This is a genomic window from Bradyrhizobium sp. USDA 4451, from assembly GCF_054822585.1.
On the sequence record NZ_JBTRCH010000001.1, the window covers coordinates 2886090 to 2999443 of the forward strand.

At 63.5% G+C, this 113354-nt stretch carries 106 protein-coding genes and 1 pseudogene (2 of these 107 cut by a window edge); 71 read left to right on the forward strand and 36 right to left on the reverse strand.

Features of this window, described 5'->3' with window-relative positions; translation table 11 throughout:
* A protein-coding gene (locus tag ACVMB0_RS13310; protein ID WP_461346533.1) for a DUF4238 domain-containing protein crosses the window boundary here: on the forward strand, positions 1 to 74 show its 3' end. Its footprint begins 829 nt before the window's first position; 74 of the gene's 903 nt are visible here — the last part of the coding sequence; its start codon lies off the left edge, out of view; its stop codon occupies positions 72 to 74.
* 15 nt (positions 75 to 89) lie between these two features.
* Here ACVMB0_RS13310 and ACVMB0_RS13315 read toward each other — a convergent pair whose 3' ends face one another.
* The gene (locus tag ACVMB0_RS13315; RefSeq protein ID WP_461346534.1) at positions 90 to 842 is read right to left on the reverse strand and encodes a DUF3800 domain-containing protein; all 753 of its coding nucleotides are present in this window, start codon (positions 840 to 842) and stop codon (positions 90 to 92) included.
* 219 nt (positions 843 to 1061) lie between these two features.
* Here ACVMB0_RS13315 and ku point away from each other — a divergent pair, with 219 nt between their 5' ends.
* Positions 1062 to 1976, forward strand: a complete 915-nt coding sequence (gene ku, locus ACVMB0_RS13320; RefSeq protein ID WP_461346535.1) for a non-homologous end joining protein Ku — start codon at positions 1062 to 1064, stop codon at positions 1974 to 1976.
* A gap of 53 nt (positions 1977 to 2029) precedes the next feature.
* Positions 2030 to 2194: a hypothetical protein gene (locus ACVMB0_RS13325; protein WP_461346536.1), complete on the forward strand. Its 165-nt coding sequence runs from the start codon at positions 2030 to 2032 to the stop codon at positions 2192 to 2194.
* A gap of 53 nt (positions 2195 to 2247) precedes the next feature.
* Here ACVMB0_RS13325 and ACVMB0_RS13330 read toward each other — a convergent pair whose 3' ends face one another.
* Together ACVMB0_RS13330 and ACVMB0_RS13335 are read right to left on the reverse strand one after the other, a co-directional pair.
* On the reverse strand, positions 2248 to 2427 hold the full coding sequence (locus ACVMB0_RS13330; protein WP_461346537.1) for a hypothetical protein: 180 nt from the start codon (positions 2425 to 2427) through the stop codon (positions 2248 to 2250).
* Between the two features lie 57 nt (positions 2428 to 2484).
* Entirely contained in the window at positions 2485 to 2670 is a 186-nt protein-coding gene (locus ACVMB0_RS13335) for a hypothetical protein (RefSeq protein WP_461346538.1), read from the reverse strand.
* Positions 2671 to 3094: 424 nt separating this feature from the next.
* Here ACVMB0_RS13335 and ACVMB0_RS13340 point away from each other — a divergent pair, with 424 nt between their 5' ends.
* On the forward strand, positions 3095 to 3487 hold the full coding sequence (locus ACVMB0_RS13340; RefSeq protein ID WP_461346539.1) for a response regulator: 393 nt from the start codon (positions 3095 to 3097) through the stop codon (positions 3485 to 3487).
* Here ACVMB0_RS13340 and ACVMB0_RS13345 read toward each other — a convergent pair whose 3' ends face one another.
* Together ACVMB0_RS13345 and ACVMB0_RS13350 are read right to left on the reverse strand one after the other, a co-directional pair.
* The gene (locus tag ACVMB0_RS13345) at positions 3488 to 3757 is read right to left on the reverse strand and encodes a hypothetical protein (RefSeq protein WP_461346540.1); all 270 of its coding nucleotides are present in this window, start codon (positions 3755 to 3757) and stop codon (positions 3488 to 3490) included. It abuts the gene before it with no gap.
* 133 nt (positions 3758 to 3890) lie between these two features.
* Entirely contained in the window at positions 3891 to 4085 is a 195-nt protein-coding gene (locus ACVMB0_RS13350; protein ID WP_461346541.1) for a DUF3072 domain-containing protein, read from the reverse strand.
* A 96-nt stretch (positions 4086 to 4181) separates the two neighbouring features.
* On the opposite strand from ACVMB0_RS13350, the gene ACVMB0_RS13355 reads away from it, so the two are divergent.
* Complete coding sequence (locus ACVMB0_RS13355) at positions 4182 to 4415, forward strand: hypothetical protein (protein ID WP_461346542.1); 234 nt, start codon at positions 4182 to 4184, stop codon at positions 4413 to 4415.
* Between the two features lie 420 nt (positions 4416 to 4835).
* Complete coding sequence (locus tag ACVMB0_RS13360) at positions 4836 to 7151, forward strand: NACHT domain-containing protein (RefSeq protein ID WP_461346543.1); 2316 nt, start codon at positions 4836 to 4838, stop codon at positions 7149 to 7151.
* 302 nt (positions 7152 to 7453) lie between these two features.
* Here the strand turns inward: ACVMB0_RS13360 and ACVMB0_RS13365 are convergent, their stop codons facing one another.
* Complete coding sequence (locus ACVMB0_RS13365) at positions 7454 to 7744, reverse strand: DNA -binding domain-containing protein (protein ID WP_461346544.1); 291 nt, start codon at positions 7742 to 7744, stop codon at positions 7454 to 7456.
* A 421-nt stretch (positions 7745 to 8165) separates the two neighbouring features.
* Between ACVMB0_RS13365 and ACVMB0_RS13370 the strand changes: the two genes are divergently transcribed.
* Together ACVMB0_RS13370 and ACVMB0_RS13375 are read left to right on the forward strand one after the other, a co-directional pair.
* On the forward strand, positions 8166 to 10085 hold the full coding sequence (locus tag ACVMB0_RS13370; RefSeq protein WP_461346545.1) for a ParB/RepB/Spo0J family partition protein: 1920 nt from the start codon (positions 8166 to 8168) through the stop codon (positions 10083 to 10085).
* A gap of 294 nt (positions 10086 to 10379) precedes the next feature.
* Positions 10380 to 10748 carry a DUF2958 domain-containing protein gene (locus ACVMB0_RS13375; RefSeq protein WP_461346546.1) on the forward strand — a complete coding sequence of 123 codons (369 nt, stop codon included), beginning with the start codon at positions 10380 to 10382 and terminating at the stop codon, positions 10746 to 10748.
* Between the two features lie 38 nt (positions 10749 to 10786).
* On the opposite strand, the gene ACVMB0_RS13380 is transcribed toward ACVMB0_RS13375, so the two are convergent.
* Entirely contained in the window at positions 10787 to 11608 is an 822-nt protein-coding gene (locus ACVMB0_RS13380; RefSeq protein ID WP_461346547.1) for a glycosyltransferase family 32 protein, read from the reverse strand.
* A gap of 235 nt (positions 11609 to 11843) precedes the next feature.
* Between ACVMB0_RS13380 and ACVMB0_RS13385 the strand changes: the two genes are divergently transcribed.
* Positions 11844 to 12524, forward strand: a complete 681-nt coding sequence (locus ACVMB0_RS13385) for a tyrosine-type recombinase/integrase (protein ID WP_461346548.1) — start codon at positions 11844 to 11846, stop codon at positions 12522 to 12524.
* A 100-nt stretch (positions 12525 to 12624) separates the two neighbouring features.
* Here the strand turns inward: ACVMB0_RS13385 and ACVMB0_RS13390 are convergent, their stop codons facing one another.
* The 4 genes from ACVMB0_RS13390 to ACVMB0_RS13405 all read right to left on the reverse strand — a co-directional run bounded on the left by ACVMB0_RS13390 (position 12625) and on the right by ACVMB0_RS13405 (position 16065).
* Positions 12625 to 13104: a hypothetical protein gene (locus tag ACVMB0_RS13390; protein WP_461346549.1), complete on the reverse strand. Its 480-nt coding sequence runs from the start codon at positions 13102 to 13104 to the stop codon at positions 12625 to 12627.
* A gap of 170 nt (positions 13105 to 13274) precedes the next feature.
* Complete coding sequence (locus ACVMB0_RS13395; RefSeq protein ID WP_461346550.1) at positions 13275 to 13511, reverse strand: hypothetical protein; 237 nt, start codon at positions 13509 to 13511, stop codon at positions 13275 to 13277.
* Positions 13512 to 13539: 28 nt separating this feature from the next.
* The gene (locus ACVMB0_RS13400; protein ID WP_461346551.1) at positions 13540 to 14820 is read right to left on the reverse strand and encodes a DUF4407 domain-containing protein; all 1281 of its coding nucleotides are present in this window, start codon (positions 14818 to 14820) and stop codon (positions 13540 to 13542) included.
* A gap of 216 nt (positions 14821 to 15036) precedes the next feature.
* Complete coding sequence (locus ACVMB0_RS13405) at positions 15037 to 16065, reverse strand: hypothetical protein (RefSeq protein WP_461346552.1); 1029 nt, start codon at positions 16063 to 16065, stop codon at positions 15037 to 15039.
* A gap of 288 nt (positions 16066 to 16353) precedes the next feature.
* On the opposite strand from ACVMB0_RS13405, the gene ACVMB0_RS13410 reads away from it, so the two are divergent.
* Positions 16354 to 17508: a tetratricopeptide repeat protein gene (locus tag ACVMB0_RS13410; protein WP_461346553.1), complete on the forward strand. Its 1155-nt coding sequence runs from the start codon at positions 16354 to 16356 to the stop codon at positions 17506 to 17508.
* A 295-nt stretch (positions 17509 to 17803) separates the two neighbouring features.
* On the opposite strand, the gene ACVMB0_RS13415 is transcribed toward ACVMB0_RS13410, so the two are convergent.
* The gene (locus ACVMB0_RS13415) at positions 17804 to 18502 is read right to left on the reverse strand and encodes a very short patch repair endonuclease (RefSeq protein WP_461346554.1); all 699 of its coding nucleotides are present in this window, start codon (positions 18500 to 18502) and stop codon (positions 17804 to 17806) included.
* On the opposite strand from ACVMB0_RS13415, the gene ACVMB0_RS13420 reads away from it, so the two are divergent.
* The gene (locus ACVMB0_RS13420; RefSeq protein WP_461346555.1) at positions 18496 to 19500 is read left to right on the forward strand and encodes a COG3904 family protein; all 1005 of its coding nucleotides are present in this window, start codon (positions 18496 to 18498) and stop codon (positions 19498 to 19500) included. The two genes, ACVMB0_RS13415 and ACVMB0_RS13420, sit on opposite strands and share 7 nt — an antisense overlap.
* A gap of 22 nt (positions 19501 to 19522) precedes the next feature.
* Entirely contained in the window at positions 19523 to 19702 is a 180-nt protein-coding gene (locus tag ACVMB0_RS13425) for a hypothetical protein (protein ID WP_461346556.1), read from the forward strand.
* Positions 19703 to 19710: 8 nt separating this feature from the next.
* On the opposite strand, the gene ACVMB0_RS13430 is transcribed toward ACVMB0_RS13425, so the two are convergent.
* Positions 19711 to 19968: a hypothetical protein gene (locus ACVMB0_RS13430; protein WP_461346557.1), complete on the reverse strand. Its 258-nt coding sequence runs from the start codon at positions 19966 to 19968 to the stop codon at positions 19711 to 19713.
* A 3-nt stretch (positions 19969 to 19971) separates the two neighbouring features.
* On the opposite strand from ACVMB0_RS13430, the gene ACVMB0_RS13435 reads away from it, so the two are divergent.
* The gene (locus ACVMB0_RS13435; protein ID WP_456750371.1) at positions 19972 to 20289 is read left to right on the forward strand and encodes a hypothetical protein; all 318 of its coding nucleotides are present in this window, start codon (positions 19972 to 19974) and stop codon (positions 20287 to 20289) included.
* Between the two features lie 27 nt (positions 20290 to 20316).
* On the opposite strand, the gene ACVMB0_RS13440 is transcribed toward ACVMB0_RS13435, so the two are convergent.
* Positions 20317 to 20715, reverse strand: a complete 399-nt coding sequence (locus tag ACVMB0_RS13440; protein WP_461346558.1) for a hypothetical protein — start codon at positions 20713 to 20715, stop codon at positions 20317 to 20319.
* Between the two features lie 193 nt (positions 20716 to 20908).
* Here ACVMB0_RS13440 and ACVMB0_RS13445 point away from each other — a divergent pair, with 193 nt between their 5' ends.
* The gene (locus ACVMB0_RS13445; protein ID WP_461346559.1) at positions 20909 to 21988 is read left to right on the forward strand and encodes an AI-2E family transporter; all 1080 of its coding nucleotides are present in this window, start codon (positions 20909 to 20911) and stop codon (positions 21986 to 21988) included.
* The gene (locus tag ACVMB0_RS13450) at positions 21988 to 22425 is read left to right on the forward strand and encodes an ion channel (RefSeq protein WP_461346560.1); all 438 of its coding nucleotides are present in this window, start codon (positions 21988 to 21990) and stop codon (positions 22423 to 22425) included. The genes ACVMB0_RS13445 and ACVMB0_RS13450 overlap by 1 nt, the downstream gene beginning before the upstream one ends.
* Positions 22426 to 22433: 8 nt before the next feature.
* On the opposite strand, the gene ACVMB0_RS13455 is transcribed toward ACVMB0_RS13450, so the two are convergent.
* Positions 22434 to 23102, reverse strand: coding sequence for a helix-turn-helix domain-containing protein (locus tag ACVMB0_RS13455; protein WP_456750367.1), 669 nt, complete (start codon positions 23100 to 23102; stop codon positions 22434 to 22436).
* Between the two features lie 249 nt (positions 23103 to 23351).
* Here ACVMB0_RS13455 and ACVMB0_RS13460 point away from each other — a divergent pair, with 249 nt between their 5' ends.
* The 3 genes from ACVMB0_RS13460 to ACVMB0_RS13470 all read left to right on the forward strand — a co-directional run bounded on the left by ACVMB0_RS13460 (position 23352) and on the right by ACVMB0_RS13470 (position 26492).
* Complete coding sequence (locus ACVMB0_RS13460; RefSeq protein ID WP_461346561.1) at positions 23352 to 25196, forward strand: sensor histidine kinase; 1845 nt, start codon at positions 23352 to 23354, stop codon at positions 25194 to 25196.
* Between the two features lie 119 nt (positions 25197 to 25315).
* Positions 25316 to 25948, forward strand: a complete 633-nt coding sequence (locus ACVMB0_RS13465) for a response regulator transcription factor (protein WP_456750365.1) — start codon at positions 25316 to 25318, stop codon at positions 25946 to 25948.
* Between the two features lie 169 nt (positions 25949 to 26117).
* Positions 26118 to 26492 carry a response regulator transcription factor gene (locus tag ACVMB0_RS13470; RefSeq protein ID WP_456750364.1) on the forward strand — a complete coding sequence of 125 codons (375 nt, stop codon included), beginning with the start codon at positions 26118 to 26120 and terminating at the stop codon, positions 26490 to 26492.
* A 15-nt stretch (positions 26493 to 26507) separates the two neighbouring features.
* Here the strand turns inward: ACVMB0_RS13470 and ACVMB0_RS13475 are convergent, their stop codons facing one another.
* Positions 26508 to 27089, reverse strand: a complete 582-nt coding sequence (locus ACVMB0_RS13475) for an invasion associated locus B family protein (protein ID WP_456750363.1) — start codon at positions 27087 to 27089, stop codon at positions 26508 to 26510.
* A 28-nt stretch (positions 27090 to 27117) separates the two neighbouring features.
* Positions 27118 to 28005: an alpha/beta hydrolase family protein gene (locus tag ACVMB0_RS13480; RefSeq protein WP_461346562.1), complete on the reverse strand. Its 888-nt coding sequence runs from the start codon at positions 28003 to 28005 to the stop codon at positions 27118 to 27120.
* Positions 28006 to 28320: 315 nt separating this feature from the next.
* Here ACVMB0_RS13480 and ACVMB0_RS13485 point away from each other — a divergent pair, with 315 nt between their 5' ends.
* Both ACVMB0_RS13485 and ACVMB0_RS13490 read left to right on the forward strand, forming a co-directional pair.
* Positions 28321 to 31071: a decarboxylase gene (locus tag ACVMB0_RS13485; RefSeq protein ID WP_461346563.1), complete on the forward strand. Its 2751-nt coding sequence runs from the start codon at positions 28321 to 28323 to the stop codon at positions 31069 to 31071.
* Between the two features lie 29 nt (positions 31072 to 31100).
* Positions 31101 to 31535: a hypothetical protein gene (locus ACVMB0_RS13490; protein WP_456750360.1), complete on the forward strand. Its 435-nt coding sequence runs from the start codon at positions 31101 to 31103 to the stop codon at positions 31533 to 31535.
* Positions 31536 to 31577: 42 nt separating this feature from the next.
* Here the strand turns inward: ACVMB0_RS13490 and ppk2 are convergent, their stop codons facing one another.
* The gene (gene ppk2, locus ACVMB0_RS13495; protein WP_461346564.1) at positions 31578 to 32378 is read right to left on the reverse strand and encodes a polyphosphate kinase 2; all 801 of its coding nucleotides are present in this window, start codon (positions 32376 to 32378) and stop codon (positions 31578 to 31580) included.
* 23 nt (positions 32379 to 32401) lie between these two features.
* Entirely contained in the window at positions 32402 to 32857 is a 456-nt protein-coding gene (locus ACVMB0_RS13500) for a hypothetical protein (RefSeq protein ID WP_461346565.1), read from the reverse strand.
* Positions 32858 to 33013: 156 nt separating this feature from the next.
* Here ACVMB0_RS13500 and ACVMB0_RS13505 point away from each other — a divergent pair, with 156 nt between their 5' ends.
* The 7 genes and pseudogenes from ACVMB0_RS13505 to ACVMB0_RS13535 all read left to right on the forward strand — a co-directional run bounded on the left by ACVMB0_RS13505 (position 33014) and on the right by ACVMB0_RS13535 (position 39706).
* The gene (locus tag ACVMB0_RS13505; protein ID WP_461349646.1) at positions 33014 to 33454 is read left to right on the forward strand and encodes a hypothetical protein; all 441 of its coding nucleotides are present in this window, start codon (positions 33014 to 33016) and stop codon (positions 33452 to 33454) included.
* Positions 33447 to 34679: an HlyD family secretion protein gene (locus tag ACVMB0_RS13510; RefSeq protein WP_461346566.1), complete on the forward strand. Its 1233-nt coding sequence runs from the start codon at positions 33447 to 33449 to the stop codon at positions 34677 to 34679. The genes ACVMB0_RS13505 and ACVMB0_RS13510 overlap by 8 nt, the downstream gene beginning before the upstream one ends.
* A gap of 24 nt (positions 34680 to 34703) precedes the next feature.
* Positions 34704 to 35117, forward strand: coding sequence for a hypothetical protein (locus ACVMB0_RS13515; RefSeq protein WP_461346567.1), 414 nt, complete (start codon positions 34704 to 34706; stop codon positions 35115 to 35117).
* Between the two features lie 73 nt (positions 35118 to 35190).
* Positions 35191 to 36516 carry a TAXI family TRAP transporter solute-binding subunit gene (locus ACVMB0_RS13520; protein WP_461346568.1) on the forward strand — a complete coding sequence of 442 codons (1326 nt, stop codon included), beginning with the start codon at positions 35191 to 35193 and terminating at the stop codon, positions 36514 to 36516.
* An 86-nt stretch (positions 36517 to 36602) separates the two neighbouring features.
* Positions 36603 to 38330: a DUF3300 domain-containing protein gene (locus ACVMB0_RS13525; RefSeq protein ID WP_461346569.1), complete on the forward strand. Its 1728-nt coding sequence runs from the start codon at positions 36603 to 36605 to the stop codon at positions 38328 to 38330.
* Between the two features lie 38 nt (positions 38331 to 38368).
* A pseudogene (locus ACVMB0_RS13530) lies at positions 38369 to 39254 on the forward strand (DUF2950 domain-containing protein).
* Between the two features lie 20 nt (positions 39255 to 39274).
* A complete protein-coding gene (locus ACVMB0_RS13535) occupies positions 39275 to 39706 on the forward strand; it encodes a hypothetical protein (protein ID WP_461346570.1) in 432 nt (143 codons plus the stop codon).
* A 223-nt stretch (positions 39707 to 39929) separates the two neighbouring features.
* Here the strand turns inward: ACVMB0_RS13535 and aspD are convergent, their stop codons facing one another.
* On the reverse strand, positions 39930 to 41555 hold the full coding sequence (aspD, locus tag ACVMB0_RS13540) for an aspartate 4-decarboxylase (protein ID WP_456750353.1): 1626 nt from the start codon (positions 41553 to 41555) through the stop codon (positions 39930 to 39932).
* A 358-nt stretch (positions 41556 to 41913) separates the two neighbouring features.
* Here aspD and aspT (ACVMB0_RS13545) point away from each other — a divergent pair, with 358 nt between their 5' ends.
* Together aspT (ACVMB0_RS13545) and aspT (ACVMB0_RS13550) are read left to right on the forward strand one after the other, a co-directional pair.
* Positions 41914 to 43605, forward strand: a complete 1692-nt coding sequence (gene aspT / locus ACVMB0_RS13545) for an aspartate-alanine antiporter (RefSeq protein ID WP_461346571.1) — start codon at positions 41914 to 41916, stop codon at positions 43603 to 43605.
* 13 nt (positions 43606 to 43618) lie between these two features.
* Positions 43619 to 45313 carry an aspartate-alanine antiporter gene (gene aspT / locus ACVMB0_RS13550; RefSeq protein WP_461346572.1) on the forward strand — a complete coding sequence of 565 codons (1695 nt, stop codon included), beginning with the start codon at positions 43619 to 43621 and terminating at the stop codon, positions 45311 to 45313.
* 81 nt (positions 45314 to 45394) lie between these two features.
* On the opposite strand, the gene ACVMB0_RS13555 is transcribed toward aspT (ACVMB0_RS13550), so the two are convergent.
* From ACVMB0_RS13555 to ACVMB0_RS13565, 3 genes are all read right to left on the reverse strand, one after another.
* On the reverse strand, positions 45395 to 47104 hold the full coding sequence (locus tag ACVMB0_RS13555; RefSeq protein WP_461346573.1) for a SulP family inorganic anion transporter: 1710 nt from the start codon (positions 47102 to 47104) through the stop codon (positions 45395 to 45397).
* A 329-nt stretch (positions 47105 to 47433) separates the two neighbouring features.
* Positions 47434 to 47955 carry a GNAT family N-acetyltransferase gene (locus tag ACVMB0_RS13560; protein ID WP_456750350.1) on the reverse strand — a complete coding sequence of 174 codons (522 nt, stop codon included), beginning with the start codon at positions 47953 to 47955 and terminating at the stop codon, positions 47434 to 47436.
* Between the two features lie 380 nt (positions 47956 to 48335).
* Entirely contained in the window at positions 48336 to 49850 is a 1515-nt protein-coding gene (locus ACVMB0_RS13565; RefSeq protein ID WP_461346574.1) for a helicase HerA domain-containing protein, read from the reverse strand.
* 284 nt (positions 49851 to 50134) lie between these two features.
* On the opposite strand from ACVMB0_RS13565, the gene ACVMB0_RS13570 reads away from it, so the two are divergent.
* Positions 50135 to 51424, forward strand: coding sequence for an MFS transporter (locus tag ACVMB0_RS13570; RefSeq protein ID WP_461346575.1), 1290 nt, complete (start codon positions 50135 to 50137; stop codon positions 51422 to 51424).
* 42 nt (positions 51425 to 51466) lie between these two features.
* Here ACVMB0_RS13570 and ACVMB0_RS13575 read toward each other — a convergent pair whose 3' ends face one another.
* Positions 51467 to 52639 carry an OpgC domain-containing protein gene (locus tag ACVMB0_RS13575; RefSeq protein ID WP_461346576.1) on the reverse strand — a complete coding sequence of 391 codons (1173 nt, stop codon included), beginning with the start codon at positions 52637 to 52639 and terminating at the stop codon, positions 51467 to 51469.
* A gap of 158 nt (positions 52640 to 52797) precedes the next feature.
* The gene (locus ACVMB0_RS13580; RefSeq protein WP_456750347.1) at positions 52798 to 53412 is read right to left on the reverse strand and encodes a TetR/AcrR family transcriptional regulator; all 615 of its coding nucleotides are present in this window, start codon (positions 53410 to 53412) and stop codon (positions 52798 to 52800) included.
* A 491-nt stretch (positions 53413 to 53903) separates the two neighbouring features.
* Here ACVMB0_RS13580 and ACVMB0_RS13585 point away from each other — a divergent pair, with 491 nt between their 5' ends.
* The 9 genes from ACVMB0_RS13585 to ACVMB0_RS13625 all read left to right on the forward strand — a co-directional run bounded on the left by ACVMB0_RS13585 (position 53904) and on the right by ACVMB0_RS13625 (position 65977).
* A complete protein-coding gene (locus ACVMB0_RS13585; protein WP_461346577.1) occupies positions 53904 to 55004 on the forward strand; it encodes an asparaginase in 1101 nt (366 codons plus the stop codon).
* Positions 55005 to 55135: 131 nt separating this feature from the next.
* Entirely contained in the window at positions 55136 to 56581 is a 1446-nt protein-coding gene (xylB, locus tag ACVMB0_RS13590; protein WP_461346578.1) for a xylulokinase, read from the forward strand.
* Between the two features lie 177 nt (positions 56582 to 56758).
* Positions 56759 to 58282 (forward strand): sugar ABC transporter ATP-binding protein, encoded by a 1524-nt coding sequence (locus tag ACVMB0_RS13595; RefSeq protein ID WP_461346579.1) that lies wholly within the window; start codon positions 56759 to 56761, stop codon positions 58280 to 58282.
* On the forward strand, positions 58275 to 59312 hold the full coding sequence (locus tag ACVMB0_RS13600) for an ABC transporter permease subunit (protein ID WP_456750343.1): 1038 nt from the start codon (positions 58275 to 58277) through the stop codon (positions 59310 to 59312). The genes ACVMB0_RS13595 and ACVMB0_RS13600 overlap by 8 nt, the downstream gene beginning before the upstream one ends.
* Before the next feature lie 70 nt (positions 59313 to 59382).
* Positions 59383 to 60330 carry an ABC transporter substrate-binding protein gene (locus ACVMB0_RS13605; RefSeq protein WP_461346580.1) on the forward strand — a complete coding sequence of 316 codons (948 nt, stop codon included), beginning with the start codon at positions 59383 to 59385 and terminating at the stop codon, positions 60328 to 60330.
* A gap of 21 nt (positions 60331 to 60351) precedes the next feature.
* Positions 60352 to 61158: an MBL fold metallo-hydrolase gene (locus tag ACVMB0_RS13610; RefSeq protein ID WP_461346581.1), complete on the forward strand. Its 807-nt coding sequence runs from the start codon at positions 60352 to 60354 to the stop codon at positions 61156 to 61158.
* An 85-nt stretch (positions 61159 to 61243) separates the two neighbouring features.
* Positions 61244 to 63109, forward strand: a complete 1866-nt coding sequence (gene htpG / locus ACVMB0_RS13615; protein WP_461346582.1) for a molecular chaperone HtpG — start codon at positions 61244 to 61246, stop codon at positions 63107 to 63109.
* 238 nt (positions 63110 to 63347) lie between these two features.
* Entirely contained in the window at positions 63348 to 64553 is a 1206-nt protein-coding gene (zigA, locus tag ACVMB0_RS13620; RefSeq protein WP_461346583.1) for a zinc metallochaperone GTPase ZigA, read from the forward strand.
* A 275-nt stretch (positions 64554 to 64828) separates the two neighbouring features.
* Positions 64829 to 65977, forward strand: coding sequence for a DUF3095 domain-containing protein (locus tag ACVMB0_RS13625; protein ID WP_461346584.1), 1149 nt, complete (start codon positions 64829 to 64831; stop codon positions 65975 to 65977).
* Positions 65978 to 66028: 51 nt separating this feature from the next.
* Here ACVMB0_RS13625 and ACVMB0_RS13630 read toward each other — a convergent pair whose 3' ends face one another.
* The 3 genes from ACVMB0_RS13630 to ACVMB0_RS13640 all read right to left on the reverse strand — a co-directional run bounded on the left by ACVMB0_RS13630 (position 66029) and on the right by ACVMB0_RS13640 (position 68667).
* Entirely contained in the window at positions 66029 to 66472 is a 444-nt protein-coding gene (locus tag ACVMB0_RS13630) for a DUF2147 domain-containing protein (protein ID WP_456750337.1), read from the reverse strand.
* Positions 66473 to 66615: 143 nt separating this feature from the next.
* Entirely contained in the window at positions 66616 to 68001 is a 1386-nt protein-coding gene (locus tag ACVMB0_RS13635; RefSeq protein WP_461346585.1) for an MATE family efflux transporter, read from the reverse strand.
* A gap of 135 nt (positions 68002 to 68136) precedes the next feature.
* Complete coding sequence (locus tag ACVMB0_RS13640) at positions 68137 to 68667, reverse strand: GNAT family N-acetyltransferase (protein WP_461346586.1); 531 nt, start codon at positions 68665 to 68667, stop codon at positions 68137 to 68139.
* Positions 68668 to 68817: 150 nt separating this feature from the next.
* On the opposite strand from ACVMB0_RS13640, the gene ACVMB0_RS13645 reads away from it, so the two are divergent.
* From ACVMB0_RS13645 to ACVMB0_RS13710, 14 genes are all read left to right on the forward strand, one after another.
* Positions 68818 to 69417: a superoxide dismutase gene (locus ACVMB0_RS13645; protein ID WP_163152911.1), complete on the forward strand. Its 600-nt coding sequence runs from the start codon at positions 68818 to 68820 to the stop codon at positions 69415 to 69417.
* Between the two features lie 205 nt (positions 69418 to 69622).
* Positions 69623 to 70009 carry a fluoride efflux transporter CrcB gene (gene crcB, locus ACVMB0_RS13650; RefSeq protein ID WP_456756304.1) on the forward strand — a complete coding sequence of 129 codons (387 nt, stop codon included), beginning with the start codon at positions 69623 to 69625 and terminating at the stop codon, positions 70007 to 70009.
* A 1197-nt stretch (positions 70010 to 71206) separates the two neighbouring features.
* Positions 71207 to 71920, forward strand: coding sequence for a protein TolQ (gene tolQ, locus ACVMB0_RS13655; protein ID WP_456750334.1), 714 nt, complete (start codon positions 71207 to 71209; stop codon positions 71918 to 71920).
* A 34-nt stretch (positions 71921 to 71954) separates the two neighbouring features.
* A complete protein-coding gene (locus ACVMB0_RS13660) occupies positions 71955 to 72422 on the forward strand; it encodes a biopolymer transporter ExbD (protein ID WP_028340645.1) in 468 nt (155 codons plus the stop codon).
* Positions 72423 to 72458: 36 nt separating this feature from the next.
* Positions 72459 to 73394 (forward strand): cell envelope integrity TolA family protein, encoded by a 936-nt coding sequence (locus ACVMB0_RS13665; protein WP_456750333.1) that lies wholly within the window; start codon positions 72459 to 72461, stop codon positions 73392 to 73394.
* A gap of 73 nt (positions 73395 to 73467) precedes the next feature.
* Complete coding sequence (tolB, locus tag ACVMB0_RS13670) at positions 73468 to 74811, forward strand: Tol-Pal system beta propeller repeat protein TolB (RefSeq protein ID WP_456750332.1); 1344 nt, start codon at positions 73468 to 73470, stop codon at positions 74809 to 74811.
* Positions 74812 to 74993: 182 nt separating this feature from the next.
* The gene (locus tag ACVMB0_RS13675) at positions 74994 to 77318 is read left to right on the forward strand and encodes an EAL domain-containing protein (RefSeq protein ID WP_461346587.1); all 2325 of its coding nucleotides are present in this window, start codon (positions 74994 to 74996) and stop codon (positions 77316 to 77318) included.
* Positions 77319 to 77490: 172 nt separating this feature from the next.
* Positions 77491 to 78225 (forward strand): N-acyl amino acid synthase FeeM domain-containing protein, encoded by a 735-nt coding sequence (locus ACVMB0_RS13680; protein ID WP_456750330.1) that lies wholly within the window; start codon positions 77491 to 77493, stop codon positions 78223 to 78225.
* 271 nt (positions 78226 to 78496) lie between these two features.
* Positions 78497 to 78979, forward strand: a complete 483-nt coding sequence (gene pal, locus ACVMB0_RS13685) for a peptidoglycan-associated lipoprotein Pal (RefSeq protein WP_456750329.1) — start codon at positions 78497 to 78499, stop codon at positions 78977 to 78979.
* Positions 78980 to 79231: 252 nt separating this feature from the next.
* Positions 79232 to 80254, forward strand: coding sequence for a tol-pal system protein YbgF (gene ybgF / locus ACVMB0_RS13690; RefSeq protein WP_461346588.1), 1023 nt, complete (start codon positions 79232 to 79234; stop codon positions 80252 to 80254).
* A gap of 51 nt (positions 80255 to 80305) precedes the next feature.
* Positions 80306 to 81340, forward strand: a complete 1035-nt coding sequence (tilS, locus tag ACVMB0_RS13695) for a tRNA lysidine(34) synthetase TilS (RefSeq protein WP_461346589.1) — start codon at positions 80306 to 80308, stop codon at positions 81338 to 81340.
* A 257-nt stretch (positions 81341 to 81597) separates the two neighbouring features.
* Positions 81598 to 83520, forward strand: a complete 1923-nt coding sequence (ftsH, locus tag ACVMB0_RS13700; protein ID WP_456750326.1) for an ATP-dependent zinc metalloprotease FtsH — start codon at positions 81598 to 81600, stop codon at positions 83518 to 83520.
* 12 nt (positions 83521 to 83532) lie between these two features.
* Positions 83533 to 83946, forward strand: a complete 414-nt coding sequence (locus ACVMB0_RS13705) for a DUF3052 domain-containing protein (protein WP_461346590.1) — start codon at positions 83533 to 83535, stop codon at positions 83944 to 83946.
* Between the two features lie 120 nt (positions 83947 to 84066).
* A complete protein-coding gene (locus ACVMB0_RS13710) occupies positions 84067 to 85266 on the forward strand; it encodes an ABC transporter substrate-binding protein (RefSeq protein WP_461346591.1) in 1200 nt (399 codons plus the stop codon).
* Positions 85267 to 85453: 187 nt separating this feature from the next.
* Here the strand turns inward: ACVMB0_RS13710 and ACVMB0_RS13715 are convergent, their stop codons facing one another.
* The gene (locus ACVMB0_RS13715; protein ID WP_461346592.1) at positions 85454 to 86953 is read right to left on the reverse strand and encodes a hypothetical protein; all 1500 of its coding nucleotides are present in this window, start codon (positions 86951 to 86953) and stop codon (positions 85454 to 85456) included.
* A 402-nt stretch (positions 86954 to 87355) separates the two neighbouring features.
* Here ACVMB0_RS13715 and ACVMB0_RS13720 point away from each other — a divergent pair, with 402 nt between their 5' ends.
* The 3 genes from ACVMB0_RS13720 (at position 87356) to ACVMB0_RS13730 (ending at position 88973) form a co-directional block, all read left to right on the forward strand.
* Entirely contained in the window at positions 87356 to 88030 is a 675-nt protein-coding gene (locus ACVMB0_RS13720) for a TetR/AcrR family transcriptional regulator (RefSeq protein ID WP_461346593.1), read from the forward strand.
* 63 nt (positions 88031 to 88093) lie between these two features.
* Positions 88094 to 88396 (forward strand): DUF5076 domain-containing protein, encoded by a 303-nt coding sequence (locus ACVMB0_RS13725; RefSeq protein WP_461346594.1) that lies wholly within the window; start codon positions 88094 to 88096, stop codon positions 88394 to 88396.
* Positions 88397 to 88544: 148 nt separating this feature from the next.
* Positions 88545 to 88973 (forward strand): OsmC family protein, encoded by a 429-nt coding sequence (locus ACVMB0_RS13730; protein WP_128971061.1) that lies wholly within the window; start codon positions 88545 to 88547, stop codon positions 88971 to 88973.
* Between the two features lie 25 nt (positions 88974 to 88998).
* Here the strand turns inward: ACVMB0_RS13730 and pyk are convergent, their stop codons facing one another.
* Together pyk and ACVMB0_RS13740 are read right to left on the reverse strand one after the other, a co-directional pair.
* Entirely contained in the window at positions 88999 to 90435 is a 1437-nt protein-coding gene (gene pyk, locus ACVMB0_RS13735; RefSeq protein WP_461346595.1) for a pyruvate kinase, read from the reverse strand.
* Positions 90432 to 91040 carry a DUF1036 domain-containing protein gene (locus ACVMB0_RS13740; protein ID WP_461346596.1) on the reverse strand — a complete coding sequence of 203 codons (609 nt, stop codon included), beginning with the start codon at positions 91038 to 91040 and terminating at the stop codon, positions 90432 to 90434. The genes pyk and ACVMB0_RS13740 overlap by 4 nt, the downstream gene beginning before the upstream one ends.
* 197 nt (positions 91041 to 91237) lie before the next feature.
* Between ACVMB0_RS13740 and ACVMB0_RS13745 the strand changes: the two genes are divergently transcribed.
* From ACVMB0_RS13745 to ACVMB0_RS13755, 3 genes are all read left to right on the forward strand, one after another.
* Positions 91238 to 91540 carry a DUF1244 domain-containing protein gene (locus ACVMB0_RS13745; protein WP_461346597.1) on the forward strand — a complete coding sequence of 101 codons (303 nt, stop codon included), beginning with the start codon at positions 91238 to 91240 and terminating at the stop codon, positions 91538 to 91540.
* 270 nt (positions 91541 to 91810) lie between these two features.
* A complete protein-coding gene (locus ACVMB0_RS13750; RefSeq protein ID WP_212016808.1) occupies positions 91811 to 92083 on the forward strand; it encodes a DUF2312 domain-containing protein in 273 nt (90 codons plus the stop codon).
* 105 nt (positions 92084 to 92188) lie between these two features.
* On the forward strand, positions 92189 to 93955 hold the full coding sequence (locus tag ACVMB0_RS13755; protein ID WP_461346598.1) for an adenylate/guanylate cyclase domain-containing protein: 1767 nt from the start codon (positions 92189 to 92191) through the stop codon (positions 93953 to 93955).
* A 30-nt stretch (positions 93956 to 93985) separates the two neighbouring features.
* On the opposite strand, the gene ACVMB0_RS13760 is transcribed toward ACVMB0_RS13755, so the two are convergent.
* The 3 genes from ACVMB0_RS13760 to ACVMB0_RS13770 form a co-directional block, all read right to left on the reverse strand.
* On the reverse strand, positions 93986 to 95590 hold the full coding sequence (locus tag ACVMB0_RS13760; RefSeq protein ID WP_461346599.1) for a DUF882 domain-containing protein: 1605 nt from the start codon (positions 95588 to 95590) through the stop codon (positions 93986 to 93988).
* A gap of 264 nt (positions 95591 to 95854) precedes the next feature.
* Positions 95855 to 98155 (reverse strand): L,D-transpeptidase family protein, encoded by a 2301-nt coding sequence (locus ACVMB0_RS13765; protein WP_461346600.1) that lies wholly within the window; start codon positions 98153 to 98155, stop codon positions 95855 to 95857.
* A gap of 316 nt (positions 98156 to 98471) precedes the next feature.
* On the reverse strand, positions 98472 to 99962 hold the full coding sequence (locus ACVMB0_RS13770; protein WP_461346601.1) for a sigma-54-dependent transcriptional regulator: 1491 nt from the start codon (positions 99960 to 99962) through the stop codon (positions 98472 to 98474).
* Between the two features lie 141 nt (positions 99963 to 100103).
* Here ACVMB0_RS13770 and ACVMB0_RS13775 point away from each other — a divergent pair, with 141 nt between their 5' ends.
* From ACVMB0_RS13775 to ACVMB0_RS13825, 11 genes are all read left to right on the forward strand, one after another.
* Complete coding sequence (locus ACVMB0_RS13775; RefSeq protein ID WP_461346602.1) at positions 100104 to 102020, forward strand: M3 family oligoendopeptidase; 1917 nt, start codon at positions 100104 to 100106, stop codon at positions 102018 to 102020.
* Positions 102021 to 102280: 260 nt separating this feature from the next.
* Complete coding sequence (locus ACVMB0_RS13780) at positions 102281 to 102433, forward strand: aa3-type cytochrome c oxidase subunit IV (protein WP_456750313.1); 153 nt, start codon at positions 102281 to 102283, stop codon at positions 102431 to 102433.
* 145 nt (positions 102434 to 102578) lie between these two features.
* Positions 102579 to 103703 (forward strand): Re/Si-specific NAD(P)(+) transhydrogenase subunit alpha, encoded by a 1125-nt coding sequence (locus ACVMB0_RS13785; RefSeq protein ID WP_456750312.1) that lies wholly within the window; start codon positions 102579 to 102581, stop codon positions 103701 to 103703.
* Between the two features lie 11 nt (positions 103704 to 103714).
* Positions 103715 to 104032: a proton-translocating transhydrogenase family protein gene (locus tag ACVMB0_RS13790; RefSeq protein ID WP_016841609.1), complete on the forward strand. Its 318-nt coding sequence runs from the start codon at positions 103715 to 103717 to the stop codon at positions 104030 to 104032.
* A 43-nt stretch (positions 104033 to 104075) separates the two neighbouring features.
* Positions 104076 to 105476 (forward strand): NAD(P)(+) transhydrogenase (Re/Si-specific) subunit beta, encoded by a 1401-nt coding sequence (locus ACVMB0_RS13795; protein WP_461346603.1) that lies wholly within the window; start codon positions 104076 to 104078, stop codon positions 105474 to 105476.
* A gap of 317 nt (positions 105477 to 105793) precedes the next feature.
* Positions 105794 to 106600: an alpha/beta hydrolase gene (locus tag ACVMB0_RS13800; protein ID WP_461349647.1), complete on the forward strand. Its 807-nt coding sequence runs from the start codon at positions 105794 to 105796 to the stop codon at positions 106598 to 106600.
* Positions 106601 to 106653: 53 nt separating this feature from the next.
* Positions 106654 to 107751 (forward strand): calcium:cation antiporter, encoded by a 1098-nt coding sequence (locus tag ACVMB0_RS13805; RefSeq protein WP_461346604.1) that lies wholly within the window; start codon positions 106654 to 106656, stop codon positions 107749 to 107751.
* Between the two features lie 151 nt (positions 107752 to 107902).
* Positions 107903 to 108187, forward strand: coding sequence for a cupin domain-containing protein (locus ACVMB0_RS13810; RefSeq protein ID WP_461346605.1), 285 nt, complete (start codon positions 107903 to 107905; stop codon positions 108185 to 108187).
* 250 nt (positions 108188 to 108437) lie between these two features.
* The gene (locus ACVMB0_RS13815; protein ID WP_461346606.1) at positions 108438 to 109298 is read left to right on the forward strand and encodes a hypothetical protein; all 861 of its coding nucleotides are present in this window, start codon (positions 108438 to 108440) and stop codon (positions 109296 to 109298) included.
* Between the two features lie 219 nt (positions 109299 to 109517).
* The gene (locus ACVMB0_RS13820) at positions 109518 to 110489 is read left to right on the forward strand and encodes an MBL fold metallo-hydrolase (RefSeq protein ID WP_461346607.1); all 972 of its coding nucleotides are present in this window, start codon (positions 109518 to 109520) and stop codon (positions 110487 to 110489) included.
* Positions 110490 to 110777: 288 nt separating this feature from the next.
* Entirely contained in the window at positions 110778 to 111086 is a 309-nt protein-coding gene (locus tag ACVMB0_RS13825) for a DUF1330 domain-containing protein (RefSeq protein WP_456784869.1), read from the forward strand.
* A gap of 269 nt (positions 111087 to 111355) precedes the next feature.
* On the opposite strand, the gene ACVMB0_RS13830 is transcribed toward ACVMB0_RS13825, so the two are convergent.
* Both ACVMB0_RS13830 and rpsU read right to left on the reverse strand, forming a co-directional pair.
* Complete coding sequence (locus ACVMB0_RS13830; protein ID WP_461346608.1) at positions 111356 to 112015, reverse strand: tetratricopeptide repeat protein; 660 nt, start codon at positions 112013 to 112015, stop codon at positions 111356 to 111358.
* A gap of 113 nt (positions 112016 to 112128) precedes the next feature.
* Entirely contained in the window at positions 112129 to 112425 is a 297-nt protein-coding gene (rpsU, locus tag ACVMB0_RS13835) for a 30S ribosomal protein S21 (protein WP_021078544.1), read from the reverse strand.
* 264 nt (positions 112426 to 112689) lie between these two features.
* Here rpsU and aqpZ point away from each other — a divergent pair, with 264 nt between their 5' ends.
* A protein-coding gene (gene aqpZ / locus ACVMB0_RS13840) for an aquaporin Z (RefSeq protein WP_456796752.1) crosses the window boundary here: on the forward strand, positions 112690 to 113354 show its 5' portion. 58 nt of this gene lie beyond the right edge of the window; the window shows 665 of its 723 coding nt (coding positions 1-665); it begins with the start codon at positions 112690 to 112692; its stop codon lies off the right edge, out of view.

A 113354-nucleotide genomic window follows, 5' to 3' on the forward strand; every position in this document is an offset into this window, starting at 1 on the left:
GGGAAATGCGTCGAGCCAGTCACAGCCAGCTCTTTGGGCAGACCAGGGAGTCGTTGCTTCTTGTGAAGGACTGACGTCGCGAGGACCTGTTAAGGCGCTACGGCCTTTTGAACTGATTGGCCTGAACTTTCACCAAGGTCTTTCACGATCTCTTCGAGCGACTGAACAATCTTGTCCATGTTGTGCTTTCCGATATGGACCGCAGCAACTTTAGGCCTGAGGATCTGCCAGGGTTTTCGCTCCGGCTTGTCTGGCTCCTGAAATCGCTTGTAGGCCTCGTAGGCCAGGATATCCGCCGTCTGCAACGGCATCTGCTCGAGCTTGCCGCCAAACAGCAGTCTAATCGGCACCTTGTTCGGGTTCGCATTCTTGCTAATGAAATCGAATGACGCTTTGGCCTCTTTCTCGTAGCTGTTCTTTTCGTGGACAAATTTGATGGTCTCTTTCTTGTTCGGCTTCAGGAGTTCGAGCAAGGATTGCACCAGCCAATGAAAACAGCTCGTGTAGGGATTGCCGAGAGCCTTCAGAAGTTCTTCCTTGCCTTGGGTGGCCTTGCGAAACTCCTTCTTGTTGAGAGCAATCACCACTCCGGCAATCTTGTTGCCCATGATGACCGGCAGAAGCTTCTTCACGATCTCGTCGCGCTTCTCGCGCGACCAGCCTTCAAATTCACCCTCGCGGTTTGCCGCATCAACAGCGTGGAAAACCTTGATAGGACGTTTCGCCTTTTTCCATTCCCGCGACCATTCGCGCCAGGCTTTCGGTCGGCCGGCGTAGGCGGCGACTGTTACAACATCCGCATCATCGTGGGTCCCGGACTCATCGACATAGACCTTGATCACGGCAGTGCCCCCCCATCCCGTTCGCTTAACGAATATTGGAGGCGTGCAACTTGCAACATCGATTTACCATCGAGGCAACCTTGGGGCTGCAGAGTTACCTCGAAGGTATTATTGTAGTCGCCACGATCGCTCTGTCTGGCCTCGACTAGGAAAGGGTGTCGGAACTGGGATGGCTCGTTCGTCTTGAATCCTGGCTGTACCAACCGGAGTTCTGCGTTCATGGCACCGCGCGCCAACTGGAAAGGCTTCCTGCGTCTCTCCCTCGTGACCTGCCCCGTGGCGCTTTATCCCGCCACCTCCGAGAGCGAGAAGATTTCCTTCAACCAGCTCAACCGCCAAACCGGTCACCGGATCAAATACCTCAAGGTCGACGCCGATACCGGCGACGAAGTCCCTAACGAGGACATCGTGAAGGGCTACGCGCTCGACAAGGACCAGTTCATCGAGGTCTCCAAGGAAGAGCTTGAGAATATCGCGCTTGAATCCACCCGCACCATCGAGATCGACGAGTTTGTTGATCGCAAGGAGATTGACCCTCGCTACCTGATCCGTCCCTACTATCTTCGTCCTGACGGCAAGGTCGGCCATGATGCTTTTGCGGTTATCCGCGAGACCATCCGCGATATGGACAAGGTGGCGATCGGCCGCGTGGTGCTGACGAACCGCGAGCACATCATTGCACTTGAACCGCTGGACAAGGGCCTCGTCGGAAACTTGCTGCGCTATCCTTACGAGGTGCGATCGGAGCAGGAGTATTTTGACGAGATCCAGGACGTCAAAGTGACCAAGGACATGCTCGACCTTGCGAAACATATCGTCAACCAGAAGGCAGGCCGCTTCGAGCCCGAGAAGTTCGAGGATCACTACGAATCTGCGCTCGTTGAGCTCATCAATAGCAAGCGCGCCGGCAAGCCGATCACCCCGAAAGAGCGGCCACGCGGGACCAACGTCGTCGACTTGATGGAAGCTTTGCGCCGCAGTGTCGGCGAGGAGAGGGCGCCCGCAAAAGCGGTGAAGAAGCCCCGCAAGGCTTCAGGCGGCCAGAAGGAAATGCTGATGCCGATCGAAGGCAAGAAGCCGAAGAAGGAAGCGGTGGTAAAGAAGCCATCAGCGCGTCAACGAAAGTCGGCTTAGCGATAATCCTCGTCGGCCCCTCACAGTCCGAGCTCGCCAAGGATACGGTCCCGATGCGCAAGGTGCTGGAGTTGTGTCGCCTTGAACGTCACCAGCAAGTCGAGCGCGTGACCGACCTCGAAGCCGGCGTTTCGCATGCTTTCAATCCGCTGTTCCTGCTCGGCAATGTGCCGTTCGCCTTGGGCAACGTGCCGGTCGGCTTCCGCAAGATGCCGTAGCTGCATTGCGCGGTCCATGGCACAGCCTACGCTGCGGCGCGCTGCGAGTCTCGTTAATTGGCTCCCTTGTCGTTGAAGCCTGACTGTCTTCGGTCAACGGCTTGGGCCAGATTGCCCCATTCCGCCGCCAGCCTCAGCCAATCATCTCGGTCGCGACCGCTGATCGCCCTTTGCTCAAACTGCCGGTATTTTTCCGCCTGCTGGCGGAATCGCTGTGCGTCCGCATCGATCATTGCGGCTGGAATTATGCACAGCCTCGCCGCTGAGGCACTTGGAAATTCGGATGAGAGTCACCCAGGCTCGCCGAGCTTCTGGCTGAGTTTGGTGGACTTCTTCAGGACCGCCTCGCTCTCCGCGAGAGTGCGGTAGCTCTTTTCGAGCGTTTCCAGGTGATAGCGTGTGAAGGCATCTTCCGCCTTCAGTTTGGCTTCGCTGTAGTGCCTGGCCAGTTGGATAAAGTGTTCAACGCTCGTCATGCCCGTGAACCGGGAGAGAGCGGCGGCGTTCCAAAGTCTCGTTTGCGAGCCACGAACTGGCGCTCACGGCCGGTGATTAGTGTCCTCAATCACGTCATCGGCGACCAGCGTGGGTGGCCCCTGAGATCGCCGTCCCAGGAACGTATCTGGTAGCTCGTTGTCCTGGAGAATTTTCATCGACTCCGCGATGCACTGACGTGAAGCTTCCAGCGTGCTCCGAAGATCAGTCGTTCGCTCGATAGATGATCAGACGGGGACGGTTCATGGCCGCCTCTCAGACCAGATGATTGCGCTCCATTCGGTAAATTAGCCCAAACCCTGCCGGAAAAAGCGACGCTCCCGGGAACCTGGAACCACCCTATGGGAACCGTCTTCCCGATCAGGCTTTGTCTTCCCGAGGGAAACGACACCGCGAGGTGGAGGGATGACGCAGCAGCAATCCTTGGAGAATTGCCGCGTTCTCATTATCGAGGATGAATATTTTCTTGGTGACGATCTAGCGAGGGCGCTCCGATCGCTAGGCGCTCACGTGATAGGTCCGGTCCCCGAACTGGACGAGGCCATGGCAGAAGAACATGACGGCTTCGACGTCGCGATTGTCGATATCAACCTGCGTGGCACGTCAGCCTATCCGATTGCGGACAAACTCATGCGACTCGGGAAGCCATTCATTTTTGCGACAGGTTACAGCGCTGACTATCTTCCCGATCGTTTCCACCACATTCATCGATGCGAAAAGCCCTATGAGCTTGAGAATGTCACAGCCGCTCTTGGTGCGCTGTGCGGTCGCGCACATCGAGCATGTGTCGCGGCCTGATTACGATAGGTCGGATGGACACCCCGGACACGCATCGCCAATCGACGAGAGGATGTTGTCGATTGCCGCAACCGCCTCCTCCGGCGAAAGATCGAACGGCGGTTCTTCGCGCGCTATGGCCCGGGCGCGATCATGAGCATGCGGGTCGGCCCTGTCCTTCATCCAGCCGTGCTCTTCGCACTCGCGGATCGCGCCGACCTCAAGAAGGACGCTCCGCGCCCATCCTTCGATGGTGCGTATCGCCGGCCGCCGCGCCTTCATCATCAGCATCGGATCGCTCCTGCCATGCGGGATGAATCCGCATGGTCCGTTTTGCGTTCCGGCGGCCTAGCACAAGGCAGGGATTCGCAAATACAGGAGCTTCCGCTTGTCCACCTGTTCCAGTGGGCTGTGGACGGATCGTCTATTTCTCCAGCCCGACCTCTTCGCGCAATTGGTCGATCAGCTCGGAAGCCTCAGCCTTGGTGAGCTTTTTGTCCGTCGGATCGGGCTTGTGCGCCTGCTCACTCAAGGTCTTCAGGTACGAGGCCTGTGCGCCGGTCATTGGATCATCGCCTGAAACCCAGTCCTCGGGGTCTTTCTGAGTGTTATCGCCCATTTCTTGCCTCCAATCGGTTTGCGGTCCCAACGTTTAACTTGATTTTTTGTTCCGTTTTTGTTCTAATGCCTACATTTCGGTTTTGAGAGGCGGGACATGCCGGACATCGACTTCATCCGGGGTGAAATCGAGCGCATGCGCGCGCAGGTCGGGCGGCAGCGCAAGGAGATCCTTCAGCTTCAGCGCGCCGGCATTGCGACGGCCTCTGCTGAAGCCCTGCTCGGGCGGATGCAGGCGAAAATCGAAAATCTCTGCACCCAGCGCGACGCCCTGAAAAAGCTTCAGCCGGGCCCGGTCAAGGGCAAGGTGCTGGGTGGCCGGAGATGGTGATGCGTGAACCGAAGTATTTTGCAGAAAGCGCCGATCGGCCACCGTTCCTCAAAGCGTTCGCGGAAGTGCGGCGCAGCGGCGTGCATGAGGGCTAGTGCTACCACCATGTGCAGGCGATCATCATGGCGATCGATCAGTATGCAGAAGCCGCGACCGGCAATCGGCAAATTTTTCTGGAATAGGCCGCAGTCGATTGGTGGAAGCCGCAGACGCGATGAGAATGACTGAGGGAGTTGCGAAGGTGTCTGCGCCACTGCTTGATGCCGGGATCAACAATTCACAGGCAGCGGCTTTGAGGTTGCGGCGCAACTTCCGGATGATAACCTTCCTCCTCTTTGATTCTGAGTGATTGCCCGCACGGCTCCTGACCGGCATCGCAAGCCGGGAGCACCTCGTTCACATGCCACGGAATTTTGTCCGATGACCGGCGACGAATTTCGCGACCACATAGCCTCGCTGCTGCGTATCCGGTACGAGCATGTCCAGACCGAAGTGAAGATTGCGGCCAAGAAGGCCGACATTTGCTTTGAAATCCAGGCAGGCCCAAGGAGACGCACCAAGGTCGCCGCGGAATGCAAGCGCTGGGGCCGGGCCCTGACACGGGATCACGTCAAGGACATTCTCGCGGATTACGACCCCGCTTTCCAGAACAAGGAGATCGACGAAATCTGGATCATCTGCGATCAGACACCCGCGCCTGGTGCGCGCGAATTCGCGGAAGCCTACCGGCACTGCCAACTCATGACAGGAATGGAATGTGAGCAGGAAATTGTTGATTTCCGCCCAATGATCAACTCCCTGATCGAGTCGTACAAGGTTGACCCGATCTCAAGATACTACATCTCGCCCAGTTTCTACGCCTCCGAGGATGCGAAGGCCGATCTTCACGCCCACGTCGAGAAGTGGCTCGCCGATGATACGGCAAATCCCATCGCGATCTGGGCCGGTTACGGCATGGGTAAGACGAGTTACTCGAAATTCCTGGCATCCGTGCTTGCACAAAAGTGCTGCGAAAATTACGGGGCGAGAATCCCGATCCTGATCAGCCTCGGTGAATTTACGACCGCACCCGACCTGGAAACGCTCATCACCGCGCAACTCACCAATCACTATGGCGTGCGGTTTTTCTCCACTGCTGCTTTTCGCCTGCTTAACGCCCATCATCGTTTCGTCATCATCCTTGATGGCTTTGACGAGATGAAATTCGCGATGGCGCCGAATGATTTCAACCACATCTCGGCCCAGATACGAAAGACCGCCGCAGTTGATTCCAAGCTGCTTCTGCTGGGACGACCCGATTCCATTGAAAGCGAGGAAGAAGCGACGAGGCTCACCAGCTCCCGCTTCCATACCATTCCACTGAAGGCTGACAGCGGTCCCGACTTCGATAGCCTCCGCATGGCGTTCCTCTCGAAGGAGGAATACCTGACGCTCATTCGCAATTTCCTGGCCACCGTCGCGGACACCAAGCCCCACCGCAAGCCGCTCGATCAGCTTATCGCGACCGTCGCATCGCTCGATCTTGGAGATATTCTGTCGAGACCGGTCCAGGCCAAGATGTTGGCGGAGGTTGCCGCCGACCCGGATGCTGATCTGTCCGCGATTTCCCGCTTCACACTCTATGAGCTCTTCATCCGAAGCATTCTCAGGCGCGAAGAGGAAAAGGCCGCGCGGAAGCATCTGGGCACGGCGCAGCGCATTCACTTCATGCGGCTGCTTGCCTGGTGGCTATGGACTGTCAAGAAGACGCGGACTTTCGCGGCCAATGAGATTCCGCTGGATATCATTCAGCAGTTCCAAATCCCGAATGTTTCGCTCGAAGGTCTCCGGCGCGAGCTGTTGATAGGCTCGGTGCTCGAAGAGAAGAACGTTGGATATTTCCTGGCCGAAAAGGACGCCGGAATTTTCTATTTTCCGCATACCTCGTTCACAGAGTTCCTGGTCGCCGACTACATCATGTCGCCGGACTTTCTGAGCCTGGATGTCGCCAAGCTTCCCGACGCACTTTATGGCGAGGTGCCGACATTCCTCGAAGAGCATCCGTCCAAGGACGCGATCCTTACCATTTACAACCGAATGAAAGTCGCCCGGATCGCCATGACAACCGGCTGCATCCAGGTGTTGTTGAACAATTTCAAGACGCGCCTCAATGTTGAACTTGCGAGGCCGGAAAGCGCTGATCCCTGGGATGTTGGCCTGCGCTACTTTCTCCTTCATGCCGACAATCGGCCCGTGGATGCCCGGAAATTTCTCTTCGCATGTCTCGATGCAGGAAACCCGCCGACCGAGCTGGCAGCCATGTATTGCATTTTGTACGAGGACGCACTGTCCGGGCAGAGCGCCGATTCGGCGATTGCTCGCATGGTCCTCCACATCTTTCGGCGCGTCGGCTTTTCTGATCTCGTCTCGGCTCTTGAACGCGGAGAAACAACGGCGCGGTCGTCTGATCTCAATCATCTCGCGGAGATCGTGACGAACTCAATCAGGCTTGCGCGTGGTTCGAGCATACTCTTCGATTTTTCCGGCTTCTCCTCGGTCGCACTCAACTTTATCGGCGCGGCCTGCTCCGTACGCGATGTGATCGAGCGCATCACGAAAACATTCACTATCCCGGATAACAATCTTTTGGCATCGACGACCGATGCTGCGGAACGTGCGCTTGTACTGGACCTTGTTCGCCGCGATGGCGCTATTCGCATTATCCCCACCATTTCGCCTCCTGATCAGTGCAACTGATCGGGCGCGCCGTCTTCGTCGGCCAGGCTCTACGCGCTACGCTTGCCGAGCCAACCAGTCTCGGCCCTTCGGGTGACGATCCTTCGCGCAAAGACCGGATGTGCTCGTCGCCGGAGGCACTCGGAAAAGGGGCTCGCTGCGCGACCGCTATCACTGCCCCGTTCCCGGGTGCCTTATTAAACCGGTCTCCTCGCTACACTCGTCCCGCGTGCCGGCGTTGCCGTCGCTATGCTCACGCGGCCCGGGTGCCATCTCATGTGGGCGATGCGCGTTCGCGCACGCCGGTTCAGGCCTGTCGTTGCCTACCTCAAGCTCGGCCAGCCCTGCCTTAGCAGCAGCTTGTACCCATGCTCCGTCATCCATTTGGCGCGGTCGAAGTGACTTTCGTAAGCTTGCTTGGCACGAGCCGGTTCACGCTCGGCGTCAATATGCAGGATGAGTTGCGTCACCTTGCGCCAATCCGCGCCTTCCGCATGGGCATGGAGCATGCGCAGATAGGTGAAGAGGTGCTTATGGTCGTACGGTGTCAGCACAGCCGGATCAGAGGGGGCTGTTTCCGACATGTCGGGATCGAGCGGGATGATCTTTTGCATTCCTGGACCTGAACTCAGCTTGATAGATTCTCGGAGCGAGAATTTGTCCACCGAATGCCGTCGCGCATAGTCCCGATTTATGCACCACGTGGTGCCGCCGCAGCACCACTTCCCGGAAGGCTTTGGAAATACTTCTATTCCCAAACGCTACGCGCGCCTTTCTTTCTCTAAGGCATTGTATCGCCGCTGCCGCGGCAGCAGCTTAGGGGCGCGGCCCCTCAGCGCGGCGCAAGGGCAGGCCTGCGGTTTTGGCTCCCCCACGCAGCTTTGAAATCTTTGGAAGTGCGCGGTGCCCCCAAAAAAGTTGCCCACGGGGCAACTTCCTTCAGCCCTTGCGCCTTGCACACCTCGCTACTCGCCGCGAGGCAGGGGTTATGGCGGCCTTTTGCCGCACACAACCCCAGCCTTAAGGAAAAAAGCAATGAGCAACAGAACCAAGACCTCCGCCGCAGCCCGCAACATCGTCATGGTGCCGCTGGGCAAACTGAAGAAGTCACCCAAGAATGTACGCAAGATGCCGCATACGAAAGCAGAAGTGGAAGCGCTCGCGGCCAGCATCGCATCCCTCGGCATGCTGCAATTTCCGGTGGTTGAGCCCGAACGCGGCCCCAAGGACAAACCGACCGGCCACTATCTGGTCAATGCAGGTGAAGGACGCCGCCTTGCGCAATTGCTTCGCGCCAAGCGCAAGCAGATCACGAAGGACGAGCCGATCCCCTGCATTCTGGACACCGAGCACAACGCGACCGAGATCAGCCTCGCCGAAAACGCCATCCGCTCGAACATGCATCCCGCCGACGAGTACGAAGCCTTCGCCGAGCTTCACAAGGAGCAAGGCATATGCGTTGAGGATATCGCCGCCCGGTTCGGCGTCACCGCTGCCGTTGTCAAACAGCGGCTCTCGCTCGGAGCCGTCAGTCCCGCCCTGCTCGATCTCTACCGTGCTGACGAGATGAACCTTGAGCAACTAACCGCGTTCACCGTCACCGACGATCACGCGCGGCAGGAAGAAGTCTGGAAGACCCTTGGTTGGGATAAGAGCCGCCGCGCCATCCTGCATGCCTTGACTGAAGGACAGGTGTCCATCGGCGACCGGCGAGCGGTGTTCGTCGGCCTCGATGTCTATGAGAAGGCAGGCGGCACCATGGTCCGCGACCTGTTCGATGAGGAAGGCGGCTATCTAGCCGATGCTGTCCTGCTCAATCGGCTGGTGCGCGAGAAGCTTCAATCCGTGGCCGAGGGCGTCATGGCCGAAGGCTGGAAATGGGTCGAGGTCGATCCCGAATTTGATTATCGCCGCACCTGCTCCATGGCGAGCATCGACACCGTGGAGAGGGAGTTGAGCGCCGAGGATCAACAGACGCTGGAAGCTCTGCAAGAACGGCTTGAGACTTTAAGCCGTGAAGCCGAGCAGGATGATCCGTCCGAGGATACGCTCAACGAGGTTGAGCGGCTCGAACAGGAAATCGCCGCACTCCCTGAGGAGGTCTTTCGTCCGGAAGATATCGCCCGCGCCGGTGCCTTCGTTTCTCTTGGACAGGACGGCGAAGTCCGCATCGAGCGGGGTTATCTCCGGCCCGAGGATGAGCCGAAGGAGGAAGGTGAGGGCGAGAAGGGAGACCAAGCCGCGCCGCAACCCACCGGTACACAAGGTCTTTCCGCCGCCTTGGTCGCCGAGCTGACCGCGCATAGAACGGCAGCGTTGCGCAACGATATGGCACAGGCTCCCGAACTGGCGCTGATCGCGGTCACCCATGCCTTGGCAGCAAGGGCGTTCTATCGCTTCGATAACCTGTCCTGCCTTGGTATCTCTTTAAGCCAAACCTCTCTTTCGAGCGCGGCATCTGGTATCGACGAGACACCTGCGGGGCAGGCCATCGCGTCGCGGCACGAGGCATGGGCATCCAGAATGCCGAATGAGGGCGAGGCGCTTTGGTCCTTCGTGTCCTCGCTCAGCACGAATGATCTAACGTACCTGCTCGCCCATTGCGCCTCGCTCTCGCTCGATGCCGTTCAACGTCCCGGCAGCTTCGAGCGGGAGAAGCTCGCACATGCCACGCACCTGGCCGAGGCCATGCCGCACGACATGACGCGATACTGGCAGCCGAACGTGGCCAACTATCTTGGGCGCGTCAGCAAGGACAAGATTCTTGAGGCCGTGCGCGAAGGCGCCTCCGTTGAAGCAGCCGAGAATATCGCAGGTCTCAAGAAGAGCGCGATGGCCGAGGCCGCCGAACAGCGGCTCGCCGAAAAAGGATGGCTTCCCATGCCTTTGCGCCATACGCCTGCATGCAGCGAGAATCGATTGACGGATATTGGCCAGGCCGCGCAGCAAAGTTGAAGAGGAAGGGGAGCCGCGTCCTGATGAAGGGCGCAGCTTTTTCTTTTTTCGTTCTTGCGCATGGCGCCGGCCCACAGGAGGGGTCCAGTGCGCTTTTCGGCTGCGCGCCGGGATTGGCGATCTCTCAGGGAAGCCGTTCAGCCTGCAAGGCGGCGCTCGCCGTCAATACCGAACGGTGCCCGCCTACGGCCTGCCTCCCATTACGGTTTTGACCGCTTCGCTTGTCCCGCCTTGCGCATCCGAACGGCAACGAGATCGCCAATCCCGGCGCTCTCAGAGCCGAAAGGACTTACCATGGAACTCCTCACCGCATCCCAGCGCCAGAAGCTGATCGACAATGGCCGACGACAGGCCGAGGTCAAAGGCACGCCGGACGAGATCGACTTTGAACCGGTCGTGAAGCTGTTCACCCCGGACGCGGCCTGTACCTGGCTTCTCACGGAAATCGATCCGGACGACGAAACTGTCGCCTGGGGTCTTTGCGACCTCGGCATGGGCTGCCCGGAATTCGGGACCGTCAGCATGACCGAGCTTGCCGCCGTTCGTGGCCATCTCGGACTCGGCATCGAGCGTGACCTGCACTTCAAGGCATGCGGCCCGATCTCGCGCTACATCGAAGCCGCGAACAAAGCAGACCGCATCGTCGAGGATATCGACAGGTAGGACCTACACGGGAGGCGCTTCGCAAGCGCCTCCCGTGGTCATTCCTGCGTGTGCAGTGGCAGCGGAGGCGGCTGTTGCGCAGGCTGGACGGCGACAATGGGCCGGTTCTTTTCCTCGTGCGCCCAATACCCTTTCAGCCTTTCCGGATACTGAAAGGATTTCTTGGTAAATTGACCTTGCCGGCAAACCAATCGGAAAGGCTCAATCCGGACAGAGGAGTGCCCCGCAACGAGGTCGATCACGGTCGGCCCCGTCATGTCATAGACGCTGGTGATAGTCGCCTCGGCAATATTCTCCTTGATCTTTGCCGCGACGGCGGCCAGCGCGGGGTGGGCGGGTTCGGCGGCAAGGAAATAGTTGGTCAGCCGCCCGTCCTTCGCGCGCACGAACAGTTCCGATTGATCGGCGCTGAGCAGGAGTTCGGGCGACCAGGAAAACGCCGCGTCAACATCCAGATAGATTCCGCCGTGAGCGAGTAGCACGAGAACCCGCCAGAAGTCCGCCTTGGCTGCTCCGATTTGCAAACTCAGGTAGGTATCGAGCAACTCAGGATAGCGGTGCCTGACGAACGCTACGCATGCCGCGTCGTCGCAAAACCGCAGTTCATGTGTTGGCGCGACGATGCGATTAAAGAGATAGTTCACATAGATCGAAAGGGTTACATCGCACGTGTAGTTCGTGAGCCAGACGGTCCGGGGTATCCGCCTCGGAGCACGCGCCGTCAGCAGCGGGCGCGATAGCGCGGGTAGCCGGTAACGCTTCTTGGGTCTGAGCCGAATGTCCAGATAGAAGACAAGCTTCAGGACGTTTCCGATCAATTGCAGGCAGTCCGTACTGAGACGCCGGGCGGCGAGCCCCACCAACCGCCATCGCTGGCGAGGCGTGCCCTGCCCGCGCGAGGTGGTTTCCTCTTTTAGTTTTGTAGTGAAACGGAATGGTCTGAAGTGTTCAGAACGGCGTAAAAGGCCATTGAAACAAGGCGTCAGAGGAGGCTAAGGTTCCTAACCATTTTGGTAACTGCACGCGTTCTCGCAGAAAACAAGGGGTTCTTCGTGCTGCAACACTTCAGACCATACGGGTTAGGCCGAGGTCGCTATGCACGAGTATCCCAACGGTACCGCGCCAAGCCTCCATACGGCGCAGGGCGGACGTAAGTATCTGAACGCGGGCGAGCGACGGCGCTTTGCCAAAGCCGCATGCCATGCCGCTAGCGATGTCCGCCTGTTTTGCCTGACGCTTTTCTTCAGCGGCGGCAGGATCTCCGAAATACTTGCCCTGTCACCCGCATCGATCGATCTCGATAGCCGGGTCGTGGCCATTCGGACGCTCAAGCGGCGCGAGCCAGGGGTAATGCGGCAGGTGCCGCTGCCTCGCAGGCTCGTTCGCGATCTCGAGCGCGCCTTCGATATCCGCCGCCGTCAGCGCGACCCTGATGAATGCGGAAGACGTCTATGGCCATGGAGCCGTACGACTGGATGGCGACGGGTCAAGGAGGTCATGGCAGCCGCAAATGTAAGCTTGACGGCGGCCATGCCAAAAGGCCTGCGGCATGGCTTTGGCGTCAATGCCACGGCCAATCTTGTGCCGCAGCATCTGATCCAGCGCTGGCTCGGGCATGCCTCTCCGAAATCAACCGCGATTTATTGCGACGTATGCGGTCCCGATGAGCGTGGCGTTGCGGAACGTATGTGGAAATCAGGCTATCCGAGGCCGTTCTACTGGATGTTTGAATGGGCCGCTTCACTGTGGCGCACCCTGTCTTCCATTTGGCGCTAGCAAGGCGACGATCTGGGGACGGCATGAGCGCGCGACCGCGCGAGAAAGGGAGGCAACCGAAAAGTGCCTCCCCTGTACTCCCGAGCCGCTTGTGCGCCGGTCAGTCCGGTGTGCGCGGCATGGGATGCAATGAGGCGTTCCGCAAAAGCCCTTCAAGCCAATCCGCCGACGTCGCATTGTCATTGAGCCTTTCAAGATAGCAACACTCCGGACACAACTCACAGGAGCCGTCCATCGCGCTCATCGACGCTGCGCCACTCTTGGGGGAAGCAACGGCGGCGCCAGGCCCGCTTGCCATGGAGTGATCCGTCCGGGCGCCTCGCGCTTCAAGCTGGGCAAGAGCCTCGCATTCCAGTGCGATGCCGAACCACGTAATGAGGAAAGCCACGATGTTCCAGATCGGTGCCTGTTGCGCCAAATCCGCTTCGATGTAGAGCGCGAAGCCGAAGCAGAGCAGGCCGCCAATGATGGAGCAAATATTGGCCAGCACCCGGAAGACGGCCAAGAGTGCTCGGATGAAGCTGAAATAAGTATCGACAATCGTGTCGGCGAGTTCTGCGCTGGTTTGACGGTGGGACAAGGGAGCCTCCTGCTCACGTGTTGAAGTGCTTGCAAGGCTATCGCTGATCCGCGCGCGCAGAGGCGGAGTATCGGTCACTGAGTGACAAAGGTTGGTAATGGGTGGATGGCACTCTTGAAAACAACAAAGGAAGCTTCATTTGAAGCCTCCTTTGCGTGGTGCTCGCGATATCACTGCTTGGGCGATTTGGGGAAGCGGCGCGCTTCCTGCTCCTCGATATATTTGAGGAGCGTGGATTTTCGCGCATAGATCGTTGCGGTACCGAGGTGGAAGATGGGTAGCCTTCCTCGCGAGACCAGATAGAACACCTTGCGCTGATATTTGGCGCTACCGTAGAGGTAAATGGCGATTGCGCGAGCGCCCTCCAGAATGTCTTCCGGGAGCTGGTTGTTGTGCATGGCAGACATGGTGATGCATCCCTAGTTGGAAAGTGGATCAGGCAAGTGGTGGAGGCTGGTGGCCGTTGAGCGGTGATTTCCTCGGGCGACCCCTCTTCCTGCGGGGGTCAGGCGCGGGTGGCTTGGGATCGTCAGGTTCGTCCCTCTCGCCGCCGGGTTGCTCGTCGGGTGGTGGAGGCGGCTCCTCCGGGCCCAACAAGGCAGCGCCTTGCCGTGCCAGCGCTGTCGTCCGCCGCAGATGATCGAGTGCCATCGCCGCCGCATAGGCCGAGGGCACATAGATCCAGTGCGCGAGGACTGGTGCGATCTCGATGCCGAACGCAATCGCCTCGATGGCGCCCACGATGACAAGGCGAAGCGGATTCTCACGCAGGATTTCCGAGAAGGCCGTCACGCGGCCCAGAAATCCATCGCGCTTCGGCTTTCTGTCCGCCGATGAATCCACCGCCTGCTGGATGCCCGTGTTGCGGTCTTGAATCAACCGTGCCAGATCGGCCTTGAGGCCATCGAGGCGGGCATACTCTGCCGTCCGCTTGTTCTCCAGCACGGCAAGCTGTGCCGCCCCGTTATCGGTGGTCGCAGAAGTAGCCTTAGCGCTTCGACTCGCACGCACCGTAGCCCGGATAACGTTCTGCTGAAGGACAGCAATCTGGCCATCGAGGTTCCGAGTAAGTGCGGTCTGCTCTTTGACCGCGCCGGTCGCGCGCGTGATCGATGCGTCGTACACAGGCGTCGCCTGCGCAATGACCGCCTTGTTCTCAGCAAGGTAATCGCTTTCGATCTTCGCCCCGATGTCGGACCGGTACGCCATCATGCTGACGAAGAAGGCGACAGTCGCGCTGGTGGCCACGGCCTGGCCGATCCGAAACGCCGTCACGATGGCGGAGACGTGCCCGCCGAGAGCGGTGCAGCGCAGCCCCGCTTTCCGAAGCTCCTTGAGGCCGATCCGATGCAGCGGAAAGCGGTACAGGCAGCAGACATCGGCGACGCCAACGAACAGAGCCGCGCCGGCACCGATCGCAAACAAGGATGGGCTGAAATGGCCGTCGCCATAGAGGGTGTGCGCGATGAGGGCGAAGCCACCGACATTGCTGAGTGTGCTGCCGACCGAGATCAATCCTCGTCCCTGGATGTCGCCGATCTCTTTGGGCGCAGCATAGCGGGGCAATTGCGAAGGCGTGGCACCCCCGGCTCGGGCAAGCAGACTCGCGAGGAAGCCGAGCTTGGCCGGCCTGGCAGAGATCAGCGCGCCTTCGGTCCTCGCGATCGGAGGAGCGAGGTTTTCGTCGTGGGACCGGTCAGACAGGTCCAGTTTCATTGGAATTCTCCAATTGTGAGGATGAAAAAAGGCAAAGGAAGTCCGTCGGCGTCCCGCGAGGGCGTCGGTGGGAAGTGATGGCGATGTCAGGGAAGTTCGGGTGTTAGCTCAGACGCCTAGCCCGAAGGGTTGGGATGTGGTGCGTGGGAATGTTGCAGGCTCCTGCGAAAACTTGGTTCGGAGGACAACGAAGCTGAACGCTCTATTGCGGTAGGGTCAACGCGGTAAAAACCGCCACAAACGCGATAAACCCGGTAAGAATCGAGAAAATTTGCCACTGGATGGGCCTTTTGCCGCCCCTGCCGCACCAGGTCGGGTGGGCTGAGAGGCTGACGGCACTGGTCGGCTTGCGTGTGAAGGCGCTACCGGCGGTGCGGATGAGGGCGCCGGCGAATTGACGAAGAGAGCCGCCGGCGCTGCCTTCGGGGTAGGTCGAAGACCTCCCGTAGCATCGATGATGCAGAACTCCCGCTCCTTGATCCGGCCGGTGTCCTCGCAAAAGACGATGCGCCACGGGCCGGCGGTCGGAGGGCGATGCGGTTCGCCGAACAGACGATACTCAACCGTTGTTATGAGCGAAGGATCGGATTCGCTCAGGCGTTCGATCACGGCGGGACCCTCGGCAGGATCGCGATGTAGTTTTCCCTCGCGATAATACTCTTCGCGACAGATTTTCCCGTCGTCATTATAAAGAATAAGGGCGGGACCCTCCTTTCGATGCAGTTTGCTGCGCCGATAGTATCTCTCCATCCCGACGACGCCCGTTTTTTCGTCCCATCGGATCATGGCGGGACCATCGGTTTCCTCGCGGTGACGAGTGCTACCGGAAAAATACTCCTCGCTATAGAGGATGCCCGTCTTCAACGCGATTTTCTGAACCAAGCGGCACTGGGGTTTGCCTTTCAGGCCATCATCGACCGATGATCCGATCTCAGGATTGGATTCGCCGATCTGTTCACTGCCATCGGCAGAGTCGCAAACCTGTTTTCCTTCGCGATACCAGAGTTCACGAAGAATTCCTCTCTCGTGAAGGTCCCGCTTAACGAGAGCGGGCCCTTCAATACGATGTCTTTTGCCCCGCAAGTAGTAAACCTCTTGCATGAGCTCACCCGTCTGACTGTTCCGATGTATAACGGCCGGACCATCGGCTTCCTTTCGGTGACGATCCGTGCCGGACCAATACTCCTCGCTGTAGATGACGCCCGTCTCCAAATCGATTTTTTGAACTAGTTTGCTCCCCGCCATAAAACAACTTAAGATAGAGATACGTTGCAGCGCAATCCAATTTAATAGTTTCTTAATTGTTTCAATCGTTTAGCCAATACTTGCATCGATCTCCGGTCAAGCATCGTCCGCTCGGACCATCCCTGCGCTTGCACACGGCTTCGAGGATTCCGCTAACGTAGAGCGGCGGCACTACTTTTGCTTGCACCAGGTATTCGACAGAAAGAATATGCCCATCGGGACGCTGGGGATTCGTCAATGTCTGGGACTGAGGGGCGAAAGCTCGACCCTGGGTTAGGGTCGGAGCCGATGAGCACCACTACGGCTGCCGAGGCGAGCCCGGCTGATGCGGCCGATATGGATCGTGTCCGCGCGCTCATCAATGAAATGATCAACGCGCTGATCGAGCGTGCCCCGAGAGACAAGATTACTGAAGACAAACTGAAGGAGGTTTATTGGGGTTCGTTTAAGACGGAAGCGCCGGCCATGAGGCCTAACAAGACAGCCGCCTATGACAGGCTGTTCGGCTTCGGGGAGAATGGACGCGCATACCTTCCACGAAGCGACGCCCGCCTCGTGTCACTAAGCAAAATACAGCTAAAACATATCGAACGCATATATAAAGCGCTCCTGCTTCTTGGCATCTTCAAGACTGCCCCGGCGTTCGGCAAACAGCCCTCATCGTGGCTACCTTTTCTCGAATACGCACTGGCCACAATTGAGGGGCGGCCGACCAACACAAATGCATCTGGTATCCCGGATGAAGCTCCCGGTCCTCTGACCGCCCCAACCGCCGAAGCGCCCCATGCCGATCGCGAGCCCGAAAAGGCCGGTCCAAATCCCCAGCCGGATACAAGGCTTGGTCCCTTCCCTGGTGAGGTCAGTGCTCAGCCTCGACTCCGGATATTGGGAGTGCTTGCAACAGCGCTCGTGTTTGGCGCCGCCGCTGTCGGCATATCAAAGCTTCCGCGAAGTGCACCCCGCACAGGTACGCCGCAAATGGCCGAAGCCAGCGCCAGCATGCCGGCGACCGGCGAAAAGCTGGTCCAAGCGGATGGCATCCGCGGTGCCCCGATCATCGACCCGAAAATTCTGATCGGCCCCAATGCAGGGTCCAGCCAAGCCAATGTCGGTGTGCCCCTGACCGCCACGGATCCTCGTCTCGAAGAGGCCGCGCGCCTTCGGGCGGAAGGCAATGTTGCTGAAGCTGATCGCCTCACGCAGATGGTTGCCGACGATTGGGCAAAAGCGCGAGCCGTGACCAACAAGAACGAGGCCGAGGCGCATCGACAACTGGGCGCGTCCGCCTTTTCCTTGAAAAACTATGACGGATCGATTGAAGAATATACCAAGGCTAAGGCGATCGATCCCACCGCGGCCGACTACCACGCGATCGGATCTTCATATCATGCGAAATTCGACTACGGTAGCGCACTCACCAACTACAGCGAGGCAAACAAATAAGATCCCGTTGAGCGATATGGGAATCTCCACGGCGCGACCTTGAGAACGGAAGGACCGCATGAGCTTTTCCAAAAGCTTCTCATGTCGTTGTACCTGTTCGTTGGGCGATCAATTGGTCGAGGCCGGCGGTAGTGAAGAAAGCTTTCAGCAGGCACGAATGGGACGAGAGCGGTCTTATCGTGAGGCGCTGAAGGAGCGAGGAGGGCTGAACGCTCGGCCGGCCGCGTGGGCCTGCTTTGCTGCAGCTTTTCAGGCCGGCGTACTCATTAGGCACCCATAGCTGATCTGCTTCGTATCACTGGCGCGATTGCGGTCTCTTGCTGAGAGGTGTGGCGCGCGCCGCGCGCTGCTTTGCGTTAGGTCGACGGCCAATTCCGTGCGGTCGCAGGAATCTCAGAAGGAGCTTGGCCACTCGATCGACATCAAAAGTGTCGCATTCCCAAATCGTGAGGACGTGCCACCCCTCCTTTCGCAGGAGCCTGATGTTTCTCGCATCTCGCGCGATGTTTTTTTCAAACTTCTCGGCCCAGAAACCTGCGCGCGTCTTGGGAGTCGTCGTTCGCGAACAATTCCGATGACGGTGCCAAAAGCATCCGTGAACGAAGACCACTCGCTTCAGGACAGGAAAGACGATATCAGGTGTTCCTGGCAGGTCGTGCCGGTGCAGTCGAAACCTGTAGCCCAGCCTATGAGCGACCTGCCGAACCACGATTTCGGGACGAGAGTTCTTTGGTCCGATTCTGGACATCAGAGCAGATCTGGCCGGTGATATCGGCTCAAGTCTGTCAGCTCTGGTTGAGGATACTTTCCTCGATCTTTGTTTAGAGGACATATGCTGTGTAGTTGGCGACCTAGGGTCAAGCCGCTTTCGGCATCTTTCTTTTGGCGCTTCGCAAGGCCTCAAGAAATCCGGCAGGGAGCCAAAGGCCGCCTTCCTCGGCCCGCTTGATGAACCCATCCAGGGCGCGATCCGATAGGCGCGTCCACGTGTCATCCCTGAAATCGGAAATCGATTGCCGGGCCACAGTAATTGGTCTGTCGCTCGCGACCACGCCGACGCGGCCCTTGGCGATGCGACCTTGTCGTGGTCGCTCGATGCCGGCTACCGCCCTCGTCTTGAACATCGCGGTCGCATTGTTCGCGACGACCTGTCTCGCGATGGAATTTTCCCGTGTCCCCGGGTGCTTCGGCGATGTCTTGAAACTCAGGGATGACATTCGGGATGGGGACTTTGTCCGTTTCCGCGGTTACCTTGGTGCAGAGCGGCGGATCGTCGGCCTGGATCTCGATTCCGGCGGAGGCTCTCTCTACGAGGGTTTCCGGATCGCCATGCTTGTACACCAGAAACAGTTCGCCACTTACGTTTCGGGAGAATGCGACTCGGCATGCGCTTTTATCTTCCTGGCGGGCGCGAAGCGTTACGTGGCGCCGGACGGCAAGATCGGCGTCCATTCGGTTTCCAACATGCACGGCAACGAAGACCTTGGTACGCTTCGCGACACGATCAAGCTGGCAAGGCTATCGGCCAAGCTCCGTGTTCCTCCGTCGGTGATTGGAAAGATGGTGATGACCCCGCCAGGAAGGATGGCGTATTTGAATAGGGAAGAGCTCGCTTCGCTGAAGGTTGTGGAGCGGAACCCGTTTGATCGCGTCGCGCGCACGGCGACCTCTGGATCAAAGAGCTCCATATGTGGCGCGATGCCCTCGAAGAGCGCGTCGGAAGAGGAACGTCCGATTCGGATTACCGCAGACTCGAAAGGAAGCTTAGAGACGGACCTCCGCCAAGCGAGAAGCGAACGTCAGGCGAGGTGTCCCGAGATCTGTCGTTCCGGCTTGAGCGATCCGGCTCTGGTGGTGGGCCGCCAAGCCGCTAATGCATTGTCTCAGCATGTTGCGGCGGCACCGGGCAGGCCGCATAGCCAAATTGGGTCATCGAATCTGCCGCATCTGGGTTTGATGGATTGGCACAAGCTGCACTGGTCATCCTGTTGAACCATGATCTACAGTGGCAATCATGGGGTACAACCGCCATAAGTTTTGGCAAGTGCATGGCGCAGGCCGGCAGGCTGGCGTTCGCAATCGGCTGCGTGCTTGGTTCGACGTGGTCGACGGTGATATTGCCTTCAGGGTCGTGGTCATGACCGCCGGGATGCTGTCGAGTGTGGCGATCGCCTTTGGATTGCTGTCATCCTGAACGGCACCTTATTTGAAGTTGAGCGATCTGATGTCAGCGGCGACATGCGCATCCTCGCCGATCTGGTCAATGATCGGGGCGATCATGCCGATCAGGATGTCGACGGGCCGGCGCTGCTGCGATCGCCTCATCGATGACCGCTTCGCTTCGCAAGCTGCGCATAATCCGTGCGTGATGCTGAAATCGCCGTATTCAGGTGCGTCGCCCGCGAAGCTCAGGCAATATGAGCAGCATTTCAGCACGACACGGATCACTCCCGGCGGCAATGGATGCGCTTCAGATTAGCTGCAAATTCGATCGGACGTCGAGATTGCCCGATCGCAAGTTTAGGCGTCGGGGCTTGGGCCGCAATCGTCCTGCTTTGCTGCGCACAACAGGCGATTGCGCTGCCGCTGACGCCTTTCCGGTATGAAGCTCAGGCCCAGCGGCATTGCCCCGGCGATAGCGTGGTCTGGCTCGATTTTCACCGTGGCCGTTATTACCTCAAAGAGCAGCGACGCTATGCCAAGGGCTTTAGTGGCAGCTTCGTGTGCAGGAATGAAGCGCGCGAGAGCGGCTATCGGCGTTCGCTCCTCGGCCTTCGGTGACATCACCGAAGGGCCGGATGCGCTGGCCTACCAGCCGTTGTAATGCGGTTGGTAGTAGCCGTAGCCTCCGCCGGGCGGGCAATAGCCGTATCCCGAGCCATAGCCGTAACCATATCCGGTGCCGTAATAGGGATATCCACCGTAATAGGCCGAGCTTGTGATGGCTCCGCCGACGATTGCGCCAGCAGCAGCCGCGCCCCAACCGCGATAACCCCATCCTCGATATCCGCCCCAGCCGTCATAGCCGCGCCAATCGCGGTAGCCCCAGCCGCCGCCCCAGCCACCCCACCGAACCTGAACGGTGGCATTGTCGACCGCGCCCTTCATCGCGGCGATGCTGGTCGGTAGTGGGGCTGCCTGGCCGGCGTCAATACCGATCGTGCTCGCAAGCAGGGTCAGGGCCAGCAAGGTTCTGGTGTTCATCATGACGTCCTCCACATCGGGTGACACAGGCAGTCGTGATCGCATGGCAGCCGAAAGGGAAGCCGGCTTTTCGATCGTGCGCAGCCAAGCTTCGCAGCCTGGGGCGAGCCGGCGCTTGATCTGGATCAAGCCGTGCGTTCCAGGGCGATGGCACCGATTCCTGCGTGCCTGCTGACGCTCAATCGAAAGCACGCCCTTGAAAACCCTTCGCCAGCTCGTGGCCGGAGACGAGTTCATTCAGCTCGCAATTCGCCTCGGATTGCTGGCGCTGTTAATCGCCTGGTCGTTCGTTCTGGTTCGGCCGTTCGTGCCGATCCTGGCCTGGAGCGTGGTGCTGGCGGTCGCGCTCCATCCCGTCTTCAATTGGCTTTTGGGCATGCTCGGCGGCCGCGCCGGCATCGCGGCTCTCGTCTTGACCTTGGCCTCGCTGGGCGTCGTCATCGGGCCGGCGACCTGGCTGGGGATTGGAGCCGTCGAGGGGGTGAGGGAGCTCGCCGGGCAATTGAGCGCCGGCAACGTGGTTGTGCCGTCGCCGCCGCCGGAGGTGAAGGATTGGCCGCTGGTCGGCGGGCCGCTCTATGAGGTCTGGGATCGGGCGTCGACCAATCTGCGCGCCGTGCTGCACGAGGTCGTTCCGCATCTGAAGCCGTTAGGCGGGACCTTGTTTGCGTTTGCGAGCAATGCCGGGGTTGGGATGCTGAAGTTTCTGCTGGCGGTCGTGCTCGCAGGGTTTCTGTTTCCGCATGGCTTGCAGCTTGCCGCGGCGTGCCGAAGCTTCCTGTCCCGCATCGTGCCGGAACAGAGCGAGCACTTCCTCGGCCTTGCAGGCACAACCATTCGGGCGGTCTCCCGGGGCGTCATTGGCATCGCCGTTCTGCAGTCCCTGCTGGCCGGCATCGGCTTCAAGCTGGCTGGAATTCCGAGTGCGGGGCTCGTGGCGTTTGTCGTGATGCTGCTGGCGATCGTGCAGGTCGGGGCCGCGATCGTGCTCGTTCCAATTATCATCTGGCTCTGGTCGGCCAAGGACTTCACGACGGCGCTTGCGTTGACGTTGTTCTTCCTGGTTGTCGGTGTCCTCGACAATGTGCTGAAGCCGCTGGTGATGGGGCGGGGCCTGACCACACCGGCACCCGTCATCCTCGTCGGGGTGATCGGCGGCACACTGGCCCATGGCATCGTCGGCCTGTTCATAGGTCCAATCATTCTCGCGGTCGCCTGGGAGTTGGTCACGGCGTGGATACGGGACGATCGCGCGCGGCTGCTGGGAGAGCGATGATGTTGCTTCAGCTCCTCGTAGGATCGGCGGTCAGTGCGATCAACATCGTGATCCATTCGCTGTGGACTGTTGCGGCCATCGGGTGGCTTCGCAACATCGGCTTGACTACGTCCGGCCGGGCGTGGCTAGAACTCAGCGGCGTGATGGTCGCAACCGCGCTTGCGCTGATGCTGGCTCACACGCTTGAGATCGTGGTCTGGACTTTGGCCTACTGGCTGCTCGGCGCAGCATCCGACGGCAGCAATCTGCTATATTTCGCTTTCGTGAATTACACCACGCTCGGCTATGGCGACATCACCCCGGTCAAGCAGTGGCTGCTGGTCGGGCCGATGGCGGCCATGAATGGCATCCTGATGTTCGGCTGGTCGACGGCGGTCCTGTTCGAAGTGTTGCAAAAGACCATCGAACGCCAGGGGATGCTCGCGAAATCCTCGTAACGCCGCGCTCAGTTGTCCAGCCTGGCCAGCTGGTCACGGTCGACCAGCATGATTTCGCGCTGGTTCGAGCCGAGGAAGTCGAGTGCTCCATAGCTGTGCAACTTGGACAGCGCACGCGATACCGTCTCGAGGGTGAGCCCGAGGTAATCGGCGATATCGCGCCGGCACATCGGCAAGGCGACGACGCCGACCCCGGTCAGCCGGCGATCCATTTCGAGCAGGAACGCGGCGACCCGCTCCAACGCGGTTTTGCGGCCGAGCAGCAGCATGTGATCCTCGGCGTGCCGCAGGTTGCTGGTGGTCATGATCAGCAGGTTGCGAGCCAGGGCGAAATCGGAATCAGCCACCCGTTCGAGGCTGGTCCGCCTGATCAGGCGCACATCAGTGTCGACGATGGCCTCGGCCGTGAACCGGTGTGTTTCGGCATTCTCTAGGCCGAAAATGTCTCCGACGAGATGAAAGGCGCCGATCTGACGGCGTCCGTCGGACAGGAGCTTGTAGCTACGGACTGCCCCTGAAACGACCTGGTAGACGTACTCCGCCGGCTCCTTCTCTCCGTAGATCTCGGTGCCTTTCCGGTAATGGAATTCGCTGGTGATGCAGTTGGTATGCTGGGCGGTCAGCCCGCCGAGGATGCTCGGTATATTGGCCGGTCTGACATTGACGCGAGCGAACATGGACCAACTCTCTTGGATAACGACTGTTGCAGCCTCCGTGGCGGCTCGAAATGCTTGCCCGCGCGCAATCTCTACGACAGGGCCCGGTCAGTCTCTATTGGTCCTGAGGTCATTGTCCCAAAGGACAGGGTGCGCGAAATGCGGCAATTTGTTCGTAATTGATGCGCACCGTCTTAGATTACTTTTCAATTTTCACGACGATAACCGGGTGCTAGGTTTTCAACTTGTTGGTCTCCGGCTCCGAACGCCATGGGCAGTGCAATTCGGCTCTCTGGACTGATCATCCTGCTGGCTGTGTTGTTGGCGTCGGCTGGTCTGCGGGCGCAACAGATGCGCCCCCATTCCATGCTGGTGCTGGACCAGTCCGATCGGCGTGGGCCGTTCTATTACCAGGTGTTCGTTGGGCTGAGGGACGCTGTGAGCGCCCACGGTCACGCGCCGACCACCGTCTACACCGAGAGCCTCGACCTCAATCGCTTCGGCGGTGAAGCCTATCAGGAGGATTTCCGGCGGTTTCTCGAGGCGAAGTATCGCGATCGGCCGATCGGCGTCGTGGTTACGGTTGGGGCGGCTGCGCTGGAGCTTGCACTCCGCTGGCGCCCGCAGCTTTGGCCCGACACGCCAATCGTGTTCGCACTGGTCGAAGAGGCCGATTTCAAGCGATTGCGTCCGCCGGCCTATGTCACCGGCGGGATCGTGACCTCGAAGCTCAGGGACGCCGTCACCGTCGCCCGCGCCGTGGTGCCAGGTCTCAGGTCTGTGGTGCTTATTGGTGCGGAATGGGATAGGCAGGTTCTATTCCGGAATTGGAAGGACGAGGCTACGGCCGGCATTCCGGGTCTCGACATCATCGAGATTGTCGGCCATCCGATGTCTGACGTCGTTGAGCGCGTCAAGGCGCTCCCCGATCATAGCGCGATCATCTACACGGGCCTCTATAGCGACGGCAAAGGCAATTACTATCCGCCCTCGGACGCCCTCGCGTTTGTCGCGGCAAGAGCAAATCGGCCGATCATCGTTGCGTCGGAAACTTTCCTCGACGCCGGCGGCATCGGCGGATTCACCATTGTCCCCTCGCTGATCGGCGCCGAGGCGGCGCGGCGGTCGCTGCGAATTCTGGATGGCGAGGCGCCGGAAAGCCTGCCCCCGTCGGGGGTCGATGCCGTGAAGCCGATCTTCAACTGGCGGCAGATGCAGCGCTGGAATGTCAGCGAAGCGAAGCTGCCGAAAGGCAGCGAAATTCGCTTTCGTGAGCCGACCTTCCTGGAAAAATACCGCTGGCGGGCGATCGCCCTTACCACGGCACTCGTGGTTCAAACCACACTGATTGCATTCCTGCTGCACGAGCGGTTCATGCGGCGCAAGGCCGAGGTCGAATCCCGCAATCGTCTGTCTGACCTTGCCCATATCAACCGACAGGCGACTGCGGGAGAACTCTCGTCCTCGATCGCCCATGAGCTGAACCAGCCGCTGGGCTCGATCCTGACCAATGCCGAGAGCGCGGAGTTGATCCTGGCCTCGCCAGCTCCCGACCTCCATGAGGTGCGGGAGATCATTTCCGACATCAAGCGCGACGATCTCCGTGCAAGCGAGGTGATCCGCAGGATGCGCAGCCTGCTGAAGCGTGCGCCATTTGAGAAAAAGGAGATCGATCTCAACCAAATCATGCGGGAAGCGTTTGACTTCCTCAAGCTGCAGGCGTCCGCGCGCAACGTCGCAATCTATTTGCAGGCCTCACCGCAGACTCTGCCGGTGAAAGGTGATCCGGTGCAGCTGCAGCAGGTGATCCTCAACCTTGTGGTCAATAGCATGGATGCGATGGCCAAAATGCCCTACGGACGCACGATCATCGGCCGGACCGAGGTCAACGGCGATGCGTCGGCGGTGATTTCGATCTGCGATTCCGGTCCTGGAATTCCGCAGGACAGCCTGAACGATATTTTCGATCCGTTTTTCACCACGAAGGAGCAGGGGATGGGCATCGGCCTGTCCATCGCACGGACGATCGTTCTGGCGCATAGCGGCCAGCTCTGGGCTGAGAATCAGTCCGGCGGAGGAGCGGTATTTCACCTCTCGCTGCCACTGGCGGCTTAGCGCGTTTGGGTCTTGCTTGCCGAAACGTAAGGTCGGATTTACGACGAACGCAGCATTTTTCAGATTGCCGCTGATCATCATTCTACAGATAGCGGCGATCATCCGGCGGTGGAGCGATAATGCACGCTTACGTGCACATAGTCGACGACGATCCTTCGTTTCGCGCAGCTCTTGAGCGCCGGCTGAAGCTCGCAGGCTATTGCGTTGCCACATATGCATCGGCGCGGGAGTTGCTCGATCGATCGCCCGACGACGAGAAGACCGGCTGTATCCTGCTCGACGTCCGCATTCCCGGAATCAGTGGCCCGGAGTTGCAGCGTCGTTTGAACGAGCTGGGGTCGACGCTTCCGATCGTATTCCTGACCGGACATGCCGACACCGCGACGACTGTCCAGGCCATCAAGGCCGGTGCCGAGGATTTCCTGACCAAGCCGATCGCCTCCGACCAGCTGATCGAGGCAATCAATCGTGCCGTCGCGCGGCATGAACGAGCCCTTGGCCAGCGAAACAGGCTCGATTCACTCCGCGCGCTGCTGGCGAAGCTGACCCCGCGCGAGCGGCAGGTGTTCGATCTGATCGTGTGCGGCCGGATCAACAAGCAGGTTGCGCACGAGCTTGGCACCACCGAACGCACGATCAAAGCGCATCGTCACCAGGTCATGGAGAAGATGCAGGTGCAGTCACTCGCCGAGCTGGTTTCGATCGCGGAGCGGCTCGGCACGCGCGCATCCGGTGATGAAATCAAGGCTTGATCCACCGGGAGCTCTGCTCGTCCTGTCCCATGGTACAATATGAAAGCTCTGTGACGGAGCGTATCTCCGCCATTGGCTGCGACGATGTTGCACGCCGATAGCCGCTTGACATGTCCCTCGTCTACAGGCGGATGAAGGTCATTCAGCGATCAGGACGAGGCCTCAGGATTTGCCGACCGCGAAATTCGTCTTCGTCGTGGATGATAATCCCTCGATGCTCCGTGGAATCGGACGGCTTCTGCGGCAGTATGGATTTGCATCCAGGCTGTTTGAGACCGGGAGCGCCTTGCTGAGGGATGGCAGCTTTGAAAGCGTGGTGTGCCTGGTCCTGGACATCAATCTCAGCGATGGTTCCGGAATCGAGTTGCGCAATCGCCTCGCGGATCTGGGCATCGACGTCCCGGTCATCTACATCACCGGAAACGACAACCCGGCGACTCGCATGGCCGCGATGGCATCGGGATGCGTGGCCTATCTGACCAAGCCGTTCACCGCCGATTCGCTGATTCAGCCGATCGAGCGGCTGTTGGAAGGCGTCGCCTAGCGATTGCGGTCCCGATTATTCATCAATGGCCTGATCGAGCGTCAGCGCCGGGACGCCCTTGCGCACGGCCGCAAAGCGGTCAAGAGGCACCGAGGTCGTCATCGTCAGAATGCTGCTATCGACAACCTCGACTGAGAGCGCTTTCCCGCCATCCATGTCCTCGAGCAGCTTGGGATCGGCGACATCTGCCGCAATGCACATGTTAGTCACGCACCAGGTATAGGGCAGGCGATGAACGGCCTTCTGGTCGACCGATAGCTTGACCCCTGCCTGCAGATACATCCCGACCGGGAGGAAGAGCTGGACGCGGTCGCTGCCGTCCTCGCGTTCGACCAGATCGACGCGAACCGCGGTCTGGCCGGTAGCGAAGGTGCCGGTGATCGTCGTTCGGCACAATGTCTTGGCGCCGGCGGCGTTGAAGCAGAGCTTTCGCCACTCGCCATACTTGATGTCCCGGACCAGCGAGCGCGCCCCCCGCGGGGCTACCTCGCCGCCGTGCTTGACCGCGGCGGGCGGTGAAGGCGCCTGTTGGCCGTGGGCCGCACTGATGCCGGCCGCGAACAGCATCAACTTGGCCAAGACTTCATATCGGACCATGGATGCTCCTCCAGCGGGGCGTGATTACCTAGCGAACGTTGCCCAGAAATCGTTCGACCAATGGCGACCAGGTGGGAATGGAATCGGGAGAACCGATGAGGAAGTGCCCTTCGTCGCCGAACGGCGGCAACAGATGGTACTCGGCACGGCCGCCAGCGGTGGTGAAGGCCTCGTGCATTCGTTTCGATAGAACCGGCCCGAAGAATGTGTCGTTCTGGATGTAGAGCCACAGCATCGGCACCCGCGAGGTGTGCCCGAACGCGCCCGTCGCTTCGACCAGTTTGTCGGGATTGCAATTGTTGTTAGGCTTGCCATCGACACGGCCGCCCCGGCCTGCCGCGAAGGTAATGATGGCCTTGACTTGGGGTGGATTGAGGCTCGACAGCGCGATCGCCGCCCAGCCGCCGGCCGATTGTCCGACCACGATGACGTCTTTCGGCACGATGCGCTGCTCGGCCGCTAAATAGTCGATGATCCAGAGATCGACCTGCGCGACGGCGAGGCCCGGATCGAGGAAATTCGGGTTAGTGCATTTGCCGATCTTGGAGAAGAACGGGCCGTAGATCCCGCGTTCGGGAATATCGATCGCTGCCGCGCCATAGCCGGTCCCGACCGGCGCTACCACGAGATAGCCGCGCCGTGCGAACCACATCGCGGCATCGCGGAATTCGACCAGCGGGAAGAAGCTGCGATCCCTGGAATTCAGCGAGACGCCATGGTTCATGATGACCAGCGGGAACGGGCCGTCGCCGACCGGACGAACCAGATAAGCGAACATCGGCAGTGGAAGCGGCAACACCCAGATCTCTTCCTGGAGGCGCTCGGATGAGCCCTTGTCGTCGACGCGCGCAGGTGAGGTCAGGCCGAGCAGTAGAAGCGCACAGATTGTGAAGGCCCGTAAGCGGTGCTGACGCATGCAACCTCATCCAACGGTCATCGAGCTGGGCACGACAGCAGCCACGTCACCGACCGCGAGGCCTTGATCTGAATCAACGCGTATCGGCTTCGTCGGCGCAACCGCATGCAGTCACTGCGGCTTCATACCGCGGGCTTGAATGTCGATCCGGGGGAAGGCGAGTGGGTGCGCTGGTTTCCGCCGGCGAACTAGCTCGCTAACCGTCGTGCATTCTGGCTTGGGCCCGATCCGGCTGCGGTTTGACTTGGATCAAAGAGGACGATGATCGCGGTTCTTACGATTGGACAGCACCTGCGCTAAGATCGGGAGACAATAATGGCAAACGAGGCGAAGCCGGCACAGCAGCGCATCGACCAGTTCTTCTCGGGACCCGGCGGGCGAGCCGACAATTGGCGCGATCTCGTCGAGGCGGCCAAGATGTGGAGCAGCGGTGGCGACCTTGCGGCATATGAGGCCGCGCTGTCGGCGCTTGCGGTGACGGAGGAATTTCACGGCTACCCGGGCTTGCGTTTGATGGCCGCGCTGAAGGAAGCCGAGGTAGCAGGCGACGCCGCTACCTCGCATATGCTCGTGGCGCGGATCGCCCAAGCGCTTCAGACCAAATCCTTCCGCCAGCACGCCAGCGACTGGAGCACGCAGGATGAGGGCAATGGCGATGTTCCCGATCTTCTCCCGCCGACTCTCGGACTATCGGCGGCGCGCCGTCCCTACTTCGAAACGTTGATCGTGACCGGTGTGCCGGCCGGAAACTGGCCGGGGCTCCTGTCGGAGTGGCGCAAGCTGCGGCGTCCGGTCGACGCCTTCATCTATGAGCCTGTCGTGGTGGGCAATCTCGAGGACGCCTTCTGTGCGGCCATGCTCAACCCCAATATTGCGGCGGTCGTGATCAACGAAGGCTTTGGACTGCGCTCGCGACACGATGCGCCTGTGCTTCGTGCCATGACTGGCGCCATGGGCCTCAACGACGAGTCGGATGCGTCCGCACTGCGGCTCGCCCATATCCTGAAGCGGGTCCGTCCCGAGCTTGACCTCTACCTCATGTCCAATCGCGACGTCGAGGAGCTGGCAGGCAATCCCGAGGCCGACGTTGTGCGCCGAGTGTTCTACTCGGTCGAGGACATTCTCGAACTGCATCTTTCAATTCTGGAAGGCGTGCAGGACCGCTTCGACACGCCGTTCTTCGACAATCTGAAAAAGTACGCGCAGCGGCCGATCGGTACCTTCCACGCGCTGCCGATCGCGCGCGGCAAGTCCGTGTTCAAGTCGGACTGGATCCGCGACATGGGGGAATTCTACGGGCTGAACCTGTTCCTAGCGGAGAGTAGCGCTACCACCGGCGGCCTCGACAGCATGCTCGAGCCGACCGGCAACATCAAGAAGGCGCAAGAGAAGGCCGCGCGTGCCCTCGGCGCCGACCGCGTCTACTTCGTAACCAACGGCACCTCGACATCGAACAAGATGGCGGTGCAGGCACTGCTCGGCCCCGGCGACATCGCGATCGTCGATCGCAACTGCCACAAGTCGCACCACTACGGCATGGTGCTGGCCGGCGCGCAGCCGCTCTATGTCGAGGCATTTCCGATGACGGAATACTCGATGTACGGCGCGGTGCCGCTGAACACGATCAAGCAGGCGCTTCTGAACGCCAAGGCCGATGGCCGCCTCGACCGGGTCAAAATGATCGACCTGACCAATTGCACGTTCGACGGTCACATCTACAACACGCGGCGGGTAATGGAGGAATGCCTCGCCATCAAGCCGGACCTGATCTTCCTGTGGGACGAGGCCTGGTTCGGCTTCGCGCGGTTCTCACCGTTCCTGCGGCGGCGAACCGCGATGGGGGCGGCAAACCAGATCGAGGCCTGGATCCGCGATCCCAAATCGGTCGCCGCCTACGAGAAGCAGCAGGCCGAGCTCGGCAAGAACCCTTCCGATGAGGTTCTGCTCAAGACCAGATTGATCCCCGATCCGCGCAAAATCCGACTGCGGGTCTATCAGACCAACTCGACGCACAAGTCGATGTCGGCGATCCGGCAGGGCTCGATGCTGGCCGTCAAGGACATCGAATTCCAAACCGTCGAGGCGCAGTTCAAGGAGGCGGTATTCACCCACGCCTCGACCAGTCCGAACCAGCAGCTGATCGCGAGCCTCGACGTCTCGCGCCGGCAGATGGAACTCGAGGGCTATGGACTGGTGGCTAATGCCATGGAGATCGCGTTCGCGATCCGCAATGCGGTCAACACCAACCCGCTGATCTCCCGGTATTTCCGCGTGCTCGGCGCCGATGCCATGGTGCCGAAGCAATATCGCCAGAGCGGGTTCACGGATTATCTGGCTGATGGCACGAACTGGGCGAGCGCGCTGAAGAGCTTGAACGACGACGAGTTCTGTCTCGATCCGACCCGCATGACGCTGGTCTGCGGCACGGCCGGGTACGACGGTACGCAGTTCAAGGGACTGCTCGCTAGCCGCTATAACATCCAGGTCAACAAAACCTCGCGCAACTCGGTCCTGATCCAGTCCAACATCAACAACACGCGGAGCGATGTCGCGCATCTCGTCCGGGTGCTGGCAGAAATTGCCGGTGAGATCGATCGCGGGCTCGCCAAGGCCGGCGCGACCGCCAGGGTCGATTTCGACATGCGTGTCAACAGCCTGATGAAGGACGTGCCCGACCTGCCGAACTTCTCGCATTTCCACGCCGCCTATCGCAGCGACGCCGGCACCAAGACAAACGAGGGCGACATCCGCGGCGGGTTCTACTCGGCCTATGACGCCGCGGGATGCGAATACATTCGCCTGAACGATCCCGAGATCGACCGGCGTCTGAAGGATGGGCCCGATCTCGTCTCGGCGAATTTTGTCATCCCCTATCCGCCTGGCTTCCCGATTATGGTGCCCGGCCAGGTGATCACACAGGAAACCATCGATTTCATGCGCAAGCTGGATGTGAAGGAGATCCATGGCTACGACGCGGCCGAGGGCTTGAAGCTCGTGACGGCCGAGGCGCTCGCCAGGAAAGGCAGGCCGAAGACGGCAGCGCCGAAGCTGAAGGCTGCTTCATAGTATTCGACACAACAGGTCCTGGAGGGAACATGAGGAAGGCGGGTTTGATCGGAGCTCTTGCTGCACTGGCGATCGGCGTGGCCGGATTCAGCGCGCCATCGTTGGCTGAAACCGGCTCGGTGGCTGTCATCTTCACCAAGGGTGGTTTCATCGTCGGCGTCGGAGGCGGCGAGGGCGTCCTAACGCTGCGCGGCAAGCATTATCCGTTCACGGTGTCGGGTATGAGCGTCGGCTTCACGATCGGTGCTTCGACCACCAAGCTTGTCGGGCGTGCCATCAACCTCAGGGGACCCGCCTCGATCGAAGGCTCCTACAGCGTCGCAGGCGCCGGCGGAGCAATTGCCGCGGGCGCCGGTGGGGTGCAACTGCAAAACGCTAACGGCGTGATCCTGCAGCTCAGCGGCCCGAAGGTCGGCGCCGAGGTCTCGGCCGCTGTGGGCGGCGTTTCCATCCGCTTGAAGTAGGTTCGAGAGACCCAGGTCGCACGCCCGCCGCGGCCTGGCCTTTCAGTAGCGCTCCTCGACGAACTTCATCCCGCGAAGACCGGCCTGATCATTGTAGCGGCCCTTGGTTGAGCGCTTGGGCAGCTTGACCTTGTCGCGCTTGATCCGTCCGTGGGGAATGTTCTTCAGCAGGAACGAGATGCAGTTCAGCCGTGCCCGCCGCTTGTCGTCGGATCGGATCACGTTCCAGGGCGCGTGCTTCGAGCTCGTGGCCTTGAACATCAGGTCGCGCGCGCGCGAGTAATCATACCAGCGCCGGTAGGATTCCGTGTCCATCGGGCTCAGTTTCCACTGCCGCATCGGATCGTCGATCCGCGCCCGAAAGCGCCGTTCCTGCTCGTCCATCCCGACTTCGAGCCACAGCTTGATCAGGATGATGCCGCCCTCGATGATGTATTGCTCCATCTGCGGACAAAGCGACAGAAACCGCTTGTGCTCCGCCGGCGTGCAGAACCCCATCACATATTCGACGCCGGCGCGGTTGTACCAGCTGCGATCGAAGATCACGATTTCCCCGCCAGCCGGAAAATGCTGCATGTAGCGCTGGATGAACAGCTGGGACTTCTCGCGATCGGACGGGGCGGGGAGGGCGACCACGCGAAACACACGCGGGCTGACCTTCTCGGTGAGGGCCTTGATCGTTCCGCCCTTGCCAGCAGCGTCGCGTCCCTCGAACAGGATGATGACCCTGAGCTTGTTCGCCTGCACCCAATCCTGGAGACGGCAGAGCTCGACCTGTAGCTTCTGCAGCTCTTCTTCATAATCCTTGCGCTTCATCTTCTCGGCGGGTTTGTCTTTCGCCATGGATACCCCGTCTATCGTTTGAGCTAGTCGCCCCAGGCAATGACGATGCCGATGTCGCCAGGCATGCCGCCGGGGTAATCGACGACCTGGTAGCGGATGCGGTAGCCGCGCGGCTGCAGGTAGTCCGCCCAGAGCTGATATATCTCCCTGGGTATACCTGTCAGCGTCTTCTCCCAGCCGGCCTCCATCTGATTGATGGCCCGCCCCTTGTCGGTGCACAGCGAGTTCGGGAAACGATAGACCTGAACTTCGCTCAGGCCGTTGCGCACCGCGCGCTGAATCACCGTCGACGCCAGCTTGACCTTCTCGTCCTCGGTGAGCCCGGAGGGCTTGCTCAGCCGCTCGATCAAGGCGAGTTTCTCGGCTTCGATGGCGGCCGCACGCTTCGCATGCTCCTCGGCCTTTTCGGCTTCCTTGGACGCGGCCTGCTTCTGGATTTCGTGCGCGTTCGGGATCAGGTCATCGATCTTGTCTCGCATGGCTGGGGACTCCTAAGGCCCGATCTTCCACCTTGCGCTTCAAAAGGTAGGGACCAGCCAACCGCCATCCTTGATCCAGATCAAATCGGGGCGATAGGAGGGCACCCAATGTCGCTCGAGGGTCGCGGCGATTTGATCGCCGCAGAGAGGCTTGGCTTGAGCGAACAGATGCATCCGCTGGCTCCGCACCATCTGCCGTTCTTCATTCCCGGCGCCGACGGCTCGGACACCCTGACGGTCGTGATGGGCATTTTCCTTGTCGGCACGGTCCTATGGGTTGGCACCCTCTACTGGAAGCTGCACAGTTTGCCGGAGCGCATGGCGCACAAGTCCCAGAAGCTTCAGTTCGAGATCGTCGGCGTTCTCGGCCTGATTTCGCTTTTCACCCATATGCATATCTTCTGGGTCGCCGGCCTGCTGCTGGCGCTCATCGACCTGCCGGATTTCGGCACGCCGATCCGCAGCATAGCCGACTCCGTCGAGCGCATCGCCGACGCCGCACCGGGCACGCCCGCTGCCGAATCCGAGGCCGAGGTACCCGGCGGCAGCTCCGACGTCCAGGCCGCGGCGAAGCAGGAGGTGCTCAACCATGCTTGAGCTCATGATCTGCTCGCTGGTGACGATCCTGCCGGATTACCTCTACCGTCGCTATCGGCAGGGCAAGCGGTTCGGCAAGGAGATCACGTTCTTCTCCGTCTGGTACGAACTGAGGTGGGGTATCACCGGCTGCCTCATGCTCACGATCTCCCTGATCACGATGATCTTCTACTTCCATCCCTCGACCACCAACGCAGCGATCTATTTCAGGACCGTGCCGATCTTGCCTGAGGGTTCCGGCCGTGTCGTCGAAGTCAACGTCGACTTCACCGCGGCGGTGAAGAAGGGAGACGTTCTGTTCCGGCTCGATAGTTCGAGGCAAGAGGCTGCACTCGAGACCGCCAAGCGAAAGATCGCCGAGGTGGATGCGTCGTTGATCGCGGCGCAGGCTGACGTCGTGAAGGCGGACGCTCAGGTCGGCGAGGCGAAAGCCTCCCTGCAGCAGGCCAAGGACGAGCTGGACGTGAAGAGCGATTTGCAGCGCCGCAATCCCGGCATCGTGCCGCAACGTGACATCGAGAAGCTGCAGGTTCTGGTTGACCAGCGGCAAGCCGGCGTCGATGCCGCCAGCGCGGCCAAGGAGGCGGCGACGTTGCGCGTCTCCACACTGCTGCCGGCCGAGAAGGCGAGCGCCGAGGCCGCGCGCGCACAGGCGCAGGTCGATCTCGACAAGACCTTCGTCCGTGCCGGCGTTGACGGCCGCGTTGAGCAATTCCTCGTTCGTCCCGGAGATCTCGTCGCCCAGATCATGCGGCCGGCCGGAGTCATGATACCCGAGGAAGCAGGCCGCAACAGGCTGCAGGCGGGGTTCGGGCAGATCGAGGCCCAGGTGATGAAACCCGGTATGGTCGCGGAAGCCACTTGCATGTCGAAGCCCTGGGTTATCATTCCGCTGGTCGTCACCAGCGTGCAGGATTTCATCGCCACGGGCCAGTTTCGGGCCAGCGAGCTGTTGATTGACCCTAAGAACCTGGACCAGCCGGGTTCGATCCTCGTGTTCCTCGAGCCGCTCTACAAGAACGGCCTCGACGGCGTGACGCCGGGCAGCACTTGCATCGTCAATGCCTACACGAGCAACCACGACCAGATTGCCGATCCGAAAATCGGCGCGTTGAAGGGCTTCGCCCTGCACGCCGTCGATGCGACAGCCCTCGTTCATGCATTGCTTCTTCGGATCCAGGCTCTGCTGCTGCCGATCAAGACGCTAGTGCTCAGTGGTCACTGACGGGCGAGAACAGGGAGACGCCGGATGAAGCCGGGCCGCAAGCTTCGCGCAATCGTGGCGACGGGCATGACCTTCGCACTGCCAGATCACGCGCTGGCGTTCGATCTTACAGGGGCCTGGGCGACGAGTGGGGCCCAATGCGGGAAGGTGTTCGTCCGCAAGGGCAGGGCGAACCAGCTGACCTTCTCGAACTTTTCGGGCGTGTATGGCGGAGGATTCATCGCCGAGGCTGATCGCCTCAGGGGCAAGTTCGAGAACTGCAAGATCAAATCGCGCAAGGACGACGGCCAGAATATCAACATCATCGTCGGCTGCGCGTCTGGAATCATGGTATCGAATGTGCAGTTCTTCCTGAAGGCTGTCGACGACGATACGATCACGCGCCAGTTCCCGGGCATCGAGGGGATGGAGGTCAACTATCACCGGTGCAAGTTCTAGAGACGTGACACCGCACCGGCTCAGGTCTGTAAGACCATTGTTGGCTGACGCCGAACCGATGGGGTGACGCGACATGGATCCGAGCAGGTTGCCGAGGTCATTGCGCATCGCCCTTGTAGTTGGGCTTGTCCTTTTGGCAGCAGGCGCCGGCCTACTGGGCTATCGCTGGTATAAGCAGCCGACCACCCTGACGATCGCGGTGGGGTCGCTGGATGGCGAAGCGGGCAGGCTGTTGTCGGCGATCGCTGCAAAATTCGCACAGTCGAAAGCGCCTGTTCGACTCAGCCTGGTCCAGACCCCGGGACCGCTCGAGACCGCCACAGCCTTCGCGTCCGGAAAGGTCGACCTCGCAGTCGTCCGTGGCGATGTCGGTGATCTCTCGCAGGCCCAGGCCGTCATCGTGTTGACGCACGCCACCGTGCTGATGGTCGCGCCGCCCGGCGCGTCGATGTCCGATGTGGCGGAGCTTAAGCGCACCACGATCGGCGTGATCGGGGCCGAGGCCAATCAGAAGCTGATCAAGGTGCTGACCGATGAGTACGACCTGACGCGCGCGGGCGTGACGTTCAAGCCGCTGGCCCCCGCGGACGCGCGCCGGGCGCTCGAGACCAAGGAGGTGCGGGCGATCCTGCTCGTGATGCCTTTGACCGAGAAATACCTCGCGCTGCTGCGCAATTTCTTCCCGCACACCGGGAAAGCCGGCCCGGTCATGATCGCGATCGAGTCCGCGGGTGCGATCGCCGAAAAGGAGCGCGCTTATGAGAGCTTCGATGTACCGAAGGGAACCCTGCGCGGCTCGCCGCCGATTCCTGCTGACGATCTGACAACACTACGGACGTCGTTCTATCTGGTGGCGCAGAAGAAGCTCGGTAACGACGTGATCGGCGACCTCACGCAGTCGATCATGAATGCGCGGCGGGACTTGCTTGCCGAACTGCCGGCGCTTTCCCAAATCGCCACGCCCGATACCGACGCGGGTGCGTACATCCCCGTGCATCCCGGGGCGGCCGCGGTCTACGAGGGGACCAGGGAGAGTTTTCTCGACCAATGGGGCAACGCGATCTTCCTGGCGCCGATGATCGCAGGCGCCCTTGCGTCTGTGCTCGCGGCGGCGTGGAAATTTCTCCACTCGAGCGAGACACCGAGCCGGAAGGAGGCGCTCGACACACTTTATGCATTGGCGGCCCGGATTCGGGTCGCCGGGCAGGAAGCGGAACTGACAGAGATCGAGCGCGAAATCGACCAGGTATTGCGGACGCAGCGCGAGGAGCCGGTCGCTGACGACAACGCCGAGCGCGCAGTGACGGCGGTCAACGTTGCCGCTCACCGGCTCGAGAACCTGATCCACGATCGCCGCATCCACCTCGCGTCGCAGCAGCCGGGCCAGATCGGAAGCTGAGCGGACGACATTTTCCTTGATCTCGATCAAAGAGGGCGCATGGCCGTGGCCGATGGTGTCGACCGTTGGTGTCGATGGAGGTCGCGATGGTCCGTTGGGGCAAGACTTTGATCGCGGTTGTGCTGGTCTCGATGACGTCAGTCGCCGCATTCGCGGAGACGGCTGACAAACCGACCGCCCAAACCAGTCAGCCCGTTCAGGCCAACCAGCCGGCCGCGGCGGCACAACCGGCCGACCAGCTGTTGAAGCCTGAACAGCTGGAAGCGCTGGTCGCACCCATCGCGCTCTATCCGGACTCGCTGCTGGCCAATGTGCTCGCGGCATCGACCTATCCGCTCGAGGTGGTGCAGGCCGATCGCTGGCTGAAGGAGCGCAAGAGCCTGAAAGGAGACGCGCTGAAGACCGAGGTCGACAAGCAGGCCTGGGACGACAGCGTCAAGGCACTCGCAAGCACCGCCGACGTGCTCGCGATGATGAGTGACAAGATCGATTGGACCAAGAATCTCGGCGATGCCGTGCTGGCCCAGCAGGCCGACGTCATGGATGCGATCCAGCGGCTGCGCAGCAAGGCGCAGGCCAACAACAAGCTGGTGACGACCAAGCAGCAGAAGGTCAGCGTCCAGACCCAGGAGAACAAGCAGGTCATCGTCATCGAGCAGACCGATCCGAACACGATCTACGTACCCTATTACGATCCGGCCACGGTCTATGGCACGTGGCCCTATGCGGCTTACCCGCCGTACTATTTCGGTTATCCGTCCTATATCGGCGCGGGAGTCGTCGCGGCAGGCCTCGCTTTCGGCGCCGGCTGGGCGATCGGACGCTGGGGCAATTACTGGGGCGGCGGCTGCAACTGGGGCAATCGCAACGTCTATGTCAATCACCGGACCACCAACATCGCGAATGGCTGGCAGCACAATCCGTCGCATCGCCAGGGCGTCCGCTACAACAACAGCAGCGTGCAGCAGCGCTTCGGCGGCAACAACAACCGGGCCGGCGTCAGCGACCGGATGAATTATCGTGGCCGCGACGGTCAGCAGGTCCTCAATCCGGGCGGCGATCGTCGGGATGCAGATCGCGGAGGTGACCGGGCGGGAGACCGCGGTGGCGATCGCGGCGGAGACCGTGCGGGGGATCGCGCCGGAGATCGTGGAGGCGACCGCGGCGATCGGGCTGGAGATCGTGCCAAGGGTGGTGATCGTGCCGGTGCAGGCGATCGTGCCAAGGGCGGTGACCGCGCGGGTGCGGGCAATAGGGGCGGCGGCGATCGCGCAAAGGCCGCCAACCGCGGCAGTGCTGGTAACCGCGCAGCCGCGGCGAATCGTGGCGGAGGCGGCAATCGCGGCGGCGCCATGAACGTATCGTCTGGACGGGCAGCTGCGGCGGCATCGGCGCGCGGGCGATCGAGTATGGCCAGCATGCCGCGCGGCGGCGGCGCAAGTTTCGCCGGCCGTGGTGGCGGTGGTTTCGGCGGCGGAGGTGGCGGTGGTTTCCGCGGCGGTGGCGGAGGTGGTGGTTTCCGTGGCGGCGGCGGTGGTCGACGTTCCGACATCGCGCTCAAGCACGACATCGAACTGCTTGGGTATCTCGCCAACGGCCTCGGCTACTACCGCTTCAGCTATCTCGGCAGCAGCAAGGTCTATGTCGGCGTGATGGCGCAGGAGGTCGCTCAGGTCATGCCGGCGGCGGTGGCGCGCGACGCCGACGGCTATCTCAGGGTCTTTTACGACAAGCTCGGGATCAAGTTCCGCAGCTATCACGACTGGCTCGCCGCCGGCGGGAAGATTCCATCCTCGTCGGAGGCATCACGATGACAAGCTCTTCGCGATTGAACCATATTGCTTCCATCAGCATGGCCGCAGCAACGGCGCTCGCCGTGCTGCTGTCTCCGGCTCGTGCCTCAGCAGGGCTTCCCCAACCCTGAAGACGCAGCGTCTGCCCTGGCAACCGCTGTCAAGGTCGGCACGAGCCGGGCCATGCTGAAAGTATTGGGCCGCGATGCTACCGACATCATCGAGTCCGGCGACGATGTTGCAGACGCCAATGCACGGGCGAGCTTTCTTTCAGCCTACGACGCCAGGCATTCGATCAAGGCCGACGGCAACAAGAAGGCTATCCTGATTCTGGGCACGGACGATTTCCCGTTCCCGATCCCACTCGTCAACAACGCCGACGGCTGGAGTTTCGACGCCGATGCAGGTCGGCGCGAAATCCTCTACCGCAGGATTGGCCGCAACGAGCTGGCCGCCATCCAGACCTGTCTTGCCTATGTCGACGCGCAGAACGAATACGCCGAGAAGGATCGCGGCGACGGCGTCGGCGCCTATGCCCAGCGCATCGTCAGCAGGCCGGGTAAGACGGACGGATTGTTCTGGCGTGACGACAAGGACCCGAGCCCGCTCGGTGCGTTGGCGGCCCAGGCCGCGGCGGAAGGATACAAGGTCGGTGAGCAGGCCGAGCCATACCACGGATACTACTATCGCATCCTGAAGGCGCAGGGCTCCGACGCCCCGGGCGGTGCGCTGAACTATGTTGTCAAGGGCAAGATGATCGGCGGCTTTGCCCTGGTGGCCTGGCCTGCCGAATACGGCAATTCCGGCGTTATGACCTTCCTGGTCAATCACGCAGGCACGGTCTACCAGAAGGATCTCGGCTCACGCACCGACTTCCTCGCCAAGCGCATGATCGTGTTCGATCCGGATCACACCTGGAAGAAAGTTGAGCCGACAAATCCTTGAGCAAAGAGGGAGCCGCAGCGATGCATGGCATGATCCGTTCCGCCATATTGACGCTTGTTGCAATGGTTCTGCTGACCGCGCCATGCATGGCCCAGGCGACCGGCCACGTTCAGGTCAAATTCGTGAAGGCGGCTCTCGTCGTGGGTGGCGGCGGAGGGACCGGCACGCTCACTTACCGCGGGCGGCACTATCGGTTCACCGCGTCCGGCTTCAGCCTCGGCGCAAGCGCGGGCACCTCCGTGAGCTGGCTGGAAGGGACCGCCTCCGGCATCAAGGACGTCCACGATTTCGCCGGCAGTTACACGCTGGTCGGAGGAGGCGGCGCATGGGGGGCCGGCGCAGGAGGGGTGTCGCTGCGCAATGAAAATGGCGTGGTTCTCATGCTCAAAGGGCCGAAAGCAGGACTGGAGTTCGCCGCCAATGTTGGTGGCCTCACGATTACGCTGCGGTGAGCCGCAGCCGGCTCTCATCGGCATCGTGCAAACAAGATGCTGACGCAGCCGAAAACTCCGGTGCTCGTCTGTCCGTGCCGCTCGACAAAGCGTTCGCTTGCGGAATTTCCAAGTATCGGGCGCCTTGACCAGGATCAAGGCACCACCGGGGCCGGGATAGTGCAGCCGGACGCAGTAAGTACACGGCGCGATGCCGTCACCTTGCCGAAGTCTCAGGCGGCCGTCACCGCTTCGCGGCTCCGCCCTTCGCGGCGTCGTAGGCGTCGCGATAGCCCCTGGCGATGGTCCGGACACCGCGTCCGATATCGTCATAGACATCGTCAGGCAGGTTCGCGAGCGACACGCGAAGCGACCATTCTGGCGCGTCGAATCCGCCTCCGTTCAGCAGCACGATCCCGTGGGCTTCGGCCAGCCTGAACGCGAGGTCCAGCGGGTGAACGTTCTTCTTCAGGTATTCGACGGCATCGTCGCCGATGTTCTTGCGGGCCCAGAATTCGAAATCGATCAGGGCGTAATAGGCATCATAGTTCGGATTCGGGCTCAGCTTGTCGGCCAGCCCGAGACCGTCGAGCATCGACCACAGGCGCTTGTTGACGATTTCCATGCAGGCTGCCTGATAGGCCTTGTTCACGTCCATCATCTCCGCGAGCGAAAACAGGCTCATCATCACCTGCTGCGGCAACGACAATCCGGCGGTGTGATTGAGCGCCACGTCGCGGCTGTCGGCGACGATGCGGTCGATCAGCTTCAGCTTGCGCGGCTCGAGCGTGAGCGGCCCGTAGCGCTTGTCGAGCGCCTTCACGGCCTCGTCCGGGAGATTGGCGATCTTCTTGTCGAAGATGTTGTCTTCGTGGATCGCAATGGCCCCTAACCGCCATCCCGTGCAGCCGAAATACTTCGAATAGGAGTAGACGCCGATGGTGTTGTGCGGCAGCTCGCCGAGCAGCGAACGGAAATTGTGCACGAAGGTTCCGTAGACGTCGTCGGTGAGGATCATCAGGTCGGGACGCTTGGTCCTGACCAGATTGGCCAGCTTGGCAACCGTCTCCTTACTCAACGCCATCCCCGGCGGGTTGGACGGATTGACGACGAAGAAGGCCTTGATCTTCGGGTCTTCCAGCTTCCTGATTTCCTCGTCGGTGAATTGGAATTTGTTTTCCTGCGGCGCCCTGATCTGAACGACCTTCAGGTCGTAGTCCTCAAGGTGCGTCATCTCGATGTAAGGCGTGAATATCGGCGTCGCCAGCGCAATCGTATCGCCGGGCACCAGCAGCCGATTGGCCTTCAGCGACTTGAACAGGTAGCACATCGCCGCTGTGCCGCCCTCGACCGCATAGATGTCGAACTTCCCGGCCGGCCGGGGCTCGCCGCAAACCGCCCACATCAGGTATTCGTGCACGATCCTCTCGTTGTGCACCAGCATGCGGTCCGGCACCGGGTAATTGTCGCCGATGATCGAATCGACAAGTTCATGGACGAAGGCATCGGGATCGAAGCCAAATTTCCTGACCGTAAAGGCCAGCATCTCGGTCAGGAAGCTCGCGCCGGGCATGTCGTGGTGCTGCTTGAGCCAAGCCTCGAACCGTCCGGCGATGCCTTTTGCCTGAGGCATGCCGCCGATGCCCGCGGGGTGTCCCATCACCCGCTTGCTCTCGGTGATGGCGAATTGTCCCAGCAAGAAGAAGCCTTCGCGCGGCGTCGTGGCGACCCAGTTCGGATTGCCGCGCCCGGCGTTCAGGAAGGGCATCTGACTTCGCTTCGAATTGGTCTTGGCGAGGTTGATCAGCTCGTCCTTGATCTCGAAGGGGCTCAGCGCCTCGAATTTCTTTAAGGTCAGAAGATCGGCCATTTTGACACTCCCGGGGCGATGCAGGCTGCTGGATTGGACGCGACAGGCTCTGTTGCCTGCGCGATCGCGCGCAGCATGATCGGCAGCCGGTAACGGCCCTTGATCTATGTCAACGGTCTCGCGAGCGTCATGCACGCACCGAAGGACGGTCGCGTCGGGCTGCATGTGCGAATCCATGCCCTTGACGATGGAGCTGCAAGGCAATCGCCCGTTGTGATTGACATAGATCAACATCCGTCTTGCCGACCGTTGCCTGATGTCCCCGACACACGATCGCTTCGCCCTGCTTCGGCGCGCCCCGCGCTGGATCGAAGCGGGCGCAAGCCGAGGCTCCGGGACAGCATCAACGGGTGACATCATGATCGATTGGCTTTTCCAGACTCTCCGCACCTATCCCGAAATCGCGATCTTCCTGTCGCTCGCGCTGGGCTATTATTTCGGATCCTTCACCTATAAAGGCCTCGGACTCGGCGCGGTCACCGCGACGCTGATCGCTGCCGTCATTATCGGCCAGATCGGAATCACGATTTCAGGTCCGCTGAAGCCGTTCTTCTTTCTGATGTTCCTGTTCGCCATCGGTTATGGCGTCGGACCGCAATTCGTGCGGGGCATCGCGCAGGACGGCGTTCCGCAGGCGATTTTCGCGGCCGTGGTCTGCGTCTTCTGTCTGCTGTCCGCCTATCTCGGCGCCAAGATCGCCGGCTACGACGTTGGATCAGCGATCGGGCTCTACGCCGGCTCGCAGACGATCTCCGCGTCGATGGGTCTCGCAACCGACGCCATCAACCGTCTTGGTCTGCCGGCGGATGAAGCCAAGAAGCTGCTCGATGCCATGCCGGTCGCCTATGCCGTGACCTATATCTTCGGCACGGTCGGCTCGGCGATCGTCCTGGCCCTGCTCGGACCGGTGCTGCTCGGGATCGATCTCGAGAGCGCTTGCAAGAAATATGAGGAGGAGCATGGCGGCAAGAAACAGCTGGGCGGCCCCGGCACGGCCTGGCACCAGTTTGATGTGCGCGCCTATCGCGTTCATGAGCGCGGACCCGTCGCCGGCAAGACGGTCGGGCAGGCCGAGGCGCTGCTTCCCGACCGTCGCATCTTCGTCCTCCGGCTGAGGCAAGGTGGCAAAATCGTTGAGGCAACCTCGGACACCGTGATTCATGCCGGCGACATCGTCGCCGTTGCCGGCCGCCGCGACGTGCTCGTGCAATTGATCGGCGAACAGGCCGAGGAAGTCGACGATCGCGAGCTATTGGCGGTGCCGATCGAGGGCGTCGATGTCTACGTGACCAGCAAGGACGTCGATGGCAAGACGCTCGAGGAGCTGGCGAAGGAGCCGGCCTCCCGCGGCGTCTTCCTGCGCAAGATCGCCCGCGGCGCGATCGCGGTCGAGATTCCGATCCTGCCGAACACTAAGATCAACCGGGGCGACATTGTCACCCTGGTGGGCCGCACGTCCGATGTCGCTGCCACCACGAAGATGCTGGGCCGGCCGGACCGCGCGACCGACGTTGCCGACGTCGCCTTCATCGGGGCCGCCATTGCGATCGGCGCCCTGGTCGGCGCCTTCGTCTACAAGATCGGAAGCGTGCCGCTCACGCTGTCCACCTCCGGCGGCGCGCTGATTTCCGGCCTGTTCTTCGGCTGGCTCCGATCGGTGCACCCGACCTTCGGCCGCATTCCGTCGCCCACCGTGTGGTTCATGAACTCGGTCGGCCTGAATGTCTTTATTGCCATTGTCGGCATCTCCTCGGGCCCGGGATTTGTCGCCGGCCTGCAGAAACTCGGCTTCAGCCTATTCCTCTGGGGCGTCGTCGTGACCACGGTGCCTTTGATCCTGGCGATGTTCGTCGGCAAGTACGTATTTAGATTCCACGACGCGATCCTGCTGGGATGCTGCTCCGGCGCGCGCACGACGACTGCTTCGCTCGGCATGATCAACGACCGCGCGAAAAGCCAGATTCCCGGCCTCGGTTATACCGTCACCTACGCGGTCGGGAACACGTTGCTGACGATCTGGGGCATGGTGCTGGTCATGATGATGACATAGCCGCGGCTCGACGATGTTGGCGTGGCTGCAGCAGTTTCTCGTCCGCTATCCGGAGCTCGCGCTGTTCCTGGTGATCGCGGCGGGCTACTGGATCGGAAGCTTCAGGATCGGCGCTTTCAGCCTTGGCCCGGTGACGGGATCTCTGTTCGCGGGGCTCGCGGTCGGCGATTTCGCGCACGTCCCCGTCTCCGGCATGACCAAATCGTTCCTGTTCCTACTGTTCCTGTTCGGCGTAGGCTATTCGGTCGGCCCGCAGTTCGTGCTGGCGATGAAGCGCGATGGGCTGAAGCCGATGCTGATGGCCATTGTCGTGAGCCTCACCGGTCTTGCGGCAGCGATCGTCGTAGCACGCGTACTGCAGCTTGACGCCGGCTTTGCGGCCGGGCTCCTGTCGGGGGCGCTCAGCCAGAGTGCCGCGATGGGGACGGCGACCGACGCGGTCAATGGGCTGGCCGTTCCCGAAGCACAGCGCGCGTTGCTTGTCTCGCATATCGCGGTGGCGGATGCGGTTTGCTACATCTTCGGCTATGCCGGCGTGATCACGTTCTGCACGATCGTCGTTCCAGCGCTGCTGAAGATCGATCTGAAGACGGAAGCCCTCAAGCTGGAACAGGCGTTGGGCATCACGCGTGCGAAGCCCGGCCTGGCATCCGCCTGGCGCAAATTCGAGCTGCGCGCCTACCGGCTGGACGATCACGCGGCGCTCGCGGGACTGACGGTTGCCGCCGCCGAAGCCCGGGTGCCCGGCCAACGCGTGTTCATCCACCGCATTCGTCGCGGCGAGCGTGTCCTCGAGGCGGGACCTGGAACGGTCCTCTCGGCCGGCGACGTCATCGCGCTGTCGGCGCCGCGCCAGATCATCGTCGAGCTGGTCGGACAGCGAGGCGAGGAAGTGGAGGACAAGGAGCTGCTCGATATCCCCGTGGTCTCGACCGACGTTTTCCTGATCAACGCGAAGCTCGCAGGCAGCAGTCTTCAGCAGGCGTCGGAACAAGATTGGGCGCGCGGTCTCTATTTGCGCTCGGTGAGCCGGGGCGGTGAAGCTCTCCCCATCGCGGCCGGAGTGGTCCTTGAGCGCGGCGACTTGCTTCGCATCGTCGGACCCGAAGCCGTCGTGCAGAACGCGGCCAAGAACATCGGCGTCATAGTCGCACCGAGCACCAGCATCGATTTCGTGGTATTGGGGCTCGCGATTTTCTTCGGCGGTCTCGTTGGAGTTTTCGTGAGCTTCTCCGTTAGCGGTGTGACGATCTCGTTGAGCACCAGCGTCGGCACGCTGCTCGCCGGACTGCTGGTCGGCTATCTTCGCACCCATCTACCGTATTTCGGCCGGATCCCCGACGGCGCCATCAGCCTGATGACGTCACTCGGACTGGCTGCCTTCGTCGGTCTGACCGGAATTCATGCCGGGCCGATCTTCCTTTCCGCGATACGGGAGTCTGGCATCGGCCTGCTTCTGGGCGGCGTGATCGTCACGCTGCTGCCGCAGATCGTCGGCTTCTGCTTCGGCCATTTCGTGCTGCGTATGAGCCCGATCCTGTTGCTTGGCGCATTGACCGGAGCACAGACGGTAACGGCCGCGATGGCCGCCATCCAGGAGCGCTCGGGCAGCTCCGTGGTGGTGCTCGGCTATACGCCCGCCTATCCGGTCTCGAACATTCTGCTGACGACCTGGGGATCCGTCATGGTCGTCGTCTTCGCTGGTTGAAGCGCCAGGCATGCCCTCTGCAGGCCAAACCAAACTTCAGCCGCATCCGTCTCCCGACGGACGACCCCTGAGATTCGGTACCTAGTCCTCCCAATCTTCCCATTCGACCTTGTTGATTTCCAAATAGCCGGAAACCGCCGAGCCGATCGTCGGGAAGAAGTAGCCTTCGCCGAGCTGCGCGAACAGTCCAAATCGCTTCAGCTTGTCTTTGACAGGATCCTTGAGTTCAGCAAAGCAGAGTTCGATCCCTTTCTCGTGCAAGGCTTCGTCCAGTTCAGCAACGGTATCGCAGGCCGTGACGTCGACGCTGGTGACTGGCTCTGCCGCGACGACCAGCCAGCGAACCGGCGTGGGCGACGTCGCCACCGCGTGCAGGACGCGTTCCTTGAAGAACTCGGCGTTGGCAAAGAACAGCGGCGCGTCCCACCGGAATAGGACCAGCCCCGGGATCTGGCGCGCATCGGGGTATCGCGTGATGTCGTGATAGCCCTTGACGCCGTGGGCACGGCCCAGCACCGCGGAGTGCGGTCGCCATCCGTCCCACAGGAACTCCGCGATGGCCACGGCGATTGCAAGACCGATTCCTGGAATCGCGCCGAACACAGCCACGCCGACGAAGCACAGCACGATCAACCAGAACTCCCATCTCTGGATGCGATAAATTCGCTTGAGGTCGGTGATCTCGAACAGGCCGATCGCCGCGGCGATGACGACGGCGGCCAATGCAGCGTTGGGCAAATGCTGCAGAAGGTTTGGCGCCACGACGAGAAGGAATGCGATGGCGAGCGCGCCGACGATGCTGGTCAGTTGGGTGCGAGCACCGGCGGCCTCCGCCACCGGAGTGCGCGAAGAGCTGCTGCTGATCGGGAAGCCCTGAAAAAAGCCGGTTGCCAGGTTGGCGGCCCCGAGCCCCACCATCTCCTGGTTCGGATCGACCTTGTCGCCCAGTCGCGCGGCGTAGGTTCGCGACAGCACACTGGTATCGGCAAATGAGACGAGCGCGACGGCGCTTCCGCCGATTAGTACCGGAACCAGATCGCCATAGCTGATCCAGGGAACGGCAAGCGCCGGCAGACCCTGAGGAAGGGGGCCCAGGACCTTCACACCGTAGCTGGCCCCCAGATCGAGCGCACCGACGACGAGAGTTGCCCCGACAACGGCAATCAGAATACCCGGCAGCCGCTTGTTGTCCTTGAGCAGCAGGATGACGATCAGCGTTGCGAGCCCAACCGCGAAAGCAACCCAGTTTGTCCTGCCGGCGAGGATCGCGCCGCCGATTCTCCACAGGTCCCGCAATGGTCCTTCGTTCTCAATCGAGAATCCGAGGAGCTTTGGTAGTTGGCTGATCAATACTGTCAGCGCAATTCCGTTCATGTAGCCGTAGCGGATCGGCTTGGAAAGAAGCTCGGTCACGAAACCCAGCCTCGCGAAGCCTGTCAGCATGAGCACTGTTCCCGAAACGAGGGCCATCATGGCGCCGAGTGTTGCCGCGCGAAGGGGATCGCCACCGGACAATGGGGCGACCACACCGAGAATGACAGCTGCGAGGGCCGAGTCCGGTCCGAGCACAATGATGCGGCTCGGGCCGAACACCGCGTAGGCCAGGAGCGGGATGATGGTCGCGTAGAGACCGTGGATGCCCGGCAGGCCCGATGCTGCCGCATAGGCGATACCAACCGGGACCAGCATTGTTGCAAGGACCAGGCCGGCGAAAATGTCGTGCGGCAGCCACGCCGCCTCGTATCGGCGGAGGGTGCCGGCGCCGGGCATCCAGCGTATCCAACGGCTCATTTAGCGAGCACTCCCGGGCCCGGTCGAGCGCATGGCAAACACTCCCAATCCGGCCAGAGTAGCCGCGCTGTTAGGCAATCGGCCAGTGAATTGACCGGAAGGCCAATTTGCACCAGCGTTTGCCAGGCTGAGCGTTGATCTATCTCAAGCCGGCTCGCAACGGTGGCCGGCGCTCCCGGGTGGCGCATCGTCAGTATGGAACGGGTGGGCTCTGTTGAACGGAAGCTTGGTGTGCCGGAACGGGCGCGCAGCGGCGGCTATCGGCTTCGTTGATCGCGACGCCAGGAGTGCCTGCCGCCCCCGGGCCAGGGACACGTGCTTTGTCCCGTTCAGGAAAGCTTCAACGTCAAGTGTCTGACTTGCCGGTCGCCGCCGGCGCTCGAACGGAACCCGAAGCGGCTGAATATGCTGAGCATCGCCACGTTCTCGGGCAGGACTTCCGCGGTTAGTTCTTTCAGCCCTGCATGGCGCGCGATCACCAGCAAATGGCGCATGAGCGCCGTGCCGATACCCTTGCTCTGATAGGCATCTATCACGACGAAGGCCAACTCAGCCTGGCCAGGCTGCGCGACGATGTAGCGGCCGCCGCCTGCGACGACCGGTCGGCCGTCCTCGTCGATCTGCGCAACCAGCGCGACATGATCGGCGAAATCGATATTCATGAAAAACGCGATCTCTTTGTCGGAGAAGCTGCGCTTCGGGGCGAAAAAGCGGCGCTGTCGCGATTGGACGCTGGTGCGGCCGACCGCCGCGAGCATGTCGTCCCGGTCGTCCGGCCGGAGCGCCCGAACTTCGATCCTGCTGCCGTCACGCAAATGCTCGATCGCAGAATAATCGGCTGCACCTGGCATCGTTGTCCTCGCAAAGATCGTTGCCGGCGATACAACCTTGCGAACTTAGGGGAGTGGTCGTCCTCGCCGAGAGAGACCCGCATTCCGACAAAGAAGGAAGCGATTGTTGCGTCAATGTAGGCTTTCGACCCAATTTCCGGAATGGCCACTGATTTTCCGAGAGAATGATACGTCTCTTAATCGCGAGCCCTGACTGAGCGCCTTCGGGACGCGAGGATGCCCACGCTCAGATCGCAACCTGAACCGAATGTCGGTATCGGTGGTTGCGCCTCCCCGCAACCAAATCTCTTTAACCGGCAGAGATGAAAAGCCCGCCTTTCGGCGGGCTTTTTCGTGCCGGGCTGTATCTCTATCGTGCGCTTCGCTGCTCGCAGCTCCAATCACAGTGGTGAGCAGCTCGTGGCCGTCTCCGCCGACACATCATCCGCATTCGGATCGGCCGCCGCGGTCGCCCAGGCGAGTTCGACGAGGGTCACGATCCGCCGGCCGGCGCCGTCGAGCTGGCAGACGATCAGGCCTTGCTCCTCGATGTAGGTCAGTAGATGCCGGGCGCGACGTAGCGAGTGGGTGCCGTAGGCGCGGGCGATGGCGGCATCGCCCGGGCAGGGCCAGCCTTCCTTCGCGGCGCGCGCGATCATCATGAAGACACCCTGCATGTCCTCGGGCAGGATGGCGGCACGCAGCGCGACGTCCTGCCAGGCATCGTCTTCCGCCATGTCGGCGCCGAGCCCGGCGCGGGCGCGCGTCAGCATGCGGCGGAAATCGGTCAGCTCCGGCACCACGGCACCGAGCCCCTCGATCCGGCAGCGCACCACGAATTCCTGATAGAGCACGCCGATGGCGCGGAAGCCGGCGTCGGGTTCGGCGAGAATGGCGCGCAGGATGCGGTCCAGCCGCTCACGCCGCTCGGCCAATTGCTCGGCGCTCGGCGGTGGCTCCGCGCTTTCTGGATCCGGCTCCGGTGCCGCCGGTTTGGCGGCCATCAATTGGCTGAGCAGGTCCGGCGCCGGCGCCCGGCGTGGTGGCCGCGTTGTCTCGGGCGGCGGCGCGGCCAGGATGATGGCGCGTGCGTCCTCCAGTGCCGCCTCCGGCAGTGGCATCAGCCGCGGCGCTGCGTTGCGCGGCTGAGTGTCGGTTGGACCGATGCGCAGGCCGAGCGGCCGGCGCGAGAGCGCAGGTCCCAGCGCCATGAACTGTCCGCGTTCGAGATCGCGGAAGGCCTCCGCCTGCCGCCGCTCCATGCCGAGCAGGTCGGCGGCGCGCGCCATGTCGATATCGAGGAAGGTGCGGCCCATCAGGAAGTTCGACGCTTCGGCGGCGACATTCTTGGCGAGCTTCGCCAGCCGCTGGGTTGCGATGATGCCGGCAAGGCCGCGCTTGCGGCCGCGGCACATCAAATTGGTCATCGCGCCGAGCGAGAGCTTGCGCGCCTCGTCGGTGACTTCGCCTGCGACCGCCGGCGCGAACAGCTGCGCCTCGTCCACCACCACCAGCATCGGATACCAGTGGTCGCGGGGCACCTCGAACATTCCGCCGAGGAACGCCGCCGCGCGCCGCATCTGGTTCTCGGCATCCAGCCCCTCGAGATTGAGCACGGTGGAGACGCGATGGATGCGCACGCGCTCGCCGGCGACCTGCAGGCTGCGCTCGGTGTGGTCCTCGGCGTCGATCACGAGGTGGCCGAAGCGTTCAGCCAGGGTGACGAAGTCGCCTTCGGGATCGATGATGGCCTGCTGCACCCAGGGGGCGCTCTGCTCCAGCAGCCGCCGCAGCAGATGGGACTTGCCGGAACCCGAATTGCCCTGCACCAGCAGGCGCGTGGCCAGCAGCTCCTCGAGGTCGATGGCCGCCGAAGCGCCGGCCGTCGTCTGTCCCATCTCGATCGCTACGGTCATCTGCCCCGACTCAAATTGTCCTTGCGGAGACGCGGCTTAACAAGCCGATCGCGCCCCGTCGAGCCGACCGCAGCATCATCCCCAGACACGGCGTGGGACAATCTGGACATCATTCACCGTGAAGCGCCGCCGAATCTGCGAGCAACGTTCGCGCCGCGCAGGAATGTCGAAGCTAAAACGATGCCGCTATTCTCGCGCCGGATACCTCCGTCCCGTTTGCCGGTGGTGTCTCCTCGCGCAAACCCCGTCATAGTCCTCAGCACAAAAGAAACGTGCGAGGAAAGATGACTGAGAGCATCGTTGATGCCGTTGCGCCGTCGGTCGCGGCGCCTGGTGCGGCGTCGCCGCGAAAAGTGTTTTGGGCGACCTGGTTCGGCTGGATGCTCGATGGCTTCGATTCCTCGATGTACAGCTACATCCTGGTCAGCGCACTGAGCGAACTATTGCCCGCGAGCGGCATCGAGCCGAGCAAGGCCAATATCGGCATCTATGGTGGGCTGTTGTTCTCGATCTTCATGCTGGGCTGGGCCTGCTCGATGGTCTGGGGCTGGGCCGCCGATCGTTACGGGCGGGTCAGGATCATGTGCTGGACCGTGCTGGTCTACTCGCTGTTCACGGCGTTGTGCGGGCTTGCGACCGGGATCGTGATGTTCGCCTTGTTTCGGGTCGTTGCCGGTTTCGGCATCGGCGGCGAATGGGCCGCGGGCACGCCGTTGCTCCAGGAATCCGTGCCGGAGGCCACGCGGGTACGGCTCGCCGGCTGGCTGCATACGGCCACGCCGACCGGGCTGTTCCTCGCCGCCGCCGTGACGCTCGCGATCGGCAGCACGCTCGGCTGGCGCGGCATGTTCCTGCTCGGCATCCTGCCCGCGCTGTTGATTGCGTATCTGCGCAGCAACATTCCCGAGCCGGAACACGGCGAGTCGCGCCCGCAGCCGCGGGTCTCGGCCTTGTTTGCCGGCGACCAGGCGCGCACCACCTGGGCGGCCGCGCTGATGATGGCCTGCATCATCTTCGGCCTGTGGTCGTCGAACTTCTGGGCGCCCACCGTGATTGCGACCAAGCTGGTCGCCGCCGGCGCGACGCCTGCGCATGCGCAGGAGATGGGCGCGGTGGCGGGCTTGATCACCAATGTCGGCACCTTGATCGGCTGCCTCCTTGTCCCATGGCTCACCGGCTGGCTCGGCAGCCGGCGCCGCACCGCGGTGCTGTTCTTCATCGGCGGGCTGGTCTCCGTCGTGGCCTGCTACGAGGTCGCGATCGAATGGCTGGATAGTCTGGTGCTGTTCATGGTGCTGCTGCCGGTGCTCGGCTTCTTCACCAATGGTGTGTTCGGCCTGTTCACGATCTGGCTGCCGGAGATGTTTCCGTCCGCACTGCGCGGCTCGGGCTCCGGCTTTGCCTTCAGCATGGGCCGGGTGCTCGGTGCAGCCGGCCCGTCGCTGATCGGGGCGCTCGCGGCCCGCACCGGCAGCTTTCCGCTGGCGATCTCGATGCTGTCGCTGATCTATGTGATCGGCCTGCCGCTGATCGCCCTCGCGCCGGAGACCGCCGGCAAGCCGCTCGCGAAATAGCGAGCGCGTCGGCCACCCGGCGGCGCTCGTACGCGGAAAGGGCTATTCCGCCGGCTTCGCGACCACCGGCGCCTGCACGGCCACCGGCGTTTTCGCGGGCGCCTTGTCGACCTTCTTCGACCATGAGCGGTAATAGGCCAGCACGGTCATCAGCGCGATGCCGACCACGCTGACCACGATCTGCATCCACAGGCTGCCGGAAACCTCGACCAGCACCACATGTGCGACCACGGCGAGGAACACGCCCGAGCAGAACACCTCGAGCGACTGCTGGCCGCATTTGATGATCGGCTGGAAGATCGGCCATTCATATCCCGGCCATTCGCGCGGCAGGAAGCGCGTGACGAAGAAGGCGAGCACCACGAAGTGCAGCACGCGATAGGGCGCGAGGTTGGTCTTGTCGTTCGGATTGAACGCATCATAGAGCCAGCCCGGCATCGCCTGCCCGAGCTCCGGGAAGCGGCCCGCCAGCGTCATCACCAGCGCGAACAAGAGATAGGCGCCGCCGAGCCAGAGGAAGGCGCGCGAGCGGATGAAATTGATCGACTCGCTGGCGCCGCCGAGCGCGAACCAGCCGCCGAACACGAACAGGAACTGCCAGCAGAACGGATTGAAGTACCATGTGCCGGACGGATAGGCCGGCAGATTCCAGCCGAAATGACGTGCGGCGAGATAGAGCAGGAACGAGGCCAGCAGCGTCAGATTGAGCTTGCGCAGCATCGCCCACAGCACCACGGGATAGACCAGCATCAGCGCGATATAGAGCGGCAGCACGTCCATGTTGACCGGCTTGAACGCCAGGATCAGGCCCTGATAGAGCGTCTCGGCCGGGTTCTGCATGAAGCCCGCGACGTTGAACTCGTTCTGCAGATTGGGGTCGTGATAGCGCTGGGCGAGATAGCCGATCTCGGCGATGTAGATCACGAACAGCAGAACGTGCGCGACGTAGATCTGCCAGGCCCGCTTGATCAAGCGGGTGGCGCCGATCACGGTGCCGCGCTCGAGCATCATCCGCGCATAGACAAAGGACGCGGTGTAGCCGGAGATGAAGACGAACAGATCGGCGGCGTCGCTGAAGCCGAAATTCTTCTGCGTGATCCAGTTCACCGCATTGTTCGGGATATGATCGAGATAGATCGCCCAGTTGGCGAAGCCGCGCAGCAGATCGAGGCGGTAGTCGCGGCCACGCGGCGGCAGGACAGCCTTGACGTCCATCGGTTCGCTCCCATCCCCATCCCCAGCCCGCGCGTCCGGCCGCGGGTTCGCGACGTCATACTAGAACAGGATTTCGACGGCTGTGTATCGGTTTTCCGGGAAAGGATCGTCTCAACCGCGGGACAAACAACGCTGAATTTGGATCAAATCGTTCGCAGCTAGTGCTGCACGAACCCGTTATGCAGCGTGGTGAACAGCGTCCGGCCCTTCTTCACCAGATCATATTTGCGGCCATAGAGCAGCCACACCGCGGTGAGGTGGCACATGCCGCCCATCATCAGCGACATCGCAGTGTAGGGATCGAGATTGCGGCGATAGATGCCGGCGCGGCTCGCCTGCCTGATCAGCTGCACATAGCGCAGCGCGTATTTGTCGACCGCTTTCTTGATCCGGGGTTCGGCGGCAAGCACGCTTGGCCAGATCTCCAGGAAGAACACGCGGCCCCAGCCCGGATTGTCCTTGATGTATTGGAAGTTGGTCAGGAAGATGATGCGAAGCTGTTCGACCGGATCGCCACCCTTGAGCAGCAGCGGCTCGGTCTTCTGATAGAGCGCTTCGAAATTGCCCTCGGGCACATCGAGGACCAGCGCGCGCTTGTCCTCGAAATAGTCGTAGAGGCTGGAGAGCGGCACCTTGGCCGCCGCGGCGATGTCGGTGAGCGAGGTGCCGTCGATGCCCCTCTGGCCGAACAGCCTGGTCGCCGCCGACAGGATCTGCTCGCGCCGGTCGCGGCTGCGTTGTTGCTTGAGCTTGAGCGTCGTCCCCGAAGCCACGATCGTCTCCAAGAGCGTTTGCGCGCGAAGTGGATACCGGTTCGCGCAAGGAGAACGCGTCAAAACAAGAATCTCGTCCCGCAAAAACAGTAAGGCAGCGGGATCGGAACACCAGCGCTATTGCTGCGGCATACAGCGTAAGATTGTCGGCTAGATCGGCGCGTTCCGCCGTTCCCGATTGCCGAACGCGTTGCGGGCGATGATCTGGCGCAGGATCCCGGATGTGCCGTCGAGAATGCGGTCCACACGCGTTTCCCGCCAGATACATGGGCCCATAAATTCGAACAATAACCGAAAAATGTGTGACGTCATTCCGGCGCTGTCGAGATTTCGGGCAGGCGCTGAAAAACCGCGGCACTCGCCTGATGACGCGACCCAAGCGGGATCGGCGGGAAATATTGCCGCCGGCGTTTCCGCCGCAAGTTTGTCCATTTCTTACGCGACAAAACCATGAGTTGTGGGTAGATAGCTTGTCACTGAGGGAAGAAATGATGCAGCAGTACTCGCTTCGATCGACCCGCTCCGGACGCACGATCTTCGGGCTCGCCGCAGCCCTCATGATCGGGCTTGCGTCGTCGGCTATCGCACAGCAGTCGCCCGGCGGCAGCACACTGGCCAAGGTGCTCGTGCTCGGCACCGGCGGCACCATCGCGGGCCAGGCCAACGCGCGTGCCGGCAATGCCTACGATTCGGGCAAGGTCAGCGCGGCAAACCTGATCGCAGCGATTCCGGGCATCGACCAACTCGCCCAGATCTCGGCCGAGCAGATCTCCTCGATCGGATCGCAGGACATGAACGACAAGGTCTGGTTCGACCTCGTCAGGCGCATCCGCGCCGCCATCGACAACAAGGAAGTCGACGGCATCGTCATCACCCACGGCACCGACACGATGGAGGAGACCGCGTTCTTCCTGCAAAACGTGCTCGACACCGACATGCCGGTGGTGCTGGTCGGCTCGATGCGGCCGTCGACCGCGATCGGCGCCGACGGGCCGGCCAATCTTTACGACGCGATGCGGGTTGCATCGGCGCCGGAATCCCGCGGCCGCGGCGTGCTCGTGGTGCTCAACGACACCATCCACGGGGCGCGCTGGGTGCAGAAGACCAATACGACCAGCGTCCAGACCTTCCGCTCGCCCGATGCCGGGCCGGTCGGTTACGTCGACACCGGCTCGCTGCGCTTCCTGGCGGCGGTCCCAGCCAACGGCGCCAAGCTGAAGCTGCCGGACGCACCGCCGCTGCCCCGGGTCGACATCATCTACTCGCACGCCAACATGGACGCCGCCGAGGTCGAGGATGCGGTCAAGCGCGGCGCCAAGGGCATCGTGCTGGCCGGCGTCGGCGACGGCAATTCGTCGAAGAGCGCGATCGATGCGCTGGCGGCGGCGGCAAAGCAGGGCGTCGTCGTGGTGCGTTCGACCCGCGTCGGCTCGGGCTATGTCAACCGCAACGTCGAGGTCGAGGACGACAAGCTCGGCTTTGCGGTCTCGCTCGATCTCAATCCGCAGAAGGCGCGCGTCCTGCTCGAACTCCTGATCGCCAACGGCATCACCGATCCCAAGGCGGTGCAGCAGGCCTTCGCCCAGCCGTGATCGCACGACGTGAGGTGAGCACGGTCGTCGGGCTCCCTCTCCCGCTTGCGGGGGAGGGCTGGGGTGGGGGTCTCTCCACGAACCGCCTTGCGGAAGCAGCCCTCACCCGGATCGCGTAGACACGAGGCGTCATGTATCTCGGGATCGATCTCGGTACCTCGGCGGTCAAGACCGTGCTGGTCGACGCAGGCCAGCGCGTGGTGGCGAGCCGCAGTCAATCGCTGACTGTCGCCTCGCCGTATCCGGGCCATAGCGAGCAGGATCCGGCGCAGTGGATCGACGCCGCGTTCGCGACGCTCGACGCGCTGAAGGCGGATCATTCGGCCGAGCTGGCTGCAGTCGACGGCATCGGCCTGTCCGGCCAGATGCACGGCGCGACGCTGCTGGACGCGAATTGGAAGCCGTTGCGGCCCTGCATTCTCTGGAACGACGGGCGCTCGGCTGCGGAATGCGGCGAGCTGGAGCGGCGCTGGCCGGCGTTGCGTGCGACCACCGGCAACAAGGCGATGCCGGGCTTCACGGCGCCCAAGCTGCTGTGGGTCGCCAGGCACGAACCGGAGATATTCGCGGCCACTAGACTGGTGCTGCTGCCGAAAGCCTATATGCGCCTGGTGCTGACCGGCGAGGCGATCGAGGATATCTCGGATGCCTCGGGAACGCTGTGGCTCGATGCGGCGCGGCGGGACTGGTCCGATGCGGCGCTGGACGCGACCGGCCTGTCGCGTCGCCAGATGCCGCGTCTCGTCGAGGGCTGCGCGCCGTCGGCGCGGCTGTTGAGCGAGCTCGCGCAGCGCTGGGGCATGACCAGGCGGCCGATGATCGCCGGCGGCGCCGGCGACAATCCGGCGGGCGCGATCGGCATCGGCGCGATCGGCCAGGGCGCAGCCTTCGTTTCGCTCGGAACCTCCGGCGCGCTGCTGGCGCCGACCGGTACGATCGCCGCCAACCCCGAGCGCGCCGTGCACACCTTCTGTCATGCCGTTCCCGGGATGTGGATCCAGGCCGGCGCGATCCTCTCGGCAGCGTCGTGCCTGGCCTGGATCGCGCGGTTGCTGCGGACTCCCGAAGCCGAACTGCTGGCGCCGCTCGGGGCGCAGCCGACGGCGCCGTCGCCGGTCAGCTTCCTGCCCTATCTGTCCGGCGAGCGCACGCCGCATGACGATCCCGATGTGCGCGGCATGCTCGAGGGCCTCAGCCATGGCACCGATCGCGACGCGATCGTGCAGGCGGTGCTCGAAGGCGTCGCTTTCGCGTTGGCGGATTGCCTCGACGTGCTTGCCGATAGCGGCGTGGCGATCACCGCAGTCGATGCCATCGGCGGCGGCTCGCGCTCGCGGTTCTGGCTTGCGGTGCTCGCCAACGTCCTCGACATTCCGGTGCATCGCTTTGCCGATGGCGAAACCGGGGCCGCGTTCGGCGCCGCGCGGCTCGGACGCCTTGCCGTCAGCGGCGAGGCGATCGAGGCCGTCTGCACCGCGCCGGCCCGCGTCGAGACGTTCGAGCCCGACCGTGCGCTCGCCGAGGCCTATGCCGAACGGCTGCCGAAATGGCGCAGCCTGTACCGGCCGGAACACTGATGAGACGCTGAACGGCAGCAGCGCAACTCGGGTTCCGCAAACGAATCCGATTCCAGCCTTGTGATCATCGGAAGGTATTGCCCTACGCAGCGGCCTTTTGTTTAATGCGCCCACGCGCGCAAGGAACGAACACAACTTGCGGGTGCGGCGCAACGTCGTCGGCAGTGGGGAGGCAGGATGAGCGACCCGATCCTCGAGATGCGCCGGGTCTCCAAGTCTTTCTTCAGCATCAAGGCATTGCGCGGCGTCGACCTCACGGTCTATCCCGGCGAAATCCACGCTTTGATGGGCGAGAACGGCGCCGGCAAATCGACGCTGATGAAGATCCTGTCGGGCGCCTACCGGCCCGATCCGGGCGGCGAGATCCGCATCGAGGGCAAGCCCGTGAGCTTCAACGGCCCGCATGCCGGACGTGCGGCGGGCATCTCGATCATCTACCAGGAGCTGTCGCTCGCGCCCAATCTCAGCGTGGCGCAGAACATCTATCTCGGACGCGAAGTCTCGCGGTTCGGAATGCTGGCGCGCGAGGCCATGGAGGCCGCCGTCGGCCCGATCCTCGAACGGCTCGGCGCGGACTTCGCCCCCTCGACGCTGGTGGCCGGTCTGTCGATGGGCCAGCGCCAGCTGGTCGAGATCGCCCGCGCGCTGCACGCCCGCTCGAAAATCCTGATCATGGACGAGCCGACCACGGCGCTGTCGGCCGGCGAGAGCGAGCGGCTGTTCGGCCTGATCCGTCGGCTCCGCGCCGAGGGCCTTGCCATCATCTACATCTCGCACCGCATGGATGAGGTCTATGCGCTCGGCGACCGCGTCACGGTGCTCCGTGACGGCACGCTGGTCGGTTCGCTCGACAAGCCGGAGATCCGCGCCGACACCATCGTCCGCCTGATGGTGGGACGCGACGTCTCGTCCTTCTACAAGAAGGAGCATGATCCGCGCGCGATGCACGGCGCGCCCATGCTCGCGGCCGTCGACCTCGCCGACGGACGGCGCGTCAAGGGTTGCTCGCTGACCGTGCATGCCGGCGAGGTCGTCGGCCTCGCCGGACTGGTCGGCGCCGGCCGCACCGAGCTTGCGCATCTGATCATCGGCGCGGCGGCAAAGACCGCCGGCCATGTCGAGATCGAGGGACGCGCGGTCGACATCCGCAACCCCGGCGAGGCGCTCGAGGCGGGCATTGCCTACCTCACCGAGGACCGGAAGGCGCTCGGCCTGTTCCTGGACATGTCCTGTCTCGACAACATCAATCTCGCGGTGCTGGGCCGCGATGCCAGGCTCGGCGCCATCCTGGATCGCGACAAGGCGCGCGACCGCGCCAGCAAGGCATTCGCTGCGTTAGGCATCCGCGCCGCGGATATCCGCGTTGCGGCCGGTGGCCTCTCCGGCGGCAACCAGCAGAAGGTGCTGCTGTCGCGCCTGCTTGCGACGACGCCAAAGGTCTTGATCCTCGACGAGCCGACGCGCGGCGTCGATGTCGGCGCCAAGTCCGAGATCTATTCGATCATCGACAACCTTGCCAAGGCGGGCACCGCGGTGCTGGTGATCTCATCCGATTTGCCCGAGATCATCGGCATCTGCGACCGCGTCATCGTGATGCGCGCCGGGCTGCTTGCCGGCGAGATCAAGCGGACGACGGCAGCGCCGCTCGACCAGGAGCAGATCATGGCGCTCGCAACCGGAATGGAGCAGCTCGATGCCTGATGACGGGGCTTCCGCAAAGGCCACCGCCGCGGTCGGCCTCGTCGCTGCGCAGGAGACGCGGCGTCAGCGCACGCGGCTGCTGATCCGTTCGGCCGGCATGCTGCCGGTGCTGGTGCTGCTGTGCATCGGCTTTCATCTGCTGTCGGATGGGCGCTTCTTCACCGCGCAGAATCTCGGCATCGTGGTGCAGCAGGCCGCCGTCAACACCGTGCTGGCGGCGGGCATGACCTTCGTGATCCTCACCGGCGGCATCGATCTGTCGGTCGGCTCGATCCTGGCGGCTTCGGCGATGGCCGGGCTGATCATCTCCAAGTTTCCCGATTTCGGCGCGTTGTGGTTGCCGGCCGCGGTGCTCACGGGCGCAATCTTCGGCATCCTCAATGGCGGCTTCATCGCGTTGCTGCGGCTGCCGCCCTTCATCGTGACGCTGGGCTCGCTCACCGCGGTGCGCGGCGTGGCGCGCCTTTTGGGCGCCGACACCACGGTGTTCAATTCGGAGATTCCCTATGCCTTCATCGGCAACGGTTCGCTGACGCTCATTCCCGGCGTGCTCTCGATCCCCTGGCTTTGGGTGATCGCGCTGCTCGTGATCCTGGTCTCCTGGCTGGTGCTGCGCCGCACCGTGCTCGGCGTGCACATCTACGCGGTCGGCGGCAATGAGAGCGCAGCCCGTCTTGCCGGCATCAAGGTCTGGGCGGTGCTGATCTTTGTCTATGGCGTGTCGGGGCTGCTTGCCGGTCTCGGCGGCGCCATGCAGGCGGCGCGGCTCTATGCCGCCAACGGCCTGCAGCTCGGCCAGTCCTACGAGCTCGACGCGATCACCGCCGTGATCCTCGGCGGCACCTCCTTTGTCGGCGGCATCGGCTCGATCTGGGGCACGCTGGTCGGCGCGCTGATCATCGCCGTGCTGTCGAACGGGTTGATCCTCACCGGCGTCTCCGACGTCTGGCAATATGTGATCAAGGGCCTCGTGATCATCGGCGCGGTGGCGCTCGACCGCTACCGGTTGCAGGGCTCGGCGCGTACCTGAGGCACAACAACAGTCCGTCGCGATCACTGGTCGACGTGGCGGAGCTTCAAGCAGACCAGGGAGGAAGCCAATGTTGAAGTCGATCTCGCTTGCCGGCGCCGCCGTCGCGCTCGTCTTGAGTTCCGCCCCGTCCTCGGCCAAGGAGCTGAAGGCGATCGGCATCTCGCTGGGTTCGCTCGGCAACCCGTTCTTTGTTGCGCTGTCGAAGGGCGCCGAGTTCGAGGCGAAGAAAACCAACCCGAACGTCAAGATCACCACGGTCGGCTTCGAATACGATCTCGGCAAGCAGGTGACCCAGATCGACAATTTCATCGCCGCCGGCGTCGATCTGATCCTGCTCAACCCCGGCGATCCCAAGGCCGTCGGGCCGGCGATCAAGAAGGCGCAGGCCGCCGGCATCATCGTCGTCGCCGTCGACACCGCGGCCGAAGGCGCCGATGCCACGGTCACCACCAACAACGTCCAGGCCGGCGAGATCTCCTGCCAATACATCGTCGACAAGCTCGGCGGCAAGGGCGACGTGATCATCGAGAACGGGCCGCAGGTCTCCGCGGTGATCGACCGCGTCGTCGGTTGCAAGAACGTGTTCGGCAAGAACCCGGGCATCAAGGTGCTGTCGAGCGACCAGGACGGCAAGGGCTCGCGCGAAGGCGGCCTCACCGTGGCGCAGGGCTATCTGACCCGCTTCGCCAAGATCGACGCCATCTTCGCCATCAACGATCCGCAGGCGATCGGTACCGACCTCGCGGCGCGCCAGCAGAACCGCAGCGGCATCGTCATCACCGCGGTCGACGGCGCTCCCGACATCGAGGCCGCGCTCAAGGATCCCGGCTCGCCGCAAATCCAGGCGTCCTCCTCGCAGGATCCGTTCTTCATGGCGCGCCGCGCCGTGCAGATCGGCGTCGGCCTGCTCAACGGCCAGAAGCCTGCCTCGACCGTCGAGCTGTTGCCATCAAAGCTCGTGACGCGCGACAACATCGCCGAATACAAGGGCTGGACCTCGAACCGTTCGCAATAGCAATACGAAAGACGATCAGCGATGCCCCTCTGGACCTGCGAACAATGCGGCGCGCAATTTCCCGAAACCGCGGCGCCGCCGCCGGCTTGCCCGATCTGCGAAGACGAGCGGCAATATGTGAACTGGAAAGGGCAGACGTGGCTGACCCGCGAGGAGCTCGCGCAGCGGCATAGGCTGGTCTGGCGCGACGATCTCGGCCTCGTCGGACTGGCGCTCGAGCCGTCCTTTGCGATCGGGCAGCGCGCGCTGCTGGTGCCGGATCGCGGCGGCTGCGTGATGTGGGACTGCGTGCCGCTGGCCACGGCCGAGGCGATCGCGCATGTCAAATCGCTCGGCGGCCTGAAGGCGATCGCGATCTCGCATCCGCATTATTATGGCGCGGTCGCCGACTGGAGCGCGGCGTTCGGCGATGCGCCGGTCTATCTGCACGGCGACGACGCGCAATGGGTGACGCGGCCCTATCGGTCGATCGTGCCGTGGCAGGGCGACAGCCACCGCGTCTCCGACGATATTGTGCTGCTGCGCGCCGGCGGACATTTCGCCGGCGCCACCATGCTGCATTGGCGCAACGGCGCCGACGGGCGCGGTGCGCTGCTCACCGGCGATATCGCGATGGTCGCGATGGACCGCCGCTCGGTCAGCTTCATGTATTCCTATCCGAACTACATCCCGCTCAATGCGTCGGCGGTCCGCCGCATCGCGCGGGCGGTCGAACCGCTGGCGTATGATCGGATCTACGGCGCCTGGTGGGGCAAGAACATCGCTGCCGATGCCAAGGCGGCGTTCGACCGTTCGGTCGAGCGCTATATCGCCGCGATCTCGGACTGACGGTTCCCCGCGCTCGGCTTGCCAGCCGGCATGATCGCGCTATATCAGGGCTTTCCCGCCACCTGAGGTTTGTCCGAGTTTCCGCATGACCAGCACTGCCGCCGCCGAATCCCAGCCGTTCCAGGCCGAGGTTGCCGAATTGCTGCACCTGATGGTGCATTCGGTCTATTCCGAGACCGATATCTTCCTGCGCGAATTGATCTCGAACGCGTCGGATGCCTGCGACAAGCTGCGCTACGAGGCGATCGCCAATCCCGGCCTGATCACCGACGGCACGCCGCCGGAGATCCGGATCATCCCGAACAAGGCGGCCAACACGCTCTCCGTGGTCGATACCGGCATCGGCATGGAGCGGGCCGAGCTGATCGACAATCTCGGCACCATCGCGCGCTCCGGCACCAAATCGTTCCTGTCCAAGCTGACCGAAGCCAAGGACGGCGCCAATCTGATCGGCCAGTTCGGCGTCGGCTTCTATGCTGCGTTCATGGTCGCCGAGAAGATCGTCGTGACCAGCCGCCGCGCCGGCTCCGATGACGTGTGGGTGTGGTCGTCGGAAGGCGGCAGCGGGTTCGAGATCGCCCCCGCCAGCGAGGAAGCGGCCAAGCGGGTCGCGCGCGGCACCGAGATCGTGCTGCATCTGAAAAAGGACGCCGCCAAATATCTCGAGGCTTACGAGATCGAGCGCATCGTCCGCGAATATTCCGACAACATCCAGTTCCCGATCCTGCTGGTGCCGGAGGAGGGCGAGCTGCGCCAGATCAACTCGGCGAGCGCGCTGTGGCAGCGCTCGAAATCCGAGCTCAAGCCGGAAGACTATGCGCAGGCCTACAAGCAGATCGCGGGCGCCTTCGACGAGCCGGCGATGACGCTGCATTACCGCGCCGAGGGCCGGCAGTCCTATGCCGTGCTGCTGTTCGCGCCGTCGCAAAAGCCGTTCGACCTGTTCCAGGTCGAGCGCAAGGGCAAGGTCAAGCTCTATGTCCGCCGCGTCTTCATCGCCGATGATGCCGAGCTGCTGCCGGCCTACTTGCGCTTCATCCGCGGCGTGATCGACAGCGAGGACCTGCCGCTCAACATCTCGCGCGAGATGTTGCAGAACAATCCGCAGCTCGCGCAGATCCGCAAAGCGGTCACCGGTCGCGTCGTCGGCGAGCTCGAGACGCTCGGCGAAAAGGAGCCGGAGACGTTTGCAAAGATCTGGGACGCGTTCGGCCCGGTCATCAAGGAAGGCCTGTGGGAAGACTTCGAGCGCCGCGAGAAGCTCTTGGCGCTGGCTCGCTTCACCACGACCTCGGGCGAGAACCGCTCGCTGAAGCAAATTGTCGACGACTTCAAGCCGAACCAGACCGAGATCTACTATCTGGTCGGCGACAGCATCGAGCGGCTGAAGTCGAACCCGAAGCTGGAATCGGCGCGTGCCCGCGACATCGAAGTGCTGCTCCTGACCGATCCGGTCGATGCGTTCTGGACCTCGGCGCCGATCGATTTCGGCGGCAAGCCGCTGAAGTCGCTGAGCCAGGGCGATATCGATTTCGGCCTGATCCCGCTCGTCGACGACAAGGCCGATGAGAAAAAGGACCAGCCCGAGGCCGATGCCGCGACCACGATCGCGGTGATCAAGGATGCGCTCGGCGAGCGCGTATCCGATGTCCGCGCCTCGCAGCGGCTGACCGCGAGCGCATCGTGCCTCGTCGCCGGCGGCGACGCGCGCGACCGCGCGCTGGAGCGGCTGCTGGCCCAGCAGAATCGCGGCGCGATCACCAAGCCGGTGCTGGAGATCAACCTGCGCCATCCCTTGGTCGCGGCGCTCGCGACCGACACCGCGCAGGCCAGGGACCTGTCGCTGCTGCTGTTCGAGCAGGCGCAGATCCTCGACGGCGAGATGCCCGACGATCCCGCCGCGTTCGCCGGTCGTATCAACCAGCTCGTGCTGCGCGGATTGGCGAAGTAGGGGCAACCGTAGCCCGGATGGAGCGAAGCGCAATCCGGGTCGATCGGCAGATCGTGCGGCCCCGGATTGCGCTGCGCTCCATCCGGGCTACGCATCTGTGACAACGGCAAAGCTGATCGCGCGCCGCACTTCGGCGCTTGACAAGCGCTGCGGCTGTTGATGTTATGTTATAACATTACATCAAGCGAATGCCGCATGTCCCGCCGCCGTCCATCCCTCCAGCAACTGTTTGATCTCGATGCAAAAACTCCCCGTCACCATCTTGTCCGGCTTCCTCGGGGCTGGAAAGACCACTTTGCTGAACCACGTCCTGAACAACCGCCACGGCCTGAAGGTTGCGGTGATTGTGAACGACATGAGCGAGGTGAACATCGACGCCGACCTCGTGCGCGATGGCGGTGCGAACCTGTCGCGGACTGACGAGAAGCTGGTCGAGATGAGCAATGGCTGCATCTGCTGCACCCTGCGCGACGATCTCCTGAAGGAGGTGCGCGCGCTCGCCGAGAGCGGCCGCTTCGACTATCTGCTGATCGAATCGACCGGGATCTCCGAGCCGCTGCCGGTCGCCGCGACCTTCGAGTTTCGCGATCAAGACGGCGAGAGCCTGTCCGACGTCGCGCGGCTCGACACCATGGTCACGGTGGTCGACGCCGCCAATCTCTTGAAGGACTACGCCTCGACCGATTTCCTCAGCCAGCGCGGCGAGGCGCTCGACGGCGACCGGCGCACGCTGGTCGACCTTCTGGTCGAGCAGATCGAGTTCGCCGACGTTGTCGTGCTGAACAAGATCGACGCCGCGACGCCTGCGCAGCGCGAAGCTGCCCGCACCATCGTGCGCGCGCTCAATCCCGAGGCCGACCTCGTCGAAGCGAATTTTGCGCAAGTCCCGTTCGACCGCGTGCTCGATACCGGCCGCTTCGCCTATGAGCGCGCGCAGCAGCATCCGCTCTGGCACAAGGAGCTGTACGGCTTTGCCGAGCATGTGCCGGAGACGGAGCAATACGGCGTCACGAGCTTCGTCTATCGCGCGCGGCGCCCGTTCGATCCGGTGCGCTTCCACGGCTTCCTGCGCGAGAGCTGGGGCGGGGTGATCCGCGCCAAGGGCCATTTCTGGATCGCGACGCGCCCGGACTGGTGCGGCGAGCTGAGCCAGGCCGGCGCCATCGTCCGCACCGAAGGCCTCGGCTCCTGGTGGGCGGCGATTCCGCGCGAGCGCTGGCCGGATCATCCGGACTGGCAGCTCATGATGCAGCGAAGCTGGAACGAGCTCTATGGCGACCGCCGCCAGGAATTGGTCTTCATCGGCTCCGGGATGGACGAGGACGACATTCGCCGTCGTCTCGACGCCTGCCTCGTCACCGGCAAACCTGGCATGGACCCGCAGGCCTGGGCAGGATTGCGCGATCCGTTTCCGCCGTGGCGACGGGCCGGCGAGGCGGCGTGAGGTCGCCGCATCTCTCCATCTCCGTCATCCCCGCGCAAAGGCTTCGCCTTTGTCGCTGGAGGAGCGCGAAGCGCGTCTCGAAGGATGAATCGGCCCCGGATATCTTCACGGGGCACCGTCCGTTCGTGGCGGCAGTCGGGCCGTCGACCCTTCGAGACGCGCGCCAAGGCGCGCTCCTCAGGGAGACGGTGGAATGACTGAGGAAAACCCGGCCTCAAACTGCCGCGTATCTGATACAGAGTCTGCTCTGGGCAAGGAAACAACACGGCGTAGCGATGGCTGGCGGCAGCGAGATCTTCTACGGCGGCATTCCGGTGTTTCGCGGCTTCGCGCGGCTGATGGATCCGGCGCTGTATGCGCCATTGCCCGATGACTGGACGGTCGGCGTCGCCGATATTGTGGAGTCCACCAAGGCGATCGCGGCGCAGCGCTACAAGGCGGTCAACATGGCCGGTGCCGCGGTGGTCGCTTCCGTCACCAATGCGCTCGATGGCCGCGAATTCCCCTTCGTGTTCGGCGGTGATGGCGCAAGCTTTGCGGTCTCTCCTGCCGATCTCGACAGAGCGCGAGAGGCGCTGGCGGCGACCGCGCGCTGGGTTCGCGACGATCTCGATCTGGTGCTGCGGGTGGCGCTGGTGCCGGTGGCCGCGATCCGCGCCGCGGGCGCCGACGTCCGCGTCGCGCGGTTCGGGCCGTCGGCCAATCTGTCCTACGCGATGTTCTCCGGCGGCGGTCTCGCCTATGCCGACGCCGCGATGAAGCGCGGCGAGTTCGCGGTCGATCCGGCGCCGCCGGGCACGCAGCCCGATCTGTCGGGCCTGTCCTGCCGCTTCGAGGTGATGCCGTCCGCGCGCGGCGTCATCCTGTCGGTGCTGGTGCTGCCGGCGGAGGACGCCGATCCCGCAGCCTTCCGCAAGGTGATCGAGGACATCGTCGTCCGCATCGAGAGAAGCCCCGATGCCGGCCGGCCGGTGCCGCCGGGCGGCCCGCCGCTGCGCTGGCCGCCGCAGGGGATGGAGTACGAGGCGCGGGCGCGGCGCGGCGGCTCGCTCGCGCTGCGCCGTGCCACGGTGCTCGCGTTTACGCTGTGGGCCTACACGCTGATGCGCTTCAATATCCCGGTCGGCAAGTTCGTGCCGAAAAACTATGTGCGGCAACTGGTCGAGAACTCCGACTTCCGCAAATTCGATGACGGCCTGCGCATGATCCTGGATTGCACGCCGGAGCTTGCCGCCGAGCTCGAGCAGCGGCTGGTCGCCGCCGCCGCGCAGGGCGTGGTGCGCTACGGCCTGCACGAGCAGGATGCGGCGATGATGACCTGCTTCACCCCGTCGGTGATGCGTGCCGACCACGTCCACTTCATCGACGGCGCACGCGGCGGCTACGCCTCGGCCGCGACCGTGCTGAAGGCGCGCGCGGCGTAGATTCGCGGGAGAGGGGACGCAGTCGCTTTGCTGTCAGAGTTCGGTCAGGCACTACTTCCCGACCCGCGTCCAGGTCTCGCCGCCGCACAGCGCGCCGACGCAGCCTTCGACGCGCAGCGTGCTCTCGCCGGTCACCGAGATGCTGCTCGCATAGGTGCCGCCGTCGTCGGCATTGTAGATATGGCCCGACCATTTGCCCGCGGCCGCGGGCTGCATGCCGGAGAACAGCGGCAGCCCGATGATCGGCCGGTTGGCCAGCGAGGGATTGGGATTCTTGTTGTCGACCTGCGGCTTGCCGGTCATCGGATCGATCGGCTCGCGCAGGCTCACCACCACGCCGCAGATGCCGCCGCCGCATTTGCTGATCTTGACGCGGGCGTCGCCCGCCTGGGTCTGCCAGACGCCGACAGGCTCAGGCGCGCCCTGCGCCTGCGCGGCGGGCGCGGCGAGTGCCGTCGCGATGATGGCGATCACGAATCCGAGTTTGCAGGCCATGGCTGTTCCCTAGAGGTTGGCCTGCATAACAAGTCGAAAGATTTCTGCAATGTCATATTCGCGCGATCAGGCGCACGGTACCCGGAAAAATTTTGTTGCCTGTTTCGGCGGCGGTCATGCTCAGGCAACGCGCGTGGCGGTGCTTATCCCCAGCGGGTCAACCGGATCGAGATGATGGTGGCGAGACCGAATGCCACCATCGCAGCGCCAACCAGCGCAAACAGCGTCCAGGCCGGTGCGCTCACGGAGGCGAGCCACCAGCCGCCGAGGCCGACCAGCAGCAGGCGGATGGTGCCAGCCAGCACCGGTCCGCCGACCTTGGCCGCGCCCTGCGAGGAAAAATACAGGCAGACGCCGACGCCGAAGAAGCCGAAGGCTGGCCCTGCCAGCGCGAAATAGGACGAGGCGGCCGCAGTCACGCCGGGATCGGTGGTGAACAGCGCAATCCACAGCGTCGGCTTCACTGCGACCACAAGTCCGACCAGCCCGACGACAAGGCCGGCGACCGTGCCGGCAGTCCACGCCACCTTGCGGGCCCGCGTCACCAGTCCGGCGCCAATCGCCATGCCGACCATCGGCACCGAGGCGACGCCGACCGCGAATGCGATCGGGATCAGCAGGAATTCCAGCCGCGAGCCCATGCCATATCCGGCCAGCGTCTCGGTGCCGAAGCCGGCCAGGATCTTGGTGAAGATCAGGATGGTCAGCACGCTCTGCAACGGCGACAGACAGGAGATCGCGCCGACCTTCAAGATGTCCAGGAACATCGCGCGCTGGAAGCTGAACGCCGCGAAGTCGAGCTTCAGCCGGCTGCGGCCGGAGGCGAGATACCAGGCGAGGAAGATCGCGCCGCATGTGAAGGCCGTGAGCTGGCCCGCGGCGACGCCGCGCATGCCTAGGCCTGGCATACCGAACAGGCCGAGACCGAGCACACCGCCGACCGCGATCTGGATCAACGACGTCGTGATCAGCGTCATCGAGGGAATCCGCATGTCGCCGGTGCCGCGCACGACGGAGGCGAGCGTGTTGACCAGCCAGATCGAGATCGCGCCGGAGAACAGCACCTGCGAATAGTGCATCGACTGCTCGAGCACGCCGCCGCGGCCGCCGAGCAACGCATAGAAGTCGCGGCCGAAGCCCAGCATCATCACGGTGAAGAACAATCCGGCGCAGGCCCCGATGATCGCCGCATGCAGCGCCAGATCGGCGGCGCGGTCGCGGTCGCCGGCGCCCAGCGCGCGGCTGATCGCCGACGACACGCCGCCGCCCATCGCGCCGGCCGACATCATCTGCGTCAGCATCGCGAACGGAAACACCAGCGCGATGCCGGCCAGCGGCTCGGTGCCGAGCCGGCCGATATAGGAGGTTTCGGCGACCGCAACCAGCGTCGAACCGAACATCGCGATGGTGTTGGGGAGGGCGAGCCTGAGCAGCGTCGGCAGGATCGGCGCCGTGAGAAGGTCGTTGATCGGCGTGGCGGGCGCAGCCGCGGTGGGGTCGGCGTCCTCGATCGATGCTTCGATGGTCATGCGTTCACGGCTCACTTCGCAAGCGGGAAAGGGGCGCACTGCAATTCGACGCCGGTGGACCAGGCTCGTTCAAGAAATGATGGTCAACATGTTACGAGGTTGAGCTGCCCCTCGCCACCCGCGCTCGCGCAGGGGTCACCACGGCAGGCCGCATAGGTCGATCTTGCCCTGGCGCGGCGCGCGGACGATGTCGTTGACGAACGGCGCCATCGCCTCGAAGCGGACCTGTCCCGACGGCTGTTCGCACATGATCTCGCCGGTGAAGGGATGCCAGCCGCGCGCCTGGTAGAATGCGAAATTGTGCGGCTCGCAGAATAAGATTGCAAATTTCACCGCATCATTGGCACGTATTGTGTGCACGGCGGCGTCGAGCGCGAGAGACGCATAGCCGCGGCGTCGGCAGTCCTCGCGGGTCGAGACTCCGCCGATGCCGCCGACATGCACCTTGTGGCCATTCCAGGTGATGGTCCGGAAATAGATACCGACATGGCAGGCCAGCCCGCCGTCATCGGGTGCGTCGAGCAGCACGCGCAAATCCGCGTGAGCCCATTTGATACCGGCCCAGTCCTTGTTCGCCATGACCTCAGGGCTCCAGACCGCCCGAAGCAGCGGCTCGGCGCGCTGCCATGACGCAGCTCCGTTGAGAATGTCGATTTCGATGCTCATCGTCGCCGTCCTGGGTGTCGCCTTGGGTCTGCTTCGGGCTGTGCCGATCTGTCATACACGATCTGAAAATGCGGTGTTTCTCCGTCGTGGAACCTTCTATAAGGGGGGCCCGTTAAGTGTAGTCTCCCACCCTCTGTTGGACATTACCCCATGACCTTCACGCTACCCGATCTGCCCTACGCCCACGACGCCCTTGCGCCCTACATGTCCAAGGAAACGCTGGAGTTTCACCACGACAAGCATCACCAGGCCTACGTCACCAACGGCAACAACGCGATCAAGGGGACCGAATTCGAAGGCAAGTCCCTCGAGGAGATCGTGAAGGGCTCGTTCGGCAAGAACGCGGCCGTCTTCAACAATGCCGGTCAGCACTACAACCACATCCACTTCTGGAAGTGGATGAAACCGAATGGCGGCGGCAGCAAGCTGCCCGGCCGGCTGGAAAAGAAGATCAACGAGGACCTCGGCGGCTTCGAGAAGTTCAAGGCCGACTTCGCCGCCGCCGGCGTCGGCCAGTTCGGCTCCGGCTGGGCCTGGCTGCAAGTCAAGGGCGGCAAGCTCGAGATCGCCAAGACCCCGAACGGCGAGAACCCGCTGGTTCACGGCGCGGTGCCGATCCTCGGCGTCGACGTCTGGGAGCACTCCTACTACATCGACTACCGCAACCGCCGCCCGGACTATCTGAAGGCGTTCGTCGACAGCCTCGTCAACTGGGACTACGTCGACGAGCTGTTCGGCAAGGCCGGTTGAGCATAGTGGCCGTCATTCCGGGGCGACGCGCAGCGTCGAGCCCGGAATCCATCGAGCCGCGGGTTCGGTGGATGAATGGATTCCGGGTTCGGTCCTGCGGACCGCCCCGGAATGACAAACGAGAGTTTTTGAGACGGGCGGCAGCATCAATTGCCGCCCTTTTTGTTTACTTGCGACAACGGCCGCCATGCGGCACAAAGCCCGCATGGGGCAACTGGCAAGCTATCTCCTCGTCTTCTTCGGCGGCGGTCTCGGCGCGACGCTGCGCCACCTGATCAACGTCACCTGCGCGCGCTGCATCGGCACCGCGTTTCCCTACGGTACCTTCATCATCAACATCACGGGCTCGACCGTGATGGGCCTGATCGCCGGCTATCTCGCCTTCAAGGGCGAAGCCTCGCAGCCCTGGCGGCTGTTTTTGATGACCGGCATCCTCGGCGGCTACACCACCTTCTCCGCGTTCTCGCTCGACGCCGCGCTGCTCTACGAGCGCGGCGAGCTCGGCCTTGCCGCGCTGTACGTCGTGGGCTCGGTGGCGTTGTCGATCGCGGGATTGTTCGCCGGGCTCGCGATCGTGCGGCATCTGACGTGAGTCGAAAATCCTTCACCCGTCATTCGGGGGCGCGCCCCTTCGCGAACCCGGAATCCATTTCTCCTCACTTGATGTGGCTCAATGGATTCCGGGTTCTCGCTTCGCGAGCCCCGGAATGACGGGGATGGAGGGGGCGGCCCATACATCTGATTTGCCCGACGGCGCAAGCCCCCGCAGCGAAAATATTTCGCTTTATCCGAAGCGCAACTCAGTGCTATAAATCCGAAGTCTCGCCCGATCGAGGGGCGCTTCGCGGTCGTCACGAACGCGGGTCGAGATGCGGTGGACGCCGATTGCGCAACTGACGAGTGCGCATGGCGCGGACGGCGAAATCGTGCAGGCCTGACGCCCTAGCGGTAGGTGTCTCTTCCGATTGCGCAAATGCGCGTTGTGAAGACGGTGACAAACAAGCCCAGTCTCGCCGGGGAGAGCACGTATAAGCCGTAACCCATCGCGCAGGGAAAGCCGGATTGCTCCGGTTACACCTGTGGTCCTACCCCCGTGCTTTCTACCTATTGCACGGGGCCCATGGGTGCGATCGGCACCCGGCTTTCCCTGCGCCCTCACCAACGGAGAGGGCGGAACGAGAAGCAAGACTCGGACAAATCATGTCGCGAGAATGCAAAACTGCGTCCTCATCTACAACTGTCATCGCCCGGCTCGCCGCCTCCGCTAAAGCTTCGGCGCGCCACGGACTGCTTGCCTCGTCGAAGCCTTGGCGTAGACGGGACCGGGCGATCCAGTACGCCGCGGCCTCTCGGCTCAAGCACCGCCGTCTCTGGGATACTGGATCACCCGCTTTCGCGGGTGATGACACCGCGCAGTGCGGCAACTTGAAACGCGCCCGATCCTCATGTCGCCCGGTGCAGGCCAGGATGGACCCGGTCTCCGGGCGGGAGTCGTTCATCTTCGGAACCCGCCAACCGGCTCCGCCGGCGGCATTTCCAGCCTTCAAATTTCCCTTTGGTAACCTCGCCTTAACCATGATTAGCGTTTGGTTAGGGTCGGAATGCCGCGTGAAAAGCCCTCGTTTTGACATGTTGGCAGGGGAAGCAGGGCCCGGCTTTGGACGGGCCCCCCATGCGACAGATGTAAGAGGCTCTCGCGCAGTTTTGCCGCGCCGGGCGCGCGGCCGTGGAAGGGGTGCCGATTGGCGGCTCGCCGAATTGGGACACTTGCGTTGAGAGGATATTGCCGATGAATCCCGCCGACGTGGCTCAATCTAGTCTGCCACTGGCATCGAGCGATGTGTCGCTCATCGCGTTGTTTTGGCAGGCTCATTGGGTCGTCAAATGCGTGATGCTGGGACTTCTGTCCTGCTCGGTCTGGGTCTGGGCGATCGCGATCGACAAGGTCCTGCTGTACGCCCGCACCAAGCGGGCAATGGACAAGTTCGAGCAGGCCTTCTGGTCCGGCCAGTCGATCGAGGAACTCTACCGGGCGCTCTCGGCTAAGCCGACCCAGTCGATGGCGGCCTGTTTCGTGGCGGCGATGCGGGAGTGGAAGCGCTCCTTCGAGAGCCAATCGAGGTCCTTTGCCGGCCTGCAGGCCCGAATCGAGAAGGTCATGAACGTCTCGATCGCCCGGGAGGTGGAGCGGCTGGAACGCCGGCTCCTGGTGCTGGCGACTGTCGGCTCGGCCGGCCCCTTTGTCGGCCTGTTCGGCACCGTCTGGGGCATCATGTCGAGCTTCCAGTCGATCGCGGCCTCGAAAAACACTTCCTTGGCGGTGGTGGCGCCCGGCATCGCGGAAGCGCTGTTTGCCACCGCAATCGGCCTGATTGCCGCAATTCCGGCGACTATTTTCTACAATAAGTTCACCTCGGAAGTGAACCGGCAGGCCGCGCGCCTGGAGGGGTTCGCCGACGAGTTCTCCGCCATCCTGTCGCGTCAGATCGACGAGAGAGGCTGAGTTAGATGATGGTCACTGTTGTGAGCGCACGATCATGGCGATGAGCATGGCAGGGTCCGGCGGTGGTGGCAGACGCCGCCGCGGGCGCAAGCCGGTCATGGCCGAGATCAACGTCACGCCGATGGTCGACGTGATGCTGGTGCTCTTGATCATCTTCATGGTCGCGGCGCCGCTGATGACGTCGAACATCGACATCGACCTGCCGGTCGCGAGCGGCGGCAAGTCGATCTCGTCGAACCAGCCCCCGCTGACATTGTCGGTCAAGCGCACCGGCGGCGGCTGCAACTCGAATGTCGAGCTCTATCTGGGCGACGCGCCGGTCACGGCCGCCGATTTCCCGGCCAAGATCAAGGCGATCGGCGACGCACGGTCGGATGCCGAAAAAGTGGTCTACCTGCGTGGCGACAAGGACGTCTGTTACACGGATATGATGAAATTGCTCGGCGAGGTCCGGGCCGCGGGATTCAAGGCGAATATCGTCATCATCCCGGAGGGTGGCTAACAACCATGTGCGGCAAGAGGCACGGGGAAGCCTGATTTGAAGGTCAAGGTCGACAAGACTCTGGCGGCATCGATTGTCCTGCACGTCCTCGTGATCGGGTGGGGCCTCGTGTCGTTTTCGACCCGGGCGTATGTGATGCCGGAAGAGGAATCGGTCGCCGTCGACGTGATCTCCTCCGACCAGCTCTCGCATGTGATGTCCGGCCAGAAGGACGGCAAGAAGGAAAATCCCAAGCCGCTGGTCGACAAGGTCGCCGAGGCCAAGCCGGTCGACGACATGGTCGGCAAGGTCGAGGAAAAGAAGCCGCCGGTCGTGACCGAAACCGCGCCGCAGCCGACACCGAAGGTGGAGAAGCCGGAAGACAAGAAGCCGGATCCGCCGAAGAAGGTCGAGAACAAGCCGAAGGAAGAGCCGAAGCCGGTCGAGAAGAAGCCCGATCCGGAGAAGCCCGACCCGATCGCGGAAGCGATCAAGAAGGAAGAGAAGAAGCCGCCGCCGAAGCCGGTTCAGCAGGCCGCCAAGCCGCCGCCGGAGCAGAAGCCGAAGGATCGCGTGTTCGACCAGAGCAAGATCGCAGCGCTGCTCGACAAGCGCGACCCGACGCGCGCCGCGGCGACCGGCGATGCGCTCAATGCCAACGCCGCGCTCGGCACGGCGAAGGGCAAGGCTGCGGACAACTCCGCGACCTGGGGCGCAATGTTCCGGCAGCAGGTCGAACGGTGCTGGAAGAACAAGCCCTACGGCAGCATCGAGGAGCAGCGGACCCAGGTGGTGATCGACGTCGATCTGAAGCGCGACGGCACGCTGGCGCGCATGCCGGTCGCGGAAGGCTCGCCGAGCACGCCCTACATGCGCGTCTATCAGGAGAGCGCCTTGCGCGCGATCATCGCATGCCAGCCCTACAACCTGCCCGCGGGCTGGTTCGACGAATGGAAGGCATTCGCACCGGTGTTCAAAGAGAATAATACCTGAGATCAGACGCGACGCTTTGGCCAATAGCAGACAAAGTCCACCGACAATGACCGATAACAATGATTTGCGTGCAATGATGTTTCGCCTCGATCGACGACAGATGATTTCCGGCATGGCCGCGCTTGGTGCGCTCGCGGCGGCGCCGCTCCGTCAAGCCTTCGGACAGGAAGGCGGGCGCAAACAGATTCCGGTCCCGGGCGGCGAGTTCGCGCCGGTGCCGATCGCGATCCCGAATTTTTCGGCCGGCACGCCCGGCGACACCGAAGTCGGCGTCGGCGTCGCGCAGGTCATCACCAACAATCTGAAGCGCAGCGGCTTGTTCGCGCCGATCGATCAGTCGGCCTATCTCGAGAAGCAGGTCAACATCGACGCGCCGCCGAACCTGAACAACTGGGCCAGCATCAAGGCGCAGGCGCTCGTGGTCGGGCGCATGACCCGGCAGGGCAACGGCCGGGTCAAAGCGGAGTTCCGGCTCTGGGACGTCGGCACGGGGCAGCAGCTCGCCGGCCAGTCCTACGACACCTCGGCCGAATACTGGCGGCGCATCGCCCACATCATCTCCGACCAGATCTACGAGCGCATGACCGGCGAGAAGGGTTATTTCGATACCCGCGTCGTGTTCGTCGACGAGAGCGGCTCGGCGGACCGCCGCGTCAAGCGGCTGGCGCTGATGGACCAGGACGGCGCCAATGTGCGCTATCTGACCCGCGGCTCGGATCTCGTGCTGACGCCGCGCTTCTCGCCGTCGACCCAGGAAATCACCTATATGGAGTTCGGGCAGGGCGACCCGCGCGTCTATCTGCTCAACATCGAGACCGGCCAGCGCGAGATCGTCGGCAACTTCCCCGGCATGTCGTTCTCGCCGCGCTTCTCGCCCGATGGCCAGCGCGTCATCATGAGCCTGCAGCAGGGCGGCAACTCCAATCTGTTCGTGATGGATCTGCGCTCGAAGTCGATGACGCGGCTGACCGATACGCCGGCGATCGACACCTCGCCGTCCTACGCGCCCGACGGCACGCGGCTCTGCTTCGAATCCGACCGCGGCGGCAAGCCGCAGATCTACGTGATGCCGGCAACCGGCGGCGCCGCGCAGCGCATCTCGTTCGGCGACGGCACCTATTCGACCCCGGTATGGTCGCCGCGCGGCGACTACATCGCGTTCACCAAGCAGGGCGGCGGGCAGTTTGCGATCGGCATCATGAAGCCGGACGGCTCCGGCGAGCGCATCCTGACCTCGGGCTTCCACAATGAAGGCCCGACCTTTGCACCGAACGGGCGCGTCGTGATGTTCTTCCGCGATCCCGGCGGCAACAGCGGCCCGTCGCTGTTCACCATCGACGTCTCCGGGCGCAACGAATTGCGGGTGCCGACCCCGGGATTCGCCTCCGACCCGGCCTGGTCGCCGCTGTTGTCGTGAGTCATGCAGGGCTGCCCCGAGGAACCTTTGGGCGACCGGCAGTTCTTACCTAGCGCATTGTTTCTTATTGTGAATCCCGGTAGCCGATCGGCTACGGCAACGACTCGCTAACGATGTTCCCTCAGAAAGACTTCACCTGCCATCGGTAAGAGTGCGAGCTGAAAAGGACGCGCGCTCTCACAATGCAGTTTGCAAGTCAGACGGGAGACCCGGACCAGTCAATGTCGCCGACGATCTCCGCGGCGCTGGTCGATTCCCTGTTCATGAACCCCGCGCCCATGATCTTCGGCGCCTTCGGCCCCGCCATTGCGGGCGCCGTGATTGCGTTCGTCACCGGCAATCTGTTGTCCTGGCTGTGCGTGCCGCTGTTCATCGTGGTGGGCCTGGCGCGCGCGTGGCAGATGTACCGCTACCAGCAGCGCAATTCCCGGCTCACCGTCGAGGAGTCCGTGACCTGGGAGAAGCGCTACCGGATCGGCAGCCTCGCCTACGGCATTGCGCTCGGCCTGTGGGGCGCCGCCGTCCTGGTCACGACCAACGATGCCGCAGCCCACATGCTCTGCGTGACCACGGTGGTCGCCTATACCTCGGCGGGGGTCGGTCGCACCTTCGGCCGGCCGCAGATCTTCCATCTGCATCTGTTGATGTCGATCGGTCCCCTGATCGCCGGGCTGATGTATGTCGGCGGTCCCTATCACATCGCGCTTGCGCTGCTCAGCCTGGTGTTCTTCAGCGCCATCCGCCACCTCACCACGAGCCTGCAGCGCATCTACGTCAATGCCTGGATCGCCAAGGAGCGGGAGGCGGCGCTGGCGGGCCAGTTCGACACCGCGCTCAACAACATGCCGCACGGTCTGTGCATGTTCTCGGCCGACGGACGCCTTGCGGTGATGAACCACCGCTTCATCGAGATGATGGAGCTGTCGGAGGACTTCGTGCAGCGCGGCGCCAGCGCGACCGATATCTGCAATGCCTGCGTGCTGTCCGGCGCGATCTCGGCCGCCGCCGCGCACCAGATCCTCTACGAGATCGAGAGTTCGCAGCGCGGCGACATCGTCACCAGCGACCCCGATCCGGCGCAGAACCGGTCGCTCGACTGGACGTTCCAGCCGATGGCCGGCGGCGGCACGGTGGTGCTGGTCGAGGATATCACCGAGCGCAAGGACGCCGAGGCCCGGATCAGCCATCTCGCGCGCTACGACGAGCTCACCGCGCTGCCCAACCGCGTCAATTTCCGCGACGAGATCGGCCGGCTGCTCGCCATGCAGCACGGCGAGCATCGCTCCGCATTGCTGTTCGTCGATCTCGACCAGTTCAAGCAGGTCAACGACACGCTCGGCCATCCCTGCGGCGACCAGTTGCTTTGCGCGGTCGCCGAACGGCTGCGCGAGATGCTGCGGCCGGAGGATTTCGTGGCACGGTTCGGCGGCGACGAGTTCGTCGTGTTCCAGCAGAACATCCACTCGCATGAGGACGCCGCCGCGCTGGCGCGGCGCATCGTCGACCGGCTCAGCGAGCGCTACAAGATCGACAACCATCTGGTCGAGATCGGCGCCAGCGTCGGCATCGCGATGACGGCGCCTGGGGTCGGCGCCGACACGCTGTTGAAGAACGCCGACATGGCGCTCTACCGCGCCAAGGCCGACGGCCGCGGCACCTTCTGCTTCTTCCGCGACGAGATGGCGCAAACCGTCGAGGCCCGCCGCATCCTCGAGCTCGACCTGCGCAAGGCGCTGGCCAACGAGGAATTCGAGCTGTTCTACCAACCGCTGATCAACCTGAAGTCCGGCAAGGTCTCGACCTGCGAGGCGCTGCTGCGCTGGAACCACCCGGCGCGCGGCACGGTCTCTCCGGTCGACATCATTCCGGTCGCCGAGGACATGGGCCTGATCGTCGATCTCGGCCGCTGGATCCTGCGCAAGGCCTGCATGGAATGCATGAAGTGGCCCGAGGCGGTCAGCGTCGCGGTCAACTTCTCGCCGCAGCAGTTCCATCAGCGCGACGTGCTGAGCGAGGTTCGCTACGCGCTCGAGGTTTCCGGCCTGCCGGCGCACCGGCTCGAGATCGAGATCACCGAATCCTCGCTGCTGCACAACACCGAGCTGACCCACGATGTCCTCTCGCAGCTGCGCTCGCTCGGCGTGCGGATCTCGCTGGACGATTTCGGCACCGGCTATTCGTCGCTCAGCTACCTGCACAATTTCCCGCTGCAGAAGGTCAAGATCGACCGCTCCTTCCTCGAAGGCATCGACAGCGATCGCCCGCTGACCCTGCTGCGCGGGGTGGCGCGGCTGTCGGCCGATCTCGGCATGTCGGTCGTGGTCGAGGGCATCGAGACCAACGAGCAGCTCGAGCTGATCAGCGCCGACGGCGCGGTGACCGAAGCACAGGGATACCTGTTCAGCCGGCCGGTTCCTGCGGTCCGCATCCGCCAGCTGCTCAATGCCTCGCACGGCCGGCGGGCCGACGAGCAGCTGCATGTGGTTCCCTCGCGCTCGATCGCTTGATCCAGCGCAATAACTCAATCGATAGTTGTGGCGACTCTCTACTGCACGAGATGAAGTGCACTGTTGCGGTCAGAGGTTAACCGTATTGCTGCGATTGCTTTGACGAAAATTAAGAAGCTGTTAATCTTTTGGCACGCGCGTTGAAGTTGTTGGGTTGTTCAGGGAGTACCAAATGAGGTCCGCGGCCGAAGCCATCAAGCCCGCGACAGGAAGGCTTGCGGACCCTCTCGATCAAGTCGACTACCGCCTCGCTCAGACCCCGGAACAGAAAGACGAGATCTACCGGCTCCGCTATCGCGCCTATCTGCGCGAAGGCGCGATCCGGCCTTCGGCCGACGAGCGCGTTGTCGATGCGTTCGATGATGCGCCGAATGCCTGGGTGTTCGGCGTCTATCTGCAAGGCGAGCTCTGCAGCTCGATCCGCATCACCGTGGCGACGCCGGAGTGGCGCTCCTCGCCGACGATCGAGGTGTTCGGCGACGTGCTGCTGCCGAAGCTCGACCAGGGTCTCGTCTTCATCGATTCGACGCGCTTCGTGGCGGATCCCGACAAGGCGCGGAACAATCCGGAACTGCCCTATGTCACGGTGCGGCTCGGCTCGACCGCGGGCGTGCATTTCAATGCCGATTACGGCCTGGCGCCGGTCCGGCCGGAGCACATGGCGTTCTACCGGCGCGTGTTCCTGCACGAGACCTGGTCGGAGCCGCGGCTCTATCCCGGGCTTGTCAAGCCGGTCGGCTTGATGGCGTCGCATCTGCCGACGGTGCGGGAGCGCGTGCTTGCCCGCTATCCGTTCCTGCGCTCGAGTGCCTTCGAGCGGCGGATGCTGTTCGACCGGGAGGGCCAGCTGCAGCCCGACGGGTTTGTCCGGCCGTTCGAGCGTGCCTCGATCGTGCCGAATCCCTGAGAAAACCGGCGTTCTGATCGATCTGGCGCTGACCACCTGTTGCGCGCAGGTCAAATTGCCCTGCAAAAGCGGCCGGTTCCCGCGAACCTTGCCTTCCCTTCACCATCGCGCCACATTTGCCACCCATTAACCATCGGGGGCGCTTTTCGCCATTGCCTGGCATTTGATGGGGTCGAGCAAGGTCTCGTCAAGGTTGACGGAACGTTCGCTTAACCATCGCCCTGTAGACCGATTGGGTAGTACGAAGAGCGTGAGCGTGGAGGCTCCGGGAATGAATTATCTCCAGGGTATGAAGCTGGTTGCGGTTCTGGCGGTGGCGCTGTCGATGGGCGCCTGCGCCAACAAGAACCCGTTGGACGCCAATGGCGCAATCGGGGGCGCCGCGGCCCCGGGCAGCCAGCAGGATTTCGTGGTCAATGTCGGCGATCGCGTGTTCTTCGAGAGCGATCAGACCGATCTCAGCCCACAGGCGACGGCGACCCTCGACAAGCAGGCGCAGTGGCTGCAGACCTACAACCGCTATTCCTTCACCATCGAAGGTCATGCCGACGAGCGCGGCACGCGCGAATACAACATCGCGCTCGGTGCTCGCCGTGCCCAGTCGGTTCGCGCCTACCTCGCCTCGCGCGGCATCGATCCGAGCCGCATGCGCACCATCTCCTACGGCAAGGAGCGCCCGGTCGCGGTCTGTAACGACATCTCCTGCTGGTCGCAGAACCGCCGCGCCGTCACCGTGCTGAACGCCAGCTCCTGACGCGATCGCTGGATCGATTTTCCGAGCCGGCGCCTTCGGGCGCCGGCTTTGTTTTTGACCCGCGAAAGCCTGGCACGCCGCCGTCATCAAGATGAACGAAGCTGCGCGCAATTGGCCGCTTGCTTGTTCCACCGTCCGTACTAAACCGGTATCTGCGACGCTGCGGCGGATTTGAACTGCCAGTCACAATTCCGGCGTACTCCGTCCCTCAATGTCGCTCGCTTTTCACGTCGATCTCGTCGTCAGGGCAAAATGTCATCCAGGCTTCATTTCCTTTCTTCCGCCGCGGCGATCGCGGCGCTGTTCGCCGTTTCCGCACCGGTGTTTGCCCAATCAGACGATTCCGATGCGGAGATGCGGATCGAGCGGCTCGAAAATCAGCTGCGACAGCTGACCGGCCAGAACGAGGAGCTACAATACCGCAACCGCCAGCTCGAGGAGCGGCTGCGTCAGCTTGGCGGCCAGCCGCCCGGCGCTCCCGGCCAGGCTCCGGCAGCCCAACCCAACGTCGCGGCGGTGCCGCCGGCGCAGCAGCCGCAGGCCTATCCGCAAGCTCAGCCTGGCTACGGCCAGCCGCAGCCGGGCTATGGCCGGCAGCCCCAGGGCGGCTATGACCAGCAGCAGATCGCCGCGCCTGCGCCGATCGTGCAGGAGCCCGCGCCGGCAGCTTCGCCCGGCCGCCGCAGTCGCGGCGATGCCTTCGATCCGAGCCAGAACCCGAACGCCCCGGGTGCGCCGCGCGCCCTCGGTGGCGGCCAGATGCCGATGCCAGGCGATGCGGCGGTCGGTGCGCCCGGCGGCCGCGGGGCGGGCGAGCCGCTCGAACTCGGCAACACCAGCCCGCAGCGCGCCCCCGGCGCGAGCGCAGCGCTGACCACATTGCCGCCGTCGGCGACGTCGAAAGACGAGTTCGACCTCGGCATCGGCTACATGCAGCGCAAGGACTATGCGCTCGCCGAAGAGACCATGAAGAACTTCGCCCAGAAATATCCGAGCGATCCCTTGGTGGCGGACTCGCAATACTGGCTTGGCGAAAGCTATTTCCAGCGCCAGCAATATCGCGACGCGGCGGAAACCTTCCTCGGCGTGACCACCAAATACGACAAGTCCGGGAAGGCGCCCGACGCCCTGCTGCGGCTCGGCCAGTCGCTGGCGGCGCTGAAGGAGAAGGAGGCCGCCTGCGCGGCGTTCGGCGAGATCGCGCGGAAATATCCGCGCGCCTCCGGCGGGGTCAAAGCCGCGGTTGACCGCGAGCAGAAGCGCGTGAAGTGCTAAACCAGCAAGGGAAGGCCGCTTCCGGCCTTTCCGCGACATGCTGGTTCTGCGATGCCCGACGACCAAACCGCCATCTCGGCCAAGGACGCCAAGCGCTTGTTCGCTGGCCTTGCGTCGGCGCCGGCGATCGTGCTCGCGGTGTCCGGCGGTCCCGATTCAGTCGCGCTGATGTGGCTCGTCACGCGCTGGCGCCGCGCGCTGGCGCGAGGACCAAATCTGGTGGCGGTCACGGTCGATCACGGCCTGCGTCCGGAAGCGGCGCGCGAGGCGCGCGACGTCAAGCGCCTCGCGCGCAGCCTCGACCTGCCGCATCACACGTTGCGCTGGAACGGGCCGAAGCCCGCGACCGGCGTGCCGGCCGCAGCACGCGCGGCGCGCTATCGCCTGCTCGCGCAGGCCGCGCGCAAGCACGGCGCCACGCACATCCTGACCGCGCACACCCGTGACGACCAGGCCGAGACGCTGTTGATGCGGATGCTGCGCGGCAGCGGTGTCGCGGGCCTTGCGGCGATGGCGCGCGAGACCGAGCGCGACGGCATTGTGCTGACGCGGCCGCTGCTCGATGTCTCCAAGGCGCAATTGATTGCAACGCTGAACAAGGCGCGGATCGGCTTTGCCGACGATCCGACCAACCGCGATGTGTCCTTCGCGCGGCCGCGGCTGCGCGCGCTGATGCCGCTGCTGGCGGAGGAGGGCGGTGACGCGCGGAACCTGGCACGGCTTGCGGCGCGGATCGCGCGCGCCAATGCCGCGTTGGAGGTGCTGGTCGACGGCGCCGAGCGCTATCTTGCGTTGAAAAGCGAGGATAACCTTGGTGCCGGTTTCGACGCTGCCCTGTTCGCGGTGATGCCCGACGAAATCCGTCTTCGCCTGCTGAAGCGCGCCATCGACCGCACCGGATATGAGGGGCCGGCCGAACTCGGCAAGGTCGAAACCCTGCTCGCGGCCGTCGATGAGGCGTTGGATCGGGCTTCGAGACAACGCGAATCCAGGCTGAAACAGACCCTTGCCGGAGCGGTCGTCAGCGTCGCCTCCGGGCGCATCAGGATCAGCCCGGCGCCGCCCCGCCGGGGGCGTTCCGGCTAGGCCCGGTTCGATTGGTTCAATCGCTGTCATAATCCGGCAAGGTGGCTTAACCACCCCGGAAAAACACCGGATTCTGCGTCATTTTTTGACCGGGAATCGGGCTAGGATGCGGTAAATAGTCGTGCGCAGTTCCCTTGGCATCGACCCCTGCGGCACCTAGATTGTATGCCATCACGGGATGGATTCCCTGGGGATTCCCACAGAGCCTGCCCAAGGATAGAGAGAGGCCGCGATCCGCGCGACCACGAAGGAAGACCATGAACGCCAATCTGCGGAATTTCGCCCTCTGGGTCATCATTGTCCTGCTGCTGCTGGCGTTGTTCACGCTTTTCCAGAATCCTGGCCAGCGCTCGTCGTCCTCGGAGATCTCGTTTTCGCAGCTTCTGACTGAAGTCGATCAGGGCCATGTCCGCGACGTCGTGATTCAGGGGCCGGATATTCACGGCACGTTCAATAACGGCACCAGCTTCCAGACCTACGCGCCGAGCGATCCGACGCTCGTGAAGCGGCTCTATGACGCCAAGGTGCAGATCTCCGCGAAGGCCCCCGGCGACAACGTGCCGTGGTTCGTCTCGCTTCTCGTCTCCTGGTTGCCGTTCATCGCGCTGATCGGCGTCTGGATCTTTCTGTCGCGACAGATGCAGGGCGGCGCCGGCAAGGCGATGGGCTTCGGCAAGTCGCGCGCCAAGATGCTGACCGAAGCGCATGGCCGCGTCACCTTCGAGGACGTTGCCGGCGTCGACGAGGCCAAGCAGGATTTGCAGGAGATCGTCGAGTTTCTCCGCGACCCCGGCAAGTTCCAGCGACTCGGCGGACGGATTCCGCGCGGCGTGCTGCTGGTCGGCCCTCCCGGCACCGGCAAGACGCTGATCGCGCGCGCGGTGGCGGGCGAAGCCAATGTGCCGTTCTTCACCATCTCCGGTTCTGACTTCGTCGAAATGTTCGTCGGCGTCGGCGCGAGCCGCGTCCGCGACATGTTCGAGCAGGCCAAGAAGAACGCGCCCTGCATCATCTTCATCGACGAAATCGATGCGGTCGGCCGTCATCGCGGCGCCGGTCTCGGCGGCGGCAATGACGAGCGCGAGCAGACGCTGAACCAGCTGCTGGTCGAGATGGACGGCTTCGAGGCCAATGAAGGCGTGATCCTGATCGCGGCGACCAACCGTCCCGACGTGCTCGATCCCGCGCTGCTGCGTCCCGGCCGCTTCGACCGTCAGGTCGTGGTGCCGAATCCGGACGTCGTCGGGCGCGAGCAGATCCTCAAGGTGCACGTCCGCAAGGTGCCGCTGGCGCCGGATATCAACCTCAAGACCATCGCGCGCGGCACCCCGGGCTTCTCCGGCGCCGACCTGATGAACTTGGTCAACGAGGCTGCGCTGACCGCCGCCCGCCGCAACAAGCGGATGGTGACGCAGGCCGAGTTCGAAGAGGCCAAGGACAAGGTGATGATGGGTGCCGAGCGCAAGTCGCTCGTCATGACCGAGGAGGAGAAGCTGCTGACGGCCTATCACGAGGGCGGCCACGCCATCGTCGGCCTCAATGTCGTCGCCACCGATCCGATCCACAAGGCGACCATCATTCCGCGCGGCCGTGCGCTGGGCATGGTGATGCAGCTGCCGGAGCGCGACAAGCTGTCGATGTCGCTGGAGCAGATGACCTCGCGCCTCGCCATCATGATGGGTGGCCGCGTCGCCGAAGAGCTGATCTTCGGCCGCGAGAAGGTGACCTCGGGTGCCGCCTCCGACATCGAGCAGGCGACCCGCCTGGCCCGCATGATGGTGACACGCTGGGGCCTCTCGGAAGAGCTCGGCACCGTCTCCTATGGCGAAAACCAGGACGAGGTGTTCCTCGGCATGTCGGTCTCGCGCACCCAGAACGCGTCCGAGGCCACCGTCCAGAAGATCGACTCCGAGATCAAGCGTCTGGTCGAGGAGGGCTACAAGGAAGCGACCCGCATCCTGACCGAGAAGCACGACGATCTCGAAGCCCTCGCCAAGGGTCTGCTCGAGTTCGAGACGCTGACCGGCGACGAGATCATCGACCTCCTGAAGGGCAAGAAGCCCAACCGCGAGTCGGTGCTGGAGCCGTCGACGCCGCGCGCCTCCGCCGTGCCGCCGGCCGGCAAGCCGCGCCCGCGTCCCGATCCGGACACCGGCCTGGAGCCGCAGCCGCAGGCGTAAGCCTCGCCAGCCATGGCCGGCTATTCCGGCAAACCGATTGTGCAAAAGCTCGGCCTCAAGCCGGGCTTTTGTATTTTTGTCGACGGCTTGTCCGTGCCCTATCGCGACATCGTCGGCGAGCTGCCCGCTGGCCTGACGATAGCGAACACCGCGGCGGCGCCGCTCGATGCCGTGCATGTGTTCTCCGCCGGGGCCAAGGGGCTTGCCGCCAAGCTGCGGCGCTACCGCAAGGCGATCGCGCCTGACGGCATGATCTGGGTGTCATGGCCGAAGAAGAGCTCAGGCGTCGCGACCGATCTCGACGACAGGGTCGTGCGCGAGGCCGGGCTCGCGTCCGACCTGGTCGACATCAAGGTCTGCGCCGTCGATGCGACGTGGTCGGGACTGAAATTCGTGATCCCCGTCAAGGAGCGCGGCAAGCGCTGAGATCGGCGCGGCGAATCTGCTTGGCCTCGATTGCGGCGCCGTGGCATCCTCGCGCCAAGCCGTCAAACGGCATCGCCGCGTCGTCTCGGAAGCGCGGCAGAAAAAGGGGAGGGGAGGCCGATGCGCAAGGCAGTCGGCGCGCTTGGCGCCATTTCGTTCCTGCTGTTGCCCGCCGTTTCGTTCGCCGCCGAGATGCGCGGCGTCACATCGACCGAAATCAGGATCGGCCAGACCATGCCCTATAGCGGGCCGGTGTCGGCGTTCGGCGCGCTCGGCAAGGGCGAGGCCGGCTATTTCAGGATGCTGAACGAGCGCGGCGGCATCAACGGCCGCAAGATCAACTTCATCTCGCTCGACGATTCCTACGCGCCGCCGAAGACGGTGGAGCAGACCCGCCGTCTCGTCGAGAGCGACGAGGTCGCGCTGATCTTCTCCTCGATCGGCACCGCGCACAACACCGCGATCGCAAAGTACCTGCAGGCCAAGAACATCCCGCAACTGTTCCTTGCCTCCGGCGCCTCGAAATTCGGCGACATCGCGCAATTCCCGCAGGCGATCATGGGCGTGCAGGCGCCGTTCCGCTACGAGGCGCGGCTCTACGCGCGCTATGCGCTGGCGAAGAATCCGAACGCGAAATTTGCCGTGATCTCGCAGAACGACGATTACGGCCGCGACTATCTCGCGGGCCTCAAGGACGTGCTCGGCGAGAAATATGATTCCGTCGTCACGGTTGCGACCTACGAGATAGCGGACCCGACGATCGACTCGCAGATCGTCAAGCTGAAGGCGACCAATGCCGACGTCTTCGTGATCGCGGCGACGCCGAAATTCGCAGCGCAGTCGATCCGCAAGGCCTATGAGATCGGCTGGCGGCCGATGACCTTCCTGTCCAACACCGCGGTGTGGATTTCGACCGTGATGCAGCCGGCCGGTTTGGAAGCCGGCACCGGCATCATCTCGACGGCCTATGTGAAGGATCCGGACGATCCGGCCTGGAAGGACGATCCCGGCATGAAGGGCTGGCGCGACTTCATGACCAGATATTTGCCCGACGGCGATCAGCACGACACCAACTATGTCAACGCCTACAACAGCGCGATGGCGCTCGAGGCCGTGCTGAAGGCCTGCGGCGACGATCTCTCGACCGAGAACATCCTGCGGCAGGCGTTCGCGATCAAGCAGCTGGAACTGCCGATGCTGCTGCCGGGCATCAAGCTCAATACCTCGCCGTCCGACCACGTGCCGGTCGACCAGATGCAGCTGATGCGCTTCAACGGCAAGACCTGGGACCGGTTCGGCGAGTTGCAGACGGGGAATTAGGTCGAGATCGATGGCACCTTGGATGCGCGTTCCGCACCTTAATCCGTCATCCTGAGGAGGCGCGAAGCGCCGTCTCGAAGGATCGACGGCCCGACTGGTGGCCGATTCATCCTTCGAGGCTCGCTCCGCTCGCACCTCAGGATGACGGGACGAGTGGAGCTGCGATTCTTGCGCGGAATAGGATGGCCTACTTCGACCCCTCAGCCGCCGGCGCTGCGTCGGCCCTCTCGTCCGATCGCACATGGATGACGGCGACGTCGTCCTTGTAGAGCCGCTTCCAGCCCTTGAGGTGATCCAGCGCGTTTCCGGCAGGGGAATCCGAGCTCAGCAGCGTAGCGTCGATGCGGTATTTGTCGAGCAGGGCCAGCAGCCGCCCGACGTCGCGGGCATCGAGCGCATCGTAATAGTCGAGCACGAATTGCTCGCCATAGAGCTCGGCGCGGCCGTCGATGAACACCTTCATGTCGCGGCTCACCATGTAGCCGCCGAACGGCGCGGTGCTGAACACGCGCTCTGCCTTGTGCTGCTGCAGCACGTCGACCGCGGCGACCGGCGAGAACATCGGCAGGAACTTGAACTGATGCTGCGCGACGAACATCGTCGTCGTCACCCACGCGCCGATCACCATCGCGACCGCAGCCAGGATCGTGACGATTGGGAGGGAGCGGGTTTCCTCGAAGCGGGAGGTGGGAGCGCCTGCCGTTCCCCATTGTTCTGATATCGGCTTGGCGAGCACCAATGGCGCGATGAACGCGAACACCTCGATGTTGCGGACATGGCTCAGCGCCATCCAGATCAGTCCGAGCAGCAGCAGGATCCGGGGCACCGACAGCGTCAGCCTGCGATAGCAGATCAGGCCGATCAGGCCGAGCAGCGTGGCCTCGAAGAAGCTGGGCTTGCTGAAATCCGCGGGCTTCCATTCGCCGATCAGGGTCAGCAGCTTGCCGAGGCTGAGGATCTTGGTTGCGCCCAGCAGGCTGTTCCAGCCGTACGGCGTCACGCAGCTCGCGGCGAGTGCCGCGACGCCGAACAATCCCCATCGCATGATGAGCTGACGGCGGCGGCTTGGCTCCGCATTCCAGATAGCCTCCAGTCCGATCGGTCCGATCAGCGCCAGGCCGAGAACGAAGCCGCCGTGCAGATTGGCCCACAGCGTCATCAGCGGCAGCAGCCACCATGACGGGGAGGTGCGGCGATCCGCGGCCACGAGCAGTCCGCCGATAAACGCCAGCGACACCGGCAGCGCCAGCATGTGCGGCCGCGCCAGGAAATGGATCGTCGACAACAATAGCGCCAGCGCCGCGATCAGCAATGCGCGCGCCGGATCGAAATACGGGCTCAGCAGATGCAGGAAGACCGCGACTGTCACGCCGATCGCGATCGAGGTCAGGATCACCGGCCCGGCCCAATCGCCGCCATAGACGAGGGCGTAGGCCACCTGCGACAGCCACGAGCTCGAAATCCACGGCTCGCCGAAACGGGTGAATGAAAACACGTCCGACGTCGGCATCGCGCCGTGGTCGAGGATCCACTGACCGACCTTGATCTGCCACATCGTGTCGGTGTCGCGCAGCTGGATCTCGCCGGCCGAGAGATAGAACAGATAGGCGCCCACTGCAGCGCAGAGCGGCAGCAATCCGCGCGTCGCAGTGCGGCTGGTCACGCTGCTGGTGATGGAGAGTGACATGCGCTTTCTGGTTTCGGCCGGAGATATCAACGCCACGTGTGACGCTTCGCGCGCACTCGACCACGGCTTCCGATAAATTCGGGTAAATGCGGCCGCGATATCGCGGGGCCGCCGCGAGACCGGACGGCTCGACGTCGAGCGATCTGGTTAGCTGGCCATTCACCATCGCAAACCTGTCGTCCGGCCCCGGCCGACCGGCGCTTGCTCGGGCCTCGGCGCCCTGGCTCAATCGGAGGTGGAACAGGCGCGTCGCAAAATCCTTACAATTCCAGCTTGTCATTCAGTCTGAATAGTTGTTCACTTCTTCAGGCGATTGCGGGATCAATCGCACAAAACATTGAAGTCGCGTGTGTTCTGCCGGTGGGCGCCGGCCGGGATGCACGGGTGGGGGGACGGAACGCCATGGTCTATCGGCGAACTCATCAGGTTGTGAAACGGCTGGCTGCGCGGCGCAGCGCCATCCTGTCGGCTGCGCGCGACGCGGCGGCGGCGGGCGGCATGGCGGCGGTCCAGATCGCACCGGTCGCGGTGCGGGCCAATGTCGCGGCTGGCACCGTCTATCGCTACTTCCCGTCGAAGGCCGAGCTGATCTCGGAACTGATCACGGAAGTCTCGCGCGACGAGCTGACGGCGATCCGGCGCGCCGCGGATGCAGCACCAGGGCCGTCATCGGCGCTGGCCGCCGCGGTGACGACGATTGCGGTCCACGTGCTGTCGCAGCGCAAGCTCGCCTGGGGCATTCTGGCCGAGCCTGTCGATGTCGACGTCACCGCCTCGCGCCTCGCCAGCCGCCGCGATATCTCCGGCGAACTCGCCACCCGCATCGATGCCGCCGTGCGCGCCGGCCATCTGCCGGCGCAGGATACCGCGCTCGCCGCCACCGCCTTGCTCGGCGCACTGCACGAGGCGCTGGTCGGCCCGCTGGCACCGAGCAATCTCGACGACCCGATCAAGCTGCGCGATGCGGTGCAGACCGTGACGCTGCTCGCGCTGCGCGCGGTCGGCGTGATGGACGCGCGTGCCCGCGGTCTCGTGGTGCAGGCGACCACCCCGGCAAAGGCGCTGGTCGGCGCTTAACGTCGCGCGACATTGGCTGCGTCGACGATCTGTCGCAGCCGCAAGCGTCGAGAGAGGCAGGACATGAACGAGAGGCCGATTCCCGAAGCAGCCTTGCGCGACAAGAATGCTGTTGAGCTATTGCGTGTTTGGATTGCCGAACAGCAATTGCAATGCTCGATGAAGGTCGGAATGTATCGAGAGACAACGAATGTCGCCGAGGGGCGTGCCTGGGGGATCATTCTTGCCGATGTGACCCGACACCTCGCGATGGCCTTGGAGGCTGGATATTCGGCCGACCGCGACAAAACCATCCGGGAAATTCGTGATTGTTACTTGAAGGAACTTGAAGATCCCACGTCAGGCGCGACGGGTGAGTTCGTCTAGCGCGATCACGGGTCTCATCACGACGCTGAGCGCGGGAGGTGGAGATTTCTCCGTCGCGACCTAAGCAGGAGCCATAGTGGCGAACACTTCCGTCGCATTGGCGTTGTAAGCTTGTGGCTGGGTTCAACCCATCTCAGGGAGCAACAACATGACGACGACCCATGGCTCGGCCAAATGGCAGGGCGGCATCAAGGACGGCAAGGGCGCGATCTCGACCAAGAGCGGCGCGCTCGCGGATTACCCCTATGGCTTCGCCAGCCGCTTCGAGGGCAAGCCCGGTTCGAACCCCGAAGAGCTGATCGGCGCGGCGCATGCCGCCTGCTTCACGATGGCGCTGTCGTTGATCCTCGGCGAAGCCAAGCTCACCGCCGAACACATGGAGACCAAGGCCGACGTGACGCTGGAGAAGGTCGCCGACGGCTTCGCCATCACCGCGGTGCACCTGACGCTGTCGGCGAAGATCCCGGGCGCCGACAATGCCGCGTTCCAGGAACTGGCGGGCAAGGCCAAGGCCGGATGCCCGGTGTCGAAATTGCTCAACACCAAGATCACGCTCGACGCGTCGTTGCAGGGCTGATCGCCTGAGCCGGATGGCCTGATCGTCAGGCCTGCGCGTCGCCGTTCGGGCCGACCGAGGCGATGCGCAGCATGTTGGTGGTGCCGGGAGCGCGCAGCGGCACGCCGGCGACGATGATGACGCGCTGACCGGCCCTGGCGAAGCCGTCGCGGAACGCAATCGAGCCGGCGCGATCGACCATGTCGTCGAGATCGTGCGCGTCCTCGGCGACCACGCAATGCACGCCCCACACGACGGCCAGCTTGCGACCGGTGACGAGATTCGGCGTGATCGCGACCACCGGGACCTTGGGGCGCTCGCGCGCCACGCGGATCGCGGTCGAACCCGACGACGTCCAGCAGATGATCGCCGATAGATCCAGCGTCTCGGCGATCTGCCGCGCGGCATCGGCGATGGCGTCGCCCACCGTCGGCTCCGGATCGGCGCGCTGCGCGTTGAGCACGCCGCGATAGGTCGGGTCGCGCTCCACTTCCTCGCCGATGCGATTCATGGTCGACACCGCCTCGACCGGGAATTTGCCGGCAGCGGATTCCGCCGACAGCATGATGGCATCGGCGCCTTCATACACGGCGGTGGCGACGTCGGAGACTTCGGCACGGGTCGGCACCGGGGCCTGGATCATCGACTCCAGCATCTGGGTCGCGACCACCACCGGCTTGCCGGCGCGGCGCGCCATCCTGGTCATCTGCTTCTGCAGGCTAGGCACCCGCTCCAGCGGCAGCTCGACGCCGAGATCGCCGCGCGCCACCATCAGCGCATCCGATGCTTCGATGATGTCGGCGAGGCGGTCGATCGCCTGCGGCTTCTCGATCTTGGCCATCACGGCGGCGCGGCCGCGGATCATCTTCTTGGCCTCGAGCACGTCCTCGGCCCGCTGCACAAAGGACAGCGCGACCCAGTCGATGCCCTCCGGCAGCGCGGCTTCGAGATCGGCGCGGTCCTTCGGGGTCATCGCCGAGACCGGCAGGTCGGTGTCGGGCAGGCTGACGCCCTTGCGGTCCGACATCTTGCCGCCGATCACCACGCGCGTCACCGCGCGGTCGGGCGAGGTCTCCTCGGCGATCAGCCGCACCTTGCCGTCGTCGAGCAGCAGCGCGTGGCCGGGACGAAGCGCGGCGAGGATCTCCGGATGCGGAAGCTGGACGCGGCTGTTGTCGCCGGGCGTCTTGTCGGAATCCAGAATGAAGCTCTGGCCGTTCTTGAGCTGGGTCGAGCCCTCGGCGAAGGCGCCGAGCCGCAGCTTCGGGCCCTGCAGGTCGACCAGGATGCCGATCGGCCGGCCGTAGCTCGATTCGACATTGCGGATGGTCTTGACCAGCTCCCGCATCTTGTCATGCGGGGTATGGCTCATGTTGATGCGGAACACGTCGGCGCCCGCCTCGAACAGCTTGCGGATCATCGCGCTGTCTGAGGAGGCCGGGCCGAGCGTTGCGAGGATCTTGATTCGGCGCAGTCGTCTCATGGTTTGTTTCCGGGTGGTGCGGCTGGCGGCAGACCAGACGCGCCCGGAGGCGCTGCGCCCGGCGGCGGGTTGGGCAGGCCCGGCATCGCGCCGGGGCTTCCCGGGGCCACGCCGCCCGGCATTCCCGGTACTTTCTGCGGCTGTTGTTCGTTGGCTTCGGTCAGTTGGACGGTCCATGCACGCTGCTCGCCGGTGTCGACCTCGAAGAAGCCGGTGCGGTCAAAACCGCGGGCTAGGCAATTCTCGGTACCCTTGATGGTGAATTCCTTGTCGCGCGAGCACATGAAGGCCTGGCCGGACCATTCGCCGCCGCGATCGTAGTCAAGAGCGTAGATGTAGTAGTAGCGCGCGACAAGGTTGCCGCGCAGCAGGGTCTCGCAGGTCCGCGACGACACGTTCCACCAGCCTTCGGTGGTCCAGCCCTCGGCGTCCTTGTAGCCGAGCGCGATCCCGACCCGGCTCGAGGTATTGTTGCAGAGCCGGAAATCGGCCGCGGCCGGGCTCGTCCACAGGCATGCCGCGGCGAGCGTCAGCACCGGCAGGAGGCCGGCGAGCGTCAGTCGAATGGCGCGGGGAGCTGAGGCGAGAGAATCTATTGGGCTCATGCGGCGAGGCTATATCAAATCATTGACGATTTCGCGTGCCCGGCAGGCACTGTCAACGGGCGGGCGCCCGTCTCCCACGCTGGGGGACCGTGGCAAGTATGGCCTGACAGGCCCGTATTGCGCGCGGATATGGCAAAATCTGTGACAATTCCCACCTGATATCAATATGGTGAACGCCATTCACCGGGATCACGATCATGAGCATTGACGACAAAACCAGAACAGAACTAGAGGCCGCGGTGTTCCGGCGGCTCGTCGATCATCTGCGCAACCGGACCGATGTGCAGAACATCGACCTGATGAACCTGGCCGGCTTCTGCCGCAATTGCCTGTCCAACTGGATGAAGGAAGAGGCCGACGCCAAGGGTGTTGCGGTGAGCAAGGACGAGAGCCGCGAGGCGGTCTACGGCATGCCCTACGAGGAATGGAAGGCCAGGTATCAGGGCAGCGCCACACCGGAGCAGCTTGCGACGATGAAGAAGGCCCAAAGCGGGCATTAGCCGACGGTGTCGTTCCGGGATGGTGCGCGAGCACCAGACCCGGAATCTCGAGATTCTCGGTGCGCAACTGCGCACCTGAGGGTTCGATGCTGCCGCATCGCCCCGGAATGACAATTGTTCCGTGGTCGCCCGCATCTCCTGTGGGCGCGCTGTGGATGAGCGCGATGTTTCCTTGACGGAACGCGCGCCAAAATCGAGGGTCGCCCGCAGCAAGCGGTGCGCGTGGCGCGTATTCGCGCGACCTTTCAAATGCCATTTCAGGAGTACGCGATGGCCACCGCATCTGCCGCCGTTCAGGACGAGCCCGCAACGCGTTTTGCCAAGGACCAGCTCAGGTCCATCATCGAGCGCATCGAGCGGCTGGAAGAAGAAAAGAAGACCATCTCGGACGATATCCGCGACGTCTATGCGGAGGCCAAGGGCAACGGCTTCGACGTCAAGGCGCTGCGCACCATCGTGCGCCTGCGCAAGCAGGATGCCAATGAGCGCCAGGAGCAGGAAACCATCCTGGAGACCTATATGCAGGCGCTCGGGATGCTCTGAGGCCGGCAGGCGGCCCAAGCTACCCCTTCCGGGCCGCTGTCGAGGCTTGGGTGACATCGCGGGATTTGCTAGACTGCGCGCGAGGTACCCAGGCAGATCGTTGACATGGACGTGCCAGGACCAGAGCGCCGGCTCGCTGCGGTCCTCGCCGCCGACATGGTCGGCTTTAGCCGCCTCATGGAGGCTGACGAGACGGGCACCCTTGCGCGTCTGAAGACCCATCGGATCGAGCTGATCGATCCGGCCATTTCCAAAAATCGCGGCCGCATCATCAAGACCACGGGCGACGGCTTGCTGGTCGAATTCCACAGTGTCGTCGACGCGGTGCTGTGCGCGGCCGAGGTGCAGCGCCGGATGGCCAAGCGCAACGCCGACGTCGCGCCGCCACGGTGGATGCAGTTTCGCATCGGCATCAATCTCGGCGATGTGATCGTCGACGGCGCCGATATCTTCGGCGACGGCGTCAATGTCGCCTCCCGCCTGGAGACGCTGGCCGAACCCGGCGGCATCTGCATTTCCGGCGCGGTCCGCGATCAGGTCGGCGATCGCCTGGAAGACCTCAGCTTCGAGGATCTCGGCGATCAGACCGTCAAGAACATTGCGCGCCCGATCCGGGTCTTCCGCATCCACCTCGGAACGGAGCCCGGCAGCGCTTTCGAGCCGGTGAAGAGCGCAACAGCGACCTCCGTCGTCGCCAAGAAGCCTTCGATCGCGGTGCTGCCGCTCGCCAATATGAGCGGCGATCCCGAGCAGGAGTTCTTCGCCGACGGTCTTACCGAGGACATCATCACCGAGCTGTCGCGCTTCCACGATCTGCTGGTGATCTCGCGGAACTCGACCTTCGTGTACAAGGGCAAGGCCGTGAAGGTGCAGGACGTCGCGAAGGAATTCGCGGTCGACTATGTGCTGGAGGGCAGCGTGCGCAAGGCCGGCGGCCGGATCCGGGTCACGGTGCAGCTGATCGATGCCGAGGCCGACCGGCACGTCTGGGCCGAGCGCTACGACCGCGAGCTTGCCGATATCTTCGCGATCCAGGACGAGATGACACGCGCGATCGTGGCGATCTTGCCGGGGCGGGTCGAGGCCGCCGCGCATGATCGCGTCAAGCGCAAGCCGACCGACAACATGGCTGCCTATGAGTGCGTGCTCGCCGCCAAGGTGCTGCATCACCGCTCGGCCCGGGACGACAATATGGAGGCGCAGCGGTTGCTGGAGCGGGCCATCGTGCTTGATCCCAACTACGCTCACGCCCACGCCTGGCGCGCCTGCGTGCTCGGGCAGACCTGGGTCTACAATTGGTGCGAAGACCGCGACGCGACCTTCGCGCAGGTGGCCGGCGAGCTCGAGATCGCGCTCAAGCTCGATGACAATGACAGCGACGTGCACCGGATCCTCGCCGCGCTGAACCTCAACCGCGACGACCATGACAAGGCAACGTTCCATCAGGAGCGCGCGCTCGCGCTCAACCCGAACTACGACCTCGTCGTCGTGCAGCAGGGCGAGCTGCTGACCTGGCTCGGCCGGCCGGAGGAGGGCATCGACTGGATCAAGCGGGCGATGCGGCTCAATCCGTTCCATCCGGAGCGGTTCTGGAGCCATCTCGGCCGGGCCTGCTATTGCGCCGAGAAGTACGCCGACGCCGCCGAGGCGTTCTCGCGGATCACGCGGCCCGATCACACCCACCACGCCTTCCTGGCGGCTACCCTGGCACAGATGGGCAATTCGGTTGCGGCCTCGGCGCATGCCGCCGAGGTGCTGAAGCGCGAGCCGACCTTCTCGGTCGCCGCGCATCTTTCAACCCAGCACTACAAACGCGAGCCCGACCGGGCGCGCTACGAGGCCGGACTGCTCAAGGCAAGGCTGCCGGCCTGACCGGCTTGATCAAGGGCGTTTCCGGAAAAGTCAGCGCAGCGAGGCGGTGCGCAGCACGAAGGACTGGGTGGTCAGGAGCGCGGTCGCCGAGCCCGAGAAACGGTCGCAGGTCATGCCCATCATCGGATCTTCCGAGAAAGTCATGGTGACGGAGGCCTGCGGCTTCACGAAGTGAGTCCGCATCGCGCTCATGTCGGTGTCGCCGAGCACCGTGGTCAGCATGCCGGTGCTGGCGCTCGGCGCCAGCATCACGACGCGCATCCAGATGTCGTTGCCCTTGGCGGCCGAGATGCGCGCCGACGTGGTAATCACGCCCGGTGTGCCCTTGGCAACGACGGTGTTGATTTCGGTGGCCGGCGCCGCCGCGTTGCGGGTCGGGCGCACATTGCGCGGGATCGGCGCCGTTGCCGCGACGATGTTGGCGCGATCCACCGGCGAGGACGCAGCCGGCGCATAGGCCAGCGCCTTGTTGAAGTTCTCGCTCGCGCTGGCGGTGGTCTGCGGATCGGCGCCGCTGACCGATTCACGGGCCTTCAGTGCGGCGATCTGCGCGTCCGACGCCTGTTTCGGCGCGGCATCGTCACCCCAGAAGCCGCGGGCATTGATGATATCGGCGGGCGATTGCGGCGCGGTGTTCTCGGCAGTCTGCACCACCTGCACGGCCGGCTTGGCGTTCGGCATCGGGACGATCTGCGCGTCGGCGGCGGCGAGCTGGATCGCGGCGGCGAACTGCTGCGGCTTGGCGCGCGGCAGCGGAATCGGATCGGCGGATTTGGTGTCGGCAGGTTTGGCGGGTGCTGCGGCGGCAACCACGGTATTGGCGGTGGGCTTGTCGTTCACGGCAGCCCCGCCCTCGTCTTCATCGTCACCCGACTTGCCCGCGCCGAACAGCTTCGCGAACAGGGTCGGCTTGCTGATTGTGGCCGCATCGTCGCCATTGCCGCGGCGCTCGATGTCGGCCTTGGCGAGTTCATAGCCCTTCAGCGGCGTGCCGTCGGTCGGGATATGGACGGTGCGGCCGTCAGGGAACACTTTGACCAGCTGATCGTGGGTCATGCGCGGCCAGTGGCGAATGCCGCCAGTGTCGAGATGCACGAACGGCGAGCCGGAGGTCGGATAGAAGCCGACGCCGCCGCGCTGCAGGCGCAGGCCGGCGTAGCGGATCTGCTCCAGCGGAACGCCCGGAATGAAGAAGTCCATCGCATGCCCCAGCATGTGCTGGCTGTGGCGCGCAACGCCCGAGGAGCGGCGGCGGAGCATGGCATTGGTGGCGGGGGCGCGATAGGCGGAGACGATCTGGATCGGCTGCTTGCCGCCGACGTCGTTGTAGACCTCCCAGAGGATATCGAAGAGGTGACGGTCCATCACCGTCTCGTCCTGGGAGCGCCAGTCGCGCAGGAAATGATTGAGCTGCTTCAGCGCGGCTTCGTCGTAACGGCCGTCGCGCTTGAAGGTGATGGTGAGGTCTTCGTTGGAGTGGGTGTGGTGGAACGAGAGGGTGCGGGTCTGGTTCAGGGCCGTCGCATCGTGCACGGATCCGGCGCCCGCCAACAGCAACAGCGCGGTCAGGCCGACTTGGTACCCGGCCTTAGGCAGCGACAGCGGATTGTAGCGGCGTGCGAAAACAGCCAGCACTATGAGCCCACCCAGTCGACGAGCGTTCGGTCGGCATCTTCGCAGACCCCCTGCGGAAGACGGTGAACGCTTTCTTAAAGCGGGAGGGTTAACCGAGGTTTACCGACCCGCCCCCAAGTTAGGCTTAACTAACTGGGGGAGTGTGGCAAAAGATAGCCCTGCTCCCCGGCGGGCACCGGAAATGGTTAAAGTAAACGATCTCGCTTTTTGGGCGAGATCGTTGATTTTGCTTCAAAATTTAGGCCAATCGGGCGAAGAGGCAGATCAGCGGGTGATCACCCGGCGCTGCTGCTGGGCCTGGCCGCGGCGGGCCGGCTGCGGCTCCGGCTGTCCGAATCCTCCGAACAGGCGCTCGAAGAAATTCGGTCCGGACGAACCAAAGCCGCTGTTGTCGCCGGCGACATTGACGCCTGCGGGGAGGCTGCTGCTCGGCGGGCGCGAATAGCTCGGCTGGGCGTGCGCCACCACCGTTTCGAGATCCTTGCCGCGGCTGTTCTTGAGCAGCGAGAGCATGGTGGCGTCGCGGCCGTAGATGTCCCTGCGGATTTGCAGCTTGCCGGCATCATCGACGAACGCGGTCTGGTAGGTGATGTTGACTGGGATCGGCGTCGGGAATTTCAGATCGACTTCACTCGAGCCGTACATGCTGCGGATCCGCTCCGGCGTGTAATGCTGGTTCGGCTCAGTGATGTTGAGCAGCACGGACGCGTACTGATCCGGATTCTGCACGCGCATGCAGCCGTGGCTGTAGGCGCGCTCTTCCTTCGCGAACAAATACTTGTCCGGCGTGTCGTGCTGATAGACCAGGAACTTGTTCGGGAAGTTGAAGCGGATGCGGCCGAGCGCGTTGGCTTCACCGGGCGGCTGCGAGATATGGATCGAGCCGTCGCGGTTGCGCTCGAGCTTGAGGCCCATACGCTGCAACACCGTCGGATCCTGCTGCAAGGCCGGCAGATACTCGTTGTAGATGATCGACGGCGGCACGTTCCAGGTCGGGTTGACCGTGATGTACTTCATCGTCTCGGTCAAAAGCGGCGTGGCATGCTGGCCGGGCTTGCCGGTGACGACACGCGTGGTCCAGACCTGCGCGCCGTTCTGCATCACCTTCAGCGTGTAGTCGGGGATGTTGAGGATCACATAGGCGTTGCCGACACTGGCCGCGCCGAGTTGGCGCGGCAGCCAGCGCCAGCGTTCCATGTTGACGAGCACGGTGTCGATCTGGCGATCGCGCTTGGGATTGTTCAGCGCCTTGACCGTGCGCTCGTCGAGCACACCAGTCGGCTTGAGGTCGACGCTGCTCTGGAATTTCTCCACAGCGCGCGCAACCGTCGCATCATACTTGGTGCTGTTGGCATCCTCGGTGATGCCGAGCTTGTTGCGCAGGTCCGGCACCCGCGGATCGTCCATCTCGACCGCGGCCTGCTTCTTGCGCGCCGGCACGTATTTCAACGTCGGGCCGTCCGCGATCGTGATAACAGGGCCGTCGCCCTGGCCGCGCAGCTCGGCGAGCTTCTTCTTCAGCTCCTTGTAGAGCTTCTGCGGCGGGTTGTAGCCGTCGAGCGCGGCCGAGGCGTCCTTGGCGGAGGTCACGTTCGCGAACACTTCCGCCGGATCGGTCGGATGCTCCGGATACAGGATGTCGGCCGACACCTGCGACCAGTGCATGCGGCCGCTCTGCGCCTGGCGCGCATAGTCCAGCATGCTGGCGGCAAGCTTCAGCTCGGCGTCCGCCAGCGCATCCGGCGTGGTCGCCGCGGCGAAATCCGGCACCGGATAGTCCGATGCATCGAGACCGTCGGCGGCGGCATCCTTCAGGCGGGCGATGACGCCCTTGCCGGTGTCGGTGAGCTTGCCGGCCTTGGTGAACACGGGCGCATAGTCGCGCGCCGAATAAAACTTCTCGGCAGCGGCGCGCTCGTTCTTGCGGTCGAAGGTCCGCAGCGTCTTGCTGGCGAGTTGCTCGCGCAGCCTGTCGGCGACCGGCTGATCTTCGGAAGCGACATTGCTCGCGGCCTTCGCGGGGTCGGCAGCCGGAGCTGCGGCCGTCGCGGGCGCAGGAGCTGCGGCGGGCGCGGTGGCCGTTGCCGGCGCCGGGCTCGCGGACGGCGCGGTTGCGGTGGCCGGCGCGGGCGGAGTTGCAGATGGCGCGACCGCGGTGTCGGTCTTCGGTGCGTCCGCCTTCGGGGCGTCAGCAGGCTTCGTCGCGACATCGGCGGGCTTCGGTTCGACGGCCTTCGCCGTGGCCGACTCCGCCGGCTTTGCATCGGCAGGCTTTGTATCGGCGGGCTTGGCCTCGGTGGCCTGCACGTCGGAGGGCTTCACGTCGGCCGGTTTGGCGGCGTCGGGCAGCGCGGCGGTGGTGTCGGCCTTGAAATCGCTCGCGGTGGGCGGTGGGACGTTGGCGGGCTCGGGACGGGGGATCGCGGCATCGATCGCGAGTTCCGAGGTGCTGGAGCGGGGCGTGTCCTGCGCGAAGGCCGAGGTCGCGGACACCGTGAGGAAGGTTGCCGCGACGGCCGTCAATACGCGGTCAAATCCCCGACGGTTGTTCGAACAGTCACGCATTGTCACACCCCCTGGGTGGAACTGCCCCTGGTCAAACTGGAACAGTTCAAATCAGTATTGTTTCATAGCTTGCGCGAAAGCGCCGGCTTCTCGATCGACTCGCACGCCTGCACGCAACGAACGCAGACGATACATTTGCCCCTCTTATGCAGCCAGCGCCATGCGGGGCAACTCACGACAAACTGACCTCGAAGCAACTGATTTCGCTCGGGCCGTGCGTTTTTGCCACGCGGCACAGCCTTTGTCTGTCACCGCCACGACACGGTTCAAAAGGTTCCCTGGTATTGTCGGGTCGGCCCCGAGGCCGAAGCGGCGTCTAGCTGGCGTCGCTTGCGCGCGTGCCGGCCGCGGCTTCGTCGAGCTTGCGGTAGAGCGTCGAGCGGCCGATCTTGAGGCGGCGCGCGACCTCCGACATCTGTCCGCGATAATGCGAAATCGCGAAGCGGATGATCTCGTTCTCGAGATCTTCTAGCGGGCGCACCTCGCCCGCGGCATTCAGCATCGACAAGCCGCCCGCAGTGGGGAGGACGGTTGGTGCTGGTATCTCATTACCGGATATCATGGCGGGCGCCGTAGACGGCGACACCACCAGCGGCTCGCCCTGCAACGATTTGCCGTCCGGCGCCGGATGCGCGGACCCTTGCGGGAAATCGGCGAGGGCGAGCTGGTCGCCGTCGCTCATCACCACGGCGCGATACACCGTGTTCTCGAGCTGACGGATATTGCCCGGCCAGTCGAGCTGGGACAGATGGGCCATCGCATCGCCGCTGATGCCGGTGATGTTGCGGTTCTCCTCGGCGCAGAACCGCGCCAGGAAATGCCGCAGCAGATGCGGAATGTCCTCGCGCCGCTGCCGCAGCGCCGGGATGGTCAGCGGCAGCACGTGCAGGCGATAGAACAGGTCCTCGCGGAACTGGCCGGCCTTCACGAGATCGAGCAGCCTGCGGTTGGTCGCCGAGATGATGCGGACATCGACCTTGACCGGCTTGCGGCCGCCGACCGCCTCGACGGTCCCTTCCTGCAGCGCGCGCAGCAGTTTCACCTGCGTGGCCAGCGGCAATTCGCCGACCTCGTCGAGGAACAGGGTGCCGCCATGGGCCTCGACGAACTTGCCCTGGTGACGCTCGGTGGCGCCGGTGAAGGCGCCCTTCTCGTGGCCGAACAGGATCGATTCGACGAGATTGTCGGGGATCGCGCCGCAGTTCACCGCGACGAACGGCTTGGCCTTGCGCTCGCTGCTGCCGTGGATGGCGCGCGCGAACAGTTCCTTGCCGACGCCGGACTCGCCCTCGATCAGCACGGGAATCGTCGAGGATGCGGCCTTCTGCGCGGTGCGCAGCACGCCTGCCATCGCCTCGCTGCGGGTGATGATGTCGGAGAAGGTCAGCCGGCCCTCGCGGCTGTGGCGGATGCGCTGCAATTCGCCCTTCAGCGCCGAGGCATTGAGGGCGTTGCGCAGCGAGACCTGCAGCCGCTCGAAGCCGACCGGCTTGACGACGAAATCCTGGGCACCGGCGCGCATCGCCGACACCACATTGTCGATGCCGCCATGCGCGGTCTGGACGATGACCGGGACGGTCAAACCAGCTTCACGAATTTTTGCGAGGACTCCAAGTCCGTCGAGGCCCGGCATCACGAGGTCGAGCACGACGGCGTCAATCGCCTGCGTCTCGGATGCGGTCAGGGCCGCTATCGCCGCGTCGCCACTGTCCACGACGAGGGGCTCATAGCCGCACTTCTGCACCATGTTTTCAACCAAACGACGCTGTACTGCGTCGTCATCGGCGATCAAAATGGTGGCAGCCATGGTTTTCCCCGCACGCTACGATTATTTGTCTCGAATCGGGGCACTGTCGCCGATGCCGATTAACGCACTCTTAAACGTTGCAAACCGCTTTCATTCCGCCGCCGCCGACATCTTTCCGACTGAACCAAGGTTACGAACAAGATGACCTCGCGCTCCAAGACTGCCTCCTCCCAATCCGCTTTCAGCAAGGCCGCTCTCCGCAAGGAGGCCACGCTGCGCAAGTCGTCGGCGCAACGCAAATCGACCGCGGCCGGCCCGGTGGCGAAAAAGGCGGCCAGCAAGACCGGCAAGCTTCCGGAATGGAATCTGGCAGATCTCTACGCCGGCATCGACGCACCGGAGGTCGCGCGCGACCTGCAGAAAATGGATGGAGATTGCGTCGCGTTTGAGACCGACTACAAGGGCAAACTGGCCGAAAATACCGGTAAGGAAGGCGGCGGAAAGTGGCTCGCCGAGGCGATCCGGCGCTATGAGGCGATCGACGACCTCGCCGGCCGTCTCGGCTCCTATGCCGGCCTGATCCACGCCGGCGACAGCGTCGATCCCGCGATTTCGAAGTTCTATGGCGATATTTCCGAGCGGCTGACCGCCGCCTCGGTCCATCTCCTGTTCTTCTCGCTCGAGCTCAACCGGGTTGACGATGACGTGATCGAGCGCGCGATGGCCGAGCCGGCGCTCGGGCACTACCGGCCGTGGATCGAGGATCTGCGCAAGGACAAGCCGTACCAGCTCGAGGATCGCGTCGAGCAACTCTTCCACGAGAAGGCGCAGAGCGGCTACGCGGCCTGGAACCGGCTATTCGACCAGACCATCTCCGGCCTGCGCTTCAAGGTCGCGGGCAAGGAGCTCGCGATCGAGCCGACGCTGAACCTGCTGCAGGACAAGGCGGGCGACAAGCGCAAGGCGGCGGCGCAGGCGCTTTCCAAGACCTTCAAGGACAATGAGCGCACCTTCGCGCTGATCACCAACACGCTGGCCAAGGACAAGGAAATCTCCGACCGCTGGCGCGGCTTCCAGGACGTCGCGGATTCCCGCCATCTCAACAACCGCGTCGAGCGCGAGGTGGTCGATGCGCTGGTGGCTTCGGTGCGCGCGGCCTATCCGAAGCTGTCGCATCGCTATTACGCGCTGAAGGCCGGCTGGTTCAAAAAGAAGAAGCTGCCGCATTGGGATCGCAACGCGCCGTTGCCGTTCGCGGCGACCGGCACGATTGCCTGGCCCGAGGCGCGCAACATGGTGCTGTCGGCCTATAACGGCTTCTCGCCGAAGATGGCCGAGATCGCCGAGCGCTTCTTCGACGATCGCTGGATCGATGCGCCGGTCCGTCCCGGCAAGGCGCCCGGTGCGTTCTCGCATCCGACCACGCCCTCGGCGCATCCCTATGTGCTGATGAATTATCAAGGCAAGCCGCGCGACGTGATGACGCTGGCGCATGAGCTCGGCCATGGCGTGCATCAGGTGCTGGCGGCGAAGAACGGCGCGCTGATGGCGCCGACGCCGCTGACGCTCGCGGAGACCGCCAGCGTGTTCGGCGAGATGCTGACCTTCAAGCGGCTGCTGTCGCAGACCAAAAACGCCAAGCAGCGCCAGGCGCTGCTCGCGGGCAAGGTCGAGGACATGATCAACACCGTGGTGCGGCAGATCGCGTTCTATTCGTTCGAGCGCGCGGTGCATACCGAGCGCAAGAATGGCGAGCTCACCGCCGAGCGGATCGGCCAGCTCTGGCTCAGCGTGCAGGGCGAGAGCCTCGGGCCCGCGATCGAGATCAAGCCGGGCTACGAGACGTTCTGGATGTACATCCCGCACTTCATCCACTCGCCGTTCTATGTCTACGCCTATGCGTTCGGCGACTGCCTGGTGAACTCGCTCTATGCGGTCTACGAGCACGCCTCCGAGGGCTTCGCCGAGCGCTATCTCGACATGCTCGCCGCCGGCGGCACCAAGCACTACTCCGAGCTGCTGCGGCCGTTCGGGCTCGACGCCAAGGACCCGACATTCTGGGACGGCGGCCTGTCCGTCATCGCCGGCATGATCGACGAGCTGGAGGCGATGGGCTGAGGCCCATCGGCGTTCCGCCGTACGGTCGGCCGGGCCGGGCGGGAACGCCCTGCATTTTTTGCGCCGGGCGGTATGATCATTCCATGACACCGGCGTTTCGGGGATCAATCCTGCCCGCGCGCGAGCGGCGGACCGTCGCAGCACGACCCGGAGCGGGGACAATTTGCGCTTCCCATCACCCGATCGGGACCGCGCCGTTGCCCTGCCAATCCGTTTGCGGTAATGGCTCGCGGAACGCGAATTTCTGACTGGGGATAGCGATGGCAGACCATAGCGAAGTGGCCTACACGACCGCCGACGGCAACGATTACGTGGCGCATGAGCAGACCTATGAAGGGTTTCTCACGCTGGTCAAATGGGGCACCATCAGCGTCGCCATCCTCCTCGCTTTGATGGCCTATTTCCTGGTCTGATCCCTGACCGGCTGACGGTGCCGCCGTCCTGCTGCGGTGCCGGAATTTCTGATCGAGCCCGGCTGCAAATACCGGGTATCCAATCTGGCGAAAATAACGCTAGTTTGAAGACGCGTGCGGCGCTTGCGCCGCCGGGGGAGGGCCCATGAAGATTGCCGTTGCCAAGGAAATCGATCCGTCCGAGCCGCGGGTTGCGGTTTCGCCCGATACGATCAAGAAGTTCAAGGCGATCGGCGCCGACGTGGCCGTCGAGCCCGGCGCGGGCGTCAAGTCGGGCCTGCCCGATTCGGAGCTGACCGCAGCCGGCGCCACCGTCTCGGCCGACGCGCTCAAGGACGCCGACATCGTCATCAAGGTGAAGCGGCCCGAAGCCTCCGAACTCTCCAAATACAAGCGCGGCGCACTGGTGATCGCGATCATGGACCCCTACGGCAACGAGGCCGCGCTGAAGGCGATGGCCGATGCAGGCGTCTCGGCGTTTGCGATGGAATTGATGCCGCGCATCACCCGCGCCCAGGTGATGGACGTGCTGTCGTCGCAGGCCAATCTGGCCGGCTACCGCGCGGTGATCGAGGGCGCCGAAGCGTTCGGCCGCGCCTTCCCGATGATGATGACCGCCGCCGGCACCGTTCCGGCCGCCAAGGTGTTCGTGATGGGCGTCGGCGTCGCCGGCCTGCAGGCGATCGCGACCGCGCGGCGGCTCGGCGCCGTCGTCACCGCGACCGACGTGCGGCCCGCCACCAAGGAGCAGGTGGAGAGCCTCGGTGCGAAATTCCTCGCGGTCGAGGACGAGGAGTTCAAGAACGCGCAGACCGCGGGCGGCTACGCCAAGGAAATGTCGAAAGAGTACCAGGCCAAGCAGGCCGCGCTCACCGCCGAGCACATCAAAAAGCAGGACATCGTGATCACCACCGCGCTGATCCCGGGCCGTCCGGCGCCGAAACTGGTGTCGGGCGAGATGGTGAAATCGATGAAGCCCGGTTCGGTGCTGGTCGACCTCGCGGTCGAGCGGGGCGGCAATGTCGAGGGCGCCAAGCCCGGCGAGGTGGTCGAGACCGACGGCATCAAGATCGTCGGCTACACCAATGTCGCCGGCCGCGTCGCCGCCTCGGCCTCCAGCCTGTATGCGCGCAACCTGTTCTCGTTCATCGAGACGATGGTCGACAAGGCCAAGAAGGAGCTCGCGGTCAATTGGGACGACGAGCTGGTGAAGGCCACCGCGCTGACCAAGGACGGCGCCGTCATCCATCCCAACTTCCAGCCGAAGTAAGGAGAGAAGCCATGGAGCATCTCGCGCAGGCCGTTGATCCCTTCGTGTTCCGGCTGTCGATTTTCGTCCTCGCCGTGTTCGTCGGCTATTTCGTGGTGTGGTCGGTGACCCCTGCGCTGCACACGCCGCTGATGAGCGTGACCAACGCGATCTCGTCGGTGATCGTGGTCGGCGCGCTGCTCGCGGTCGGCGTCGGCATGGTGTCGAGCGGCTCGGGCTGGGCCCGCGGCTTCGGCTTCGTCGCGCTGATCTTCGCCTGCGTGAACATCTTCGGCGGCTTCCTGGTCACCCAGCGCATGCTGGCGATGTACAAGAAGAAAGCCAAGTAAACGGCACCACCTCGGGGTGATGTAAGAATTGGGGGGACCTGAGATGAGCGCCAATCTCTCTGCACTGTTGTATCTCGTGGCGGGGGTGCTGTTCATCCTGTCGCTGCGCGGCCTGTCGAGCCCGGCGTCGTCGCGCCAGGGCAACATGTTCGGCATGATCGGGATGGCGATCGCGGTCGCCACCACGCTGGCGAGCCATCCGCCGGCCGACGGCGTGGCCTGGGTCCTGGTCATCCTCGGCATCGCGATCGGCGGCAGCATCGGTGCCGTGATCGCGCGCCGGGTGCCGATGACCTCGATGCCGGAACTCGTCGCCGCGTTCCACTCGCTGGTCGGCATGGCTGCGGTGCTGGTCGCCGCCGGCGCGTTCTATGCGCCCGAGGCGTTCGACATCGGCACGCCCGGCAATATCCATCCGCAGAGCCTGGTCGAGATGTCGCTCGGCGTCGCGATCGGCGCCCTGACCTTCACCGGCTCGGTGATCGCGTTCCTGAAGCTCTCGGCCCGGATGAGCGGCGCACCGATCATCCTGCCGTTCCGCCACGTCATCAACATCGTGCTGGCGCTGGCGCTGGTGTTCTTCATCGTCGGCCTCGTGCTGAGTGGCAGCGCGTTCGACTTCTGGATGATCACGATCCTGGCGCTGGCGCTCGGCGTCTTGATGATCATCCCGATCGGCGGCGCCGACATGCCGGTCGTGATCTCGATGCTGAACTCGTACTCCGGCTGGGCTGCCGCCGGCATTGGCTTCACGCTCGGCAATTCGGCGCTGATCATCACCGGCGCGCTGGTCGGCTCGTCGGGTGCAATCCTGTCCTACATCATGTGCCACGCGATGAACCGCTCGTTCATCTCGGTGATCCTCGGCGGCTTCGGCGGCGAAACGGCTGCGGCTGGCGGCGGCTCGGGCGAGCAGAAGCCCGCAAAACTCGGCTCGGCCGACGATGCGGCCTTCATCATGAAGAACGCCTCCAAGGTCATCATCGTGCCCGGCTACGGCATGGCGGTGGCGCAGGCCCAGCATGCGCTGCGCGAAATGGCCGACCTGCTGAAGAAGGAAGGCGTCGAGGTGAAATACGCCATTCACCCGGTCGCGGGGCGCATGCCCGGCCACATGAACGTGCTGCTGGCCGAAGCCAACGTGCCCTATGACGAGGTGTTCGAGCTCGAGGACATCAACTCGGAGTTCGCCCAGGCCGACATCGCCTTCGTGATCGGCGCCAACGACGTCACCAACCCGGCGGCGGAAGAGGACAAGACCTCGCCGATCTACGGCATGCCGGTGCTGCAGGTCTGGAAGGCCGGCACCGTGATGTTCATCAAACGCTCGCTGGCGTCGGGCTATGCCGGCATCGACAATCCGCTGTTCTATCGCGACAACACCATGATGTTGCTCGGCGACGCCAAGAAGGTCACCGAGAACATCGTCAAGGCGATGGCCTGACGCTGATGGCGTTGAACCGGGAGTGGCATCGAGACCATCGCATGCCGCCCCGGGCCACGCGCCAGCAGCGCATCGCGTGGCATGTGGCGCATGCGAAGGTTTGCGCCTGCCGGCCGGTTCCCGACAGCGTCAGGCTCGAGGTCGAAGCGCTGCTCAATTCGAGGCGCAGGCCGCTCTCGGCGGCCGCCAAAAACCAGGAGCGGGAGCCAAAACTGCGAAAACAACCCCATGCAAAGTAGCAATGGGGCCTCGCATCATCTCGACACACTAAATCTAGCGCGGAACTTGAGAGCGGCAGGCGGGATTTGCGCGTGGTTCTGACGATCCTGAAATGGCTGCTGATCGTCGCCGCGGTGGTCTATCTCGGTGGCCTTGCGGTGCTGTTCGTCAAGCAGCGCGAGATGCTGTTCCCGATCCCGCCGGTGGGGCGGACCGCGCCGGCGGCGGCAGGCCTTCCCGAAGCGGAAGAGCATGTGCTGACCACGGATGACGGCGAGAAGGTCATCGTCTGGCATGTGCCGGCGAAGCCTGGCCGGCCTGTGGTGCTGTTCTTTCCCGGCAATGGCGATTTCCTTGCCGGCCGCGTCGCGCGCTTCAAGGCGATCACCGCCGACGGCACCGGGCTGGTGGCGCTGTCGTACCGCGGCTACGCCGGCTCGAGCGGATCGCCGAGCGAGCAGGGCCTGCTGCAGGACGCAGCAGCAGCCTACGCGTTCACCACCGCGCGCTACCGTCCCGCGCAGATCGTGGCGTGGGGCTTCTCGCTCGGCACCGGCGTTGCGGTCGCGCTCGCCGCCGAACACCCGGTTGGCAGGCTGATCCTGGAGGCGCCGTACACCTCGACGGCCGACGTCGCCGGCGCGCTGTTCTGGTACGTGCCGGTCAGCCTGCTGATGCGGGATCCATTCCATTCCGACCGGCGAATTGCCGGCGTCACGGTGCCGCTGCTGATCATGCATGGCAGCGACGATCGGGCGATCCCGATCCGTTTCGGCGAGCGGCTGTTCGGCCTCGCCCACGAGCCCAAGCAGTTCGTGCGGCTGCCCGGTGCCGGGCACGACAATCTCGATGATTTCGGTGCGATGGCGACGGCGCGGCCGTTTATCGACGCCGCAAGAGGCTGACGGCGGCGATTGTCCATCGCATAATCCATCACCGGAAGTGAGGGGATCCCACAATGAGCGCACACGGACCGATGCCACGGTCGGCCTGGCTGTATCCCGTTCTGGCGGTGCTGCTGTTTGGCGCGGTCACCGCCACCGGTTACGGCTTCGCGCCATCGGCGGCCGGCTGGGTGTTCGCGGCCGTGCTGCTGGTGATCCTGTTCGGCACCGTGTTCGCGGCCGTGCATCACGCCGAAATGATCGCCGAACGGATCGGCGAGCCGTTCGGCACGCTGCTGCTGACGCTTGCGGTGACCATCATCGAGGTCGCGCTGATCTCGACCATCATGCTGGGCGACACACCGGCGCCGACCTTGGCGCGCGACACCGTGTTCGCGGTGGTGATGATCGTCTGCAACGGCCTGGTCGGGCTCTGCATCTTCATCGGCGGCATCCGCTACCGCGAGCAGGATTTCCAGATCACCGGCGCCAACCTTTATCTCAGCGTGCTATTCGTGCTCGCGACCATTACGCTCGACATGCCGAATTTCACGCTGACGGCGCCGGGCCCGATCTATTCCACGGCCCAGCTCGCCGTGATCAGCGTCGTGACCCTGCTGCTCTACGCCGTGTTCCTCTACACCCAGACCATCCGCCACCGCGATTACTTCATCAGCGGCGCCAATGAGGCGGCGGCGCATGGCGAGGTGATGTCGGACCGTGACACCGCGATCAGCATCGTCCTGCTGCTGGTGTCGCTGCTGGCGGTGGTGCTGCTCGCCAAGAAATTTTCGCTGGTGGTCGATGTCGTCACCGTCAAGATCGGCGCGCCGCCGGCCTTTGCCGGCCTGGTGGTGGCGGCGCTGATCCTGCTGCCGGAGAGCGTTGCCGCGGTGTCGGCGGCGCGCAAGAACGACCTGCAGAAGAGCATCAACCTCGCGCTCGGCTCCTCGATCGCGACCATCGGGCTCACGGTTCCCGCGGTGGCCGCGGCCGCCTATGTGCTGGACAAGCAGCTGGTGCTTGGGCTCAGCAACCAGCATATGCTGATCCTGCTGCTGACCTTCATGGTCAGCATGCTCACCTTCGGAACCGGCCGCACCAACATCCTGTTCGGGCTGGTTCACATGGTGGTGTTCGCGGTGTTCGTATTCATGGTTTTCGTGCCCTGAAGCGCGATGAGATTCGCGCTTCAACCTTTTGTTTGCGCATGATCTCCGCGCAAACGCGTTCCGCGTTTGTCGCGAGGGAAAACCGCTTCGCACTTTTCCGGATCATGCGTTAGAGCATGATCCGCTTAACAAGGAACTTGGAGACGTGACGATGCTCAGCGCCAAATCGGACGTGCAGGTGGATACGGCGGAGGTTCGCGTGACCGAATGGCGGCTCGCGCCCGGCAGCGCCACCGGCCACCACACCCATGAGATGGACTATGTCATCGTCCCGATCACGTCCGGCGAGATGACGATCGTGACGCCGAACGGGGAGCGCTCGAAGGCCCAGCTCGGGGCCGGCAAGTCCTACTTCCGCAAGGCGGGGGTCCAGCACGACGTGCTGAACGAGACGGCCAGCGAGATCGTGTTCCTCGAGGTCGAACTCAAGCCCTGACGCGGACGGTAACCCTGCGCGCGCAGAATGGCAGCTCCGAGCAGCCGCGGCTGTGAAAATTCATAACCCGTTAACGGCTGCACGATGAATTAGGAGGTGGATGCGGCCTGCGCAGGGGGCGCCTCCGCTGAAACCAAAGTGACACCAAAGGTGACGTCGGAACGGGGGTTTGCCACCGATCCGACGCAGTTGATCCCTGAATGTGCCTCAAAGTTCCAGCATGAAATAACGGGGCGGGGAGTGGCAGGTCATGCTGAGTTACCTGAAGAAATTCGTGATGGACATCTTACCCTCGGTGGCAGCGACCATCATCGGGGCGTACATCGTCAATCACTACATCGTGGCCAAGCCGGAAGCACCCGCCACCGCAGCCATGACCGCCGCCGATCCGAAAGCCGCTGCCAAGCCCGCCACCGTCGTCAGCAGCCTCCCCGAAGCCGGCGTCAAGGCCAAGGGCATGTCCGAGCGGACGCTGATCGAGCGGTCGGCGTCCGAGAAGGCCACCGTCACCGAGAAGCCGGCCGAGAAAGCCGCCGACCAGAAGCCTGACGCGCCGGCCGATACCGCCAGCATCCCGACCGACACCCGCCACCACACCGCGGCGCCGAAGGCCGTCGCCAAGGTGACGCCCGCCGCGCCGCAGCCGGCCGCGCCTGCCACCGCGGCGGCACCGGCCGAGGCCGCCGCCGCGACGGAAGAGAATCGCGACGCCAACGATCTCGCGCGCGCCGCCATCGAGCGGCTGCGCAAGGAGCGCCCGCAGGAGGCCGCACGCGCCCAGGACGCCGCGCGCACCGATCTCGCCCGGCTGCCAGAGGCGCAGCGTCCGGCAGCGCAATCTGCGATCCGGCCGTTGCCGCCGCCGATCATGGTGTCGAACCCCTCCACCGAGAACGTCGACCAATCCTCGCAGCAGCGTCCGCCCTACGCCAACGCCCAGGATTCGAATCGGCTGACGCCGCCGGCCGACATTCCGGTGCCGGTGATCCAGGCGCCGCTCGACCTGCGCGCCGACGCGGCCATGGCTGCGCCGAAGAGCGACCACACCTCGGTGACCGACGACATGTTCTCCGGCATGAAGTCGATGTTCCACGCCGTGCTGCCCAAGTAAGTCCCCCCCAAGTAAGTCCTGCGCAAGTAAGTCCTGCCTAAGCCTGCCGAGTAAGTCGATAAGCCAGGTCGTGCATCCATAAACGTCGGCTTCCGGCAATAAAGCGGAAGTCGCCCAGTGTGGCCGCCAAGGGCGGATTTTGACCTGAAGCCGACCTTGTGCAGTGCACATCCCCATTGATATGCTCGATCCATTCAGTCGGCGGGGGAGTCCCGAACGATGTCCGATATCTCGCGTCGGGACGTGACACTTGGCGCAGCCGGTGCTTATGCCGCGTTTGGACTCGACAAGGCGATCACGTTTGTCGACGCGGCTCACGCTCAACAGTCCGTCACTCAACCTTTCCGCAAATACAAGGTTGGCGACATTGAAATCTTCTCTCTGATCGATGGCATGCGTGACGTTCCGCTGCGGGAGGGCATGGTCAGGAATGTCGGCGTCGAACAGGTCAAGACCGTGTTGCGTAGTGCCGGTTTTCCCGACAATCAGGCGCCCCTGCGGTTTATCGTCATGGCGCTCAAGCTGCGCGATCAAGTGGTCCTGATCGACTCGGGTACGGGCGGTCATCCGATTTACGGTGAGGGGAACGGCCGGTTATTCGAGAGCATGGCGGCGGCGGGCCTTGACCCCAAGGCCGTCAAGACGATCCTCATCTCCCATCTCCACGGCGACCACATTTACGGCCTCATGAACAATGAGAGCGATGCGCAGGTCTTCCCGGATGCCGACATCGTGGTGCCCGCCGCGGAATTGAAATGGTGGACGCGCCCGGGAGTCGACACGATCGATCTCGGACCGACGCGCAAGGGCCTCGCCCGGCGAATACAGGCCACGGTGGCGACCTGGAAAAACGTCAGGACCTTTGAGGGTGAACCAGAACTCCTGCCTGGTGTGCACGCCGTTCAGGCGCCCGGCCATAGCCCGGGAATGGTCGCGCATCTGGTCACTTCCGGCAGCGAACAGTTCCTGATCAGCGCTGACGTGGTCAATCTTGCGCCACACATTTCAACAAATCCCGAGTGGCAGCTCGCTATCGACCAGGATCCGCAAATGGCTGTCGAAACGCGAAGGAAGATCTTCGATCGCGCGGTCGCCGACAAGCTCACCATTTCGGGGACTCACTGGTTGATGCCGAACGTCGGCCGGCTAGCCAATGATGGCAGCAGGTACGTATTCGTAGCCGAGGGGTAATATTCCCGCGACACGATCTGTCGGCAATTGCAACACGATTGCTGCTCGTGGCGGAGAACTGGTCGGCATCTGAGTCGGCTTTTGGGCCCATAGCTGACGTGTCCGCCGGGTGCGCAAGACATCCGCTTTTGACCCTGAGCGGACCTCGACGCTCGATTAGCTTGGCCCCGCTGCGCCATTACCCTCAAGCCCAACGGTGTCGTCAATCCAACGGAACCATCGGCACACAGACCAATTCAACTGCCAGTGGCCTCTTTTGATTTGAGAATGCAAGATGAGGAGGACAACATGCCGAACGGGTATTGGATCGGTCGCATCGATGTGATCAAACCCGAATACACCAAAGCCTACGGCCCCGCCCTCACGGCGGTGCTCCGCAAATACGATGCGAAATTCCGGGTGCGCGGCGGCACCTTCGAGGCGGTGGAGGGCAAGGCGCGCGAGCGCAACATCGTAATCGAGTTCAAGGACTATGAAACCGCGCTCGCCTGCTACCGCTCACCTGAATACACCAAGGCAAGGGAACTGCGCGCGGGCGCCGTGGACATCGATATCATCGTGATCGAAGGCTACGACGGCCCGCAGCCAACGGATTGAGCCCCGCTTTGGCGGCGCGGTCGTTCGCATCGCTGGATGTCTCCTGCTGGCCCGAGGCCGACACGCAGCTATTCGGCTTCAACGTCAGCTTCGGGGACAATAGCGGACGCGACGAACTGAAGAGTACGCAGCCTAAGCGGATGAGTGAGCTTCGGTTGCATCGGCTTGGCGCGGGAGAGGTGAATCTTCGACGCCGCTGCAGCTCGACCTGATCTCAGCAGGCTTTAGATCTTCTCGGAAAACCGCTTCGCACTTTTCCGGATCATGCTTCAGCCGCCGGTGCGCGCCAGGCCGCTGCGCGCGTTGCCGTCGTTGGGCCGCAGCGCGAGCGCGCGATTGTAGGAGGCTGCCGCCTTGGCCTTGTCGCCGAGCCGCTCATAGGCCTGGCCGCGGGCGCTCCACGCCGCAACATTGTTGGGATCGGCCTGCACCGCCTCGTCGAGGTCGGTGGCGGCTTGCCTGGCCTTGTCGAGCGCGAGATAGCTCATGGCGCGGCCGACCAGCGGCTCGGCCTTCTGCGGCGACAGCCCGCTGGCTGCGGTGAAATCGTCGATCGCCTGCTGGTGCTGTCCGCGGCCCTGATAGATCAGGCCACGGCCGTACAGGGCCTGGATGTTGTAGGGATCGCTCGTCAGCGCCTGCTCGAACTCCGCCAACGCCTCGTCGAGCTTGCCGGAATGCGCCAGCACCTGGCCACGCGTCGCATGATCCCTGGCGCTGTTGATGTCCTGCGGCGTGATGGCGTCGGCGGCCGGCCTATCGGTGGTGGCGACCGGCTTCGGCTTGTCGTCCGAGCCCCACGATCCCAGGTCGAAGGAGCATGCCCCGAGCGGCGGGCCGAGCAGCAGTACAGCGATGCCGAGGTGCAGCGCGCGACGGCGATGCGCTAGCTCCGGGAGCCGGGAGCGGGGTGCCGGAGCAACCGTCATGCAAATTGCTCTTGCCGGTGGTTTTGCATGGGATCCCCGGAACGAGGCCTGCTTCAAAACGACAACGCGGGCCCGTGGCCCGCGCTGTTAGACTTCCGGATCGGCAAAACGGTTCAGCGGGGGCCGCGACCAGCGCCTGCACCACCGGGACGGCCGCCGCGGTCGCCACCGGGACCAGCGCCGAACACCGGCTTCGGCTTCATCGGCAGCAGGCCTTCGCGCTGCAGCTTCTTGCGCGCCAGCTTGCGCGCACGGCGCACGGCTTCGGCCTTTTCGCGAGCCTTCTTCTCGGAGGGCTTTTCGTAATGACCGCGGAGCTTCATCTCGCGGAAAATCCCCTCGCGCTGCATCTTCTTCTTCAGCGCCTTCAGGGCTTGGTCGACATTGTTATCGCGGACGAGAACCTGCACGCGGCATCCTCTTTTGAATTGATCGGTTCGGAATTCTGGCGAGGTGAAGGGGCGGCAAAAGGCCTGCCTCTTAACCCCAGGCGCGCGCATGTATCAGACAAACGCGCAGATGTCCACCGGTCGAGTGACTTTCGGGCCTAGTAAAGCCACGAAATGGGGCGAAAATGCCTTTGTGCGGCCCTGATTTGGGTGGTTTGGCGCCCACATGAAGGCCGCTCCCGGCGTTTTGGACAACCCGGACATTGGAAATAGGGGAGATGCCACATGGATATGAAGAAATACGCTGCCGAGCTGATCGGTACGTTCTGGCTCACATTCGCGGGCTGCGGCAGCGCGGTGATCGCGGCCGGCTTTCCACAGGTCGGGATCGGCCTGGTCGGCGTGTCGTTGGCCTTCGGGCTCAGCGTGGTGACCATGGCCTATGCGATCGGCCATATCTCGGGCTGCCACCTCAACCCGGCCGTGACGGTCGGGCTCGCCGCGGGCGGGCGTTTCCCCGGCGGCCAGGTGCTGCCCTACATCATCGCGCAGGTCATCGGTGCCATCGTTGCGGCCTGGCTGCTCTATGTGATCGCGAGCGGCGCGCCCGGTTTCGATGTCAGCAAGGGCTTTGCCTCCAACGGCTATGATGCGCACTCGCCGGGCCAGTACAGCATGGTGGTGTGCTTCATCATGGAGGTCGTGATGACCATGATGTTCCTGTTCATCATCATGGGATCGACCCATGGCAAGGCGCCCGCCGGCTTCGCGCCGCTCGCGATCGGCCTTGCGCTGGTGATGATCCATCTCGTCAGCATTCCCGTCACCAACACGTCGGTGAATCCGGCGCGCAGCACCGGACCGGCGCTGTTCGTCGGCGGCTGGGCGCTGGCGCAGCTCTGGATGTTCTGGGTGGCGCCGTTGATCGGCGGCGCGCTCGGCGGCGTGAT

Coding starts and splice junctions, on each gene's coding strand:
- ACVMB0_RS13520 (WP_461346568.1), top strand. CDS start 35,191: ATGGATCCGAGCAGGTTGCCGAGGTCATTGCGCATCGCCCTTGTAGTT.
- ACVMB0_RS13610 (WP_461346581.1), top strand. CDS start 60,352: ATGCCCCTCTGGACCTGCGAACAATGCGGCGCGCAATTTCCCGAAACC.
- ACVMB0_RS13660 (WP_028340645.1), top strand. CDS start 71,955: ATGGCGATGAGCATGGCAGGGTCCGGCGGTGGTGGCAGACGCCGCCGC.
- aspT (WP_461346572.1), top strand. CDS start 43,619: ATGTTGGCGTGGCTGCAGCAGTTTCTCGTCCGCTATCCGGAGCTCGCG.
- ACVMB0_RS13555 (WP_461346573.1), bottom strand. CDS start 47,104: ATGAGCCGTTGGATACGCTGGATGCCCGGCGCCGGCACCCTCCGCCGA.
- ACVMB0_RS13330 (WP_461346537.1), bottom strand. CDS start 2,427: ATGATCGATGCGGACGCACAGCGATTCCGCCAGCAGGCGGAAAAATAC.
- ybgF (WP_461346588.1), top strand. CDS start 79,232: ATGTCATCCAGGCTTCATTTCCTTTCTTCCGCCGCGGCGATCGCGGCG.
- ACVMB0_RS13365 (WP_461346544.1), bottom strand. CDS start 7,744: ATGCAAAAGATCATCCCGCTCGATCCCGACATGTCGGAAACAGCCCCC.
- ACVMB0_RS13745 (WP_461346597.1), top strand. CDS start 91,238: ATGAGCATTGACGACAAAACCAGAACAGAACTAGAGGCCGCGGTGTTC.
- ACVMB0_RS13500 (WP_461346565.1), bottom strand. CDS start 32,857: ATGCGAGACAAGATCGATGACCTGATCCCGAACGCGCACGAAATCCAG.
- ACVMB0_RS13385 (WP_461346548.1), top strand. CDS start 11,844: ATGCACGAGTATCCCAACGGTACCGCGCCAAGCCTCCATACGGCGCAG.
- ACVMB0_RS13585 (WP_461346577.1), top strand. CDS start 53,904: ATGCAGCAGTACTCGCTTCGATCGACCCGCTCCGGACGCACGATCTTC.
- ACVMB0_RS13570 (WP_461346575.1), top strand. CDS start 50,135: ATGACTGAGAGCATCGTTGATGCCGTTGCGCCGTCGGTCGCGGCGCCT.
- ACVMB0_RS13485 (WP_461346563.1), top strand. CDS start 28,321: ATGGCAAACGAGGCGAAGCCGGCACAGCAGCGCATCGACCAGTTCTTC.
- aspT (WP_461346571.1), top strand. CDS start 41,914: ATGATCGATTGGCTTTTCCAGACTCTCCGCACCTATCCCGAAATCGCG.
- ACVMB0_RS13810 (WP_461346605.1), top strand. CDS start 107,903: ATGCTCAGCGCCAAATCGGACGTGCAGGTGGATACGGCGGAGGTTCGC.
- ACVMB0_RS13705 (WP_461346590.1), top strand. CDS start 83,533: ATGGCCGGCTATTCCGGCAAACCGATTGTGCAAAAGCTCGGCCTCAAG.
- ACVMB0_RS13725 (WP_461346594.1), top strand. CDS start 88,094: ATGAACGAGAGGCCGATTCCCGAAGCAGCCTTGCGCGACAAGAATGCT.
- ACVMB0_RS13490 (WP_456750360.1), top strand. CDS start 31,101: ATGAGGAAGGCGGGTTTGATCGGAGCTCTTGCTGCACTGGCGATCGGC.
- tolQ (WP_456750334.1), top strand. CDS start 71,207: ATGAATCCCGCCGACGTGGCTCAATCTAGTCTGCCACTGGCATCGAGC.
- ku (WP_461346535.1), top strand. CDS start 1,062: ATGGCACCGCGCGCCAACTGGAAAGGCTTCCTGCGTCTCTCCCTCGTG.
- ACVMB0_RS13680 (WP_456750330.1), top strand. CDS start 77,491: ATGAGGTCCGCGGCCGAAGCCATCAAGCCCGCGACAGGAAGGCTTGCG.
- ACVMB0_RS13715 (WP_461346592.1), bottom strand. CDS start 86,953: ATGTCACTCTCCATCACCAGCAGCGTGACCAGCCGCACTGCGACGCGC.
- ACVMB0_RS13675 (WP_461346587.1), top strand. CDS start 74,994: ATGCAGTTTGCAAGTCAGACGGGAGACCCGGACCAGTCAATGTCGCCG.
- ACVMB0_RS13635 (WP_461346585.1), bottom strand. CDS start 68,001: ATGACCATCGAAGCATCGATCGAGGACGCCGACCCCACCGCGGCTGCG.
- ACVMB0_RS13815 (WP_461346606.1), top strand. CDS start 108,438: ATGCTGAGTTACCTGAAGAAATTCGTGATGGACATCTTACCCTCGGTG.
- ACVMB0_RS13790 (WP_016841609.1), top strand. CDS start 103,715: ATGGAGCATCTCGCGCAGGCCGTTGATCCCTTCGTGTTCCGGCTGTCG.
- ACVMB0_RS13640 (WP_461346586.1), bottom strand. CDS start 68,667: ATGAGCATCGAAATCGACATTCTCAACGGAGCTGCGTCATGGCAGCGC.
- ACVMB0_RS13435 (WP_456750371.1), top strand. CDS start 19,972: ATGCGCTTCAGATTAGCTGCAAATTCGATCGGACGTCGAGATTGCCCG.
- ACVMB0_RS13720 (WP_461346593.1), top strand. CDS start 87,356: ATGGTCTATCGGCGAACTCATCAGGTTGTGAAACGGCTGGCTGCGCGG.
- ppk2 (WP_461346564.1), bottom strand. CDS start 32,378: ATGGCGAAAGACAAACCCGCCGAGAAGATGAAGCGCAAGGATTATGAA.
- zigA (WP_461346583.1), top strand. CDS start 63,348: ATGCAAAAACTCCCCGTCACCATCTTGTCCGGCTTCCTCGGGGCTGGA.
- ACVMB0_RS13560 (WP_456750350.1), bottom strand. CDS start 47,955: ATGCCAGGTGCAGCCGATTATTCTGCGATCGAGCATTTGCGTGACGGC.
- ACVMB0_RS13345 (WP_461346540.1), bottom strand. CDS start 3,757: ATGCTGATGATGAAGGCGCGGCGGCCGGCGATACGCACCATCGAAGGA.
- ACVMB0_RS13710 (WP_461346591.1), top strand. CDS start 84,067: ATGCGCAAGGCAGTCGGCGCGCTTGGCGCCATTTCGTTCCTGCTGTTG.
- tolB (WP_456750332.1), top strand. CDS start 73,468: ATGATGTTTCGCCTCGATCGACGACAGATGATTTCCGGCATGGCCGCG.
- ACVMB0_RS13595 (WP_461346579.1), top strand. CDS start 56,759: ATGAGCGACCCGATCCTCGAGATGCGCCGGGTCTCCAAGTCTTTCTTC.
- ACVMB0_RS13405 (WP_461346552.1), bottom strand. CDS start 16,065: ATGGCGGGGAGCAAACTAGTTCAAAAAATCGATTTGGAGACGGGCGTC.
- ACVMB0_RS13825 (WP_456784869.1), top strand. CDS start 110,778: ATGCCGAACGGGTATTGGATCGGTCGCATCGATGTGATCAAACCCGAA.
- ACVMB0_RS13765 (WP_461346600.1), bottom strand. CDS start 98,155: ATGCGTGACTGTTCGAACAACCGTCGGGGATTTGACCGCGTATTGACG.
- ACVMB0_RS13325 (WP_461346536.1), top strand. CDS start 2,030: ATGCGCAAGGTGCTGGAGTTGTGTCGCCTTGAACGTCACCAGCAAGTC.
- ACVMB0_RS13770 (WP_461346601.1), bottom strand. CDS start 99,962: ATGGCTGCCACCATTTTGATCGCCGATGACGACGCAGTACAGCGTCGT.
- ACVMB0_RS13375 (WP_461346546.1), top strand. CDS start 10,380: ATGGAACTCCTCACCGCATCCCAGCGCCAGAAGCTGATCGACAATGGC.
- ACVMB0_RS13460 (WP_461346561.1), top strand. CDS start 23,352: ATGGGCAGTGCAATTCGGCTCTCTGGACTGATCATCCTGCTGGCTGTG.
- ACVMB0_RS13535 (WP_461346570.1), top strand. CDS start 39,275: ATGCATGGCATGATCCGTTCCGCCATATTGACGCTTGTTGCAATGGTT.
- ACVMB0_RS13370 (WP_461346545.1), top strand. CDS start 8,166: ATGAGCAACAGAACCAAGACCTCCGCCGCAGCCCGCAACATCGTCATG.
- ACVMB0_RS13440 (WP_461346558.1), bottom strand. CDS start 20,715: ATGATGAACACCAGAACCTTGCTGGCCCTGACCCTGCTTGCGAGCACG.
- pyk (WP_461346595.1), bottom strand. CDS start 90,435: ATGAGACGACTGCGCCGAATCAAGATCCTCGCAACGCTCGGCCCGGCC.
- ACVMB0_RS13480 (WP_461346562.1), bottom strand. CDS start 28,005: ATGCGTCAGCACCGCTTACGGGCCTTCACAATCTGTGCGCTTCTACTG.
- ACVMB0_RS13830 (WP_461346608.1), bottom strand. CDS start 112,015: ATGACGGTTGCTCCGGCACCCCGCTCCCGGCTCCCGGAGCTAGCGCAT.
- ACVMB0_RS13350 (WP_461346541.1), bottom strand. CDS start 4,085: ATGGGCGATAACACTCAGAAAGACCCCGAGGACTGGGTTTCAGGCGAT.
- htpG (WP_461346582.1), top strand. CDS start 61,244: ATGACCAGCACTGCCGCCGCCGAATCCCAGCCGTTCCAGGCCGAGGTT.
- ftsH (WP_456750326.1), top strand. CDS start 81,598: ATGAACGCCAATCTGCGGAATTTCGCCCTCTGGGTCATCATTGTCCTG.
- ACVMB0_RS13780 (WP_456750313.1), top strand. CDS start 102,281: ATGGCAGACCATAGCGAAGTGGCCTACACGACCGCCGACGGCAACGAT.
- xylB (WP_461346578.1), top strand. CDS start 55,136: ATGTATCTCGGGATCGATCTCGGTACCTCGGCGGTCAAGACCGTGCTG.
- ACVMB0_RS13395 (WP_461346550.1), bottom strand. CDS start 13,511: ATGTCTGCCATGCACAACAACCAGCTCCCGGAAGACATTCTGGAGGGC.
- ACVMB0_RS13465 (WP_456750365.1), top strand. CDS start 25,316: ATGCACGCTTACGTGCACATAGTCGACGACGATCCTTCGTTTCGCGCA.
- ACVMB0_RS13450 (WP_461346560.1), top strand. CDS start 21,988: ATGTTGCTTCAGCTCCTCGTAGGATCGGCGGTCAGTGCGATCAACATC.
- aspD (WP_456750353.1), bottom strand. CDS start 41,555: ATGGCCGATCTTCTGACCTTAAAGAAATTCGAGGCGCTGAGCCCCTTC.
- tilS (WP_461346589.1), top strand. CDS start 80,306: ATGCCCGACGACCAAACCGCCATCTCGGCCAAGGACGCCAAGCGCTTG.
- ACVMB0_RS13400 (WP_461346551.1), bottom strand. CDS start 14,820: ATGAAACTGGACCTGTCTGACCGGTCCCACGACGAAAACCTCGCTCCT.
- ACVMB0_RS13820 (WP_461346607.1), top strand. CDS start 109,518: ATGTCCGATATCTCGCGTCGGGACGTGACACTTGGCGCAGCCGGTGCT.
- ACVMB0_RS13360 (WP_461346543.1), top strand. CDS start 4,836: ATGACCGGCGACGAATTTCGCGACCACATAGCCTCGCTGCTGCGTATC.
- ACVMB0_RS13795 (WP_461346603.1), top strand. CDS start 104,076: ATGAGCGCCAATCTCTCTGCACTGTTGTATCTCGTGGCGGGGGTGCTG.
- pal (WP_456750329.1), top strand. CDS start 78,497: ATGAATTATCTCCAGGGTATGAAGCTGGTTGCGGTTCTGGCGGTGGCG.
- ACVMB0_RS13605 (WP_461346580.1), top strand. CDS start 59,383: ATGTTGAAGTCGATCTCGCTTGCCGGCGCCGCCGTCGCGCTCGTCTTG.
- ACVMB0_RS13740 (WP_461346596.1), bottom strand. CDS start 91,040: ATGAGCCCAATAGATTCTCTCGCCTCAGCTCCCCGCGCCATTCGACTG.
- ACVMB0_RS13645 (WP_163152911.1), top strand. CDS start 68,818: ATGACCTTCACGCTACCCGATCTGCCCTACGCCCACGACGCCCTTGCG.
- ACVMB0_RS13805 (WP_461346604.1), top strand. CDS start 106,654: ATGAGCGCACACGGACCGATGCCACGGTCGGCCTGGCTGTATCCCGTT.
- crcB (WP_456756304.1), top strand. CDS start 69,623: ATGGGGCAACTGGCAAGCTATCTCCTCGTCTTCTTCGGCGGCGGTCTC.
- ACVMB0_RS13455 (WP_456750367.1), bottom strand. CDS start 23,102: ATGTTCGCTCGCGTCAATGTCAGACCGGCCAATATACCGAGCATCCTC.
- ACVMB0_RS13600 (WP_456750343.1), top strand. CDS start 58,275: ATGCCTGATGACGGGGCTTCCGCAAAGGCCACCGCCGCGGTCGGCCTC.
- ACVMB0_RS13750 (WP_212016808.1), top strand. CDS start 91,811: ATGGCCACCGCATCTGCCGCCGTTCAGGACGAGCCCGCAACGCGTTTT.
- ACVMB0_RS13340 (WP_461346539.1), top strand. CDS start 3,095: ATGACGCAGCAGCAATCCTTGGAGAATTGCCGCGTTCTCATTATCGAG.
- ACVMB0_RS13730 (WP_128971061.1), top strand. CDS start 88,545: ATGACGACGACCCATGGCTCGGCCAAATGGCAGGGCGGCATCAAGGAC.
- ACVMB0_RS13785 (WP_456750312.1), top strand. CDS start 102,579: ATGAAGATTGCCGTTGCCAAGGAAATCGATCCGTCCGAGCCGCGGGTT.
- ACVMB0_RS13625 (WP_461346584.1), top strand. CDS start 64,829: ATGGCTGGCGGCAGCGAGATCTTCTACGGCGGCATTCCGGTGTTTCGC.
- ACVMB0_RS13575 (WP_461346576.1), bottom strand. CDS start 52,639: ATGGACGTCAAGGCTGTCCTGCCGCCGCGTGGCCGCGACTACCGCCTC.
- ACVMB0_RS13415 (WP_461346554.1), bottom strand. CDS start 18,502: ATGACACGTGGACGCGCCTATCGGATCGCGCCCTGGATGGGTTCATCA.
- ACVMB0_RS13525 (WP_461346569.1), top strand. CDS start 36,603: ATGGTCCGTTGGGGCAAGACTTTGATCGCGGTTGTGCTGGTCTCGATG.
- ACVMB0_RS13515 (WP_461346567.1), top strand. CDS start 34,704: ATGAAGCCGGGCCGCAAGCTTCGCGCAATCGTGGCGACGGGCATGACC.
- ACVMB0_RS13775 (WP_461346602.1), top strand. CDS start 100,104: ATGACCTCGCGCTCCAAGACTGCCTCCTCCCAATCCGCTTTCAGCAAG.
- ACVMB0_RS13355 (WP_461346542.1), top strand. CDS start 4,182: ATGCCGGACATCGACTTCATCCGGGGTGAAATCGAGCGCATGCGCGCG.
- ACVMB0_RS13630 (WP_456750337.1), bottom strand. CDS start 66,472: ATGGCCTGCAAACTCGGATTCGTGATCGCCATCATCGCGACGGCACTC.
- ACVMB0_RS13410 (WP_461346553.1), top strand. CDS start 16,354: ATGAGCACCACTACGGCTGCCGAGGCGAGCCCGGCTGATGCGGCCGAT.
- ACVMB0_RS13475 (WP_456750363.1), bottom strand. CDS start 27,089: ATGGTCCGATATGAAGTCTTGGCCAAGTTGATGCTGTTCGCGGCCGGC.
- ACVMB0_RS13335 (WP_461346538.1), bottom strand. CDS start 2,670: ATGACGAGCGTTGAACACTTTATCCAACTGGCCAGGCACTACAGCGAA.
- ACVMB0_RS13755 (WP_461346598.1), top strand. CDS start 92,189: ATGGACGTGCCAGGACCAGAGCGCCGGCTCGCTGCGGTCCTCGCCGCC.
- ACVMB0_RS13425 (WP_461346556.1), top strand. CDS start 19,523: ATGGGGTACAACCGCCATAAGTTTTGGCAAGTGCATGGCGCAGGCCGG.
- ACVMB0_RS13565 (WP_461346574.1), bottom strand. CDS start 49,850: ATGACCGTAGCGATCGAGATGGGACAGACGACGGCCGGCGCTTCGGCG.
- ACVMB0_RS13510 (WP_461346566.1), top strand. CDS start 33,447: ATGCTTGAGCTCATGATCTGCTCGCTGGTGACGATCCTGCCGGATTAC.